At 66.0% G+C, this 112,814-nt stretch carries 107 protein-coding genes and 1 tRNA gene (2 of these 108 only partly in view); 51 read left to right on the forward strand and 57 right to left on the reverse strand.

What is annotated here, in order from left to right; translation table 11 throughout:
• A protein-coding gene (locus J2X57_RS11645) for an APC family permease (RefSeq protein ID WP_036110943.1) crosses the window boundary here: on the reverse strand, positions 1 to 1,541 show its 5' portion. 130 nt of this gene lie to the left of the window's left edge; only the first 1,541 of its 1,671 coding nucleotides appear in the window; the start codon lies at positions 1,539 to 1,541; its stop codon lies beyond the left edge, outside the window.
• Positions 1,542 to 1,728: 187 nt separating this feature from the next.
• Between J2X57_RS11645 and J2X57_RS11650 the strand changes: the two genes are divergently transcribed.
• Positions 1,729 to 2,082, forward strand: coding sequence for a hypothetical protein (locus J2X57_RS11650; protein ID WP_156108687.1), 354 nt, complete (start codon positions 1,729 to 1,731; stop codon positions 2,080 to 2,082).
• Positions 2,083 to 2,146: 64 nt separating this feature from the next.
• Here J2X57_RS11650 and J2X57_RS11655 read toward each other — a convergent pair whose 3' ends face one another.
• Positions 2,147 to 3,529 (reverse strand): L-serine ammonia-lyase, encoded by a 1,383-nt coding sequence (locus tag J2X57_RS11655; protein WP_043695454.1) that lies wholly within the window; start codon positions 3,527 to 3,529, stop codon positions 2,147 to 2,149.
• A gap of 73 nt (positions 3,530 to 3,602) precedes the next feature.
• Between J2X57_RS11655 and J2X57_RS11660 the strand changes: the two genes are divergently transcribed.
• On the forward strand, positions 3,603 to 3,827 hold the full coding sequence (locus J2X57_RS11660; protein WP_036110948.1) for a glutaredoxin family protein: 225 nt from the start codon (positions 3,603 to 3,605) through the stop codon (positions 3,825 to 3,827).
• A gap of 20 nt (positions 3,828 to 3,847) precedes the next feature.
• Here the strand turns inward: J2X57_RS11660 and J2X57_RS11665 are convergent, their stop codons facing one another.
• The 5 genes from J2X57_RS11665 to J2X57_RS11685 form a co-directional block, all read right to left on the reverse strand.
• The gene (locus J2X57_RS11665; RefSeq protein ID WP_239739934.1) at positions 3,848 to 5,137 is read right to left on the reverse strand and encodes a GTP-binding protein; all 1,290 of its coding nucleotides are present in this window, start codon (positions 5,135 to 5,137) and stop codon (positions 3,848 to 3,850) included.
• A gap of 61 nt (positions 5,138 to 5,198) precedes the next feature.
• Positions 5,199 to 5,750 carry a YceI family protein gene (locus J2X57_RS11670; RefSeq protein WP_043698215.1) on the reverse strand — a complete coding sequence of 184 codons (552 nt, stop codon included), beginning with the start codon at positions 5,748 to 5,750 and terminating at the stop codon, positions 5,199 to 5,201.
• A 5-nt stretch (positions 5,751 to 5,755) separates the two neighbouring features.
• The gene (locus J2X57_RS11675) at positions 5,756 to 6,340 is read right to left on the reverse strand and encodes a cytochrome b (protein WP_309867198.1); all 585 of its coding nucleotides are present in this window, start codon (positions 6,338 to 6,340) and stop codon (positions 5,756 to 5,758) included.
• On the reverse strand, positions 6,324 to 6,950 hold the full coding sequence (locus tag J2X57_RS11680; RefSeq protein ID WP_309867201.1) for a YceI family protein: 627 nt from the start codon (positions 6,948 to 6,950) through the stop codon (positions 6,324 to 6,326). The genes J2X57_RS11675 and J2X57_RS11680 overlap by 17 nt, the downstream gene beginning before the upstream one ends.
• A 104-nt stretch (positions 6,951 to 7,054) precedes the next feature.
• Positions 7,055 to 8,509, reverse strand: a complete 1,455-nt coding sequence (locus tag J2X57_RS11685) for a GTPase (RefSeq protein ID WP_309867204.1) — start codon at positions 8,507 to 8,509, stop codon at positions 7,055 to 7,057.
• Positions 8,510 to 8,624: 115 nt separating this feature from the next.
• Between J2X57_RS11685 and J2X57_RS11690 the strand changes: the two genes are divergently transcribed.
• The gene (locus J2X57_RS11690; protein ID WP_309867207.1) at positions 8,625 to 12,128 is read left to right on the forward strand and encodes an ATP-binding protein; all 3,504 of its coding nucleotides are present in this window, start codon (positions 8,625 to 8,627) and stop codon (positions 12,126 to 12,128) included.
• Positions 12,129 to 12,139: 11 nt separating this feature from the next.
• Here J2X57_RS11690 and lptG read toward each other — a convergent pair whose 3' ends face one another.
• Both lptG and lptF read right to left on the reverse strand, forming a co-directional pair.
• The gene (gene lptG / locus J2X57_RS11695; protein ID WP_036110964.1) at positions 12,140 to 13,237 is read right to left on the reverse strand and encodes an LPS export ABC transporter permease LptG; all 1,098 of its coding nucleotides are present in this window, start codon (positions 13,235 to 13,237) and stop codon (positions 12,140 to 12,142) included.
• A complete protein-coding gene (gene lptF / locus J2X57_RS11700) occupies positions 13,237 to 14,340 on the reverse strand; it encodes an LPS export ABC transporter permease LptF (RefSeq protein ID WP_043695441.1) in 1,104 nt (367 codons plus the stop codon). The genes lptG and lptF overlap by 1 nt, the downstream gene beginning before the upstream one ends.
• A 97-nt stretch (positions 14,341 to 14,437) precedes the next feature.
• On the opposite strand from lptF, the gene J2X57_RS11705 reads away from it, so the two are divergent.
• Complete coding sequence (locus J2X57_RS11705; RefSeq protein ID WP_036110969.1) at positions 14,438 to 15,931, forward strand: leucyl aminopeptidase; 1,494 nt, start codon at positions 14,438 to 14,440, stop codon at positions 15,929 to 15,931.
• A 10-nt stretch (positions 15,932 to 15,941) separates the two neighbouring features.
• On the forward strand, positions 15,942 to 16,364 hold the full coding sequence (locus tag J2X57_RS11710) for a DNA polymerase III subunit chi (RefSeq protein WP_309867213.1): 423 nt from the start codon (positions 15,942 to 15,944) through the stop codon (positions 16,362 to 16,364).
• 171 nt (positions 16,365 to 16,535) lie between these two features.
• Here the strand turns inward: J2X57_RS11710 and J2X57_RS11715 are convergent, their stop codons facing one another.
• Positions 16,536 to 19,295, reverse strand: a complete 2,760-nt coding sequence (locus J2X57_RS11715; RefSeq protein ID WP_309867216.1) for a valine--tRNA ligase — start codon at positions 19,293 to 19,295, stop codon at positions 16,536 to 16,538.
• A 79-nt stretch (positions 19,296 to 19,374) separates the two neighbouring features.
• Between J2X57_RS11715 and J2X57_RS11720 the strand changes: the two genes are divergently transcribed.
• The 3 genes from J2X57_RS11720 (at position 19,375) to tsaB (ending at position 23,800) form a co-directional block, all read left to right on the forward strand.
• Positions 19,375 to 21,300 carry an ATP-dependent DNA helicase gene (locus J2X57_RS11720; RefSeq protein ID WP_309867219.1) on the forward strand — a complete coding sequence of 642 codons (1,926 nt, stop codon included), beginning with the start codon at positions 19,375 to 19,377 and terminating at the stop codon, positions 21,298 to 21,300.
• Positions 21,301 to 21,776: 476 nt separating this feature from the next.
• Positions 21,777 to 23,114, forward strand: coding sequence for a cell envelope integrity protein CreD (gene creD, locus J2X57_RS11725; protein WP_308847353.1), 1,338 nt, complete (start codon positions 21,777 to 21,779; stop codon positions 23,112 to 23,114).
• The gene (tsaB, locus tag J2X57_RS11730) at positions 23,111 to 23,800 is read left to right on the forward strand and encodes a tRNA (adenosine(37)-N6)-threonylcarbamoyltransferase complex dimerization subunit type 1 TsaB (protein WP_036110982.1); all 690 of its coding nucleotides are present in this window, start codon (positions 23,111 to 23,113) and stop codon (positions 23,798 to 23,800) included. Before creD ends, tsaB begins: the two co-directional genes overlap by 4 nt.
• A 14-nt stretch (positions 23,801 to 23,814) precedes the next feature.
• Here tsaB and J2X57_RS11735 read toward each other — a convergent pair whose 3' ends face one another.
• From J2X57_RS11735 to J2X57_RS11760, 6 genes are read right to left on the reverse strand one after another with little or no spacing between them, the layout of a single operon-like run.
• Positions 23,815 to 25,026, reverse strand: coding sequence for a DegT/DnrJ/EryC1/StrS family aminotransferase (locus J2X57_RS11735; RefSeq protein WP_309867223.1), 1,212 nt, complete (start codon positions 25,024 to 25,026; stop codon positions 23,815 to 23,817).
• Positions 25,010 to 25,408 carry an EamA family transporter gene (locus J2X57_RS11740; RefSeq protein ID WP_036110988.1) on the reverse strand — a complete coding sequence of 133 codons (399 nt, stop codon included), beginning with the start codon at positions 25,406 to 25,408 and terminating at the stop codon, positions 25,010 to 25,012. The genes J2X57_RS11735 and J2X57_RS11740 overlap by 17 nt, the downstream gene beginning before the upstream one ends.
• The gene (locus J2X57_RS11745) at positions 25,405 to 25,764 is read right to left on the reverse strand and encodes an EamA family transporter (RefSeq protein WP_043695425.1); all 360 of its coding nucleotides are present in this window, start codon (positions 25,762 to 25,764) and stop codon (positions 25,405 to 25,407) included. The genes J2X57_RS11740 and J2X57_RS11745 overlap by 4 nt, the downstream gene beginning before the upstream one ends.
• Before the next feature lie 3 nt (positions 25,765 to 25,767).
• A complete protein-coding gene (locus J2X57_RS11750) occupies positions 25,768 to 26,604 on the reverse strand; it encodes an alpha/beta fold hydrolase (protein WP_254857347.1) in 837 nt (278 codons plus the stop codon).
• A 52-nt stretch (positions 26,605 to 26,656) separates the two neighbouring features.
• Positions 26,657 to 28,075: a sensor histidine kinase N-terminal domain-containing protein gene (locus tag J2X57_RS11755; protein ID WP_309867231.1), complete on the reverse strand. Its 1,419-nt coding sequence runs from the start codon at positions 28,073 to 28,075 to the stop codon at positions 26,657 to 26,659.
• A complete protein-coding gene (locus tag J2X57_RS11760) occupies positions 28,068 to 28,742 on the reverse strand; it encodes a response regulator (protein WP_036110998.1) in 675 nt (224 codons plus the stop codon). The genes J2X57_RS11755 and J2X57_RS11760 overlap by 8 nt, the downstream gene beginning before the upstream one ends.
• A 145-nt stretch (positions 28,743 to 28,887) precedes the next feature.
• On the opposite strand from J2X57_RS11760, the gene J2X57_RS11765 reads away from it, so the two are divergent.
• The 5 genes from J2X57_RS11765 to J2X57_RS11785 are packed head-to-tail and all read left to right on the forward strand — an operon-like array spanning position 28,888 to position 33,398.
• The gene (locus J2X57_RS11765; protein WP_343106380.1) at positions 28,888 to 29,511 is read left to right on the forward strand and encodes a PepSY-associated TM helix domain-containing protein; all 624 of its coding nucleotides are present in this window, start codon (positions 28,888 to 28,890) and stop codon (positions 29,509 to 29,511) included.
• A gap of 11 nt (positions 29,512 to 29,522) precedes the next feature.
• Complete coding sequence (locus J2X57_RS11770; protein WP_043695422.1) at positions 29,523 to 30,035, forward strand: DUF2271 domain-containing protein; 513 nt, start codon at positions 29,523 to 29,525, stop codon at positions 30,033 to 30,035.
• 15 nt (positions 30,036 to 30,050) lie between these two features.
• Positions 30,051 to 30,866 (forward strand): DUF4198 domain-containing protein, encoded by an 816-nt coding sequence (locus tag J2X57_RS11775; RefSeq protein ID WP_309867526.1) that lies wholly within the window; start codon positions 30,051 to 30,053, stop codon positions 30,864 to 30,866.
• Positions 30,863 to 31,930, forward strand: coding sequence for an FAD:protein FMN transferase (locus J2X57_RS11780; protein WP_309867238.1), 1,068 nt, complete (start codon positions 30,863 to 30,865; stop codon positions 31,928 to 31,930). The genes J2X57_RS11775 and J2X57_RS11780 overlap by 4 nt, the downstream gene beginning before the upstream one ends.
• 31 nt (positions 31,931 to 31,961) lie before the next feature.
• The gene (locus tag J2X57_RS11785; RefSeq protein WP_309867241.1) at positions 31,962 to 33,398 is read left to right on the forward strand and encodes a sulfite reductase subunit alpha; all 1,437 of its coding nucleotides are present in this window, start codon (positions 31,962 to 31,964) and stop codon (positions 33,396 to 33,398) included.
• Positions 33,399 to 33,401: 3 nt separating this feature from the next.
• Here J2X57_RS11785 and J2X57_RS11790 read toward each other — a convergent pair whose 3' ends face one another.
• From J2X57_RS11790 to J2X57_RS11830, 9 genes are all read right to left on the reverse strand, one after another.
• Positions 33,402 to 34,067: an HAD-IA family hydrolase gene (locus J2X57_RS11790; RefSeq protein ID WP_309867244.1), complete on the reverse strand. Its 666-nt coding sequence runs from the start codon at positions 34,065 to 34,067 to the stop codon at positions 33,402 to 33,404.
• A 52-nt stretch (positions 34,068 to 34,119) separates the two neighbouring features.
• Entirely contained in the window at positions 34,120 to 35,895 is a 1,776-nt protein-coding gene (locus J2X57_RS11795) for a M56 family metallopeptidase (RefSeq protein ID WP_309867247.1), read from the reverse strand.
• Between the two features lies 1 nt (position 35,896).
• Complete coding sequence (locus tag J2X57_RS11800) at positions 35,897 to 36,283, reverse strand: BlaI/MecI/CopY family transcriptional regulator (RefSeq protein WP_036111013.1); 387 nt, start codon at positions 36,281 to 36,283, stop codon at positions 35,897 to 35,899.
• A 157-nt stretch (positions 36,284 to 36,440) separates the two neighbouring features.
• A complete protein-coding gene (locus tag J2X57_RS11805; RefSeq protein ID WP_036111016.1) occupies positions 36,441 to 36,845 on the reverse strand; it encodes an HU family DNA-binding protein in 405 nt (134 codons plus the stop codon).
• A gap of 168 nt (positions 36,846 to 37,013) precedes the next feature.
• On the reverse strand, positions 37,014 to 39,221 hold the full coding sequence (locus J2X57_RS11810) for a xanthine dehydrogenase family protein molybdopterin-binding subunit (RefSeq protein ID WP_309867527.1): 2,208 nt from the start codon (positions 39,219 to 39,221) through the stop codon (positions 37,014 to 37,016).
• Between the two features lie 8 nt (positions 39,222 to 39,229).
• Positions 39,230 to 40,222, reverse strand: coding sequence for a xanthine dehydrogenase family protein subunit M (locus tag J2X57_RS11815; RefSeq protein ID WP_036111019.1), 993 nt, complete (start codon positions 40,220 to 40,222; stop codon positions 39,230 to 39,232).
• Positions 40,219 to 40,830, reverse strand: a complete 612-nt coding sequence (locus J2X57_RS11820) for a 2Fe-2S iron-sulfur cluster-binding protein (RefSeq protein ID WP_090352553.1) — start codon at positions 40,828 to 40,830, stop codon at positions 40,219 to 40,221. Before J2X57_RS11820 ends, J2X57_RS11815 begins: the two co-directional genes overlap by 4 nt.
• Before the next feature lie 134 nt (positions 40,831 to 40,964).
• A complete protein-coding gene (locus J2X57_RS11825; protein WP_309867258.1) occupies positions 40,965 to 41,549 on the reverse strand; it encodes a nucleotidyltransferase family protein in 585 nt (194 codons plus the stop codon).
• Positions 41,546 to 42,523 (reverse strand): XdhC family protein, encoded by a 978-nt coding sequence (locus J2X57_RS11830; RefSeq protein ID WP_309867261.1) that lies wholly within the window; start codon positions 42,521 to 42,523, stop codon positions 41,546 to 41,548. The genes J2X57_RS11825 and J2X57_RS11830 overlap by 4 nt, the downstream gene beginning before the upstream one ends.
• Before the next feature lie 86 nt (positions 42,524 to 42,609).
• Between J2X57_RS11830 and moaA the strand changes: the two genes are divergently transcribed.
• From moaA to J2X57_RS11855, 5 genes are read left to right on the forward strand one after another with little or no spacing between them, the layout of a single operon-like run.
• Positions 42,610 to 43,584, forward strand: coding sequence for a GTP 3',8-cyclase MoaA (gene moaA, locus J2X57_RS11835; protein ID WP_043695409.1), 975 nt, complete (start codon positions 42,610 to 42,612; stop codon positions 43,582 to 43,584).
• Between the two features lie 24 nt (positions 43,585 to 43,608).
• Complete coding sequence (locus tag J2X57_RS11840) at positions 43,609 to 43,860, forward strand: MoaD/ThiS family protein (protein WP_036111031.1); 252 nt, start codon at positions 43,609 to 43,611, stop codon at positions 43,858 to 43,860.
• Between the two features lie 3 nt (positions 43,861 to 43,863).
• Positions 43,864 to 44,349, forward strand: coding sequence for a molybdenum cofactor biosynthesis protein MoaE (locus J2X57_RS11845; protein WP_309867266.1), 486 nt, complete (start codon positions 43,864 to 43,866; stop codon positions 44,347 to 44,349).
• Positions 44,346 to 45,284 carry a bifunctional molybdenum cofactor biosynthesis protein MoaC/MoaB gene (moaCB, locus tag J2X57_RS11850; protein WP_036111034.1) on the forward strand — a complete coding sequence of 313 codons (939 nt, stop codon included), beginning with the start codon at positions 44,346 to 44,348 and terminating at the stop codon, positions 45,282 to 45,284. The genes J2X57_RS11845 and moaCB overlap by 4 nt, the downstream gene beginning before the upstream one ends.
• Positions 45,284 to 46,474 (forward strand): molybdopterin molybdotransferase MoeA, encoded by a 1,191-nt coding sequence (locus J2X57_RS11855; protein WP_309867270.1) that lies wholly within the window; start codon positions 45,284 to 45,286, stop codon positions 46,472 to 46,474. The genes moaCB and J2X57_RS11855 overlap by 1 nt, the downstream gene beginning before the upstream one ends.
• 41 nt (positions 46,475 to 46,515) lie before the next feature.
• On the opposite strand, the gene J2X57_RS11860 is transcribed toward J2X57_RS11855, so the two are convergent.
• The 15 genes from J2X57_RS11860 to rpsB all read right to left on the reverse strand — a co-directional run bounded on the left by J2X57_RS11860 (position 46,516) and on the right by rpsB (position 61,821).
• Entirely contained in the window at positions 46,516 to 46,881 is a 366-nt protein-coding gene (locus J2X57_RS11860) for a hypothetical protein (protein WP_036111039.1), read from the reverse strand.
• Between the two features lie 435 nt (positions 46,882 to 47,316).
• A complete protein-coding gene (gene rnhB / locus J2X57_RS11865; RefSeq protein ID WP_051943363.1) occupies positions 47,317 to 47,964 on the reverse strand; it encodes a ribonuclease HII in 648 nt (215 codons plus the stop codon).
• 10 nt (positions 47,965 to 47,974) lie between these two features.
• Positions 47,975 to 49,201, reverse strand: coding sequence for a lipid-A-disaccharide synthase (gene lpxB / locus J2X57_RS11870; RefSeq protein ID WP_309867276.1), 1,227 nt, complete (start codon positions 49,199 to 49,201; stop codon positions 47,975 to 47,977).
• A gap of 70 nt (positions 49,202 to 49,271) precedes the next feature.
• On the reverse strand, positions 49,272 to 50,045 hold the full coding sequence (gene lpxA / locus J2X57_RS11875; protein WP_036111044.1) for an acyl-ACP--UDP-N-acetylglucosamine O-acyltransferase: 774 nt from the start codon (positions 50,043 to 50,045) through the stop codon (positions 49,272 to 49,274).
• On the reverse strand, positions 50,042 to 50,515 hold the full coding sequence (gene fabZ, locus J2X57_RS11880) for a 3-hydroxyacyl-ACP dehydratase FabZ (RefSeq protein WP_036111046.1): 474 nt from the start codon (positions 50,513 to 50,515) through the stop codon (positions 50,042 to 50,044). Before fabZ ends, lpxA begins: the two co-directional genes overlap by 4 nt.
• The gene (gene lpxD, locus J2X57_RS11885; RefSeq protein WP_036111050.1) at positions 50,512 to 51,540 is read right to left on the reverse strand and encodes a UDP-3-O-(3-hydroxymyristoyl)glucosamine N-acyltransferase; all 1,029 of its coding nucleotides are present in this window, start codon (positions 51,538 to 51,540) and stop codon (positions 50,512 to 50,514) included. Before lpxD ends, fabZ begins: the two co-directional genes overlap by 4 nt.
• Before the next feature lie 121 nt (positions 51,541 to 51,661).
• Entirely contained in the window at positions 51,662 to 54,106 is a 2,445-nt protein-coding gene (gene bamA / locus J2X57_RS11890) for an outer membrane protein assembly factor BamA (RefSeq protein ID WP_309867287.1), read from the reverse strand.
• 135 nt (positions 54,107 to 54,241) lie between these two features.
• On the reverse strand, positions 54,242 to 55,585 hold the full coding sequence (gene rseP / locus J2X57_RS11895) for an RIP metalloprotease RseP (protein WP_036111055.1): 1,344 nt from the start codon (positions 55,583 to 55,585) through the stop codon (positions 54,242 to 54,244).
• 47 nt (positions 55,586 to 55,632) lie between these two features.
• Positions 55,633 to 56,811, reverse strand: a complete 1,179-nt coding sequence (locus tag J2X57_RS11900; RefSeq protein WP_309867529.1) for a 1-deoxy-D-xylulose-5-phosphate reductoisomerase — start codon at positions 56,809 to 56,811, stop codon at positions 55,633 to 55,635.
• Positions 56,812 to 56,820: 9 nt separating this feature from the next.
• A complete protein-coding gene (locus tag J2X57_RS11905) occupies positions 56,821 to 57,639 on the reverse strand; it encodes a CDP-archaeol synthase (RefSeq protein WP_036111061.1) in 819 nt (272 codons plus the stop codon).
• A gap of 12 nt (positions 57,640 to 57,651) precedes the next feature.
• Positions 57,652 to 58,392: a polyprenyl diphosphate synthase gene (gene uppS / locus J2X57_RS11910; RefSeq protein WP_309867290.1), complete on the reverse strand. Its 741-nt coding sequence runs from the start codon at positions 58,390 to 58,392 to the stop codon at positions 57,652 to 57,654.
• A gap of 20 nt (positions 58,393 to 58,412) precedes the next feature.
• The gene (frr, locus tag J2X57_RS11915; RefSeq protein ID WP_036111065.1) at positions 58,413 to 58,970 is read right to left on the reverse strand and encodes a ribosome recycling factor; all 558 of its coding nucleotides are present in this window, start codon (positions 58,968 to 58,970) and stop codon (positions 58,413 to 58,415) included.
• A gap of 117 nt (positions 58,971 to 59,087) precedes the next feature.
• Entirely contained in the window at positions 59,088 to 59,810 is a 723-nt protein-coding gene (gene pyrH, locus J2X57_RS11920; protein WP_036111068.1) for a UMP kinase, read from the reverse strand.
• Between the two features lie 198 nt (positions 59,811 to 60,008).
• The gene (gene tsf / locus J2X57_RS11925) at positions 60,009 to 60,887 is read right to left on the reverse strand and encodes a translation elongation factor Ts (protein WP_036111071.1); all 879 of its coding nucleotides are present in this window, start codon (positions 60,885 to 60,887) and stop codon (positions 60,009 to 60,011) included.
• Positions 60,888 to 60,972: 85 nt separating this feature from the next.
• A complete protein-coding gene (gene rpsB / locus J2X57_RS11930) occupies positions 60,973 to 61,821 on the reverse strand; it encodes a 30S ribosomal protein S2 (RefSeq protein ID WP_036111073.1) in 849 nt (282 codons plus the stop codon).
• A gap of 351 nt (positions 61,822 to 62,172) precedes the next feature.
• Between rpsB and map the strand changes: the two genes are divergently transcribed.
• The 6 genes from map (at position 62,173) to J2X57_RS11960 (ending at position 69,564) form a co-directional block, all read left to right on the forward strand.
• The gene (gene map, locus J2X57_RS11935) at positions 62,173 to 62,940 is read left to right on the forward strand and encodes a type I methionyl aminopeptidase (protein ID WP_036111076.1); all 768 of its coding nucleotides are present in this window, start codon (positions 62,173 to 62,175) and stop codon (positions 62,938 to 62,940) included.
• Between the two features lie 124 nt (positions 62,941 to 63,064).
• Positions 63,065 to 65,635 carry a [protein-PII] uridylyltransferase gene (gene glnD, locus J2X57_RS11940; protein WP_309867531.1) on the forward strand — a complete coding sequence of 857 codons (2,571 nt, stop codon included), beginning with the start codon at positions 63,065 to 63,067 and terminating at the stop codon, positions 65,633 to 65,635.
• On the forward strand, positions 65,622 to 66,449 hold the full coding sequence (gene dapD, locus J2X57_RS11945) for a 2,3,4,5-tetrahydropyridine-2,6-dicarboxylate N-succinyltransferase (RefSeq protein WP_079522578.1): 828 nt from the start codon (positions 65,622 to 65,624) through the stop codon (positions 66,447 to 66,449). The genes glnD and dapD overlap by 14 nt, the downstream gene beginning before the upstream one ends.
• 3 nt (positions 66,450 to 66,452) lie before the next feature.
• The gene (locus J2X57_RS11950; RefSeq protein WP_043695386.1) at positions 66,453 to 66,806 is read left to right on the forward strand and encodes a Spx/MgsR family RNA polymerase-binding regulatory protein; all 354 of its coding nucleotides are present in this window, start codon (positions 66,453 to 66,455) and stop codon (positions 66,804 to 66,806) included.
• Positions 66,807 to 67,937, forward strand: a complete 1,131-nt coding sequence (gene dapE, locus J2X57_RS11955; RefSeq protein ID WP_309867302.1) for a succinyl-diaminopimelate desuccinylase — start codon at positions 66,807 to 66,809, stop codon at positions 67,935 to 67,937.
• 100 nt (positions 67,938 to 68,037) lie between these two features.
• Complete coding sequence (locus J2X57_RS11960; protein WP_309867305.1) at positions 68,038 to 69,564, forward strand: hypothetical protein; 1,527 nt, start codon at positions 68,038 to 68,040, stop codon at positions 69,562 to 69,564.
• Positions 69,565 to 69,566: 2 nt separating this feature from the next.
• Here J2X57_RS11960 and J2X57_RS11965 read toward each other — a convergent pair whose 3' ends face one another.
• Positions 69,567 to 70,379 (reverse strand): phosphodiester glycosidase family protein, encoded by an 813-nt coding sequence (locus J2X57_RS11965; protein ID WP_309867309.1) that lies wholly within the window; start codon positions 70,377 to 70,379, stop codon positions 69,567 to 69,569.
• A gap of 104 nt (positions 70,380 to 70,483) precedes the next feature.
• Here J2X57_RS11965 and J2X57_RS11970 point away from each other — a divergent pair, with 104 nt between their 5' ends.
• Complete coding sequence (locus tag J2X57_RS11970) at positions 70,484 to 70,972, forward strand: 8-oxo-dGTP diphosphatase (protein ID WP_079522510.1); 489 nt, start codon at positions 70,484 to 70,486, stop codon at positions 70,970 to 70,972.
• An 82-nt stretch (positions 70,973 to 71,054) separates the two neighbouring features.
• On the opposite strand, the gene parC is transcribed toward J2X57_RS11970, so the two are convergent.
• Both parC and J2X57_RS11980 read right to left on the reverse strand, forming a co-directional pair.
• Positions 71,055 to 73,295 carry a DNA topoisomerase IV subunit A gene (parC, locus tag J2X57_RS11975; protein WP_036111094.1) on the reverse strand — a complete coding sequence of 747 codons (2,241 nt, stop codon included), beginning with the start codon at positions 73,293 to 73,295 and terminating at the stop codon, positions 71,055 to 71,057.
• Positions 73,296 to 73,394: 99 nt separating this feature from the next.
• Entirely contained in the window at positions 73,395 to 74,435 is a 1,041-nt protein-coding gene (locus J2X57_RS11980; RefSeq protein WP_309867315.1) for a proline iminopeptidase-family hydrolase, read from the reverse strand.
• Positions 74,436 to 74,601: 166 nt separating this feature from the next.
• Here J2X57_RS11980 and J2X57_RS11985 point away from each other — a divergent pair, with 166 nt between their 5' ends.
• Positions 74,602 to 75,855, forward strand: a complete 1,254-nt coding sequence (locus J2X57_RS11985) for an acyltransferase (RefSeq protein ID WP_309867318.1) — start codon at positions 74,602 to 74,604, stop codon at positions 75,853 to 75,855.
• Here J2X57_RS11985 and J2X57_RS11990 read toward each other — a convergent pair.
• The 3 genes from J2X57_RS11990 to J2X57_RS12000 are packed head-to-tail and all read right to left on the reverse strand — an operon-like array spanning position 75,841 to position 78,068.
• Positions 75,841 to 76,734, reverse strand: coding sequence for an NAD(P)/FAD-dependent oxidoreductase (locus tag J2X57_RS11990; protein WP_309867321.1), 894 nt, complete (start codon positions 76,732 to 76,734; stop codon positions 75,841 to 75,843). The genes J2X57_RS11985 and J2X57_RS11990 overlap by 15 nt on opposite strands.
• Positions 76,724 to 77,185, reverse strand: a complete 462-nt coding sequence (locus J2X57_RS11995) for an Rrf2 family transcriptional regulator (protein WP_309867324.1) — start codon at positions 77,183 to 77,185, stop codon at positions 76,724 to 76,726. The genes J2X57_RS11990 and J2X57_RS11995 overlap by 11 nt, the downstream gene beginning before the upstream one ends.
• Positions 77,186 to 77,234: 49 nt before the next feature.
• Complete coding sequence (locus tag J2X57_RS12000; RefSeq protein ID WP_043695364.1) at positions 77,235 to 78,068, reverse strand: endonuclease/exonuclease/phosphatase family protein; 834 nt, start codon at positions 78,066 to 78,068, stop codon at positions 77,235 to 77,237.
• 168 nt (positions 78,069 to 78,236) lie between these two features.
• Between J2X57_RS12000 and J2X57_RS12005 the strand changes: the two genes are divergently transcribed.
• Both J2X57_RS12005 and J2X57_RS12010 read left to right on the forward strand, forming a co-directional pair.
• Complete coding sequence (locus J2X57_RS12005; protein WP_309867328.1) at positions 78,237 to 78,719, forward strand: hypothetical protein; 483 nt, start codon at positions 78,237 to 78,239, stop codon at positions 78,717 to 78,719.
• A gap of 357 nt (positions 78,720 to 79,076) precedes the next feature.
• Positions 79,077 to 82,139: a TonB-dependent receptor gene (locus tag J2X57_RS12010; RefSeq protein ID WP_308847426.1), complete on the forward strand. Its 3,063-nt coding sequence runs from the start codon at positions 79,077 to 79,079 to the stop codon at positions 82,137 to 82,139.
• 167 nt (positions 82,140 to 82,306) lie between these two features.
• Here J2X57_RS12010 and J2X57_RS12015 read toward each other — a convergent pair whose 3' ends face one another.
• Positions 82,307 to 83,227: an SDR family oxidoreductase gene (locus tag J2X57_RS12015; protein WP_309867334.1), complete on the reverse strand. Its 921-nt coding sequence runs from the start codon at positions 83,225 to 83,227 to the stop codon at positions 82,307 to 82,309.
• 58 nt (positions 83,228 to 83,285) lie between these two features.
• Here J2X57_RS12015 and J2X57_RS12020 point away from each other — a divergent pair, with 58 nt between their 5' ends.
• Entirely contained in the window at positions 83,286 to 83,942 is a 657-nt protein-coding gene (locus J2X57_RS12020; protein WP_309867336.1) for a TetR/AcrR family transcriptional regulator, read from the forward strand.
• Between the two features lie 174 nt (positions 83,943 to 84,116).
• Here the strand turns inward: J2X57_RS12020 and J2X57_RS12025 are convergent.
• The 5 genes from J2X57_RS12025 to ftsY all read right to left on the reverse strand — a co-directional run bounded on the left by J2X57_RS12025 (position 84,117) and on the right by ftsY (position 87,822).
• Positions 84,117 to 84,192, reverse strand: a tRNA-Phe gene (locus tag J2X57_RS12025).
• A gap of 66 nt (positions 84,193 to 84,258) precedes the next feature.
• On the reverse strand, positions 84,259 to 84,537 hold the full coding sequence (locus tag J2X57_RS12030; protein ID WP_309867339.1) for an oxidative damage protection protein: 279 nt from the start codon (positions 84,535 to 84,537) through the stop codon (positions 84,259 to 84,261).
• Positions 84,534 to 85,580, reverse strand: a complete 1,047-nt coding sequence (gene mutY, locus J2X57_RS12035; RefSeq protein WP_309867341.1) for an A/G-specific adenine glycosylase — start codon at positions 85,578 to 85,580, stop codon at positions 84,534 to 84,536. The genes J2X57_RS12030 and mutY overlap by 4 nt, the downstream gene beginning before the upstream one ends.
• Positions 85,577 to 86,641 (reverse strand): membrane assembly protein AsmA, encoded by a 1,065-nt coding sequence (locus J2X57_RS12040; protein ID WP_309867346.1) that lies wholly within the window; start codon positions 86,639 to 86,641, stop codon positions 85,577 to 85,579. The genes mutY and J2X57_RS12040 overlap by 4 nt, the downstream gene beginning before the upstream one ends.
• Positions 86,642 to 86,670: 29 nt before the next feature.
• Positions 86,671 to 87,822, reverse strand: a complete 1,152-nt coding sequence (gene ftsY, locus J2X57_RS12045) for a signal recognition particle-docking protein FtsY (protein WP_309867351.1) — start codon at positions 87,820 to 87,822, stop codon at positions 86,671 to 86,673.
• Between the two features lie 64 nt (positions 87,823 to 87,886).
• Between ftsY and rsmD the strand changes: the two genes are divergently transcribed.
• The 7 genes from rsmD to J2X57_RS12080 all read left to right on the forward strand — a co-directional run bounded on the left by rsmD (position 87,887) and on the right by J2X57_RS12080 (position 93,112).
• Complete coding sequence (rsmD, locus tag J2X57_RS12050; protein ID WP_043695353.1) at positions 87,887 to 88,456, forward strand: 16S rRNA (guanine(966)-N(2))-methyltransferase RsmD; 570 nt, start codon at positions 87,887 to 87,889, stop codon at positions 88,454 to 88,456.
• A gap of 27 nt (positions 88,457 to 88,483) precedes the next feature.
• A complete protein-coding gene (gene coaD, locus J2X57_RS12055) occupies positions 88,484 to 88,987 on the forward strand; it encodes a pantetheine-phosphate adenylyltransferase (protein ID WP_036111135.1) in 504 nt (167 codons plus the stop codon).
• Positions 88,988 to 89,004: 17 nt separating this feature from the next.
• Positions 89,005 to 89,508, forward strand: coding sequence for a hypothetical protein (locus tag J2X57_RS12060; protein ID WP_036111138.1), 504 nt, complete (start codon positions 89,005 to 89,007; stop codon positions 89,506 to 89,508).
• Positions 89,509 to 89,582: 74 nt separating this feature from the next.
• Positions 89,583 to 89,840 carry a YfhL family 4Fe-4S dicluster ferredoxin gene (locus J2X57_RS12065; RefSeq protein WP_036111140.1) on the forward strand — a complete coding sequence of 86 codons (258 nt, stop codon included), beginning with the start codon at positions 89,583 to 89,585 and terminating at the stop codon, positions 89,838 to 89,840.
• A 63-nt stretch (positions 89,841 to 89,903) separates the two neighbouring features.
• A complete protein-coding gene (gene ggt, locus J2X57_RS12070; RefSeq protein ID WP_309867362.1) occupies positions 89,904 to 91,604 on the forward strand; it encodes a gamma-glutamyltransferase in 1,701 nt (566 codons plus the stop codon).
• A 52-nt stretch (positions 91,605 to 91,656) separates the two neighbouring features.
• Positions 91,657 to 92,685: a TMEM43 family protein gene (locus J2X57_RS12075; RefSeq protein WP_309867365.1), complete on the forward strand. Its 1,029-nt coding sequence runs from the start codon at positions 91,657 to 91,659 to the stop codon at positions 92,683 to 92,685.
• A 16-nt stretch (positions 92,686 to 92,701) separates the two neighbouring features.
• The gene (locus J2X57_RS12080) at positions 92,702 to 93,112 is read left to right on the forward strand and encodes an MAPEG family protein (RefSeq protein ID WP_036111149.1); all 411 of its coding nucleotides are present in this window, start codon (positions 92,702 to 92,704) and stop codon (positions 93,110 to 93,112) included.
• Between the two features lie 26 nt (positions 93,113 to 93,138).
• Here J2X57_RS12080 and J2X57_RS12085 read toward each other — a convergent pair whose 3' ends face one another.
• From J2X57_RS12085 to J2X57_RS12105, 5 genes are all read right to left on the reverse strand, one after another.
• Positions 93,139 to 94,407, reverse strand: a complete 1,269-nt coding sequence (locus J2X57_RS12085; protein ID WP_043695344.1) for an HDOD domain-containing protein — start codon at positions 94,405 to 94,407, stop codon at positions 93,139 to 93,141.
• 53 nt (positions 94,408 to 94,460) lie between these two features.
• Positions 94,461 to 94,904, reverse strand: coding sequence for a flagellar protein FlgN (locus J2X57_RS12090; RefSeq protein WP_036111154.1), 444 nt, complete (start codon positions 94,902 to 94,904; stop codon positions 94,461 to 94,463).
• Positions 94,901 to 95,215: a flagellar biosynthesis anti-sigma factor FlgM gene (flgM, locus tag J2X57_RS12095; RefSeq protein WP_309867371.1), complete on the reverse strand. Its 315-nt coding sequence runs from the start codon at positions 95,213 to 95,215 to the stop codon at positions 94,901 to 94,903. The genes J2X57_RS12090 and flgM overlap by 4 nt, the downstream gene beginning before the upstream one ends.
• A 102-nt stretch (positions 95,216 to 95,317) precedes the next feature.
• Entirely contained in the window at positions 95,318 to 96,019 is a 702-nt protein-coding gene (gene flgA, locus J2X57_RS12100) for a flagellar basal body P-ring formation chaperone FlgA (RefSeq protein WP_254857317.1), read from the reverse strand.
• A complete protein-coding gene (locus tag J2X57_RS12105) occupies positions 96,016 to 97,326 on the reverse strand; it encodes a methyl-accepting chemotaxis protein (protein ID WP_090350641.1) in 1,311 nt (436 codons plus the stop codon). Before J2X57_RS12105 ends, flgA begins: the two co-directional genes overlap by 4 nt.
• A gap of 156 nt (positions 97,327 to 97,482) precedes the next feature.
• Here J2X57_RS12105 and J2X57_RS12110 point away from each other — a divergent pair, with 156 nt between their 5' ends.
• The 15 genes from J2X57_RS12110 to fliD form a co-directional block, all read left to right on the forward strand.
• The gene (locus tag J2X57_RS12110) at positions 97,483 to 98,400 is read left to right on the forward strand and encodes a chemotaxis protein (protein ID WP_036117211.1); all 918 of its coding nucleotides are present in this window, start codon (positions 97,483 to 97,485) and stop codon (positions 98,398 to 98,400) included.
• Positions 98,401 to 98,573: 173 nt separating this feature from the next.
• Entirely contained in the window at positions 98,574 to 98,993 is a 420-nt protein-coding gene (gene flgB / locus J2X57_RS12115) for a flagellar basal body rod protein FlgB (protein WP_036111161.1), read from the forward strand.
• Complete coding sequence (gene flgC / locus J2X57_RS12120) at positions 98,990 to 99,403, forward strand: flagellar basal body rod protein FlgC (protein ID WP_036111164.1); 414 nt, start codon at positions 98,990 to 98,992, stop codon at positions 99,401 to 99,403. The genes flgB and flgC overlap by 4 nt, the downstream gene beginning before the upstream one ends.
• 9 nt (positions 99,404 to 99,412) lie before the next feature.
• Positions 99,413 to 100,060 (forward strand): flagellar hook capping FlgD N-terminal domain-containing protein, encoded by a 648-nt coding sequence (locus J2X57_RS12125; protein ID WP_036111168.1) that lies wholly within the window; start codon positions 99,413 to 99,415, stop codon positions 100,058 to 100,060.
• A 21-nt stretch (positions 100,061 to 100,081) separates the two neighbouring features.
• Positions 100,082 to 101,305, forward strand: coding sequence for a flagellar hook protein FlgE (gene flgE, locus J2X57_RS12130; RefSeq protein ID WP_036111170.1), 1,224 nt, complete (start codon positions 100,082 to 100,084; stop codon positions 101,303 to 101,305).
• Positions 101,306 to 101,362: 57 nt separating this feature from the next.
• Entirely contained in the window at positions 101,363 to 102,103 is a 741-nt protein-coding gene (flgF, locus tag J2X57_RS12135) for a flagellar basal-body rod protein FlgF (RefSeq protein ID WP_043695337.1), read from the forward strand.
• Between the two features lie 62 nt (positions 102,104 to 102,165).
• The gene (flgG, locus tag J2X57_RS12140; RefSeq protein ID WP_036111173.1) at positions 102,166 to 102,951 is read left to right on the forward strand and encodes a flagellar basal-body rod protein FlgG; all 786 of its coding nucleotides are present in this window, start codon (positions 102,166 to 102,168) and stop codon (positions 102,949 to 102,951) included.
• Positions 102,952 to 102,959: 8 nt separating this feature from the next.
• Entirely contained in the window at positions 102,960 to 103,640 is a 681-nt protein-coding gene (gene flgH, locus J2X57_RS12145) for a flagellar basal body L-ring protein FlgH (protein ID WP_036111175.1), read from the forward strand.
• A complete protein-coding gene (locus J2X57_RS12150) occupies positions 103,640 to 104,764 on the forward strand; it encodes a flagellar basal body P-ring protein FlgI (protein ID WP_036111177.1) in 1,125 nt (374 codons plus the stop codon). The genes flgH and J2X57_RS12150 overlap by 1 nt, the downstream gene beginning before the upstream one ends.
• A gap of 1 nt (position 104,765) precedes the next feature.
• Complete coding sequence (gene flgJ / locus J2X57_RS12155; protein ID WP_090350645.1) at positions 104,766 to 105,773, forward strand: flagellar assembly peptidoglycan hydrolase FlgJ; 1,008 nt, start codon at positions 104,766 to 104,768, stop codon at positions 105,771 to 105,773.
• 36 nt (positions 105,774 to 105,809) lie between these two features.
• A complete protein-coding gene (gene flgK / locus J2X57_RS12160) occupies positions 105,810 to 107,681 on the forward strand; it encodes a flagellar hook-associated protein FlgK (RefSeq protein ID WP_036111180.1) in 1,872 nt (623 codons plus the stop codon).
• Positions 107,682 to 107,684: 3 nt separating this feature from the next.
• Positions 107,685 to 108,881: a flagellar hook-associated protein FlgL gene (gene flgL / locus J2X57_RS12165; protein ID WP_308847716.1), complete on the forward strand. Its 1,197-nt coding sequence runs from the start codon at positions 107,685 to 107,687 to the stop codon at positions 108,879 to 108,881.
• Between the two features lie 228 nt (positions 108,882 to 109,109).
• Entirely contained in the window at positions 109,110 to 110,447 is a 1,338-nt protein-coding gene (locus J2X57_RS12170) for a flagellin (RefSeq protein ID WP_309867401.1), read from the forward strand.
• A gap of 323 nt (positions 110,448 to 110,770) precedes the next feature.
• A complete protein-coding gene (locus J2X57_RS12175; protein WP_309867404.1) occupies positions 110,771 to 112,225 on the forward strand; it encodes a flagellin in 1,455 nt (484 codons plus the stop codon).
• Between the two features lie 136 nt (positions 112,226 to 112,361).
• Positions 112,362 to 112,814, forward strand: partial view of a flagellar filament capping protein FliD gene (gene fliD, locus J2X57_RS12180; protein ID WP_309867407.1) — the start only. 912 nt of this gene lie beyond the right edge of the window; 453 of the gene's 1,365 nt are visible here — the first part of the coding sequence; it begins with the start codon at positions 112,362 to 112,364; its stop codon lies off the right edge, out of view.

A 112,814-nucleotide genomic window follows, 5' to 3' on the forward strand; every position in this document is an offset into this window, starting at 1 on the left:
CAGAAGTAGAAGATCACACCGATGACGGCGACCACGGCCAGGTCGTAGCCGTAGGGGATGAAGTCGCGGCCGCCGAAGGTCTTGCTGCCCGCCCAGGACACCAGCGCCAGGACCGGCAGGTAGACGATGAGCCACCAGGCACCCCTGAGGTGGCGGCTGAAATCTTCCCAGCCCGATTTGGCGGTGTAGTAGAAGTAGATCGGCAGGGCCACGACCATCAGCAGGATGATCTCGCCGGTGAGCGGCCACTTGGCCCAGTACAGCAGCTCGGTCGCGAAGATGAAGGCCAGCGCGGCGAGGATGGGCAGGCCGGCGATGCGCAGCGGACGCTTCAGTTCCGGCGCGGTGCGGCGCAGGGTCATGACGCTGACCGGACCGGTGAGGTACGAAATGATCGTCGACACCGAGATCACCGCGGCCAGGGTGCCCCAGCCGCGGAAGAAGAACAGGAAGATGAAGCTCACGACGAGGTTGAGCCACATCGCCGGGCGCGGGATACCGAAGCGCGGGTTGATATGGCCGAAGATCTTCGGCAGCTGACCGTTGCGCTCCATCGCGTAGATCATGCGTGCGGTGGTGGCGGTGTACGTGGCGCCGGTGCCGCTGGGGCTGACGAACGCATCGGCGTACAGCAGGATCGCCATCCAGTTGATCATCAGCGCCGTGGCGAGCTGGGCGAACGGCGAAGCGTATTCCAGACCCGCCCAGCCCTTGCCGAGCTGATCGGGCGGTACCGCGCCGATGAAGGCGACCTGCAACAGCACGTAGACCACGGTGGCCAGGAGGATCGAGCCGATCACCGCGAACGGCACACTGCGGCCGGGATTGCGCGCTTCACCCGCCAGATTCACGGGGCTCTGGAAACCGTTGAAGCTGAAGACGATGCCGGAGATGGCCACGGCGGTCAGGATCGAGGAGATGTCGATCGCGTGAGTGCCGCCATGCGCGCCGATGTCGAAGTTGCCGGGGTTGTAGCTCGTGGCGATCAGCGCGATACCGGTCGCGGCCGGAACGACGAGCTTGAATACCGTGATCGCCGTGTTGCTCTTGGCGAACAGCTTCACGCTCCAGAAGTTGAGGAAGAAGTAGACCATCACCAGCACCGCGGCGATCGCCAGGCCAGGCGGTGTCAGCTCACCGTGACCGGCGGTGACCACGTACAGGCCCTTGGTCCACTGCGCCCATTCCCAGGGCCATGACGCCATGTACTGGACCGAGGCTTCGGCTTCGACAGGAATGACCGAGACGATGGCGATCCAGTTGGCCCAGCCGGCGATGAAGCCGACCAGCGAGCCGTGCGAGTAGTGGCCGTAGCGAACCATACCGCCGGATTCGGGGAACATCGCACCCAGTTCCGCGTAGGTCAGGGCGATGAAGAGAATGATGACGGCGCCGATGATCCAGGCGTAGACGGCGCCAGGGCCGGCGAGCTGGGCGGCGTGCCAGGCGCCGAAGAGCCAGCCCGAGCCGATGATCGAGCCCAGGCCGGTAAGCATCAGGGCGAAGGCGCCGACATCGCGGCGGATATGGTGATGTGACATACAGACTCCGGTCGGACGGGGCGGCGAGAATCCACCCCGGGGCGGCACAAGGGCCGGATAATGACAGCCCGGGCCGCAACTGTCAGCCATCGTTCCCCTACGTACACGGGGCGCCGCATCGATATACACTGGCCGATGCGGTAGGGCTAAAGGGGTTCGGATGCGTTCGAAGGTGGTCGCCAGCGGCATGTTGTTCTTTGCCTTGACGGTATGTGGCATTGCCGCAGCCGATGAGGCGTGGACCGACAAAGGCCGGCTGATCGATTCCGAGTCCTACGACCGCACCGCCAAGGGTTTTTACTTCACGCTGTACCCCGGTGAAGACCCGGTGGAGTCCGTGCGGCGCTGCGCCATGACCATGCGCGAACTGGGTCATCTGGCGTCGGTGTCGTGCTTTGCGTACACGAGCAAACAGCGCTTCGATACGCGCCGCGGAAAATTGAGAATTTGCTACACCGCCGTCGCCAACTGGTGGGGCGAGGACGAGCCGGTGAGAGTCGAAACGGTCGACCGGCTGCCGCGGGATTGTCCGGTTCGCTAGGGGCCTTTCCGCATTATCGCTTCGTTGGCTTTTCGCGCGCGGGGCGCGCTCCTACGGGGGCCGATCAGCATTCGATGACGTTGACGGCCAGACCGCCGCGCGATGTTTCCTTGTATTTGTCCTTCATGTCGCGTCCCGTGTCGCGCATGGTCGCGATCACCTTGTCCAGCGAAACGTGATGCTTGCCGTCGCTCTTGAGCGCCATACGGCTGGCGTTGATCGCCTTCACCGCGCCCATGGCGTTGCGCTCGATGCAGGGAATCTGGACGAGGCCACCGATCGGGTCGCAGGTCAGGCCCAGGTTGTGCTCCATGCCGATCTCCGCGGCATTCTCGACCTGGGTCACGCTACCGCCCAGCGCGGCCGTCAGACCGCCGGCCGCCATGGAACAGGCCACGCCCACTTCGCCCTGGCAGCCCACTTCGGCGCCGGAAATCGACGCGTTTTCCTTATAGAGGATGCCGATGGCGCCTGCGGTGAGCAGGAACTGGATGACGCCGTCTTCCGATGCGTTGGGGCAGAAGTGGCGGTAGTAATGCAGCACCGCCGGGACGATGCCCGCGGCGCCATTCGTCGGCGCCGTCACCACGCTGCCGCCGGCCGCGTTTTCTTCGTTCACCGCGAGTGCGTACAGGTTGACCCAGTCGAGGATGGTGAGCGGATCGCGCAGCGCGGCTTCCGGCTGCGCGCGGAGCTCGGCGGCCATGGCGGGGGCGCGGCGATTGACCTTCAGACCGCCCGGAAGCACGCCGGGCGAACGCAGGCCGCGGGAGACGCAGTCCTGCATGGCCTTCCAGATGGTCAGCAGACCCGCGCGGGTCTCCGCCTCGGGACGCCAGATGCCCTCGTTGCGCATGACCAGCTGGGCGATCGTGAGGTTGTGTTCCTTGCACAGCGAGAGCAGCTGGTCGCCGGTGGAGTAGGCGAAGGGTTGCTCACTGGTGTCGGCGACGATGCGGTCTTCCGCGGCTTCGTCCGGATTGACCACGAAACCGCCACCGACCGAGTAGTAGTCGCGTGTGGCCAGTTCGTTGCCGTCCGCATCGTAGGCCGAGAAGCGCATGCCGTTGGTGTGGAACGGCAGTTTCTGGCGCTTGTTGAAGACCAGATCGACCTTTTCGTCGAAGGGGATCTCGTGGCGGCCGAGGATCCGGATGCGCCGGGTTCCGCGGATGCGCTCGAGGGTCGCCGGGATGGTGTCCGGATCGACGCGATCGGGCCACTCGCCCTCGAACCCGAGCAACACCGCCTTATCGGTGCCGTGGCCGCGTCCGGTCATGGCCAGCGAGCCGAACAGCTCGCAACGCACGCGCGCTACGCGCTCCAGTACACCCTTCTCCTCCAGCCAGTGTTCGGCGAAACGCGCACCGGCGCGCATGGGGCCCACCGTGTGCGAGGAGGACGGGCCGATGCCGATCTTGAAAAGGTCGAAAACGCTGACTGCCATGGCTGGGGAAGGTTGGCTACGGGGATAGCCGGTTATTCTACGCCGCGACGCCCCTGGCCCCATACACCTGCGCATGTCCGACTTCACCTTGTTCCAGCGAGATGACTGCCACCTCTGCGATCAGGCGCTGGAGGTGTTGGCGCAGGCGCGGTTACCGGATTTTTCGTCGGTGTGGATCGATGAGGATGAGGCGCTGGAGAGCAGGTATGGGACGCGTGTGCCCGTATTGCGCCGGGGCGACGGGATGGAGCTGGACTGGCCGTTCGATGTGGCGCGAGTCAGGGCTTTCGCGGGTTGAATCGCCAGCGGGGCTGGCTCCTACCGGTGCAGGCGCCTGAGAATTTCCTCGCGCGCCTCGCGCAGGATGGAATCGCGGTCGAGTCCGGCCACGATATCCGCGACGGCGCGCTTCGCCCCGTGCTCACCCCATGATTTCCCCGTGATGAGGTAATGCTCAGCCGCCCGGCCGATCAGTACCGTCGCGTACCAGCCGAGCGCGCCCTGCGCCGCGGCGGTGACCACGACGGACACGCCGCCGCTGAGGCCCTTGAGTGCCGAGGCGACCAGCTGCATGCCCCAGACGGCCCCCATCAGTGCGGCCAGCTGCACCGAAATGGTCGCGACGAGTTTTCCGGATTCGCTCCGGGTCAGCGGCAGGCCGTAGACCCGGCCGAGCTGCACGACCATGGCGGCGTCCAGGCCGCCCGCCAGCAGCAGGTCGGCCACCGGTACCGGATTCAGGGCCACGGCCACCGCCTTGGCGACGCAATACTGGCGGATGACTCCGGACGCGACCTCACGACGCGTCGCGGCGACGCGCTCGCTGATCTGGTCGGTGAGCCGCCCGGCGAACAGCCCGGCGTTGATCGCCGAGAGCGTCTTGCCTTCCCGTTCGGCGATGGCCAACAAGCGTGATTTCAACGCCGTGACATCGGGCGGGCGCGGCTCGGACGACAGTCGCTCGTGGCCGCTGGCGTCGAGTTCGACGACCGACCGGGAGGACGGCTGGGCCGCCACGGCGATCACGTCCTCGCGCCGGACCAGTGTCGCGGTGTGCTGGCGCAGTCTCTCCAGCAGGCCGTCGCGCTCGTCGTCGCTGTAGCGATCGACCTTGTTCAGTGCGACCAGCAGCGGACGACGGGTGGTCGCGAGCGTGCGCAAGGCATCCCGTTCGTCCCGGGTGAGGTCGCCGTCGGCAACGAAGACGATGAGGTCGCTGACCTCGGCGACTTCAAAGGCGAGTTTCTCGCGCGCCTCGCCGCCCAGCTCGTTGATGCCGGGCGTGTCGATGAGAACGAGTCCCGCATTGGCGGCTTCGTCGAGGCGGGCCGCGTCGGCTTCCGTCGTCGTACCGTGCAGCACGCCGACGGTGAACGCCTCGCGGCCAAGCAGTGCGTTGCCCAGCGCCGACTTTCCCGCGGAAACGCGGCCGAACACGGCGACATGCAGTTCGTCGCGTTCCAGACGATCCAGCATGCTTTCGATGCGGCGGAAGTCCGCCGCCATCGCATCGCGCACGCCTGATGGGATCGACGGATCGTCGAGCAGTCCGCGCAGACTGGCCGCGACGGCGCCGCCGCGCTCGTCCGTCGCGGCAGCGCGAGGCACGCCGCGACGGAAGCGGTCGGAGAGACCGCGCAAGCGGTCGCGGAAGCCGCCCACCGTCGCCTTACTTCGGCAGCAGGTTGAGCGAACCGTTGACCAGTACCTCGTCGGCGATGGTCGAGGTGTCCTTGTAATCGCCGCTGCCCACGCCGAAGTCCAGGCGCTTCAGGGTACCGGTGACCGAAAGACGTGCGCCGCCGGCGTTGGGCGAGAACACGACCTTCAGTGCGACCGGCTTCGTCACGCCGTGCAGCGTCAGGTTGCCGTTGGCGATGACGTTGCCCTTGGCGTCCTTGCTGAAGCCGGTCGTGACGTAGTGCGCCGTGGCGAACTTCTTGACGTCCAGGAAATCGGACCCCGGCAGCGCGTTGTCGCGGTCGCTGTCGCCTGTCTTCGCCGTGGCGGTATCGACGGTCACGTCGAATTTCGACGCGGCGAGATTCGCGGCGTCGTAGCTGATCGCCGCATCGAACTTGCCGAACGTGCCGTCGAACTGCTGGCCCTGGAACTTGCCGCTGAAACCGAGCGTGCTGCCGGGGCCGACCTTGTAATCCGCGGCGGACGCGGCGAACGGCAGGGCCAGCGCGACGGTGAGGGCGGACAGGCGGCGGATCATCGGGTTCATGGGGTTTCTCCGGGAGGGGTAGAGGTGTTCCGCTTTGCACGGCCGAACGGCAGCATGCGGCGGAGTGTGTCGTCGCGGTCGATGAGATGGTGCTTGAGCGCTCCGCCGACATGGGCGACGAGCACGGCCAGCAGGAACCAGAACAACCAGACGTGGACGGTGCCGAGCGTGTCGGACAGTCCGGGATTCTTTTCCACCAGCGCCGGCAGGTTGAACTGCTTGAAATACTGCAACGGAAAACCGTGCGCCGAATTGAACGCCCAGCCCGACAGCGGGATGGCGACGATGAGCAGGTAGAGCAAGCCATGTACCGCATGCGCGGCGATCTTCTGCCAGTGCGGTGCCGGCTCATCGGGTGGGCGACGGTCCACCGCGCGCCACATCAGGCGGAGCAGGAACAACGCCAGCACGGTGAGTCCGATCGACTTGTGCAGGGCGAACATATTGATCTTCTGCAGCGACGGCTTCAGGCCGTCCATCCAGAAAGCGAACGCGCCGTTGCCGAGGATCAGCAGCGCCATGACCCAGTGAAAGGTCTTGGCGACGGTGCTCCAACGGGAGGTGTCACTGCGCAGGGGCATCGGGGGTTTCCTTGTCGGAGCGGGTCTGGGCGTCGCCGCCACGGATGGCTTCGATCTCGAGCCATACACTGACGTCGTTGCCGATGGAATTCTTGTTCGAAGTCATTCCGTACGCCGCGCGATCGAGCGTCACGGTGGACGAGAAGCCGGCCACGGTGTGCAAGCCGTAAATGGTCTTGCCGATACGGTTCACCCGGAACGGAAGGTCGAGGGGCAGCGTCTTGCCACGCAAGGTGAGCTTGCCGTGGACGATGCCATCGTCGTCGGTTTTCTTTTCGACCGAGTCACTGACGTAACGCGCGGTTTTCGCGCGGTCGCTGTCGAGCAGTGACGCACCACGTACCGCCTTGTTCCACTCGGCGTCGCCCATGTCGACGGAGGCGAGATCGATGGTCGCGTCGACCGAGGACTTCGACCAGTCGTCCGGATCGAAGCGCACGGTGCCCTCGGTGACTTTCAGTCGGCCAAAGGATCGCGAGAAGCCGTTGTGCTCGACGTTGAACACGACCTGGCTGTGCACCGGATCGATCCGGTAAGCCGTGGTCGCGCCATGCGCATACAGGGGCGCGATCGCGAAGAGGACAGCTGGCAGGAAGCGGGCGTTTCGCATGAGGGGAGCCGGTTCCGGACGAGGGCCGCGCCGCGGCCGATACGAGGCAGTGTGGCCGAGCGGGCGTCGCTTGTCAGCCCGCCCTTCGCGAACGCATCGTTCACTTAACGATCCCGCAAGGCGTCGCCGGTGAGTTCGGCCAGCCGGCGGAGCCGCGAGCCGCTGGCGTCGCCGAGCAACTCACGCATGCGCTCGCCCGCATCGGCCTGGTCGAGGGTATGGCGTTCGGCAAGCGTGGCGGCCAGCGCACGGCCGAGGCTGTCGAAGATCAGGGCATAGGCGAAGGCGTGCAGCACGCCACCGCTCAGCGTTCCCAGCCCCGGAAACGCCTTGAGCGCGTTTCCGGCCACCGCAAGCACGATCGATGTGCCGGTTCGCAAGGTCATGCGGGCCTGTCGCAGGAGATTGTCGACGTCGACGTCGGTGACGTTGACGCCGTACAGGTCCGCCAGGGCCCGCACGAGGCCTGCCGCCAGAGCGCCCTGAATCACGAGGTCGGTGCCGGGTGCGACGGCGGCCATCGCGCCCACGATGGCGCGTCGCGCGTAGCGCGCGACGATACGATCGGCTTCCGCGGCTCGGTGGGCTTTTTCGTACTCACCGGTACGTTCGTGGACACGTGCGAGCACCGCGTTTTCGCGAAGCGCCTCGAGGCCCTGCGCACCCGGCGCGACAAGCCGCGCGATGGCGTCCACGAGGGCATCGACGTCAGGCTTGCGTCGGCGTGTGACGTCCTCGGTCGTGCCATCGGCGAGACGGCGGGTGAAGCGCTCCTCGCCCCCCGCACTGATCGCGACGACGGCGTCGGGAATTCCGGTCGTCTGGCTGCGCACCTGCCGCACGATGCGCTCACGGTCTTCCGGCGACCACTGGTCCGCCTTGTTGATCGCAAGCACCAGCGGCTTGCCGAAGTCACCCAGCCAGCGCAGTTCGTCGCCCTGCGTGCGCGTGAGGTCGCCGGCGCAGACGTACACGACGGCGTGCGCACGCAACGCCTCGTCGCGTGCCATGCGTTCGCGTGCGTCGCCGTCCGCTTCGGCCGAACCGGGGACGTCCGCGAGCGTCCATTCCCCACCGCGAGGCATGGCCCCCTCGAAGTGCGTCACCTCACGTGTCGTGCCGCCGCGCGCGTCGCTGTCCGGGCGCGCGTCCGGTATCAGCGCGGCGATGAGCGACGACTTGCCCGTGGATATCTCGCCGAAGACCGCGACGTAGAGTTTCTCGCTGGCGCGACGCCGGTCGAGTTCGCCGAGTTCGCTGCGAATTTCCTCAACCTCGGAGCCGGATTCACGAAGCGTCTGCAGGCGCGCTTCCAGCGATGCACGGTCCGGTGCGACCACCGGTCCACGAGGTCTGCGGGGACGCAGCCACCAGAAGCCGACCGCGATGCCGCCCCCCGCGAGCAGCGCGATGGCGATGCCCAGCAGCCAGCGCATGCCCTCCGGCAAACCCATGAAACGCTGGGCCAGCGCCAGTCCGCGGTCGATCGCCGCCAGCAGCAACCAGGCGAGGGCGGCGAAACCGATGGCGGCGATGAGGAGGCGCAGGCGGCGTGACATGCGGCCATTCTACGGGCAAGCGCAGCGGTTCATGCCTACAGTCCGTCGGGACGTCAAGTCGTGCGGAGAGCTTCAGCCGCATGCCATGATCGGGTTCGAACCAGGAACCCGGCGTATGCACCACACGCTCTTCGCGAGATGGATTCTCGTGGCCACGATCCTCATGGGCGTGGCCATCCCCACATCGGCAGCCCTCACGACGGCGCCGATCCCCACCCCCCAGTTCCGCAGTTACGGCTTGCACGAGGGCTTGCCCAGCAGCAAGGTGCAGGCCGTGGTGCAGGATGCGCGCGGATTCATCTGGGTGGCCACCGCCGCCGGGTTGTCGCGGTTCGACGGCGTGGAATTCACCGTCCCGCGCATCGGGCCTCGCCGGGAACACGCGATGCCGACGGGCGGCTTGTCGGTGCTCTTCGTCGACCATGACGACAGGATCTGGATGGGCGGAGCCGAGACGGGTCTGGGCCGCTACGATCCCGACACCGGCGTCTTCGTGCAGTGGCGCGACGGGTTGACCAGCGACGACGTCCGCGCCATCGCGCAGACGCCCGATGGCGCTATCTGGGTCGGTTCGGCGAAAGGTCTCGATCGCATGCGCGCCGACGGGAGCGCCCCGGAGCGAGTGGGCGACCTCCGGGGCGGCGCGGTCAACGCATTGCATGTCGCCGACGACGGGCGCCTGTGGATTGGCGCAGATACCGGCCTGTTCGTGGCGGACAGCGACGGCAGGGTGTCGCCACGCGCGTTCACGGACGGCAGCCCGGTGCGCGTGCAGGGTATCGGGGGCGGCTCGGCGGAACTGCGGATCGCCACCGATCGCGGCCTGTTTCGTCTGACCGCCGACGCGCGTCCCGTGCGCGAACGCCGTGTCGCCGCAGGCAGAGTGTTCGGCACGCTGGCCGACAGTCACGGCATTCTCTGGATCGCATCGGCGCAGGGTCTCTCGATGCTCGACCGATTCGACCGGATGCATGACGTGGCTGGTTCCTGGACCGCCGCAGGCGGTCTCCCTGGCCGCACCGTGCGCGGCATGCTGGAGGATCGGGAGCACGGCCTCTGGTTCGCGCTGAGCGATGGCGGACTGGCGTATCTGGGTCCCTCGTGGGACGACTTCACCCGTTTTTCCCATGTCGCCACCGACCCGCACACCTTCCCCGGCCGCACGGTGACCGCGGTCGCGGCGCGCGAAGGGGGAGGCCTGTGGGTGGGCGGCTTGCGTGGGTGGATCCGCGGGTTCGATCCGGCGACCGGGCACACATCGCCCGGATTTGAACTCGGTGCGCCGCGCATCCAGTCGCTGCTCGCGCTGCCGGGGCAGCGGCTGCTGATCGGTACCGTGGACGGTCTCACCGTCGGCCGCGGACGAACCGCCCAGCCCTTTCTGCGCAGCGTGATCGACCGCCCGGTCACGACCATGGCTTCCGGGCCGGGCGGTGACGTGTTCGTCGCCGCACTGGATGCCGGCCTGTTCCGGGTCGATGCCGACCTCGGCCATGCAGCGCGCGTTCGCTTCGCCGAGACGCCGAGGGGCTGGGCCGATACGCGCCAGATCGAAATGGTCGACGGCGACCTCTGGCAGGCGAGCCTGGCCGGCCTGGCCAGGCAGGACCGCGCGACGGGAGAGATGCGTTTCATCGAAGGCGTCGCGCGCGGGAGGATCAACGCGTTCGAACCTGACGGCGACGGCTTCTGGGTGGTCCGGCCCGACGCGCTCGAGCGGTTCCACTGGCAGGGCGCGAGCGCCGTACGCGACAGACACATCGGTGGCGCCGAAGGCTTCCCCTCCACCGAGATCCTCAACCTGCGTCGTGACCGTGGCGGACGGCTCTGGTTGTACGGTCAGACAGGCGTGTGGCGTTTCGACCCCGAGCATGGCCGCTTCCGCTCGTTCGGCATGGCCGACGGCCTTGCCAGCGGGGAGTTCACTCACGCCACCACGGTGCTGCTCGACGACGGCAGCATGTATGGCGGGACGCTCGCCGGCCTCGTCGGGTTTCGTCCCGACGCGCAGCGCGATCACGTCCGCCGCCCGACCATTGCCGTGCTGGGCGCGACGGTGTCGCGTCATGGTCGACGTGAAGTCCTGCCCATCGAAAACGGCACCCTGAACCTGGCGTGGGACGATCGCGAGCCGCGTCTCTCCGCGCGCGTCCTCTCGTTCGTCCACCCGGATCGCAACCACGTCAGGTTCGAGATTCGCCGTGACGATGACGCCTCGCCCGTTCGGGTGGCCAGCGACGGGGAGCGCGTTTTCGAGGGTTTGCCGGCAGGCAGGTATGCCATGTCGATCACGGGCGCCGGCCGCGACGAGCTCAGCCCGGCGCTTCCCGCCGCCTTTGTCGTGGTGATGGAAGCGCCGCCATGGCAGCGCTGGTGGGCATGGGTCGGATACGCGCTGCTCGCGACGGCCGCGGTCGTCGCGGTGCTGCGCGGGACCCGGAGGCGTGTGCGTCAGGCGATGCGCATGCGGCTTGCCGAACATCAGCGACGCATGGCCGAGGAGGCGAGCGCGGCGAAGACGGAATTCATGGCGACCCTGGGTCATGAAATACGCACTCCCATGACCGGCGTGCTCGGCATGGCCGAGCTGCTGGCGCGTACGCCGCTCGATGACGCGCAGCGCGGCTATGTCGATGCGGTGCGGCGCTCGGGCGACACGTTGTTGCGTCTGGTCAACGATGCGCTCGACATCGCCCGCATCGAATCGCGGCGACTGGTGCTCGAGTCGGACTGCGTGTCCATGCGATCGGTCGCGGACGAGGTGGTGGCCCTCGCCGCGACGAGAGCGCGTGAGAAAGGACTCGCACTGACCGTCAGTGTGGACGCCGCCGTGCCCGCGACGCTGCGCGGCGACGCGGTCCGCCTGCGTCAGGTACTGCAGAATCTGGTGAACAACGCGGTGAAGTTCACGGAAGCGGGTGGGGTATCCGTCGCGCTGTCCGCATGCGCCGGCTCGCTCATCATGACGGTGTCCGACACCGGGCCGGGCATGTCGGCTGAACTTCGCGCCCGGCTCTATTCCCGGTTCGAGCAGGGCGCCTCCCCGCGGCGCGCGGAAGGATCGGGACTCGGCCTCGCCATCTGCCAGGAGCTGGTCGCGCTCATGGATGGATCGATCGAGGTGGAGAGCGAACCGGGCTGCGGCACCCGTTTCACGGTGAGCCTGCCGATGCAGCCGTGCGCCTGTGCCGGTCACGCCTGCATGCCCGCGCCCTCGTCGATCGGTACGCCGGGCGGGTGGCGCGTGCTGCTCGTCGAGGACGACCCCGTGGTTTCGGAAGTGATCGCGAACCTGCTCCGGGCGCGCGGCCATCTAGTTGCCGCGGTGAGCGATGGCCTCGCCGCGATGAGCGAATTGTCGGCCGGCCGCTACGACGTCCTTCTGCTCGATCTCGACCTCCCGCTGGTCGATGGCTTTCAGATCGCCCGGATGGTCCGCCGCATCGAGGCGATGGCGAGCCTGCCGATCGTCGCCGTGACGGCACGCTCGGCGGGGGACGAGGTCAGCGCGATACGCGAGGCGGGCATGGATGCGCTGCTACGCAAACCCATGAGTGGCGATGAGATGGACGCCGTGCTCGAGCGCGTGTGCAGGACGCCGCTTGCCGCGGCGTCCTGAGCCGTGGTGCGCTAGCCGAATCGTCTGAAGTAGGCGAGGGCGCCTGCGACCAGCAGCGTCGTCGGTAACAGGTTGGCCAGCAGTGGCGGCATCCCGTAGACGGTGCCGAAGTTGACCATCGCACCCTGCAGGAAGTACCAGCCGATCGCGAGGATGATGCCGATGAAGAGGCGCTTGCCCAGGCCGCCGGAACGCAGCGAGCCGAAGGCGAACGGCATGGCGCACAACACCAGCACCAGCGTGTTGAGGGCGAACAGCGCGCGACCCCAGAACGCGACGGCGTACACGCCCGAGTTCTGGCCGTTGTTGTCGAGGTAGCGGATGTTGCGCCGCAGATCGGCCATGGACAGGTATTCGGGGTGGATCACCGACTGCTCCAGCACATGCGGATTCAGGCGCGAGGCCCAGGTCTGCGTGTCCTGGTTGGTCGAGTGCGTACCCTGGTCGTCGAGCGTCGTCGTGCGGACCTTGCTCATGATCCACTTGTTGCCGTCATGCGTGGCGCTGTCGCCATGCGAGAAGACCGACAGCTGCCCGTCCGGCGTGAAGCTGTAGACGCGTACGTCGACGAGTTTCACCGTGGTGCGGTCACCGTCCTGCACGGCGATGGCCGACTTGGCGTTGATGATCCTGCCGCCGTCACGCGCCCACAGGCCGCTGCTGGTCGAGCCGAGATTGCTCGAGCGCATGCGTACCTGGATGGCCTGCGCATGCTGGTCGCCGTAGGGGGCGGCGGTTTCGCCCATCACCACGACGGCGAGAGTCAGCACGGCGATGACGCCCGCCGCCGATCCGGCGATACGCAGCTTGGACATGCCGGCCGCGCGCAGGGCGGTCAGCTCACCGGTGGCGGCCAGTCCGCCCAGGCCGAGCAGGCCGCCGATCAGTGCGGCGTTGCTGAACATCTGATAGAGCCGGCGCGGCAGCGTCAGCATGATGTAGGCGATGGCGTCGTACAGCGAGAAGCCGTTCTTGCCGATGTTGCCCAGCTGGCGCACGAACTGCAGCAGCGAATCGAAACCGGCCAGCACCAGCCAGACCAGCAGCAGCGTGCCGAGTACGCTCATGGCGATCAGGCGGTCGGCGCGCTTGACGGTGAGGGTGGCCATTACGCGGCTCCCTTCACGCGACGCGGCGTGTTCTGCTTCCAGAAGTACCAGGCGGCCACACCGAATACGACCAGGTGCAGGATCCACACGGGCACGGAGGTGTGCAGGTGGCCCTTGATGATCTGGGCGCGGGCGATCAGCTGCCAGATGACATAGAGGAAGTAAGTGAGCACGGCGATCAGCAGGCGGCCGTATCGGGCGTCGCGCGGGGCCTGCTTCGACATCGGCAGCACCATCATCATCAGGACGAGGGTGCTGACCGGCGCGGCGAAGCGGGAGACGATCTCGCCGAGGGCGTCCGGCGTGCCCGCCTTGATCAGCTGCGACATGGTGGATTCGTGAGCGGGATCGGTGTCCTCGTCGTCGTCGACGATGGACGACAGCGAGGCGTCGTTACGCTCGTATTTCATGCGGCGCCAGTTGTCGGCCGCCAGCGGCACCTCGAACTGCCAGCCGTCGTACAGCGCGAGGAAACGGTTCTGGCCGTCGCTCTCCTGGTACATGCGGCCGCTCTTGGCGCTGACCACACGGACCTGCGGGTTGCCGTCGCTGTCGGTGCGGTCGGTGGCCAGGAAGGTCTTGCCCAGTACCGTGCCGTCACGGCTCAGGGTGTCGACGAAGATGATGCCGCCCTTGCCGGGCAGTTCGGTGAAGCGACCGGCGTCGAGGCCGGCGGCGATCACGGACTTGTTCGCCGCCGCGATGACCTGGTCGGCGGTGCGTGCCGACAGCGGCCCCAGCCAGAGCGAGACCAGGCCGACCACGATGGTGGCGACGACCGCCAGCAGGGTGACCGGGCGCAGCATGCCGCGCGGACCCATGCCGGACGAGGCCAGGACGTGCATCTCGCTCTCGCGGTACATGCGACCCAGGGCTATCAGGGTGCCTAGGAAGGCGGACATCGGCAGCAGCGTGGAGAGCAGGTCCACCATCTGCAGGCCGAGCACCTCGAACATGACGGAGGGCTGGATGCTGCCGTTGGCGACCTTCTGCAGGACGTTGGCAAAGGCGCCGCCGGAGAAGATGACGAGCAGGACCACGGCCGTCGCAATGACACCGTAGGCAAGTTCGCGCAGGAAATAGCGGTCGAGGATGCTGAGCATTTGGTAGAATTGGCGGTTCGTGCCGCGTCAGTCCTGGCCGGCAAACCACAAGTCTAGCCTGTCCGGGCCCCGGCGGGCTTTTGCAGGACCATCAGATATGTCAGTTCAGTTCAGCCTCGGTTCCAGCGCTCCCGAATCGACCGCCACCCCGGTCGCGGTCGTCGGTGTCTACGAGAACGGTGTCCTGACCAGCGCCGCGGCGCGGATCGACACCGCCGGTCAGGGCGCCATCAAACGCCTGGTCGAGGCTGGCGACATCACCGGCAAGGTCGGCAACCTCGTCACGCTGCTGCACCCGGCCGGTGTCGCCGCCGCCCGCGTGCTGGTGGTGGGCCTGGGCGCCCAGAAGACGTTCGACGCCGCCCGCTACCAGCGCGTCACCCTGGAAGCCGCCCGCGCCGTCGGTCGCCTGCCGGTCACCGAGGCCACCAGCTGGCTGCCCGAAATCGACGTGCCGGGTCGCGACGCCGCCTGGCGCGTCCGTGTCGCCGCCCTGGCCACCGACCATGCCGCCTACCGCTATACCGCCACCGTCAAGCCGCGCGACAAGGCGCTGCCGGAGCTCGGCACGGTGAACCTGGTCGGCCCGGCCGATGGTGAGACCGGCCTGGCCGAAGCCCGCGCGATCGCCGAAGGCGTTCGCTACGCCAAGGAACTGGCCAACCTGCCGCCCAACATCTGCAACCCGGTCTACATCGCGGATCAGGCCAGGGCGTTTGCCGAGGCTCATGAAGGCGTCACCTTCGAGGCCCTCGACCGCGCCGACATGGAACGCGAAGGCTTCGGCTCGCTGCTGGCCGTTGCCCGCGGCTCGGCCAATCAGCCGCGCCTGATCATCCTGCAGTGGAACGGCGGCAAGGACGGCGACAAGCCGTACGCCTTCGTCGGCAAGGGCATCACCTTCGACACCGGTGGCATAAGCCTCAAGCCGGGTCCGGGCATGGAAGAAATGAAGTTCGACATGGGCGGCGCCGCCGGCGTGCTCGGCGCCTTCGTCGCCGCGGTGAAGCTCAAGCTCGCGGTCAACCTCGTCTGCGTCGTCCCGGCCGTCGAAAACATGCCGGACGGTGACAGCTATCGCCCGGGCGACGTGCTGACCAGCCTCGCCGGCATCACCATCGAAGTGCTCAACACGGATGCCGAGGGTCGCCTGATCCTCTGCGACGCGTTGACCTACACCGGCAAGCGCTTCGACCCGCATACCATGATCGATGCCGCCACCCTCACCGGCGCCTGCGTCGTCGCGCTGGGCAAGCATGCCAGCGGCCTGATGACCAAGGACGAGTCGCTCTCGGCCGAGCTGCTCGCCGCGGGTGAGTCCACCCTCGACCGCGCCTGGCGCCTGCCGCTCTGGGACGATTACCAGAGCCAGCTCGAGTCGGGCTTCGCCGATGTGGCGAACATCGGCGGCAAGTACGCCGGTGCGATCACGGCGGGCTGCTTCCTGGCGCGCTTCACCGAAGGCCGTCGCTGGGCGCACCTCGACATCGCCGGCACCGCGTGGGACGAAGGCCGCAAGGGCATGGCCACCGGCCGTCCCGTGCCGCTGCTGACCCAGTGGCTGCTCGACCGCGTCGCGTCGGCCGGCTGATCCCGCGACGATGCCGCGCGCCGACTTCTACCTGATCGACAAGCCGCGCTTCCGCGAGGATCCCCTGCTGCTGGTCTGCGAACTCGCCAGGCGCGCGTTCGGCGCCCAGCAGCCGACCCTGATCCTCACGCGGGACTTCGAACAGGCTGAGGCGATCGACGAATACCTCTGGGCTTTCGACGAGGATGCCTTCATCCCCCATCAGCTGGCGGGGGACGACGACGATGCCAACACGGCGGTGCTGATCGTGCCGCCGGGCGTCGAGGCCGCGGACCGGCCGATGGTGATCAACCTGCGCGATGTCTGCGCCCCGGGGCACTTCGACCGCGTGCTGGAAGTGGTGGCGGCGGATCCCGCCGAGCGCGAGGGGTCACGGGCGCGGTGGACGGAATACAAGAAAGCCGGGTTTGAAGTGAACAAACACGACATGTAAAAGAAGAAACCCGCCGGATGGCGGGTTTTTTTATCGGTGACGTCTCATGTAGGAGCGCGCCCCGCGCGCGAAAAGCCTACAAGGCGGTAATGGGGCGCCCCCTCATCGGGGTGCCGCTTCATCGCTTCGTTGGCTTTTCGCGCGCAGGGCGCGCTCCTACAAAGCTGGGCGCTACGCGCCCAGCTTTTTCGCCTGCTCCCGCATCGCATCCGCCTGGCGCGTCCAGTCAGCAATGCGCTGGCGCTCCAGCTCGACCACTTCAGCGGGTGCGTTGGCGACGAAGTTGGCGTTGCTCAGCTTGCCTTCGCATTTGCGCACTTCACCCTCGATGCGGGCGATTTCCTTCGCGAGGCGTGCCTTCTCGGCGCCGACGTCGATCAGCCCCTCCAGCGGAATCAACGCTCGCATGCCACCGATCACGGCGGCAGCGGCGGCGGGCTCTTCGCCCTCGACCCACACCGGCGTTTCGACGCGGCCGAGGAACGCGATCTGCGCGGCGAACTTGGCCGCACGTGCACGATCGGACGCGTCGCCGTCGGCGAACAGCAGCGGAATGACTTTGCCCGGCGCGATGTTCATCTCGGCGCGGATACGACGCACGCCGGTCAGCACGTCCTTGACCCATTCGATCTCGGCGGTCGCGGCGTCGTCGCCTTCGACGTCCGCGGCTTCCGGGTAGGGGCGCAGCATGATCGTTTCGCCGTCGATGCCAAGCAGCGGGCGCACGTTCTGCCAGATCTCTTCGGTGACGAAGGGAATCAGCGGATGCAGCGCACGCAGCAGCGTCTCCAGAACGTGCACCAGGGTGTAGCGGGTGGATGCGATGGCGGCTTCGTCGTTGCCGTTCAATGCGGGCTTGGACAACTCGAGGAACCAGTCGCAGAACTCGTTCCAGGTGAACTCGTACAGCGCCTGCGACGCGAGGTCGAAGCGATAGGCCGCGAGCTGTTCCTTGACCGTGCCCAGCGTGTCGCGCAGGCGGGTGAGGATCCAGCGTTCGGCTTCGGTCGTGGGCTTGACCGGTGCGATGCGCGCTTCTTCACCGAGGTTCATCAGCACGAAGCGCGACGCGTTCCAGAGCTTGTTGACGAAGGCCTTGTAGCCGCCGGCACGCTCCAGGTCGAACTTGATGTCACGACCGTGCGTCGCGAGCGAGGCGAAGGTGAAGCGCAGCGCGTCCGCACCGAACGCGGGAATGCCGTCGCCGAATTCCTTGCGCGTCGACTTCTCGATCTTCTCCGCCATCTTCGGCTGCATCAGGCCGCGCGTGCGCTTGGCCAGCAGGTCGTCGAGGCTGATGCCGTCGATGATGTCGAGCGGGTCGAGTACGTTACCCTTGGACTTGGACATCTTCTGGCCGTCCTTGTCGCGGATCAGGCCCGTGACGTAGACGTCCTTGAACGGGACTTCGCCCGTGAAGTGGTCGGTCAGCATGATCATGCGGGCGACCCAGAAGAAGATGATGTCGAAGCCGGTGACCAGCACGCTCGACGGCAGGTAACGGTCGAAACCGAGCTCGGCCTGGCGCTCCGGGTTCGGCCAGCCCAGCGTGGAGTGGCTCCAGAGGCCGGACGAGAACCAGGTTTCCAGCACGTCGTCGTCGCGGCGCAGTGCACCCTCGTAGCCCTGCGCAAGCGCCTTGGCGGCGGCCTCGGCCTCGTCGCGTGCGACGATCACGCTGCCGTTGTCGGTGTACCACGCCGGGATGCGATGGCCCCAGGTCAGCTGGCGGCTGATGCACCAGTCCTGGATGTTGCCGAGCCAGTGGCGGTACGTGCTGATCCAGTTTTCGGGCACGAACTTCACGTGGCCGTGCTCGACCAGTTCGAGGCCGCGCGCCGCCAGCGTGTCCATCTTCACGAACCACTGCCACGTGAGATATGGCTCGATGACCTGGCCGCTGCGATCGCCGCGCGGCACCTGCAGCTTGTGCTTCTTCGTCTCGACCAGCAGCTCGGCCGCTTCGAGATCGGCGAGCACCGCCTTGCGCGCGACATAGCGGTCCAGTCCGCGGTACTTCTCCGGCGCGGCGTCGTTGATCTTCGCCTCGTCGGTGAGGATGTTGATCATCGGCAGGTTGTGGCGCAGGCCGATGGCATAGTCGTTGAAGTCGTGCGCCGGGGTGATCTTCACGCAACCGGTGCCGAAGTCCTTCTCGACGTAGTCGTCGGCGATGATCGGAATCTGCCGGTCGGACAGCGGCAGGTCGAGCATCTTGCCGATGAGATGCGCGTAGCGCTCGTCTTCCGGATGCACGGCCACGGCCACGTCGCCCAGCATCGTCTCCGGACGTGTGGTGGCGACGATCAGTTCACCCGAGCCGTCGGACAGCGGGTAGCGGATCGACCACATCGAACCGTCTTCTTCCTCGCTGACCACTTCGAGGTCGGAAATCGCGGTCTTCAGCACCGGATCCCAGTTGACCAGCTTCTGGCCACGGTAGATCAGGCCTTCCTCCGACAGGCGGACGAAGGTCTCGATCACGGCCTCGGACATGCCCTCGTCCATGGTGAAACGCTCGCGCGACCAGTCGCCTGACACGCCCAGACGGCGCATCTGGCGGCCGATGATGTCGCCGGATTCCGCCTTCCACTCCCAGATGCGGGCGATGAACGACTCACGGTCGAAATCGGCGCGCTGCTTGCCTTCGGCGTTGAGCTGGCGGGTGACCACCATCTCGGTGGCGATGCCCGCATGGTCGGTACCCAGCTGCCACAGCGTGTCGAAGCCACGCATGCGGTGGTAGCGCACCAGCGTGTCCATGATGGTGTGCTGGAAGGCATGGCCCATGTGCAGGGTGCCCGTGACGTTGGGCGGCGGCAGCATGATCGTGTACGGCGTGCCCTTGCCCGACGGCTTGAAATAGCCGTTGGCCTCCCACTGGGCGTACCACTTCGACTCGATCTGGCTGGGCTCGAAACTCTTGTCCATGCGTGGGCTCTCGGATCGCGCCGTGAAGGGGCGCTCTTTGGAAGACGAAAAGACGGCCATTGTAGGCGATACTTGCCGGATGACTGAACCTGAAGTGGCCGCGATCCTCGGCGCCGAAGGGCCTTTCGCCCGTGAAGTACCGGGATTCGCCCCGCGCGAGGCCCAGCAGCGCATGGCGGAGGCCGTGGCCGAAGCCATCGCCGAGCGCGACATCCTGATCGCCGAGGCCGGCACCGGCACCGGCAAAACGTTCGCCTACCTCGTTCCCGCCTTGATGTCGGGGCGCAAGGTGATCGTTTCCACCGGCACCAAGGCGCTGCAGGATCAGCTGTTCTTCCGCGATCTGCCGCGCGTGCACGCCGTGCTGGGCAGCCGGGCCAGAACCAGCCTGCTGAAGGGCCGGGCCAACTATCTGTGCCTGTACCGGCTCGACCAGTCCGTCCGCGAGGGCAACCCGGACCGGCAGCTGGCCTCCCAGCTCTCGGCGATCCGTGCCTGGTCGGCCCGCACCCGCCGTGGCGATCGTATGGAGATGGTCGATATCCCGGAAGATTCGCCGGTCTGGCCGCGGGTTACCTCCACGCCGGAAAACTGCCTTGGCGCGGAGTGTGCGTTCTTCGACGACTGCCATGTGGTGAAAGCCCGCCGCGATGCGATGGAAGCCGATATCGTGGTGGTCAACCATCACCTGCTGATGGCCGATCTGGCGCTGAAGCAGGAAGGCTTCGGTGAAATCCTGCCCGGTGCCGACGCCTTCATTCTCGACGAGGCGCACCAGATCCCCGAACTGGCCGGCCAGTTCTTCTCGCAAAGCGTCAGCGCACGGCAGATGACCGACCTGGCCCACGACGCGCTGGCCGAAGCGCAGGGGGTCACCGGTGCGACCAGTCAGCTGCTGGAACCGGTCGAGGTCGTGCAGGACCTGGTCAGGAGGCTGCGCCTTGCCATGGACTCGCTGCCGCCGAAGGGGCCTTTCGGCGCCCTGGATCGCGACAGCACCGTCCACGATCTGCTGACCGAATTGCGCGATGTCATGGCCGCGCTGTCCGATCTGCTCGGTTCGCTGGGGGAGCGCTCGCGCGGCCTGGCCAATGCCTTCGAACGCGCGCAGATGCTCAGCCTGCGGCTCGACCGCATCGCGGAGGAACACTCGGCCAGCGACGTGCGCTGGTACGAAACCTTCCCGCGTGGCTTCGCGTTGCACGCGACGCCGCTGGACCTCGCTTCGCCGCTGCGCGCCATGCGCATGGCCACGGATGCCGCGTGGATCCACACCTCGGCCACGCTGTCGATCGCGGGCGACTTCGGTCATTTCGCCCGCCAGCTGGGTATCGAGGATCCGCAGACCCTGCACGTCGAGAGTCCCTTCGATTACAAGCGCCAGGCGCTGGCCTATCTGCCGAAGGATCTGCCGGATCCCTCCGCGCGTGACTTCACCGACAAGGTGATCGTGGCGATCCGTCCCGTACTGGACGCGTCGGACGGCCGCGCGTTCCTGTTGTTCACCTCGCACCGCGCCCTGCGGCGTGCCGCCGAGTTGCTGGAAGGGCGCGTGCCCTGGCCGCTGTTCGTGCAGGGCAGCGCGCCGCGCCATCGCCTGCTGGAAGAATTCCGCGCCAGCGGTCGTGGCGTATTGCTCGGCGCGGCAAGCTTCTGGGAAGGTGTGGACGTGGCCGGCGAAGCATTGAGTGTCGTCGTCATCGACAAGCTGCCGTTCGCGATGCCGGACGATCCCGTCCTGCAGGCGCGACTCGAGGCGCTCGAGGAAGCGGGCATCAATCCGTTCATGGGCTGGCAGGTGCCGACGGCGGTGATCGCGCTGAAGCAGGGCGCGGGGCGGTTGATCCGCGACGTGAACGATCGTGGCGTCCTGGTGCTTTGCGATCCGCGCCTCAGCACGAAGGGCTACGGCAAGCTCTTCCTCGCCAGCTTGCCGCCGATGCCGCGTACGCGTGAGCTGTCGGATGTGACGGCGTTTTTGGCTCAGGGCGAATTGGCTGGTTGAGCCTGGCCGGCCCCGCCTGCGCGGCCTTGTCCAGTCGAAGCCCTCGCCTGCGGCTACCGGCCTCGAGGGTCACCCCCGCCGTCTCTTTGGTGTACCGAGGTGGGTTGGTGGTCGAGCGGGGTGTGGCTTCTTCGCTTCGTTGGCTTTTCGCGCGCAGGGCGCGCTCCTACAGGCCGCCATGTATCCCCCCATTGCGGTCGCCGTGCGGTAGGAGCGAACCCTGTTCGCGAACCCTCAGCCTCACTAAGGCGAACGAGGCCATACCCCCCAGGCAAGCGAGCGGTCCCAGCCAACGACGCGACACCACACGCCGCGACAAAACAAAGGCGAGGGCGCAAGCCGAGCCCGCGACGGCCAGCCCCAACACCCCGCGCAGTATTTCGCCAGAACTCGCCCCGTCGAAGCCACACGCCAGACGGTGGGTCACCTCACGCGGAGCCCACCATCGCCCTCACTATCGACGAGGGAGACCCCCGATGTTCCGCTGGACGCAGACGATTACCGCCAAGGTGCTTGGCATCGGGCTACTGGCCCTGCTCATGTTGATCCCACTGACCCAGGCCGACGGCCTCGTGCGCGAGCGGCAGTCGATGCGCGACACCGCGTCGGCACGCGTCGCCGATGGATGGGGCGGTGAGCAGACTATCGGCGGCCTCGTGCTCGCCGTTCCCACGCGCAGCGAAACCCACGACGCGGACGGCAAGCTGGTCGCCAGCCATGACGGCACCGAAATCGTACTGGCGGACGACCAGAGCACTGTCGCCGACCTCAGCGTCGAAAAGCGCCGGTTCGGCATGTACGAGGTACCGGTGTACACCGGCGACGTCACGTTGCGCGGTCGTATCCTGCCCGAAGACATCCGTCGTTTCGCCGCGGACAGCGGTTCGACCTGGTTTCCCGGCAAAGCGGAACTGCGTCTGCTGATCGCCGATACGCGCGGCCTGCAACACATCACCTCGGTCACGGTCGACGGCAAGCCCGTGCGCCTGGCGTCGTCGACGGCACGCATGGGGCCATACACGGTGTTGTCCACACCCATCGCCGTCGACCCGGCCCGCGACACGCCGCTGGACTATGTGATGACCCTGCGCATCGCGGGCACCGAATCGTTTTCCGCGTTGCCGCTGGCCCGCAACAACAGCGTGCGGGTCCGTTCGCCGTGGCCCGATCCGAGCTTTACCGGTGCCCTGCTACCGGGAACGCGCAGCGTGACCGCGAAGGGCTTCGACGCGTCGTGGCAGGTGCTGGATCTCAATCGGGCCTACGGGCAGCACTGGCGTGCCGACGACAAGGATGTCGAGGGGCGGCTCGAGTCGTCGGCGTTCGGCGTGAAGCTTTACCAGCCTGGCGGGGTATACCAGCAGAACGACCGTGCCGGTAAATACGGTCTGCTGTTCATCGCGCTGACCTTCGTCGCCTTCTTCCTGTTCGAAGTACTCAAGGGCCTGCGCCTGCATCCCGTGCAGTACCTGCTGGTGGGCGCCGCCATGACGAGCTTCTACGTCCTGCTGCTTGCTCTTTCCGAGCAGATCGGCTTCGGGCCGGCCTACGCGGTGGCGGCGGGGGCGGTGGTGTCGATCGTGGGCGGTTACGCCGTGGCGGCGCTGCGCGCCCGACGGGCCGGGTTCACCCTCGGCGGCGTCCTCGCGCTGGTTTACGCCATACTGTACGGCCTGATCGGCGCCGAGCAGTACGCGCTGCTGATCGGCGCGGTCGTGCTCGTGGCGGTGGTCGGGCTGCTGATGTACCTGACCCGCCGGATCGACTGGTACGCCCAGGGAACACCGTTCAACTCCACGCCGGATACGCCATGAACTTCCTCGCCATCGAAACCTCCACGGAAGCCTGCTCGGTCGCCCTCGTCCACGGCGACGAGGTGATCGAGCGCAGCGAGATCGCGCCGCGCAGGCATGCGGAACTCGTTCTGCCGATGGCCGACGAGCTGCTCGCCGAAGCGGGCCTGAAGCGCGAGGCGCTCGATGGCATCGCCGTCGGCCGTGGCCCCGGTGCGTTCACCGGGGTGCGCCTGGGCGTATCGCTGGCACAGGGCATGGCGATGGCGCTGGATGTTCCAGTCGTCACCGTGTCGTCGTTGCAGGCGCTGGCACTGGAAGCGCCGGAAGACGATGCGGCCATTCTGTCTGTCATCGACGCGCGCATGGGCGAAATTTATGTCGCGGCGTGGCGTCGCGAGAACGATGGCAGCGTGAGCCTGATGGATCGTGAGCGTGTGGACACGGCGGCCGCGCTGGTGTTGCCTGACGCATCCGCATGGCACGTCGTCGGTACGGGCTGGGCGACATACGAAGCCGTGCTGCGCGAGCGGATCAAGGCACCGATCCGCTCGGCGGACGGTGCGCTGTTCCCGCAGGCGCGGCATGTCGCGGAAGTCGCGGCGCGCATGTTCCGTGACGGTCAGGCCGTCGCACCGGAGCTGGCCTTGCCGGTCTATTTGCGGGACAAGGTGGCGCTGACCCTGGTGGAGCAGGGGCGGGCCTGAGGCTCGCCGGATCGTCAGCGCGAAACGATCACCGCCTCGATCACCGCACACACGTGCTCGAAGCACGCGTCGTCCAGCCACAGACTGTTGGTGATCGTCAGCGTGCGCGCGGCGAAATCGCGGGCGTTCGGTACATCGTCGCCGCCCGGCATGGCCTCGAGGTATTCGTAGTCGGGCAGGGCGTGGACGAACATGCGCGCCACGCCATGCCGCGATGACCACAGGCGTTTCAGCACCGCGTCGCGCATGGCTTCGTCGGGCAAACGAAGCATCAGATAGGGCCACGTTCCGCCCTCGTCGGTGAAGACGTGGACGCCGGGAATCGATGCCAGCGCGGGCACACGTGCGGCGGCCTGCGCGCGCGTGGCCTCGATAAACCCGGACAAACGTCCGAACGCGCGCGCCCCCACTGCGCGCCTCCATCGCCCCACGCGGTGCAACGGAAAGTCAGCGCTGAAATCCTCGCCCGCCGCACCGATCAGGTCGCCGCGCCGCAGCGCGCGCCGCAGCGAATTGCCGTAGGCGAAGCCAAGCCCCGACGGTCGGTACAACGCCGCGTAGCCCGCGAGTTCGAGCGAGCGACGGATTTCCCACCCCGGATGCCAGCGCACCACGCGGTGCGAGGCGCGGCGGAAGCGCTCGCGCCAGACGTCGTCCTGGGCCACCAGCAGACCGCCCTCGAAGATCGACAGGCCCTTGCCTGCCGCGAGACTGTAGAAACCGATGTCGCCAAGGGTTCCTGCAAAGCGACCGTCGATGCGCGCACCGAGTGCCTGCGCCGCGTCTTCGATGGTCAGCGCGCCAGCGGAATGCGCGATGGCATTCGCGCTGGCGACATCGGCGGTTCGCCCGCCCAGATGAGTCGGTACGACCGCCAGTGTCTGCGGACCGCAGGCGTCTTCGAGTCGTTGCGGATCCATGTCGAAGCTGCCAGGCAGCAGATCCACCAGTCGCGGCACGAGTCCGGCGCGGCGGATGGCCAGCGGCACCAGCGGGCAGGTAAAGGCGGGGATGGCGACTTCGCGCCGCGAGCGGGCGTACTCGGAGAGCGCCGTCAGCGCGACGGTCAGCGCGGCGGTGCCGGAACACTCCAGCTGCGTTTCTTCCAGACCGAGCCACGACGCGGCGAGCGCGGTGAGCGGCGCGCGGACATCGCCACCCAGGTCGGCGATGCCCAGCGGCAGGCCGGCGGTGGGCGGCGATTCGGGCTCAGGCCGGAACCACATCGCTCACCGTCTCATCGCCGCGTTCGGCGAAGGCGAGGCAGACGATGCCGGCGACGATCGCGGCGGCACCGAGTATCTGGGTGAGCGTCACCGGCTCGGCGAAGACCCACCAGGAAAGCAGCATCACGCTCACCACTTCGAGATGGGAGGCGGCGAAGGCGGGACCGATGGGTGCATGCTTGAGCAGGCTCATCCAGGTGAGGAAGGCGCCGATGTAACCGACGATGGCGCCGTAGATCCATGGATGCGAAAACACGCGCGCTAGCCACGCCGTGCTCATTTCCACCGGCAGCGCATGCGTGCCGGCGATCTTGAAGCAGACGAGGTTGAGCGTGTCGAACGCGAGCAGCAGACCGAAGCCGATGAGATAGAAACGCTTCACGAGCCGGCTCCCACGATGGCGACGCCCGCGGCGACGAGCAGGATGCCGGTGACGCGCAGCGGGCTGAGGCGTTCCCTGAACAGGAAACGCCCGGCGATCATGATCGCCACGATATTGATCGAACCGAGCAGCACGCCTTCGGACAGCGGCACCAGCGACAGGAAGGCGATCCAGACCAGAAACTCGGCGACATAACAGCCGATGCCGGTCCAGATCCAGGGCCGCGCCAGCATGTACTTCCAGCGGGCGAGGCCATCGCCTGCACGCTCATCACCGGCGGCGGCTTTGAACGCAAGCTGGCCGCCCGTGTCGAGCACGACATTGGCGATCCACAGCGCGAGCACCAGCCCGTGCATCGATCAGGCCGCCATGCGTGTGGGGCGTGCGTCGCGGGCGATGCGGCCGAAGAAGTCGGCCGTCCGCTCGATCAGCATGCGGCGTTCGCGGTCGATCGTGATCATGTGGTAGCTGTCGCCCAGCAGCAGCATTTCGATCGGGCCGCGTACGCGACGCGCGACCATGTCCGCATTGGCGACGCTGGCCACATCGTCGTCGGTGGCGTGCGCGACGAAGCACGGCGCGACGACATCGGGCAGGCGACGGCGCACGTCGCGCGCCAGCTTCACCATTTCGGCCAGCGCGTGCCACGGGTTGCCAGGCAGGCCGGCCGCGGCGCTGTCCCCGGAGAACATCGCCTGGCTGATCTGCGCGCGCAGCCGCTCGTCGCGGATGCCGAAAGGCGGCTGCTCGATAAAGCTGCGATGACGGCCGATGCCGAGACGCTTGAACAGCGGCAGCAGGAACGACAGCTTGCCGGTCCAGCCGATGGACCAGCCGTCATAACGGAAGGTGGCACCGAACACGCCGACGCCGTCGACCCAGCCGGGCTGCACGGCCGCGAGACGCAGCGCGAGTACGGCACCCATGGACAGCCCGGCGACGAACAGGCGGTCGACCCGGCCGCGAAGCTCTTCGGCGGCGGCTTCGACGCTGGCGTACCAGTCCTCCCACGAGGTGGCGACCAGGTCTTCTTCCGTGCCGCAGTGACCGGCGAGGCGAACACCGACGACCGTGAAGCCGGCGCGGTTGAGTCCCTTGCCGACCATGCGCATCTCGGCCGGCGTACCGGTGAGGCCGTGGATCAGCAGGACGCCGTCGCGACCGCCTTCGAACTGGAATTCCGTCGGGTGGCTCACGCCGGACCTCACTGACTGGTTTCTGATGGAGGCATGGTGCCGCCGCGTGGTTTCAGCCGGCTTTCTGGTCTGGCTGAAGGGGGAAACGCAGCTCCACACGAAGGCCGCCGGCCGTTGCATGCAGGAAGGTGACCCGTGCCGCATGCCGTTCGGCGATGCTTTCGACGATGGCCAGGCCGAGACCGGTGCCGTCCTCGTCCACCCCGGGCACGCGAAAGAACCGCTCGCCCAGCTGGGTGAGGAAGACGTCCTCCACGCCGGGACCATCGTCCTCCACGGCCAGTACGGCATCGCCGCCATCGCAGGCGACCGAGACGGTGACGCTGTGACCGCGCCCGGCGTAGTGGAAAGCGTTGTCGATCAGGTTGTCGATGACTTCCTGGACCTGCAGCGCGTCGCCTCGCACAAGGCAGGGCGTCTCCAGTCCTTCGTAGCCAAGGTCCATGCCCAGTCCCAGCGCCTGGTGTACGCGCATGGCGACCGCCTCGGGCACGACGGTCGACAGATCGATCACCGCCATCCCGTCGTGATCCGGAAGATCGGGCGACTGCGTACGGGTCAGCGCCAGCAGCTGCGCCGAGGTACGGGCGGCGCGGGCGGCGAGGCGGTGTACGTGGCGCAGGGCTTCCTCGCGCTGGCTGGGATCGTCGATGGCCTCGTAGCGCTCGACGTGGAGCTGGATGCCGGCCAGTGGCGTCCGCAACTGGTGCGCGGCATCCGCGATGAAGCGCTCCTGCAGACCCAGCATGTTGCGCATGCGTGCGAAGAGGTCGTCGATGGTGCGGGTCAGCGGCAGGATCTCCACCGGCACGTCTTCCTCGCCGATGGGTCCCAGATCGTGGCCGCGGCGACTCAGTCTCGCCGTCAGCGGCTCGAGCACGCCCAGACCGTGGCTCACGCCGAACCAGACCAGCGAGAGCACGGCAACGATCAGCAGCGCTTCGATCGGCAGGGTGAGCAGCAGGATCTCGCGGGCCCGGGCATGCCGGTCGCGCAGGTTCTCGGCCACCGTGATGGTCAGCACGTCGCCGTCTTCGTGGTGATTGGGCACGCGCATGATCGCGCCGCGCAGCGGGCGATGGCCCAGCGAGGTGTCGTAAAGCAGGGGTGGCGAGTCCGTGGCGACGGGCTCGCCCGGCCCGGCGAGCTCGGCGTTGCCGATCATGCGCCCGTGCCGGTCGCTGACCACCGTGTAGTAATTGCGACCGTCTGGGTCGTATTCGAGCAGGAAGCGGGCCTGTGCCGTGAGTTCCCCGCGCAGCGCATCGTTGCCGATCATCTCAGACAGCGTCAGCGCCGAGTCGGAGAGATCGGAATCGTGTACGCGGTTGGAATAGGCCAACGCGGCAAAGTAGACGACCACGGCGTCCAGCAGCAGCACGCCGAGCACCGGGACGAGCAGGAAGGTCAGCAGGCGCCGACGCAGGCTCGGTCGGGCGGAGCGCTGCGCCGCGTGGCGCCGTTCAGGCATCCGCGGCTTCTTCGAGCAGGTAGCCCAGTCCGCGGATGGTGCGGACGTTGGTGCCCGAACCCTGCAACTTGCGGCGCAGGCGGTGCAGGGCGATGTCCAGGCCGTTGTCGGTCAGGTCCTCGTCCCAGTTGCACAGGGCTTCCACCAGCTGCGCGCGGCTGGTCACCTTGTCCGCACGTGAGGCTAGGGCTTCGATCAGTCCGAACTCGCGCGCCGTGAGGTCAAGCGGCGTGTCGTCGATCCAGGCGCGATGGCCGGGGATGTCCAGACGCAGACGACCGATGCGGAATTCCGGCGCACCCTGACTGGTCCGGCGACGGAGCAGGGCGCGGACGCGGGCGTCGAACTCGGCCAGTGCGAACGGTTTCACGAGGTAATCGTCGGCGCCCAGGTCGAGCACGCGCACGCGCTCTTTCAGGCCCTCGCGTGCGGTCACCACGAGCACGGGAAGGCTGGCGCCACGCTTGCGGGCACGCGCCAGCACGTCGCTGCCGTCGAGCAGCGGCAGGCCGAGGTCGAGTACCAGCAGGTCGTAGTCGTGGTCGCGCAACGCATGGTCGGCGCTGGCACCGTCGGTTACGTGGTCTACAGCGTGGCCACCCTGTTCGAGGGAGGCTCGCACGGCCGCGGCGATGGCGGCGTCGTCTTCGGCTAGGAGGATGCGCATGGTGGACAAGGATACGCTCCGGAGTGGTTCGGGCGCATGTTGTCGCGGCAGGCTTTCGGATCGCTTTCCTGTCCCAATTGCGAACGATTCGCATTGTGGTTTACCATCCCGGGCCGCTATCGGCGTTTCAGGGGCGATCCACCACATGCGCGATACCGTCGACCGGCAAAGCCGCGCGTTCTGGCTCAAGCACCTGCATCGCTGGCACTGGATCAGCTCCGCGATCTCGCTGGTCGTGCTCCTGCTCTTTTCGGTCACCGGGTTCACGCTCAACCATGCCGGCGCGATCGAAGCATCGCCCCGGGTGGTGAGACATACGGCGACCTTGCCGCCCGGACTGATGGCGAAACTGGTCGACCCCGGTCGCAGGTCGGCACCGGTAGCGCCCGCGGTGGCCGCCTTTGTCGAATCGAAGACGGGCATGCGCATCGATGGTCGCGACGGCGACTGGAGCGAGGACGAAGTCGAGGTCGCGCTGCCGCGTCCCGGGGGCGACGGCTGGGTGAGCATCGACCGGGAAACCGGCGAGGTGCAGTCCGAAACCACCGATCGCGGCTGGCTGGCGTATGCCAACGACCTGCACAAGGGCCGCAACACCGGGCCGGTCTGGAGCTGGTTCATCGATGTTTTCGCGCTGGCCTGCGTCGTCTTCGCGCTGACCGGCCTGCTCCTGCTCAAGTTGCATGCGGGTCAGCGCCGCATGACCTGGCCGATGGTCGCCCTTGGCTTCGTCCTTCCCGTGGTCATCGCCCTCCTTTTCATTCACTGACGGAATTTCGTATGCGTCGCTTATTGCCGTTCGCCTTCTGCCTCACCGTCGCCGCGCCGGCTTTCGCCGCCGACATGAACCTGACGGTGGAGATCCCGGAGCTCAAGGTCGCCGAATACCACCGGCCTTATGTCGCCGTGTGGATCGAGCGCGAGGACCACACGGTCGCCGCCAATCTCGCCGTCTGGTACGACGTCAGGAAGAAGGACGGCGAAGGCACCAAGTGGCTGAAGGACATGCGCCAGTGGTGGCGCCGTACCGGCCGCGATCAGACCATGCCGATCGACGGCGTATCCGGTGCGACGCGCCCGGCGGGCCAGCACCAGCTGCGCTTCACCGACGGCAAGCCGCCGCTGGGCACGCTCGCCCCGGGACACTACGAAATCGTCGTGGAAGCCGCGCGCGAAGTCGGCGGTCACGAAACCCAGCGCATCGCATTCGACTGGCCCGCGAAGGCCAGCACGCATCTGTCCGCGAAGGGCAGCGCCGAACTCGGTCAGATCAACCTCGACCTCAATCCGTAACGGAGTTACCCGATGATGAAGCACGCATTCGTTCGCGCCGCACTCGGTGCCGCCCTGGCTCTCGCTCTTCCTATGGCCGCCCAGGCGCACAAGATGTGGATGGTGCCGTCCGCCACGGTGGTTTCCGGTGACGACGCCTGGGTCACCGTCGATGCCGCCGTCTCCAACGAGTTGTATTACCCCGATCATTTCCCGGCACAGCTCGACCAGCTGGTGATTACCGCACCGGATGGCAGCACCGTGCAGGCGGAGAACGAAAACAAGGGCAAGTACCGCAGCACGTTCGATCTGGCCGTGCCGCAGAAGGGCACGTATCGCATCGCGCTGGTCAACCAGGGCGTATTCGCCACGTACGAACTGGACGGCCAGAAGAAGCGCTGGCGCGGTGCCGCCGCGGACCTCAAGACGGGCCTGCCCGCGAACGCGAAGAACGTCGAAGTCAACGAAATGGCCTCGCGTGTCGAGACCTTCGTGACCCAGGGCTCGCCGAGCACGGGCGCGCTGAAGCCGACGGGCAAGGGCATGGAACTGGTCCCGGTGACCGCGCCGAACGATCTCGTGTCCGGAGAAAAAGCGACCTTCCAGTTGCTGGTGGACGGTAAGCCGGCCGCGGATGTAAAGGTCGTCGCCATCGATGGTGGGACACGCTATCGCAATGCGCAGGATGAGATGGACACGACGACGGACAAGGACGGGAAATTCTCGTTTACCTGGCCCGCCGCCGGGATGTACTGGGTGAATGCTTCGGCCGAGGACAAGAAGACCTCGACGAAGGAAGCGAAACAGCGTCGCCTGGGCTATACGGCGACGCTCGAGGTGTTGCCGCAGTGATCCGGGCGGTCGCCCGCAGGGCGGGTGCCCGACGGGCGTTTGTCGTCCCGGCCGTTTTAGTGCTGCTGGCGCTGATGGTCTCGCCCGGGGCGGGCGCGAAGGATGTGCGCCGCTTCGAAGGCGACACGATGGGGACGACCTGGTCGGTGAATGCCGTGTTGCCCGATGGCGCGGACGATCGCGCCATCGAGGCGGGCATCCAGACCGAGGTGGATCGCGTCGTCGCGCAGATGAGTACGTACGAGCACGACTCCGACCTCAGCCGGTTCAACCGTGCACCGGCGGGCACGTGGCAGACGTTGCCGCCGGAGTTCTACGGCGTGCTGCGCTATGCGCTCGGGCTGGCGAAGGATTCCGGTGGCGCGTACGACCCGACGGTGGGACCGCTGGTGAACCTGTGGGGATTCGGCCCGGACAAACGCCCCCGCGAGGCGCCGACCGCCGCGGAGATCGCGGCAGCGCGGGGACGCGTCGGATGGGACCGCATCCGTCTCGATGATGCGGGCCATCGCGCGTGGCAGCCGGGTGGCGTCTACGTGGATCTGTCGTCGGTGGCCAAGGGCTTCGGTGTCGAACAGGTGGCGCGTTTTCTCGATGCATCCGGCGTCGCGGCCTATCTGGTCGAGGTCGGCGGGGAGTTGCGCGCGCACGGCCGCAAACCCGACGGTACGCCCTGGCACGTCGGTATCGAGCGTCCGGGCGCGGCTTCCGGCGCGCTCGATTCGCCGGACGAGGTCGAGCGGATCGTTTCGCTGACCGATCGTGCGATCGCCACCTCGGGCGATTACCGCCACTATTTCGAAACGGGCGGCAAGTTCTACTCGCACCATATCGATCCGCGTACGGGCTTTCCCGTGGCTCATCGCATCGCCTCGGTCAGCATCATCGCGGACGACTGCATGCATGCCGATTCGCTGGGCACCACGATGACCGTGCTGGGGCCGGACGAAGGCATGGCGTACGCCAGGCGCCACGACATCGCCGTGCTCTTCATCCTGTACGGCGAGGATGGAAAATTCATCGAGCGGATGTCGCCGGGTTTTTCGAAGGCGCTGCATCCGTGACGAAGCGGGACCGATTCTTGCGGAGCGATGCGTGAGGGTGCCGATCGGACAGATCGCGATCGGTATCGCGCTGGCCGCCGTGGCCACGTGGTTCGCGACCCTGCACGATTTTACCGGCACGCAGGCGTCGGACTGGCCGCGCACGGGGCTGGCTTCCGCGATGGTCGTCGGGTGGGCTGTCCTCACCGTGACGCTGCACCGGCGACGAGCTCCCGTCGCTGTCGACACCGGTTCGGACACCATCCACGTCGTGTACGCCACGCAGACCGGCTATGCGGCCGAACTCGCGAACCTCACGGTGGCCACCTTGCGTCACGGCGGCGATGCCGTCGCCTTGCAGTCGATCGACACACTGACCCCGGCGACGTTGCAGGGGGCGAAACGCATGCTTTTCATCGCCAGCACGACGGGCGAAGGCGACGCGCCCGATCCCGCTACGGGTTTCCGCCGGGACGTCATGGCCGGTGCGCTGGCTCTGCAAGGCCTGTCGTACGGCTTGCTGGCGCTGGGCGACCACGATTACGAGGACTTCTGCGCCTTCGGGCACGACCTCGATCGCTGGTTGCGCAGCAGTGGCGCCGCACCGGCTTTCGATCTTGTCGAAGTGGATAACGGCGATCCGGGCGCGCTGCGTCACTGGCAACACCACGTCGCCGAGTGGGCCGGTTCACCCGAGGCGCCCGACTGGGTGCGTCCGGCTTATCAGTCGTGGCGGCTGGTCGAACGCCGGTTGCTCAATCCCGGCAGTGCCGGCGGCCCATGCTTCCACATCGCCCTGGCACCGGTGGACGCGGCGCATCTGCGTTGGGATGCGGGGGACGTTGTCGAAATCGGACCGCGTCGTGGGCGCGATGATGAACAGATACATCCTCACCGCGAGTATTCCATCGCCTCGCTGCCCTCCGATAAAACCCTGCATCTGGTGGTCCGTCAGCAGCGGGACGCCACGGGGTCGCTGGGACTCGGCTCGGGCTGGCTGACCGCACTTGCCGATATCGGTGACGCGGTCGATCTGCGCGTCCGCCGTAACGAAGGCTTCCATGCGCCGGGCGACGACCGTCCTATGCTGCTGATCGGCAATGGCACGGGGATCGCGGGTTTGCGTGCCTTGCTGAAAGAACGTGTGGCACGCGGACACGTGCGCAACTGGCTGATCTTCGGTGAGCGGCACGCCGGCGTCGATCGTCTCCACGTGGATGAGCTGGAGCGATGGCGAGCGGACGGCCGGGTCGAACGGCTGGACCTGGTCTGGTCGCGCGAGACGCAGGGCCCGCGTTACGTGCAGGACCGTCTGCGTGCCGCGGCTGATGACGTGCGCAGCTACGTCGACGACGGCGCCGCGATCTATGTCTGCGGCAGCCTCGCGGGGATGGCTCCCGGTGTGGATGCGGCCTTGCGCGGCATCCTCGGCAAGCGGGCCGTCGACGACATGCTCGCCGACGGCCGCTATCGCCGCGATGTCTACTGACGCTCAGACCACGCGCAGCGTCACGACGCCTTCTTTGTAGCTTTCGAAACGCAGCGCGGTCAGGTCGGCGATCCACTCGACGTCGTCCGCGATTTCTTCCGGATGATCGCCCGCGATAGCGATCACGCGCGAGCCCGCCGCCCGTCCCGCATCGATGCCCGCTTTCGCGTCTTCGAAGACCAGGCAGTCCTCAGGCGCCGCACCCATGCGTTTTGCGCCGAGCAGGTAGCCCTCGGGATGCGGCTTGCCGTCGGTGACGATTTCACCGGTGACCATGAGCGGCGGCGGCACGATCCCGGCCGCGGCCAGACGCCCGGTGGCCAGGGTGGTGTCGGCCGAGGTCACGATGGTCCACGTTTCCTGAGGCAGCGCGGCGAGCAGTTCGAGCGCGCCCGGAATCGGCACGATCCCTTCGACGTCGTTCACTTCCTCGTTGTACAGGCGCTCGTACGCGGCATTCACGTCCACACCCGGCGGGGCGAAACGGCGCACCGAATCCAGCATGCGCACGCCGTGCAGACGGGGGAGGACGTAATGCCAGTCCAGACCGTTCTCGTCACACCAGCGTTTCCAGATCTTCTCGACGAGGACGCGTGAGTCGATCAGCGTGCCGTCCATGTCGAAGAGCAACGCGCGGGTCTGGATGACCGTGTCCGATTCAAGTCGCATGGTGCCTCCGGTAGGGGAAATTCCTTCACCATACCGGAGGTGTGCGGATACGTCAGCGTGCGGCCTGGGCGGCGTGGTTGCGGATCGCCTCGGCCAGGATCGTGCTCACTTCCTCGGAGGCCTTGCGCGATGCGTCGGCCTGCCTGCGGCCCCATTCGGCCATCGTCTTGCCTTGCAGCGCGCGCTGCTGTCCGATCTGCGCCATCTGCCGCGCGATGGCGGCCTGCTCGCGGCCGATGGCGTCGTTACCGGCCACATAGGCGGCTTCATCGCGCGGACCGGTCGACGTCATCTGTTTCGAGATCAGCTCACTCTGTTTCGCGGTCAGCTTCGCCATCTGCTCGCTGAGCACTTCCTGCTTCCGGTCCAGTCCGGCCTGCTGGTCCGCCATGATCGCGGCCATGTCGGCGGGCTTTGACGGCGCCGCGTAGGCCTGGTGAATGCGTTTCACGTACGCGGGGTCGCGGATCACCCAGGCCTGCCTGCCTTGACGGAACCATACAAAGTCCTTGCCGACATCCCGGTAAGCGGCCTCCGCGCGCTGAAAATCGCTGCTGCTGCCACTGGCGACGTGAATGTCGTTGGAGAAGTAGAAGAAGCCGTCGGTGGGCTCACCATGAACGTCTTCCGACCATACCGCGGGCGCCGGCGGGGCTGGCGGTGCCGGCGGTACCGAGGCCTGAACGGACGCGACGGGTGCCACGGACGCGACAGGTGCCACGGGTGCGACCAGCGACGTGGCGGACATCGGTGCGGGCGCAGCCGCTGGCGCGGGTGTGGCGGCGGGTGCCGGCGCCGGTGGCGTGTGCGGTGGCGGCATGTAGAAGCGCGACGCCGTCGTCTTGCTCTGGTCCGCCGCCACCACGCGCCACGGGAACACACCCACGGCGGCGATCGCGGCGACGAGGCACCAGGTCAGCACACGGGGATGACTATCGTTGGCCTGAGCGAGCATGAGCAGTCTCCTCTTCAGCGAGTGGAAGGTGGGCGAGGCACCGGGCAGCGCGTGATGCGGAGGCGGAGTCACGCCAAGCCGCAGCAGCAGGCGACCGTACGTTTTCGTGATCGTGCCGCCCCGCGATACGACCAGCGCGTCGCACGCGGCTTCACGGCAAAGGGCGTACTCGCGTACGGCGAAGTGAACCACGGGGTGGAAGAAGAACAGGGCGCGGGCGATCGCGGGGATCCAGCCGAGCATCAGATCGCCACGGCGCACGTGCGCGAGTTCGTGCATCAGCGCGAGGTCGAGATCTTCGTCGCTGAGGCGTACCTCGAGCGGCAGGAGGATGGTCGGGTGCCACAGGCCGACGACCTGAGGCGAATCCACTTCGGGCGATACCGCGAGTCGGGGTGACCGGTGAAGGCCCGTCTCGCGGGCGCGACGGGCGCAAAGCGTTTCGATGCGGACGTCGTCGTGAGGCATCGCGCGATGCACCACCCCCGCCAGCCTGCGCCAGCGCAGGCAGGCGACAGCGGCTTGAACCGCGACGGCTAGCAGCCAGATGAACAGCAACGTGGCCGTCCACGAGACGGTGCCATCGCCGGCGGGCATCGTATCCATGGCGCCGGGCAGGGTGAGCGGCGCGATGGTCGTCACGGGCTCGACGGGGGCGATCGTCGCCGCGGGCAACAGCGGGAGGCCGAGCAGCGTCGGCGACACGATGCCTGCGATCAGCTGGGCGCCGAGCAACCACCACAAGGTCGCCTTCGCCGAGGCCGACATCGTGGGAACGAGGCGGCACACGGCGTACACCACGCCGGCCAGCAGCACGGCCTGCACCGAGGCATGGACGAGGCGCGAGAGCAGCGTATCGAAGAGAGCCTCCATGTCAGCGCCCCTTCCGTCGCGACTGCAGGGTATCGACGAGCGCTTCGAGTTCCGCCAGTTCGCTGTCGCTGACCTGGCCGCGTTCGGACATCCAGGCGACGAAGGGCGACACCGAACCCTGCAGCGTCTTCTCGACGAAGCGGGCCACGGCGCCGGTCATCACTTCTCCGCTGCCGTTGGTCACGCTGTAACGGTACATGCCGTCGACGTGCCGGCGCGTGAGATATCCCTTCGCACGCAGGCGTTCCATCATCGTCAGCACCGTGGAGCGAGCCAGGCCACGGCTCTCCCCGAAGGCGGCACACACCTCCGCCACCGACGATTTCGGTGTTTCCTCGATGTGCTGGAGAAGGGCGAGTTCCTGATCGCCCACGGTCTTGTTGCGCATGCCGTCGCTCCTGACTACAGATGTAATCAGCCTGCGCCTGACGACACGTGTAGTCAAGCATGACCTTCGGCACGGACCCATGAAAAAAGCCTCCGCCGGTAGGGCGGAGGCTTTCGGGTACCTCGTCGGTCGCGAAGGCGAGGGCCTCCGCGAGAGATCAGGCGGCCGCGTCCTTGAGCTTCTTGAGCGGACGGACCTTGACCTTGACCGAGGCGGGCTTGGCGGCGAACCAGCGCTCTTCACCCGTGAACGGGTCCTTACCCTTGCGCTTCGGCTTGGCCGCAACGGCGACGGAGGTGATCTTCAGCAGGCCGGGCAGCGTGAACGTGCCAGCGCCCTTCTTGTGAACCGAGGCGTTGATCGCGCCTTCGAGCGAGGCCAGAACAGCCTTGACGCTCTTGCTGTCGACGCCGCTCTGCTCGACGATGTGCGAGACGAGCGTGGACTTCGAAAGCGGATCCTTGATCGGCTTGAGAGCAGCCGGGGCCTTAGCAGCCTTCACGGCGGCCTTGGCGGGAGCCTTGGCAGCCTTCTTCGCCGCCGTTTTTTTGGTCGTGGCCATGGTTATCCTTGTCACTTGAATCGAATGAGGCGGCCTTTCCGGCCGGTGCCCAGCGGGCGACTCACTCTAGCGTTGCTTTCGTCCGCTGAAAATAGGGTCCGCGAAGTTTTTTTGCATTTCGAGCCCTTTTTTTCAGGTTCCGTGTGACGCAGTGCGGAAAATCCCCCGTCAGGAGGATGTCTCCGCCATGCCTGCAAGAACCTTGTCCAGCGTCAGCGGATAGTCGCGGATGCGCACGCCGCACGCGTTGTAAACCGCATTGGCGATGCAAGCGCCCGCTCCCGAGATACCCACTTCGCCGAGCCCCTTGATCTTCAGGGGATTCGCCTTGTCATCCAGTTCAGGCAGGAAGATCGCCTCCATCGGGCCGATGTCCGCGTTGACCGGCACGTGGTATTCCGCGAGATCGTGATTGACGAAAGCGCCGTGACGCGGATCGAGCACGATCTCCTCGGACAGTGCGGAGCCGACGCCGAAGATCATGCCCCCCAATGCCTGTGACCGCGCGGTTTTCGCATTCAGTATGCGGCCGGCGGCAAACACGCCGAGCATGCGGCGCAGGCGGATCTCGCCCGTATCCATGTCGACGCCCACTTCGGCGAAGAAGGCGCCGTACGAGTTCTGGTTGTACTTCTTGTTGTTGCTGCCGGGCTCGATGCCGCCATCGGCGGACAGGCCGTCGACGCCCGCAATGGCCGAGTAGCTCACGCGCTTGTCGCCATGGGAGACGTGTCCGTCTTCGAAGCGTGCATGCGCGGGATCGATGCCTGCCGACTGGCAAAGCCGGGTGCGGAGCTGCATGCACGCGTCATACAGACCTGACCCGGCGCTGGCGGCGCCGAATGAACCGCCTGACCCGGGCGTCTCGGGAAAATCCGAGTCGCCGAGCAAAATGGTGACGCGCTCCATCGGCAAGCCGAGCAGGTCCGCGGCGATCTGCGTGAATACCGTATATGAGCCCGTGCCGATATCCGTCATGGCCATCCGGGCGGTGAGCTGACCGGTGCCATCCAGATGGACGTGCGCTTTCGACGCCTGAAGCATGTTTCCGCGTACGGCGGACGACATGCCCATGCCGATCAGCCAGCGTCCGTCACGGACCTGCCCGGGTTTGGCGATGCGTTTATCCCAGCCGAAGCGACGTGCGCCTTCACGCATGCATTCGACGACCTGGCGGGACGAAAACGGAACGCCGAGTTCGGGATCCACGGCGGGCTCATTGCGAACGCGCAGTTCGATCGGGTCGATGTCCAGCGAGACAGCCAGCTCATCCATGGCGCCTTCGAGCGCGAGGAGGCCGACCGCCTCGCCCGGCGCGCGCATCGAAATGGCGGGCGGCAGGTCGAGATCGACATGGCGATGCGTATTCCTCCGGTGCTCGCCCGCATAGCGGGAACGCGTGCCGAGCACCGTCGGTTCGAATTCATCGTTGCCGGGCTCGTTACCCGACCACGCTTCATGCGCCTCGGCGAGGATATGGCCCTGTGCATCCGTGCCCAGGCGAACGCGCTGCACGGTGTTGGTACGGTGCCCCACGATGTGAAAGAGCTGCTGGCGGGTGAGGGCAAGCTTAACCTTGCGGCCCGTGGCCCTGGCGGCCAGCGCGGCCAGCACGGCGTCGGGCTGTACATCGAGCTTGCTACCGAAGCCGCCACCGATATACGCCGAGAGAAGCCTGACCTTTTCGGGCTCGATACCGAGCGTGGCCGCGAGCGCCTTGCGCCCCGGCGTAGGCATCTGGTTCGACGTCTGGACCACCAGCCGGTCGCCGTCCCAGCTGGCGATCGTGGCGTGCGGCTCCATCGCGGCATGGAACTGAAACGGCGTGGTGTACGTCACGTCCAGCTGGTGAGGCGACTTGGCGTAGGCGGCGTCGAAGTCGCCCTTGCTGGTATCGGCTTTCGCGAAGGACAGATCCTCCGGCTTGCGCGCACCGTCGATACCGGCCGCTAGATCGAAGCGTCCAGGCTTTCCGTCGTATTCCGGCCGGATCAGTCCGGCGGCATGGCGTGCCTGTTCATAAGACTTTGCAACGACCAGCGCGACGGGCTGGCCGTAATGCCTGATCTCATCGCCGACGAGCTGAGGAATGGCATCGTCCGACGACGTGTCCTGCGGCGGTACGTTCTTCGCGGTGACCACGTGGATGACGCCCGGCGCACGCTCGGCCGCCGACGTATCCATCCGGATAACGCGTCCGAGCGCGATCGTCGCGAGCACGGGGAACGCGTACGCCACATCGCCGACGCCACCGTGTTCCGCGGCGTACGCAGCCTTGCCCTGAACCTTCAGCGGACCATCCACGCGGTCGACCGGCTTGCCGGTGAAGCCGCCCGGGTTATCGTCCAGCGGCGTGTGCCCCACCACCGTGTCCATGCGAATCGTCATGCGTCGGTCCTCCCGCTGGCTTCGACCAGCACCGCACCCAGGGTGCGGCGGGCAAGCACTGGTTTGAAATCGTTGTGTCCCTGACCACGCGCATCGGCCAGCGCGTTCTCCGCGAGGGTGCGCAGCGACACTTCGTCGCTGCCGACACCCGCGGCGGCGCGCTCGAGCTCATCGTCGCGCCATGGCATGGGGCCGACGCCGCCAAAGGCGATGCGAGCGTCGGCAATCCGGCCATCCTCGAAATTCACGATGGCCGCTACCGAGATCAGTGCGAACGCGTACGACGCGCGATCGCGCACCTTGCGATACACCTGCCGTCCCGGCGGCGGAGGGGGCAGGGTGACGTGCGTGATCAGCTCACCGTCCGCTAGCACGTTTTCCACCTGAGGCGTGTCGCCGGGCAGGCGATAGAACTCGCCGATCGGAATTTCACGCACATTGCCATCGGCGGCTACCGTGTGAATCACGGCGTCCAGCACGCGCATCGCCACCGCCATATCGGACGGATGGGTCGCGATGCATGAGTCACTCGCGCCGACGATGGCGTGGATGCGGTTGTACCCGCCGATAGCTGCGCAGCCGCTGCCGGGATGGCGCTTGTTGCACGGCATGGCGGTGTCATAGAAGTAGTAGCAGCGGGTACGTTGCAGCAGATTGCCGCCCGTCGTGGCCTTGTTGCGCAGCTGCCCCGACGCACCGGCGAGCAAGGCACGCGACAGGACGGGATAGCGTTCGCGCACGCGGGGATCGGCGGCCAGGTCGCTGTTGCGCACCAGCGTGCCGATGCGCAGGCCGCCGTCCGCGGTTTCTTCGATAGCGTCGAGACCGAGACGGTTGATGTCGATCAGATGTTCGGGCGTCTCCACTTCCAGCTTCATCAGATCGAGCAGGTTCGTGCCGCCGGCGATGAAGCGCGTGCGGCGATGGGCCGCCGCGGACGAGGCGGCATCGGTCGGCGTGGTCGCGCGTGCGTAGGTGAACTGTTTCATGCGTCGGTCTCCGCGGCGTCGGCAATTGCGGCGACGATGTTGGGATACGCACTGCAGCGACAGAGGTTGCCGCTCATGCGTTCACGAATCTCCTCGTCGGTCAGCGTCGGCGAGCCGGCGACGTCCGTGGTGACCACGCTGGGCCATCCGGCGCGCACTTCCTCGAGCATGCCGGTGGCGGAGCAGAGCTGTCCCGGCGTGCAATAGCCGCACTGGAACCCATCGTGCCGGACGAAGGCAGCCTGCAGCGGACTAAGCACATCGCCCGTGGCCAGGCCTTCGACGGTGGTGATCGAGTCGCCGTCGTGCATCACCGCCAGGGTCAGGCAGGCATTGATCCGACGGCCTTCGACCAGCACCGTGCACGCGCCGCACTGGCCGTGATCGCAGCCCTTCTTCGAGCCGGTGAGTCCGAGATGTTCGCGCAGCGCATCGAGGAGGGTCACCCTGGGGTCGAGGTCGAGCACGTGAGTCGTGCCATTGATCCGCAGGTGGGCCTGGACCGTGTCGATACCGTCGACGCGTTCGGAAGTGTGGTTCATGACGCCGCTGGCTTCTGCGCCGTGGCGCGCCGCGTCGATGGACGAGGTGTTGGTCTTCGGCTGCATGCCGCTGTCTCCGTGGGTGGGCGACGAATATGCGTCGCTGCCTGGGTGAAGCCACGGTTTTATCGCTCGTGCCGTGAACGGCGCGCGGCGGAACGCGCCGTTGGGGTTCCCATGCTCTTTACATGTCGACGCGGTCAGTCGCGATCGAGAAGCCCGGCAGCGATGGCGCGTGCGACATCGTCTTCGGTATCTACGTCGAGAGCGAGTGCGTCGGCGCGGATCGCGAGCGGCGCCTCATCCGACCAAAGGGCGCGAAAACCGGTGTCGCCGCGGAGGTGCGTGGCGCGCGCCAGCGTGGCCGCACGCAGCACGGCGGGTACGCCCAGGGTCTCGCCGTACGCGGTTACCGTATCGCGCGCGCCGTCGTGTGCGGCGAGCAGCCTGACGAGATGTGCTTCGTCGAGCGCCAGCTGATCCACGACCACGACGAGCACCGGGTCGTGGCGTCCGGCGAGCGCATCGGCCGCCAGTCGGAGTGACGATGCCATGCCCGTGGCCCAGTCCGGATTGAACACCGCCATGGCGCCGTTCAGCTGGCCGCACAGGCGTTCGGCATAAGCGCCGAGCACGGCGATCGTCTTGCCCGGGCCGGTGGCATCGACCAGACGCGATACGCGGGCGATGAGGCTTTCGCCGTCGAGGGTCAGAAGCTGTTTCGGTCGCCCCAGCCGCTGGCTGCCGCCCGCTGCCAGGATGACGGCATCGTGGCCGCCGATCACGATGCCCGCGCGCGATCGCGCTGGCAGACCTGAGCGAGGATGGACAGGGCGATGCCGTGCGGGGTTTGTGCGCCGATGGGCAGGCCCGCGGGAAGATGCAGCCGGGTCAGATCGTCGTCGTCCACACCATCGTCCTTCAGTCGTTCGACGCGGGTGCCGATCTTGTTGCGGCTGCCAAGGACACCGACGGCGAACGCCGGGGAGCGCAGCGCATGCGTGGCGACCGCGTGGTCGATCTCGGCGTCGTGGCTGAGCGAGTACACCGCGGTGCGTTCGTCGAGGACGAGCTCGCCCAGCGACACCGCCAGGCTGCGCGAGTCGTAGCCGGTCAACGCGATGCCGGGCGGCGGTTCGGCCGGCCCATGCGGCCGCAACAGGACGACTTCCACGCCCATCGTCGGCGCAAGCTGCGCGACGGCGAGCGTCACCGGGTCGCCGCCGACGGCGACGAGGCGCAGGGGCGGCATATGGACGCAGGCGTAATGACGATCGTCGGGCGCAATGTGGCCTTCCACGATTTTCCACGCGCCGCTGTCGCGGTCCGTCATCACCGTCACGGTACGCCGCTCGCGGCGGGCGATGCCCAGCGTGTTGGCGTAAGCCGACGGTTCGCGCAGCTCCCGGACGAAGATGCCGATGCGCCCGCCGCAGGTAAGCTGGATGTCCAGGACCGGACTGCCGACACCGTAATCCAGCAGGCGCGGGCGCCCGTCGGCCAACACCATCGCGGCCTCGCTGGCGACGGCGGCCTCGACGCATCCACCGGAAACATAGCCCGCGACGCGCCCGTCCGCAGCGATCAGCATTTCGCTATATAGCGGCCGCGGGGATGGGCCGTCGGTGAAGACCAGCGTCGCGAGGGCGACACGGCCGGCATGGGCGAAGTCGCGCAGGGAAGGCAGCAGGTCGGCGATCAGGGCGTAGTCGGGCCAGGCTGGCCAGACCGGCGCGGCGGATGGGTTCAAGGCGTTCATCGCGGAAGTCTGGCACGATTGCGTGTGAAGGGCCCGGCGCGGCCGCATACGTCCCGCTTACGCCCATTGTGCTTTCCTGAGCCGATATGTCCCCACTCATCGATCGTCACGGCCGTACCAAACGCAAGCTGCGGATCTCGCTGACCGACCGCTGCAATTTCCGCTGCACTTACTGTATGCCCGAGCACCCCGACTGGTTGCCCCGAAGCAGCCTGCTCGACCGGGGCGAGGTGGTGCGCCTTGCGGGATTGTTCGTCGACAGCGGCATCGATCAGATCCGTCTGACCGGCGGTGAACCGCTGTTGCGCCGCGACCTGCTCGAGTGTGTCCGGGAGATCGGCGCCCTGCGCGAACGCGGCCTGCGCCGCCTGTCGATGACCACGAACGCCTCGCGCATCGCACCGAAGGCGCGTGAACTCGTGGCCGCCGGCATCGACGATTTCAACGTGAGCCTGGATGCCATCGACCCGGACACGTTCCGTCGGCTTACCCTGCGAGAGATCGCACCGGTGCTGGACGGTATCGACGCACTGACCGACGCCGGCGCCAACATCAAGCTCAACGCGGTCGTCATCCGCGGAGACAACGAAAAGGACATCGTGCCGCTGCTGGAGTGGGCGATGGCTCGCGGCATTCCCTTGCGGTACATCGAATACATGCCGCTGGATGCACCGGGACACTGGAAACGCGATGCCGTGGTGTCCGAGGCGGACATGCTGGCCGCGATCGGCGTCAGCCATCGTGTCGACCACCAGCCCCGGAGCAGCGATCCGGCGACACCGTACCTTGTCGACGGGCATTACCCGTTAGGCATCATCTCCACCGTTTCCAACCCCTTCTGCTCCACCTGCGATCGCCTGCGCCTCACGGCGACGGGCGAGCTGTTCACCTGCCTGTTCTCGCCGCTCGGTACACCGCTGGGTGCGCGCATGCGCGAAGGCGTCACTGACGAAGTTCTGGGTGAGCAGGTGCGCCGCGCCGTCTGGCTCAAGGATGCGGGCTACGCCGCACGGCCGGGGCCCGTGGACCGGCCGGTGACCATGCATGCGATGGGTGGATAAGTAAGTCATTTTTTCGGATCTGTCATGAAACAAGTCGTTTTCGAACTCTTCGCCAACCTCGAGCGTCTGGCCGGCCAGCATGAGTGCGTCATCGAGGTCACCGACGATGTCGGCACGGTGGGCGACGCGGTGGCGCGCCTGGCATCGGCGCGTCCCGAGCTTGCGGGACCGCTGGATCGCTGCGCCTGCGTGTCTGGCGACACCATCGTCCGCCGTGCGGACGCCTTGCCGGCCGATGGCCGGATCGCCCTGTTGCCGCCGGTCGCGGGAGGCTGAGTCATGAACCGTGACGTTCTCTCGCATCTTCCCGTGGCGGTCGAACCCTTGCTCGAACTCGAGGCGCACCCCGAATGCGGTGGCCTCGCGCTGTTCGTCGGGACGGTCCGCGATCACCACGAAGGCCGTTCCGTCAGGCACCTGGCGTATACCGCGCACGAGCCGCTCGCCGCGAAGATCATCCGTGAGGTGGAGCAGGCGACCCGCGAGCGCTACGGCGTGCCGTATGTGCGGATCGTCCACCGGCTCGGCGATCTGTCCATAGGCGATATCGCCATCGTCTGCGTCGTGCGGGCCCCTCATCGCGCTGAAGCCTTCGACGCGTGCCGCTATGCGGTCGATGCGGTAAAGCATGGCGCGCCCATCTGGAAAGAAGAGTTCTACACGGACGGAAGCAGTGCTTTCGTGGAAGGTTGTTGCATCCGCGACGACCTCGACGAAGAGGCGCGCCGTTCGCATCACCACCATTCGCATACGAGCCACGGATGAAAGACGTCAGCCAGAAACCCGACTCCCTGCGTATCGCGCGCGCCACCGCCACGCTTCACGCGCCGGCGGCATGTATCGACCTGTTGCGCACGGGCGAAACCGAGAAAGGCGACCCGCTGAAAACCGCGCGGGTCGCCGGTATCCTGGCCGCGAAGCGCACGGATGAACTGATTCCGCTGTGCCACCCGCTGCCGATCCATCGCGCGGACGTGCACTACGAACTGTCGGACACCAGTGTCCGCATCGTGGCCGAGGTGCAGACCATCGGCCCGACCGGTGTCGAGATGGAAGCGCTGACCGCGGCCAGCCTGGCCGCCCTGACCATCTACGACATGCTCAAGCCTTACGCGGAGCCCGAAGAGCTGCACATCGAGGATTGCCGGCTCGAGCGCAAGGTCGGCGGCAAGTCGCATTACCGCCGCGCGCTGCTGACGTCCCGCAGCGCCGCCGTTGTCGTGCTTTCCGACACGGTGGCCAGCGGCGCGAAGGCGGACACGGCTGGCGCCTACGTGCGCGACGCCCTGATCCGCGCGAACTTCGATCCGGTGGAATACGCGGTCATCGCCGACGACGCGGCCGTGCTGGGCGATCTGCTGCGTTCGCTGGTCGCCGCCGGCACGGCGCTGGTGGTCACCGTCGGTGGCACCGGCCTGAGTCCGCGCGATATCACGGTGGACACCGTCAAGCCGATGCTCGATATCGAGATCCCCGGCATCATGGAAACGGCGCGAGCCTTTGGCCAGCAACGCATGCCGTTCGCCATGCTGTCGCGCGGCGTCGCGGGTTACGTCGGTGAATCGCTGGTGCTGACCTTCCCGGGCAGTCGGGGTGGTGCCAGCGAGTCGCTGGCGGCGACCTTACCCGGCATCGTGCACCTCCTCGAAACCGGCCGTACCGGCGGAAAGCACGCAGGCGGTTACGGGGAGCCGCACTGATGGCGCTCCTTCCTCTTGGGGAAACCTTCGAGCACTACCGTCGGCACGTGGAGCGACTCCCGACGCATCATGTCGCACTCGAACTCGCGCTGGGCGCGGTGCTTGCGGAGTCCGCCATCGCGCGCATCGCCCTGCCTCGCTTCACGCAGAGTGCGGTGGACGGCTACGCGTTGCGCACCGTCGACGGGCAGGCTGAGCGTTCACTGGTCGGCACCTCGGCCGCGGGCGATCCCGCCGATGTCGTCGTCGGGTCGGGTCAGGCCGTCCGCATCCTTACCGGAGGCGTGCTCCCGCAAGGCGCCGACGCCGTGGCGCGGCAGGAGATCGTCCAGCGTACCGGCTCCGGCATCGCACTCACGGAGGCGGTGCGCGTGGGTGAGGCCATTCGCCACGAGGGTGAGGAACTCGCGGCGGGTGCGACCATCGCCGAGGCGGGGCAGCGTGTCACCGCTGGCCTCATCGCGGCACTGGCCATGGCCGGCGTGGAGACGGTGGAGGTCTATCGTCGCCCTCGCGTCGCCGTCCTGGTGACGGGCGATGAAGTGGTGCGCGCCGGCGAGCCGCTCGGCCCTGGCCTGGTGTATGACGCGAACGGTCCGTTGCTTCGTGCGTGGTTCGTCGAGCACGGGTACGGTGAGCCGGTGGTCGCTTACGTGCGCGACGACGAGGCGGCGCTGGAAGAAGCCATGAGTGCCGCACTGGACAGCGCCGATCTCGTGGTGACCAGCGGTGGTGTCTCCGTCGGCGACCGCGACTTCGTACCAGCGGTGGCCGACCGTCTGGGGGTGCGCAAGGTGTTCTGGAAGGTCGCGCAGAAGCCCGGTAAGCCGCTGTGGTTCGGCACGCGTGAGGGAAGAGCGCTGTTGGGTATGCCGGGCAATCCAGCGGCCGTGCTGGTGTGCCTGTCGGTGCATGCACGCGCCGTGCTGGCGCAACTCGAGGGCGAGGCCGTCGATCAGCCGGCGTGGCGGCAGGGTCGGCTCGGGGCGCCTGTCGAGGCCGATGCGGAGCGCGATCGACTCGTCCGGATGCGTCTGGACATGAGCGACGGTGTGGCGTCGCTCGACGTGTTGCCGCGTCAGGAATCGCACATGCTCAGCAATCTGGCGTCCGCGCACGCGCTGGTCTGGTTGCCGTCACGCTCCGAGGCGTTCGCCGCGGGCGAGCGCGTGGCGTGGATCCCGTTGTGACCTGATGCGACAAGGGCCCGGTATGACCGGGCCCTTCGTTCTTACCAGGCCTTCACGTCCGACACGACGACCGTGTAGTCGGTCATGTCCGGCGAGTAGCGGAAGAGGCGGCCGAGGTCGAAATCGACGCTCTTGCCCGGTTCGATATTGGACGTGCCTGCCGGCCAGCCCTGCTTGCTGGCGACGACCTTGCCCGAGGCATCCTTCGCGTCGATGCGGATCTGCGCGGCGGCGGCTTCGGCGCACTTGTTGACCAGGTTGCCCTTCATGCTGAAGCGCGGCTGGCCCGAACCCTGCTGGAGCTTGACGCCGAAACCTTCGACGGCGAAGTCCTTGGCGGCACAGGCGGCGTGGGCGGACAACGGGGCTGCGACGAACAGCGCGACGGCGATGGCGATCTTCTTCATGGGTGACATTACCTGTCGATAGGGGAAAGGCTGCGCCGCTCGTGAGAGAGGGCGTTAGCTGACGTATCGGCAGGTCGCAGGGGGACTTTAGGCGAAATATGACAGGGTTTTTTTTTGGCTCGGCTTGCGCCATCGCGTTTGGCTTTGTCGCGGTGTGTCGTGTCGTGTTGGAGAGACGGCGGGGGTGACCCTCGCGGCCACGCCTGCGGCGACCCCTCAAGGAAGGGCCGTTTTCGGGGAGGCAGGGACAGCCGACTCGAAAACCCCCAGTCGGAGCCCGACCCGGCCGAAGGCCATTGATACACGGCCGCGGTAGCGGCCTTTCCTTATGGGGTCGCCGCAGGCGTGGACGCGAGGGTGGCACCCGCCGGCTCTTCAACGCGACATCACACGCCGCGGCAAGCCAAAGGCGATGGCGAAGCCGAGCCCGGCAACCTACCCGGCAACAGCGAACAAATCAGCGATCGGCTGGACCTCAGGCTCGAACCACCGCTTCACCGGCGCAAAACTGCGGCGATGGGCATCGCACGGCCCCAGACGGGAAAGCGCATCGAGATGCTCGGGTACGCCGTAACCCTTGTGCTTCGCAAAGCCATAGCCAGGATGCATCGCATCCAGCGCATGCATGTGCCGGTCGCGGCTGACCTTGGCCAGGATCGAGGCGGCGCTGATCGCCGGCTCGGTGGCGTCGCCGCCGATGACCGCGCGGCCTTCGCAGGGCAGGGTGCGCGGCAGGCGGTTGCCGTCGATCAGCGCGATGTGGGGAGTGTGCGACAAGCCCATCAGGGAACGCGTCATGCCGACCATCGTCGCCTGGAAAATGTTGATCCGGTCGATCTCCTCGCGCTCGACGAAGATTACGGACCAGGCGATCGCGCGTTCGATGATGCGGCCGTAGAGCTTCTCGCGGACATCCTCGTTCAGCTGCTTGGAGTCGTTGAGGCCACGGATCGGGCGGGCCGGATCCAGGATGACGGCGGATACGACGACCGGCCCGGCCAGCGGGCCGCGGCCGGCCTCGTCCACGCCCGCAACGACGAGGTCGCGGGCGAGCTGGGAGCTGACATTGCGCTTACGGGGCATGATGCGAAGCCTAGTGTCCGGCGCTGGCCGTCGGCAAGTCCGGTACCGCGATCAGGTCGGCGATGGCGTCCGCCGCGTGATCGGCGGCGCGGCCTTCCAGGCCGCCGCGCAGTTCCTGGTGCAGGAACTCGAAGGCGGCAACGATGGCGCCGCGGCGTTCGCTGTCGCCGAGGAGTTCCAGCGTCGCGCGGGAGAGGTTGTCGGGGGTGCACTCATCCTGCATGAACTCGGGGACCAGCAGGCGTTTGCCGAGGCCACAGGCTCGCGCGAGGATGTTGGGCAGGCTGTAGACGTCCGTTTTCAGCATGCGCAGTGCGACGGCGATCCGGTAGCTGGTGGGCGAGACGCGGTAGCCGACCACCATCGGGCGTTTTGCCAGCATCGCTTCGAGCGTGGCCGTGCCGGAGGCCAGCAGGACCGCGTCCGCGGCCAGCATGACGTCGTGTGCCTGGCCATTGGTGAGTATCGGTGAGGTACCCGGGAAGTTCGCGAGCAGGGCTTGCAGCTGCGCGTGGACGCGCTCGTTGGCCGACGGCACGACGATCCGCACGGCTGGCATGGCTTCGGCGACACGGCGCGCGGCGGCGATGAAGATCGCGCCGACACGTTCGATTTCGCTGGGTCGACTTCCCGGAAGTACGGCAAGCACCGGGGCGTCGTGTGGCAGACCCAGCGTCTCGCGGGCAGCGGCACGGTCGGAGACCATCGGGAAGCGATCGGCCAGCGGATGGCCCACGAAACGCGCGTCGATGCCATGCTTCGCGTAGATCGGCGGCTCCATGGGGAACAGGCAGAGCACGCGGTCGGCGGAGCGACCGATTTTCTCGGCACGCTTTTCGCGCCAGGCCCAGACCGAAGGGCTGACGTAATGCACGGTGCGCAGACCGGCCGCCTTGAGCTTGCGCTCCACCCCAAGATTGAAGTCCGGCGCGTCGATGCCGACGACGACAGCGGGACGCAGGGAAAGGAGTTTACCGAGCAGCGCCTTGCGGAGGCCGAGCAGGCGGGGCAGGTGTTTCACTACCTCGGCAAAGCCCATGACGGAGAGTTCGCGGATGTCGTACCAGGACTCGAAACCCTGGGCGAGCATGCGCCGGCCGCCGATGCCGACGAAGCGGGCACCGGGATAGCGCGTACGAAGCGCCTCGATGAGCTCGGCACCGAGCTGGTCGCCGGAGTCTTCGCCCGCGATGAGCGCGATGACCGGGGCGTCGGTGGAGGAGGGGGTGTGCTGCATGGTGTACGGGTCTCCCTCGACCGGCGTGCCGGCCTGGCGAAGTGTCGGCGCCCCCTGGCGCCGACGGGCATTACCGGGCGAGCGAGCGCTCGCTGCGATCCAGGAACTCGAGCATCTGGCGGACGTCTTCGCTGTTCTCGGCTTGCGAGAGCAACTGCTCACGCGCTTCGGCCAGAGGCAGGCCGGCCATGTACAGCGTGCGGTAGGCGCGCTTGATGGCGGCGATGCGGGCCGTGTCGAAGCCACGACGCTTGAGGCCTTCGCTGTTGATGCCGCGCGGACGGCCACGGGTCTCGTTGGCCATCATGACGAACGGCGGAACGTCCGAGCCTACGAGGCAGCCCATCCCGATGAACGCGTGCGCGCCCACCTTGCAGAACTGGTGCACGCCCGAATAGCCCGACATGATGGTCCAGTCGCCGATTTCCGCGTGTCCGGCCAGCGCCGAATAGTTGGAAAACACCACGTGATTGCCTACCTGGCAATCGTGCGCGATGTGCACGTAGGCGAGCAGCCAGTTGTCGTTACCGATGCGCGTGATGCCGCCACCGTCGCCGGTACCGCGGTTGATCGTGACGAACTCGCGGATGAGGTTGCGGTCGCCGATGATGACCTCGGTGCGCTCACCCTGCCACTTCTTGTCCTGCGGTGCGCCACCGATGGAGGCGAACTGCGAGATGCGGTTGTCGCGACCGATGACGGTCGGGCCTTCGATCACCACGTGAGGACCGATGGTGGTTCCCTCGCCGACGACGACGTCCGCACCGATCACGCTGAACGCGCCGATGCTGACGTTATCCGCGATGCGCGCGGACGGATCGATCTGCGCGGAGGGATGAATCATTTGTCGTTCCTCGCTGCGCACATCAGTTCGCAGCAGGCGACGACCTTGCCATCGACCAGGGCCCTGGCTTCGAACAGGCCCATGCCGCGGATGAGGCGCTTCAGCGAGACTTCCATACGCAGCTGGTCGCCCGGGGCGACCACGGCGGAGAAGCGCGCGTTGTCCACCTTGACCAGATAGAACAGCGGGCTGCCGCTCTGGCCATCCATCTGGCTGGTGATCTGCGTGAGCAGGCCGGCGGTCTGGGCCAGGGCTTCGACGATCAGGACGCCGGGCATGACCGGATGACCCGGGAAATGACCCTGAAAGAACGGCTCGTTGATCGAGACGTTCTTGATCGCCACGATCGACTTGCCCGGCTCGATCTCGATGACGCGATCGACCAGCAGAAACGGATAGCGATGCGGCAGGAGTCGCTGGATCTGCTCCACGTCGACGGGGAGCGTCACGGCGGCTTTCGATTCGGTCATTGCCCTTTTTCCTTTTCCAGCGCCGCGATGCGGCGCACGTATTCGTCGAGATGTTTCATGCGCGCCGCGTTCCGCCGCCATTGGCGGTTTTCCTGCAGCGGGGTGCCGGAGGAGTACTCGCCGGCTTCCCTGATCGATGACGTGACCAGGCTCTTCGCCGTGATGGTAACCCGGTCGGCCAGTTCGAGGTGGCCCAGCACCCCCGCGTTACCGCCGATCAGGCAGTAACGGCCGATCTTCGCGCTGCCGGCGACCGCCGAGCACCCGGCCATGGCCGTGTGGGCACCGATATGCACGTTATGGGCGATCTGGATCTGGTTGTCGAGGCGGACATCCTCTTCCAGCACCGTATCTTCCAGCGCGCCGCGATCGATCGTGGTGTTGCTGCCGATCTCGCAGTCGTCCCCGATACGGACCCCGCCGAGCTGGGGAAGCTTGATCCAGTGGTCGCGGTCGAAGGCCAGGCCGAAGCCGTCGGAGCCGATCACCGCGCCCGGGTGGATCAGGACGCGCCTGCCCAGGGTCACGCGGATCACCAGGGTGACCCGGGCGACGAGGCGCGAACCCGCGCCGACGACACAGCCCGGCCCGATCGTGCAATGCGGGCCCAGGATCGCGTTCTCCTCGATGACGGCGTTGTCCTCGACCACGCAGCACGGACCCACCGACGCGGTGGGGTGAACGCGGGCGGACGGTGCCACCACCGCGCTGGGGTGGATGCCGCGCGGTGACGCCGGGTGTTTTTCGAAGAGGGCGGCGATCTTCGCATAGGCCACGTAGGGGTCTTTCGCGACGAGCGCGGCACCGTTGCGCAGTGGCAGCTGATCCGCACCGAGCACGACGATGCCGGCCTGCGATTCGGCCAGCTGCGAGGTGTATTTCGGGTTGGACAGGAAGGTGAACTGGCTGGCCGTAGCCGCGGCCAGCGTGCCGACGCCGTCGACCGTCGTGGTCGGATCGCCGTGGGCCTCGAGGCCGAAGCGCTCGGCCAGTTCGGCCAGGGTGTATTGCGGATTTCCGCTCACGGGGGGCTCCCAAAGAAAAGGGGTGGCCGGGTTTGCACCGGCCACCCCTCTTATTATCGTACGAAACGGCGATGCCGCTTCGTTGGCTTTTCGCGCGCGGGGCGCGCTCCGACGGTGTCGCTTAGAACGTGTTTCCGAAGGTGAACTGGATGCGTTCGACGAAGCGGTTGTCGGCGTCCTTTTTACGGAACGGCACGGCGAAGTTGATGATCAGCGGACCGATCGGCGCCTGCCACTGAAGGGACAGACCGGTCGAGGCGCGCAGCTCGCTGGCGTCGAACGAGCCGTAGTCCTTGTAGACGTTACCGACGTCGACGAACCAGGAGACGCGGGCGGTGTTCACGTCCTTGAGGAACGGCAGCGGCAGGAACATCTGCGCCGTGCCGAGCACCTTGAACGCGCCACCGACCGGCTGGCCGTAGCTGTAGTAGCCGCCCGTGCACTTGCCCTTGCTGTCCGGCGTGGCGGAGGTGCTCCCGCCGTCGCACAGGCGGGGACCCAGGGTATTGTCCTGGAAGCCGCGGACGTCACGCACACCACCGGCGTAGTAGTTTTCCCAGAACGGGAAATCGACTTTGTCGCCCTTCTTGTACTGAACAATGGGCTGCAGATTGGCGTCGAGGATCTCTTTGCCATTGGCGTCGGTGTAGTTGATCGTCCTGTCGTACGTCGTGCCGTAAACCTTGCCGTAGCCGACCTGACCGTCGAGGTAGAGCACGAAGCCCTTGCCAATCGGCCAGTAATGGTTAGCTTCGCCGAAGAACTTCGCGTACTGCACTGTGGAGCCCGGCAGCGCGCCCGAGACGGAGGCCGTCAGCTGACCGCCGCGGGTCGGTGCCCAGTAGCTATTACGCGTGTCATGGGTATAGCCAAGACTGGACGTCCAGGAGTGAATGGTCTTGTTGTTCAGCGCGTTCTGATAGGCGACCAGCGACTGCGGCGTGTAGTACGACGTATTGATCAGGTTTGAACTGACGCCAAGGCTGGTCGAGATCGAGTCGAAGTCGGTGATCGGGAACGACAGCGTGGCTTCGAACGACTTGGTGCTGTACGTGTAGTTCGCCAGATCGGTATCGCCGTAATCCAGCTTGCTGTAACCGAGGTTGTAGCCGAGCTGGATGCCGGAATCCGTGAGGTACGGATTGGTGTAGCTGGCGTTGACGCGCTTGTAGTACGTGCTGGTTTCCGCGCCGATCGAGAAGCGGTCGCCGGTGCCCAGGAAGTTGTTCTGCGACACGGAGGCCGAGAGGATGATGCCCGAGTACTGCGAGTAACCGACGCCGAACATCAGCGAGCCGGCGGACTGCTCCTCGACCTTGGCGGTCAGATCGACCTGATCGACGGTGCCCGGCACGAGTGCCTTGTCGATGTCGACGGTCTTGAAGTAGCCGAGGCGCTGCAGACGGGTCTTCGAACGATCGATGGCGCCCTGCGAATACCACGCGCCTTCGAGCTGACGCATTTCACGACGCAGCACCTCGTCTTCCGTGCGGGTATTGCCCTGGAAGACCACACGACGGACGTACACGCGCTTGCCCGGCTCGATGAAGAGCGTGAGGTCGGCGGTGCGCTTGTCCTTGTCGAGCTTGGGAATCGGGGTGACCTTGGCGAACGCGTAACCGATGTTCGCGAGGATGCCCTTGATGGCGTCATCGCTGGCTTCGATCGCGCCGCGGTTGAAGGTGTCGCCCTTCTTGATGAAGACCAGCTTGCGCAGGGTTTCTTCCGGAAGGATCAGTTCGCCGAGGAGCTTCACGTCGGAGACGGTATAGACCTCGCCTTCCTTCACCGAAGCATCGACGTACATCGCGCGCTTGTCGGGGCTGATCGCGACCTGGGTCGAATCGATACCGAAGTCGGCGTAACCGCGATTCATGTAGTAGTTGCTGAGCTTCTCCAGATCGCCGGAGAGCTTTTCGCGCGAGTACTGGTCGTCCTTGGAATACCAGGACAGCCAGTTGCTGGTGTTGGACTCGAAACCTTCGCGGATGGCCTTATCGGTGAAGGCCTTGTTGCCGACGACGTTGATCTCCTTGATCTTCGCCGCCTTGCCCTCGCGGATTTCGATGTCGATCGCCACGCGGTTGCGGTCGAGCTGGGTCACGTGCGGATCGACCGACACGTTGTACTTGCCGCGGTTGTAGTACTGACGGATGAGTTCCTGCTGGACACGGTCGAGCGACAGGCGGTCGAAGGTCTCGCCTTCGGCCAGGCCGATCTCCTTCAGACCCTTGCGCAGGTCGTCTTCCTTGATGTCCTTGTTACCGCGCAGCGTGAGCTTGGCGATAGCCGGGCGTTCGACGACCTTGATCACCAGGATGTCGCCCTGGCGGTCGAGTTCGACGTCGCTGAAGAATTTGGTCTGGTACAGGGCGCGGATGGCGGCCTGGGCCTTGTCGTCGCTAAGGGTTTCACCCTTTTCGATCGGCAGGTAGCTCAGCACCGTGCCTTGCGCGATACGCGTAAGGCCATCGATACGAATGTCGGAAACGACGAACGGCTCGAAAGCGGCAAGCGCATTGGCGGACAGGGAGGCGAGCAAGATCAGGGCGGCGATACGCTTCATCGTCGATTCCGTTGGGTTAATTCCAGTCGCCGGCGGACGAGGCCGGTGACCGAAGAGGAGCACGCGCCGGACTCGTGCCCGGCGTCGTTCGGCTACGGGCGCGGGAGCGTCCGGGGCCTGGGTGATACGGATGTGTCAAGAAACAAGCAGTCGCTGTATGTCGTTGAAGAACGCCAGCCCCATCATGGTGAACAACAGGGCGATGCCTACGTACTGGCCAGCGATCATGGTGCGCTCGCTGACCGGGCTGCCTTTGACCAACTCGATAAGGTAATACAGCAGGTGTCCACCGTCCAAGACCGGGATGGGCAGGAGGTTCAAGATCGCAAGACTCAGCGAGACCAGGGCCAGGAAGCTGAGGAACCAGCCCAGGCCGCGGTTGGCGGAATCGTTGGCGACCTGCGCGATGCCGATGACGCCGGACAGGTTCTTGGTGGACGCCTGACCCGACAACATCTTGCCGATCAGGTTGAAGGTGGAGGTGGTGCCCGCCCAGGTCGCGCGCAGCGACTCGCTGAAAGCCCGTACGGGGCCGTAGCGGAGCGTGGCGGCTTCCATGGCCTGGCTGCTGACGCCGATCAGCCAGCGGCTGGGCTGGCCCTGTTCGGAGCGCATGCGTGCGGTGACGTCGAAGGTCTTCGCCTGGCCGTCGCGCACGATACCGATGGCCAGCTTCGGCGAGATGGCGGCCTGCTCGGGGACCAGCGTGGTGAAATCGGAGAAGTCGGCGACAGGCTTGCCGTTGACACTGACGATGCGGTCGCCGCTATGAATGCCGGCGGCGGAGGCGGGATCGCCCGGAACCACCTGCCCGACCACGGGCGGCGCCTGCAGGCCGAGGCCGAGCTGGGTCAGGCGCTTGCCGATGTCGTCGCTGTCGGCGAGTTTCTGGATCGGCAGGACGACGTCGCGCTGCGAGCCGTCGGTGCCCTTCACGTGGACAGGCAGTGGTTCGTTGCCGAGCAGGCCGTTGACCACGCCGTTCAGCGCGTCGCTCCAGGTGCCGACGGCCTCGCCGTTGACGGCGAGAAGGCGATCGCCGGGGCGAATGCCGGCCTGTTCGGCGATGCTGCCCTTGTCGGCCGCCACGATGGGGGCGAAGTCGGGCTTGCCGATCATGTACATCGCCCAGAAGGCGGCGATGGTGAAAATCAGATTGAATGCCGGACCGGCGGCGACGATGGCGATGCGTTTCCACACGGACTTGCCGGTGAACTCCTGGTCGCGCCAGGCCGGATCGACGTCACCCTCGCGGGCATCGAGCATCTTGACGTAGCCGCCGAGCGGAATCGCCGCCACCTGGTATTCGGTGCCGTCCTTCGCGACGCGACGCCACAGCGGCCGGCCGAAGCCCACGGAAAAGCGGAGCACGCGAACGCCACAGCGGCGTGCGACCCAGTAGTGGCCGAATTCGTGGAAGGTCACCAGCACGCCAAGCGTGACCAGCAGCCAGAACACGGAACCGAGGAAGGGGCTCATCAGGAAAAGAGGGTCTCGAAGATAAAAAACGTTGGAGTGGAGCGAGTTTAGCAGTAAGCGCGGTGGAGCACGCCCCGTGCCGCCCGGCGAGCTTCCCCATCACGCTCCACAAGCGTCTGGACATCGACCACGGGTTTGGCCGGCAGTTCCTCAAGAACGCGTTCGACCACCTCGGAAATACCGAGGAAGGGCAGCGTTCCGGCCAGGAACGCGTCTACCGCGACCTCGTTGGCGGCATTGAGGATGGCGGTGGCGTCGCCTCCGGCTCTGAGGGCGTCGAAGGCCAGGGCCAGGCAGCGGAAGGTGTCCGTGTCGGGTTTTTCGAAGTCGAGACGGGCATGGGCGGCGAGATCGAGCGGTGCGACGCCGGCCTCGATCCGCTCCGGATAGGCGAGCGCGCAGGCGATGGCCGTGCGCATGTCGGGGTTGCCCAACTGGGCGAGCATCGACCCGTCGACGTAGTCGACCATCGAGTGAACCAGGCTCTGCGGATGCACCACCACGTCGATGGCGTCCGCGGGTGCGCCGAACAGATGATGCGCTTCGATTACCTCCAGGCCCTTGTTCATCAGGGTGGCGGAGTCGACCGAGATCTTCCGGCCCATCGACCACTTGGGGTGCGCACAGGCTTCATCGGGCGTGATGCCGCCCAGTTCCGCCCGGGTACGGCCGCGGAACGGGCCGCCCGAGGCGGTGAGCACCAGCCGGCGCACGCCGGCGCGTGCCAGTTCAGGCCGGCCGCCGGGCAGGCACTGGAAAATGGCGTTGTGCTCGGAGTCGACCGGAATCAGATCGCCGCCACCGGCGCGCAGCGCCTCGAGCAGCAGGGCGCCCCCCATGACGATCGATTCCTTGTTGGCCAGGAGCAGGCGTTTGCCCGCACGTGCGGCGGCCAGCGTCGAGTCGAGTCCCGCGGCACCGACGATGGCGGCCACGACCGTGTCGCAGAGCGGACCCGCGGCCGCCGCACTGACCGCGTCGGCGCCGGATGCGACGTCGCAGCGGACGCCAAGCGCCGCGAGGCGACGGGCGAGGTCCGCTTCCATCGAAGGGTCCGCGACGATGGCGAGGTCGGGACGGAAGCGCGCGCAGAGGGCGGCCAGCGCTTCGGTGCCCCGGTTGGCGACGAGGACGGTGGCGCGGAAGCGATCCGGGTGCCGTGCGACGACGTCGAGCGTGCTGCCCCCGATCGAGCCCGTGGCACCGAGGACGGCGACGTTGCGGATAGCCATGGCCTACAGGCCCAGCAGCATCTTGCCCGCCACGAAGATCGGCAGGGCGGCGAAGACGCTGTCTAGGCGGTCCAGCAGTCCGCCGTGGCCCGGGAAGAGGTTGCCCGAATCCTTGACCTCGGCGTGGCGCTTCATGAGGCTCTCGAAAAGATCCCCGACGACGGCGATCGCGACGGTCAGCACGCCCAGCACGCCCAGCCCGATCAGGTGGGCGGCGTCACTCACGCCAAGCATCCAGCCGCCGAGCACGGCGACCAGGGCGCCGCCGAGCACGGCGCCATAGACGCCCGCCCAGGTCTTCCCCGGGCTGATACGTGGAGCGAGCTTGCGGCGGCCGAACTGGCGGCCGCTGAAATAGGCGCCGGTGTCGGCGGCCCAGACGATCATGAGGGAAAGCAGGGTCCACCAGTGGCCACGGTCGCTGCCGTGCAGGGCCATGGCGGCGGCGAAGGTCGGCACGATGACCAGGACGCCCGTGCCGATCTTCAGCAGGCGGTTCTCGGCGTTGGGCGCCGCGGCGAAGGTGAAGTGTCGCAACCAGAAGCAGCAGCCGATCCACCAGGCCACGCCCACGAGAGTCAGTACGGTGAGCAGGCCCGGCGTGGCGATGAGCAGAACGGCGAGCAGCAGCGCGGCGGCACCCGCCACGACGATGCCGCGGCCGACGGCGGTGCGGCAGCCCGCCAGAAGGCTCCACTCCCACGCGGCACCGACGAACACCAGCGCGATCACCGCGGCGAAGTACACGGTGGGCGGCAGGAGGATCAGCGCGAGAACCAGTGGAAGCAGGATCAGGGCGGTGGTGATGCGTTGTTTCAGCATGGCGGTCCGGCGTCAGCCTTGGGCGACCTGTTCGCCGGTGCGGCCATAGCGGCGCTCCCGGCGGGCATAGTCGTCGAGAGCCTCGGCGAGGCAGGCCTGGTCGACGTCGGGCCACAGGGTGTCTGTGAAATAGAGCTCGGCGTAAGCGATCTGCCAGAGCAGGAAATTGCTGACGCGACGTTCGCCGCCGGTGCGGATGAACAGATCCAGCGGCGGCTGATCGGCGAGACAGGTATACGTGGCGAGGCGGGTCTCGTCGATGTCGCCGGGGGCGAACTCGCCACGGCTTGCCGCTTCGGCGGCCAGTCGTGCGGCGTTGGCGATATCCCAGCGGCCGCCGTAGTTGACGGCGATGTTCAGGTTGAGCGCCTGGTTGCCGCCGGTCCGCTCCATGGCGACGAGCATCCGCTGGCGGAGTTCCGGCGCGAAACCGTCCAGGTCGCCGACGAAGCGAATGCGGACCCCGTGGCCATGCAGCTCGTCCACTTCCTTGTCGATCGCCTTCAGGAAGAGCTCCATCAGCGCCGACACCTCGGTGGCGGGGCGATTCCAGTTTTCGCTGGAGAAGGCGAACAGGGTGAGCGAGGCGATGCCGCGCTGGAGGCAGAACTCGACGGCCTTGCGCACGGCTTTCTGCCCGGCGTGGTGGCCGAACGTGCGCGGGCGAAGGCGCTGTTTGGCCCAGCGCCCGTTGCCATCCATCACGATGGCGAGATGGCGGGGAACCCTGCCTTCGTCGGGCCTCGCGGTCATGGATGCGGTCCGATGGCGCGTCAGAGCGCCATCAGCTCCTTTTCCTTTTCCTTGACGACGTCGTCGACTTCCTTGACGAACTTGTCCGTCAGCTTCTGGATGTCGTCGTCCGCACGCTTCTGGTCGTCTTCCGTGATTTCCTTGTCCTTGAGCAGCTTGCCGACATGCTGCACGGCGTCGCGGCGCACGTTGCGGATGGCGATCTTGGCGGCTTCGCCTTCCTTCGCGACGCTCTTGGCGAGCTCCTTGCGGCGCTCCTCGGTCGGCGGCGGGAAGTTGAGGCGGATGTCCATGCCCATCGTGGTCGGGGTGATGCCGAGGTCGGAGGCCATGATGGCCTTCTCGATCGGGCCGATCATGCTCTTGTCGAACGGCTTGACCGACAGCGAGCGCGCGTCGGGCGTGCTCACGTTGGCGACCTGCGACAGCGGGGTGGGCGAGCCATAATAGGGGACGACGATGTTGTCGAGGATCGACGCGTTGGCGCGGCCGGTCCGGATCGTCTTGAGGTCGTGCTTGAGGGAGTCGATGCTCTTGCCCATGCGGGTCTCAGCATCTTTCTTGATGTCGTTGATCATGGGCTGGTTTCCGGTCGAACTGGTCAGCAGACGAGTATAGCAGTGAGGGCGCGTGCGGCCGTGCCGCAGCGCGCCAAGGATCGTCGGCGCCCCTCAGGGCGCCGGATAGCGGCGGATTCAGCCGGCGTTGACGAGCGTGCCTACGGGCTCGCCCTGCATGATGCGCATGAGGCTGCCCGGCTGGGTCATGTCGTAGATGCGGAGGGGCAGCTTGTTCTCGCGGCACAGCGCGATGGCGGCGGTGTCCATGACCTCGAGACGGCGCTCGATCACCTGGTTGTACGTGAGGTGGTCATAGCGCTCGGCGGTCGGGTCGCGCTTCGGATCGGCCGAGTAGATGCCGTCGACCTTGGTCGCCTTGAGCAGCAGGTCCGCGCCGACTTCGACAGCGCGCAGGGCGGCTGCGGAGTCCGTCGTGAAGAACGGGTTGCCGATACCCGCGGCGAACAGGGCGACGCGGCCCTTCTCGAGGTGGCGAATGGCGCGACGACGGATGAAGTCTTCGCAGACTTCGTTGATCTTGATAGCGCTCATCGTGCGGGCTTCGCCACCCAGCTTCTCGATGGCGTCCTGCATGGCGAGCGCATTCATCACGGTGGCCAGCATGCCCATGTGATCGCCGGTGACGCGGTCCATGCCCGAGGCAGCCAGGCCAGCGCCGCGGAAGATGTTGCCGCCGCCGATGACGACGCCGATCTGTACGCCGGCATCGCGCACTTCGAGGATCTCCTTGGCGAGGCGGCCGATCACCTTGGGATCGATACCGTAGTCCTCGGTTCCCATCAGGGCTTCACCGGAGAGTTTGAGCAGGATGCGGCGGTGTTTCAGCGGATTGCTCATTCGGGGATCTCCAGTTTGTGTGGGGCAAAACGGCCGTAGTTTAACGCGTGGGCGGTTGTTACAGCTATGTGAATTCCTGCGCCGAGGTCACGTTTTCCGGGTCTCGCGTTTTCGCTCCTGCGTTCGTTCAGGGTCGTGGAAACAAAAAAAGAGCCGCGATCGCTCGCGGCTCTTTCAGGTCCCGCCAGGAGGTGAGGCTTACGCCAGACCGGCCTGCTTCATGACTTCGGCGGCGAAATCGTCGACGACCTTCTCGATGCCTTCGCCAACGGCCAGACGCTGGACCGAGATGATCTCGGCACCGGCCTTCTTGAGGGCTTCAGCGACCGTGACGTCACCGTCCAGCACGTACGGCTGGCCGACGAGGGTCACTTCGGCGAGGATCTTGTTGACCTTGCCGGAGACGATCTTGTCGAGGATGTCGGCCGGCTTGGCCTTGTCCTTGTCAGTCATCTTGGACAGCTCGATTTCCTTTTCCTTCTCGAGGAAATCGGCCGGGACGTCTTCGACCTTGACGAACTTCGGGTTCATCGCGGCAACGTGCATGGCGATACCCTTGGCCAGCTCTTCCGAGCCGCCCTTCAGGTTGACCAGCACGCCGATGCGGCCGCTGTGCGAGTAGGCGCCGATGGTGTCGGTGCTCTCGATCTTAGCCATGCGACGGACGTCGAACTTCTCACCGATGGTGAGCGTCAGTGCCTTGGCGCCTTCCTCGACCGTGGTGTCGCCGAGCTTCGCGGCCTTGAGGGCCGTGATGTCGTTGACGCCCGACTCGAGGGCGGCGTTGGCGACGTCCTTGGTGAACTGGATGAACTGCTCGTTGCGCGAGGAGAAGTCGGTTTCGCTGTTGACTTCGATCAGGGCGGCGACGCCGGGCTTCTGCGCGATGGCGACGAGGCCTTCGGCAGCGACGCGGTCAGCCTTCTTGTCAGCCTTGGCCATGCCGTTCTTGCGCAGCCACTCCATCGCCACTTCGATGTCGCCATTGTTTTCGACGAGCGCCTTCTTGCACTCCATCATGCCGACGCCGGAACGCTGACGCAGTTCATTGACGAGCTTGGCGGAAATCTCAGCCATGGTAGTTCCTCAAAGTTTTGATGGGCGCCGCGGCGGACATGCCGCGGCGCCGGATGAAACGGAAGAGCTGGACGGGGTGGGGCGCTTACGCGCGGCCACGACCACCGTCACGGCCGCCTTCGCGACGCGGAGCACCCTTCTTCGCCGGGGCGCCGCGACGATCGCCGCGAGCGGCCTCGTCCTTGGCGACCGGGTTGCCTTCCTCGTCCATCTCGACGAACTCGTTCGCGTCGCCACGGGCGGCGTTCGGAGCGGCGGCCTTGCCTTCCAGGATGGAGTCGGCAGCGGCGCGGGCGTAGAGCTGGATGGCGCGGATGGCGTCGTCGTTACCCGGGATGGCGTAGTCGACGAGGGCCGGGTCGTAGTTGGTATCGACGACGGCGACGACCGGGATGCCGAGCTTGCGGGCTTCCTGGACGGCGATGTCTTCGTGACCGATGTCGACGATGAACAGGGCGTCCGGCAGACGGTTCATGTCCTTGATGCCGCCCAGCGAGTTCTGCAGCTTCTCGCGCTCACGGCGACGGGCGAGCACTTCGTGCTTGACCAGCTTCTCGAACGAACCGTCGGTTTCGGCGGCTTCGAGTTCCTTCAGGCGGGCGACCGACTGCTTGACCGTGCGGAAGTTGGTCAGCATGCCGCCGAGCCAGCGGGCGGTGACGAACGGCTGGCCGGCGCGCGAAGCTTCTTCGGCGAGCGACTCACGAGCCGAACGCTTGGTGCCGACGAACAGGATGGTGCCGCCCTTCTGGGCCAGGCCCGAGAGGAAGTTCATCGCGTCGGTGAAGAGCGGAAGGGTCTTCTCGAGGTTGATGATGTGGATCTTGCCGCGGGCGCCGAAGATGTACGGAGCCATCTTGGGGTTCCAGTAACGGGTCTGGTGGCCGAAATGGACGCCGGCTTCCAGCATCTCGCGCATGGTGACTTGTGCCATGGAATTACTCCTGGGCGAACCGCATCGAGCGGTTCTATGGGGGTTGGGACCTCCACGCATCCCCGGCTTCGACCCGGTCCTGTCGGACCAGGCACCCCGAAGGCGGTGCCGATGCGTGTGTGGCGTTAAATGCGACGGTTTGGCCGGGCCAAGGATGGCTCCATGCGGTTACAATCGCGCTTCGTATCGCCGCCGTGGCCACGGATAAGTGGCTTCGCCGGACAGCAAAACTCGCTAATTGTAGCCTTCAGAACCGCCCAGCCGCAAGATCGGGGTGGAATTCCATCGGGGACGCCGCCATTTTCCTGGCAGGCCCTACACCCCGAGGGCAAAGGAACAGAGAGAACCGTCATGGCAGTCGTACCGAAGACCCCTGAAGAGATCCAGAGCATGCGCGAGGCGGGCCGTCTGGCCGCCGAGGTTCTGGCCATGCTGGTGCCGCACGTGAAACCGGGTGTCACCACCGAGCACCTCGATCGCCTGGCCCACGACCACATCGTGAACGTCCAGAAGGCGATCCCCGCCAACGTCGGCTACCGGGGCTTCCCGAAAACGGTCTGTACCTCGGTCAACCACGTGATCTGCCACGGTATTCCGACCGAAACCAAGGTCCTGAAGGACGGCGACATCGTCAATATCGACGTCACGGTCATCAAGGATGGCTGGCACGGCGATACCAGCCGCATGTATTTCGTCGGCACGCCCAGCGTGCTGGCCAGACGGCTGGTCGATACCACCTTCGAGGCCATGATGAAGGGCATCGAGGCGGTCAGGCCGGGCGCCACGCTGGGCGACGTCGGTGCGGCCATCCAGAAGCACGCCGAGGCCGCCGGTTTCTCGGTGGTCCGCGAGTACTGCGGCCACGGCATCGGCAAGGTCTATCACGACGAGCCGCAGGTGCTGCATTACGGCCGCAACGGCACCGGGCTGGAACTGAAGCCGGGCATGACCTTCACCATCGAACCGATGATCAACGCCGGCAAACCGCAGACCAAGTCGCTGCCGGACGGCTGGACCGTGGTCACGAAGGATCATTCGCTGTCCGCGCAGTGGGAGCACACGATCGCCGTGACCGACGACGGTTTCGAGATCCTGACGCCCTGGCCGGACGCCGCCTGACACACGTTTTTCGTTTTACTCCACCGAGGGCTTCGACGTGACGCTTCCACCGCTTCCACGCCTGCCCGCCGTGGTCCCCCGCTCGGGCGTGTCGCCCGACGCGCGGCGCGCCCTCCGTCAGTTGATGGGCGACGTCGATCGTGCGCTCACCGTCGCCTTCAACGACGGTGAGGATGCTTCCGCGCTGGCCCGTCGCCGGGCCGAGATCGTGGAGCGCGTGGTCGTCCACGCATGGGGCGCCTGCCTGGGCGATATCGCCGCCGCCGCGCTGTTCGCGGTGGGCGGGTTCGGTCGGGGCATGCTGTTTCCCGCCTCGGACGTCGATCTTCTGGCCCTGGTCGGCGAGAGCTCCCCGGCCCTCTACCGCGCGCTGGAAAACTTCTTCAGCTGCCTGTGGGATATCGGCCTGAAGCCGGGCCACGCCGTGCGGACGGTCGCGCAATGCCGCGAACTGGCCGCGCAGGACGCCAGCGTCTTCACCAGCCTGCTCGACGCAAAGCGTCTGGCCGGCTGGCCGATCCTGGGCCAGGAGCTCCGCGGCATCCTCGACGATCCCGCCCTGTGGCCACCGCGCGCCTACCTGGCCGCGCGCCTGGCGGAGCGCGACGCGCGTCATGCTCGCTACGACGATACCGCCCAGAATCTCGAGCCCAACCTCAAGGATGGGCCGGGTGGTCTGCGCACGCTCGACTCGTTACGCTGGCTTGGCCGTCGGCTGGCCGATGCCCCGGACTTCGATGCCATGGTCGCCGAGGGTCTGCTGGAACCCGTGGAGGCTGCCCGGCTGACCCGTGCCGAGGAAACCCTGCGTCGTTATCGCTATGCGCTGCATCTGGAAGCAGGGCGTGCCGAAGAGCGCCTCCTGTTCGATTACCAGCGGGCGCTCGCTACCCGGCTTGGCTTCGAGGACGAGCACGCGAAGAACCTCGGCGTCGAGCAGTTCATGCAGGGCTATTACCGCGCCGCCACGCAGATCGAGCGCTCGGGCACGCAGCTGGTCGAACGTTTCGAAGAAATGCTGGATCCGCAGAGCGAGCCCGAGAGCGTGGGGACCGACTACCTGCGCTACGGTTCACGCATCACCGTGCGCGATCCCGAGCTGTTCGTGCGCCGCCCGGCGGCTCTGGTGGAGATTTTCATCGCGCGGCTCGACGAGCCAGGTATCACGGGATTCACCGCCGAAACGATGCGGCGTATCCAGCACGCGGTATCGTCGCATGGAGAACTGCTTGCCGATGATCCGAGGGTGCTTGAAGCGTTCCTCACGCTGCTGAAGCGCGGGGCGCCGGCCGTCGAGGCGCTATGGCGGATGAATCGCCATGGCCTGCTCGCGGCGATTCTTCCCGCGTTCGGCAAGGTGGTCGGGCGCATGCAATACGACCTGTTCCACGTGTACACGGTCGACGAACACACGCTGCGCGTCCTGCGCAACGTCGCGCGCTTCGCGGATCCGGCGGCGCGCCGCGACTTCCCGATCGCGTGCGAGATCTGGCCGCACATCGACAAGCCCGAACTCATGTTGCTGGCGGCGTTGTTCCATGACATCGCCAAGGGGCGCGGCGGCGATCACTCCGTTCTCGGTGAGGAAGATGCCCGCGCCTTCTGCGCACGCCTCGGTCTTCCGGGCGACGACATCGATCTCGTCGCCTGGCTGGTGCGCCATCACCTGCTGATGAGCACGACGGCGCAGCGTCAGGACATTACCGATCCCGATGTCGTGCATCGATTCGCGGCAACGGTCGGCGACTGGGAGCATCTCGATCATCTTTACCTGCTGACCATCGCCGACATCATCGGCACCAGCCCGAAACTGTGGAATGCCTGGAAGGATCGCCTGCTGGCCGACCTGTACACGGCGACCCGTTTTGCCTTGCGCAGCGATCTCACACCGCCGTCGCACTCGGGCATGCGCGTGCGTGAGTGCCGCGAGCGTGCGCTGGGCATTCTGGTGGGCGAACATGTCGCCGCCGACGAGGTCGCGCGGATCTGGTCCGAATTCCCGGATAGCAGTTTCCTTCGACACCGCCCGGAGCAGATCGCCTGGCAGACCTCGGCCATCCTGCGATCGCGCGGAGCCACGCCGCTGGTGGAGGTGCATCCGTTCTCCGTCCGCGGCAGCACCGAGCTGTTCATCTACACCAGCGACAGGGACGGCCTGTTCGCCACCGTCACCGCGGTCCTCGATCGTCTCCGCTTCTCGGTCGTCGAGGCGCGCGTGCTCGTGTCGAACACGGGCATGGCGCTGGATACCTTCCTGTTGCTGGAGTCGGACTCGCAGGCGCCGGCATCGCTGCAGCGCGCGGAAGAGTTGCGCGCGCGCCTGCGTCACGCGCTTGAGCAACCTGCCGGTCAGGGACCGCCCAAGCGGAGCATCTCCCGCCACCTTCGCCATTTCCAGATGACGCCACGCATCGAGTTCGTCGATGCGGGCGAGCGCACCCAGCTCGCGCTGGTATGCACCGATCGCCCCGGCCTGCTCGCCGCCGTGGCGCAGGCGCTGGCCGAAGCCGAGGTGCGCGTGCATGATGCGCGGATCGCGACCTTCGGTGAGCGCGTCGAAGATTTCTTCCAACTTACCGATCGCGGCAATGCGCCGTTGTCTTCCGAGCACCGGGAGATCCTGCGCGCCTGCCTGCTTCGCCATATCGGTTTCGAAACCCCCAGGACTGTCGTAAATGCAGATGCAGACGCTTGAATCCGTAATCGATGACGCCTTCGAGCGTCGCGCCGACCTCACCCAGAACGAAATCGAGGGTGGCCTCCGCGACACCGTGAACCAGGTGCTCGATCTGCTCGAATCGGGTGAGCACCGCGTCGCCGAGCCCGACGGCAACGGCGGCTGGAAGGTCAACCAGTGGCTGAAAAAAGCCGTGCTGCTGTATTTCCGGATGAACGGCAACGTCGTCGTCGACGGCGGTCCGTCCAGCGCGTTCGACAAGGTGCCGTTGCGTTTCACCGATGGCGATGCCACTGAATACGGACGGCTCGGTGCGCGCGTGGTGCCCGGTGCGCTGGTCCGTCGCGGCGCGCACATCGCGAAAGACGTCGTGCTCATGCCCAGCTACACCAACATCGGCGCCTTCGTCGGTGCCGGCACCATGGTCGATACGTGGGCGACGGTCGGGTCGTGCGCGCAGATCGGTGCGGGTGTACATCTGTCCGGCGGCGTCGGCATCGGTGGCGTGCTCGAGCCACTGCAGGCCAATCCGACCATCATCGAAGACAACTGCTTCATCGGTGCCCGCTCCGAAGTCGTCGAGGGTGTCGTGGTCGAGAAGGGCTCGGTCATCGGCATGGGCGTGTTTCTCGGCCAGTCGACGCGTATCTACAACCGCGCCACCGGTGAGATTTCCTACGGCCGCGTGCCGGCGGGCAGCGTCGTCGTCTCCGGCAGTCTGCCGTCGAAGGACGGGAGCCATAGCCTGTATGCGGCGATCATCGTCAAGCAGGTCGATGAAAAGACCCGTTCGAAGACCGGCATCAACGAACTCCTGCGCAGCGGCGACTGAGTCATGGCGATCATCGTTTACGGCTTGCCCAACTGCGATACGTGCAAGAAAGCGCGCAACTGGCTCAGCCGGTTCGAGGTGGAGCACGAGTTCGTCGACTACCGGGCGAACCCGGTGCCTGCGTCGACGCTGAAAGCGTGGTCGGAGAAGCTCGGTGGCTGGGACAAGCTGATCAACAAGGCGTCGACCACGTGGCGCACGTTGTTGCCGCAGCGCAAGGATCCGCGCAGCGACCCGGAGTGGACGCTGCTGCTCAAGGAATATCCGGCGTTGATCAAGCGTCCCGTGGTGGTCGACGGCGACGAGGTCAGCGTCGGCTTCACGGACAATGCCTTCAAGAAACGCTTCGGAAAATAAATGTCCGCCGTCCTCGACCTGACCTGTGACCTCATCCGCCGCCGTTCGGTCACGCCGGACGATGCCGGCTGTCTGCCGCTGATCGCCGGGCGTCTTGCGGCTGTGGGTTTTCGTATCGAGCATCTGCGTTTTGGCGATGTCGACAATCTCTGGGCGACGCATGGCGACGGCGGCCCGGTGCTGGCCTTTCTCGGCCACACCGACGTCGTGCCGACCGGTCCGGAAGGCGCATGGGCATCGCCGCCGTTCGAGCCGACGGAACGCGACGGCGTTCTCTACGGTCGTGGCGCCGCGGACATGAAGGGCTCGGTCGCGGCGATGGTGGTCGCGCTCGAGCGCTTCGTGTTGGCGCATCCCGCGCACGCCGGCACGGTCGGCTTGCTGCTGACCAGCGACGAGGAAGGCGCAGCCTTGCACGGCGTCCGTGAGGTGGTCCAGCACTTCGGAAGAACCGGACAGCGGATCGACGCGTGCGTCGTGGGCGAGCCTTCGGCGAAAGAGCGCCTGGGCGATCTCATCCGCGTCGGTCGCCGGGGTTCGTTGTCGGGGACGCTTACGGTGCGTGGCGTGCAAGGTCACGTGGCCTATCCCGAGAAGGCGAACAATCCGATCCACGTTTTCGCACCCGCACTCGCCGCGCTGGCGGCGGAACGCTGGGATGAAGGCAACGCCGACTTTCCGCCGACCTCGTTCCAGGTCTCCAACATCAACGCGGGTACGGGGGCGAACAACGTCATCCCCGGCGAGCTGGTGGCCCTCGTCAACTTTCGTTTTTCCACGGCGAGTACCGCTGACGGCCTGCGCGAGCGGGCGGAAACGATCCTGCGCGCCCATGGCGTCGACTTCTCCATCGACTGGCAGCTCTCGGGGCATCCGTTTCTGGCCACGCCGGGCGGGCGCTTGCGCGAGGTCGTCGTCGGCGTCTGTCGCGATGTGTGCGGCATCGATCCCGAGCAGAGCACGGGCGGCGGTACCAGCGACGGCCGATTCGTCGCGCCGATGGGTGCGGAGGTGATCGAGCTCGGCCCGGTGAACGCGACGATCCACAAGGTCGACGAGTGCGTGTCGGTGACGGACCTGGCGCGTTTGCCGGACCTCTACGAGGCCATTTGCGCACGTATGCTTTCGTAAGCTGAGGCCTCTCGCCGACACCCGGATGTGTCGGTCGCGGGCAGCGTGTGCGCCTTTCGGGTGCGAGCATTCGCCACCCAATCGTTCAAGGAAGAACAGCATGAGGCACTGCTTCGTGGCATCCGCGCTGCTATGCGCCCTGGCGCCACTCCCCGGATTCGCCCTCTCGGTCGATGAGGTCAGCGTTCCATCCGTGACGATCCTGACCGTCGAGGCGACCGATACGCCGGACGTCGTGCGAGGTCACCTGGACAGGCTCGTCGGCGAGGGCGGTCGGATCGCGCTGGCCGGGTCTCCGGACGTCCTCGCGCTCATGCGGCCATCGTTCGTCCGCGTATGGCCGGAAACGAACACGATCCTCCTCGACGCCGCCACGGGGCTGGGCATCTTCGGTCTGAACAGTGAGGACGATGCGGCGCGCAAGGCCGCACTCTCGCGCTGGCCGTGGGACGATCCCCTGCCTGCCGCCCGTCGAATCCCGCGCGCTGCCGCCCCGCTCGCTGCCGCCCCGCGCGAAGGACGACACGTCGACTTCCGCGTCCTCGCCACATCGCCTTCATCGGTGTGCCGCAGCTTCAGTCGCGAAATGCTGCGCGTCCTTTTCGACGGGCGCTTGCCCAGCTCGGAGGAGCGTCACGATTTCCGCCGCGAGGTCCGTCGCTGGTGCCAGTACGGGACGTTGTCGCTGCACCGTGCGGAGGCACCGCAGTTCACCATCGAACCGTTCGCCTCGTCCGATGTGCCCCGTCTGACGCTGGCGACCGAATGGGCCCTGATCCGTCGTGAGGATCAGACGCAGGGCGGCACGGCAAGCTACCTGCTATGGGCCAAGACGCTGGGCGACGGCGCCGGAACCGGGTTCACCCGGCGCGACGGTTTCCACGCCTTCCTCGACCCGTCGCGGAACGAACTCCGTTATCTGATGGACGTGGCGATCCATTCGGGCTGGGGCAGCATCGAACACCGCGATGTCGTCACCGCATGGCCGCTGAACTCGACGTTTCCGGCGACCGGCGATACCCATGTCTTTCGGTGTGACGCGCCACGCGCCTTCCGGCCGGACGACTGCCCGGTGTCTCCGGTACTCCGCAAGCTTTATCCGCAGGACTCGTCGGGCGGTAACGTCAACGTGTCCTTCGGCGAAAGCTGGGCATTCGGCGGCGAGGTCAAATTCTCGCGCTCGATGGATTCGGAGGGCAAGCAGGGCATCTCCATGACCTTCGGTTTCAACCTGATGCGGACCGAAGCCACGTCGGCGGGCATCGACCTGCCTCTCGTACGCGTGCGGAGCAGCGCCGTCAACGAGTCCTATCGCAGCACGTGGTGGACGCCCGACGTACCGGCGCTGTTCCAGTGGATACTGGCGCGCCGATACCATGGAAGCCTGGCCGACGTCACCGCTCTGGCCTCGACGCTCAATCCCCGGCACGAAATCGTCTGGGACATTCCGCTGACCGGCAACGAAGGGCGCCAGCTCCCGTACCACGTGGTGTACGAGGCCGGACTGAACACCTGCGCCAATGGGCCGGCCTGCACCTCGTATCAGCTGTCGTACGACCCGACCTACCGTGCGAAGGCGCGTGTCGGGTGGTCGGACGGCATGACCGTCAGTCTGCCTTATCGCTAGGGTTATCGGCCCTTGGGGAACACCGCGACCATGCCCGCGTAGGGCTTGGTCATGAAGGCGGGCGCGCCGGCGTAGCCGTCATCCGGGGTGAACGCCTGCGAGATGGTTCCATCGAGAAACAGCGCGTCCCGGCAGCCCAGTTCGTCGCGGAACAGCCGGGCGAAACTGTGGAAGTTCACGGGCGCCCGGCTGACGACGAAGACGGCCTCATGCGATGACTTCGCGCAGACGCCGCTACGCCACTTCATGCTGTCCGATCCGTTGTCGAACTGCGTGTTGACCTCGCCGTCGATCACCAGCATCGGTCCCGACTGCGTCGCCCAGCGCGGTTTGCGCGCGGCGGCCTTGAAGGCTTCCGTCGTGCGCACCTCGACACTGCCGTCGTCATAGACGGCGAAGACACCGTTGGGCAGCAGCGAAAAGTTGCCGGAGCGCGGATTGCCATGCGCGAGGTTGAGCGGGATTAGCGCCTTGCCGTCTTCGACGTAGAGGCCCAGCGGCTTGTAGTCGCGATCGTAGATGCCCGCGTTGGTCGCGAACGACAGCGGCCGGCCCTTGCTCGTGGTCCAGGTCTTCAGTGCCTCGATGCTGCCGAAGGGCTGGGCGGTGTCGGGGTTGCGCCAGTGCAGTTCGATATCTTCCTGCCGGGTGTCGACGGTGACGGCGAAGTACGACTGGCTGTCGAACACCACCTCGCGGCTGTCGACGGCATCGGCGGCCGGCGCACAGCCCATGGCTGACGCGGTGACGGCGGCGGCGACCATGGCGCGGAGGAGGAAAGCGGGGGTCACGCGGGGAAGAGACGGGTGGGGCATGCGCCGATGGTCGCCGGGTCGGACGGGCGGCGCAAGGGGCCAGACGGCGTCTTCGCGTCCGGAGGGCGTAAACTCCCGGGTTTTTCCCCGGTAGCGTCATCGCCATGCCCTATACGCCCATCGTCGCCACGCTCGGCTACGTGCTCTCGCCAGACGGCCAGCGTGTGCTCATGATCCATCGCAATGCCCGCAAGGACGATCACCACCTGGGCAAGTACAACGGCCTCGGCGGAAAGATGGAACCCGGCGAAGATATCGCCGCCTGCATGCGCCGCGAAATCCTCGAGGAGGCGGGCATCGAGTGCCTGGAAATGCGTCTGCGCGGCACGCTGAACTGGCCGGGCTTCGGCAAGCATGGTGAGGACTGGCTGGGTTTCATCTTCATCATCGACCGTTACAGCGGCACGCCGATGGAGTCCAACCCCGAGGGTGCGCTCGAGTGGGTGCCGGTGGATGGGCTGGACGCCCTGCCGATGTGGGAAGGCGACCGTCACTTCCTGCCACTGGTCTTCGATGACGACCCGCGGCCGTTTCACGGGGTGATGCCGTACAAGGACGGGCGGATGGTGTCCTGGAGCGTCACCCGGCTGTAGAGCCGTATCGCCGGCCCTGACGCCGATGGCCCCGGCAGGGCCGCATTCGACCGCGGCCCGCCGGGTTCACGAAACCAACCGATCAACCGGTGGTTTCGATCCGCTCCACGCGACGCAACCCGCGCGGCAGCACGCCGCCGCGAGTGGCACGGCTGCCGCCGTACTCGACCAGATCGGCCCACTTCAGCGTCAGCTTGCGTTGTCCCGCATACAGCGTGACCTCGCCCTTGCCTTCGGTGACGACGGCCACGCCAACGACGCGTTCCTCGCCCGAGGCCAGCTTTGCCTTCGGAATCTCGATCAGCTTGTTGCCCTTGCCCTTGTCCAGTTCCGGCAGCTCGGCCACCGAGAACATGAGCAGGTGGCCTTCGCCGGTGACGACCACGATACGGTCGCGCGACGGGTCCGCGGTGATCGCCGGGGCGAGCACGCGCGCGCCATCGCTCAGGCTGATGATCTGCTTGCCCGCCTTCTGGCGACCCGTGAGCGCCTCGAAACGCGTCACGAAGCCGTAGCCGAAGTCCGTGGCAAGGACGATGCGGGTGTCGTTGTCGGCGGTGACCACCGCGTCGAAGCGGGCGCCGGCAGGTGGACTGAAACGGCCGGTCAGCGGCTCGCCGTTTCCGCGTGCGGAAGGCAGCGTATGTGCCGCCGTGGCGTAAGCGCGACCGGTCGAGTCGATGAAGGCGACCTGCTGCGTGGTGCGCGCACGCGAGATCGCCAGCAGACTGTCGCCGTCGCGGTAGGACAACGCTTCGCCATCGATCTCGTGGCCCTTGCCGGCACGTACCCAGCCCTTCTGCGACAGGACGACGGTGACCGGCTCGGAGGCGACCAGCGCGCTCTCGTCCAGGGCCTGGGCCACGCTGCGCTCGATCAGGGGCGAGCGGCGCTCATCGCCGAACTTCTCGGCGTCGCCGCGCAGTTCTTCCTTGATCAGGCTCTTCAGCTTGGCCGGCGACTTCAGCAGCACGTTGATGCGCGCGCGCTCTTCTTCGAGCTTGTCGCGCTCCTCGTTGAGTTTGAATTCTTCCAGGCGGGCCAGCTGGCGCAGCTTGGTTTCGAGGATGTAGTCGGCCTGTTCGTCATCGAGACGGAAGCGCTCCATGAGCACCGGCTTCGGCTCGTCCTCCGTACGGACGATGCGGATGACTTCGTCGATGTTGAGATAAGCGATGCGCAGCGCTTCGAGCAGGTGAAGGCGACGCTCGACGCGGCCCAGACGATGAGTGAGCCGGCGCGTGACCGTATCGGTACGGAAACGCAGCCACTCGCTCAGGATCATTTTCAGATCCTTCACCTGCGGCCGGCCGTCGAGGCCGATCATGTTCATGTTGACGCGGAAGCTCTTCTCCAGATCCGTCGTGGCGAAGAGGTGCTGCATCATTTCTTCGACGTCGACACGGCTGGAGCGCGGCACGAGGACGAGGCGGATCGGGTTCTCGTGATCGGACTCGTCGCGCAGGTCTTCGATCATCGGCAGTTTCTTCGCGCGCATCTGCGCGGCGATCTGCTCGAGGATCTTGGAAGGCGACACCTGGTGCGGCAGCGCCGTGATGACGATGTTGCCCTCGTCACGCACGTAGACGGCACGCGCGCGCACCGAGCCGGTACCGTTCTGGTACATGGCGGCGAGTTCACGGCGTGGCGTAATGATCTCGGCGTCGGTCGGGTAGTCCGGCCCCTGTACGTGCTCGCAGAGGTCGGCAATCGTCGCGTCGGGGTCGTCGAGCAGGCGGATACAGGCGCTGGCTACCTCGCGCAGGTTGTGCGGAGGGATGTCGGTGGCCATGCCGACCGCGATGCCCATGGAGCCGTTGAGCAGCACGTGCGGGACGCGAGCCGGGAGCCACGAGGGCTCGTTCATGGTGCCGTCGAAGTTCGGTACCCAGTCGACTGTGCCGTGGCCCAGCTCGGAGAGCAGGACCTCGGCGATAGGCGTCAGGCGCGACTCCGTGTACCGCATGGCGGCGAAGCTCTTCGGATCGTCCGGCGAGCCGAAGTTGCCGTGGCCGTCGACCAGCGGGTAGCGATACGAGAACGGCTGGGCCATGAGGACCATCGCCTCGTAGCACGCCGAGTCGCCATGGGGATGGAACTTGCCGATGACGTCGCCGATGGTCCGGGCCGACTTCTTCGGCTTGGCGGTGGCGCCCAGCGCCAGTTCGCTCATGGCGTAGATGATGCGGCGCTGGACCGGCTTCAGGCCGTCGCCCACGAAGGGCAGGGCGCGATCCAGCACCACATACATGGAATAGTCGAGATAGGCCCGCTCGGCGTAGTCCTTGAGCGGGATCTGTTCGTAATTGGCTTGCAGATTCATGGGTTTGGCTGTCCGGCTGGCGCGCATCAGCGCGTCGTTAACCGGGTGATGTTGCCAGAAAGCCGTCTCAGGAGCGAAGACTGCGGAAGGACGAGGTCCTCAGCGAAGGGGTTTACCCGCGTCCACGTCCTTCAGGAATCCGATCAGCCCCGTGAAGTACGTGGTCTGGTCGTCGTACATCGCCATATGCGCACCCCTGGGGCAGAGGAGGAAGCGCGCGTCCGGCATCTTCTTCGCCATGGCTTCCATGTACCTGGGGTCCATCGTGTCGTAACGGGCGCCGATGACCAGCGTGGGCACCCTGATGTTCTTCAGGTCCTTGCTGCGGTCCCAGTGCAGCAGCTTGCCACTGGCACCGAGTTCGCTGGGGCCCTGCATCGACACGTAGATCTGCTCGTTGATGTGGCCGAACGCGCGCTCCACGGGCTCGGGCCACTGGTCGGCCGGCATGCGCAGCACGTGCTGCTCATAGTGCATCGGCATCAGCAGTGCCATGTAGGCGGGGTCGGCGGTCTTCTTCTCCGCCTCCATGCGCTTGACCTGGGCGAGCTTCTTCTGGTCCATGGCGGGCATGAGCACCTTGTTCGCGTACTCGTTGTACGCGGGGATGCTGTCGACCATGTTGGAGATGATCAGGCCCTTGAGGTGCTGCGGGTACTTCAGCGCGTACTCGATCGCAAGCACGCCGCCCCAGGAATGGCCGAGGAGGTAGAAGTTGTCCTTGTCCAGGTGAAGCGCCCGGCGGACCTGCTCCACTTCGTCGACGAAACGGGGAATTTCCCACAGTGATTCATCGGTGGGTTTGTCGCTGAAGGCCGAACCCAGCTGGTCGTAGTAGTAATACTCGATGCCGGCGCCGGGGAAGTAGCTGTCGAACGCCTCGAAATACTCGTGCGTGGCGCCCGGCCCGCCGTGCAGGAGCAGAACCTTGATCGTCGGGTTGTTGCCGACGCGCTTGGTCCAGACCTTGAATTTGCCTTTGGGCGTGTCGATAACGATCGACTTCTGACCGCCCGAGAGCACGTCGTCGCGTCCGGTGTTGTCGAAATACGAAGCTGGCGGGGTCTGTGAGGCCGACGAGTCGGCAAAGGCACAGAGCGCGGCAAACGTGAAAGTCACGGCGGCTATCAGGCGGCGCATGGTGTATCCCCCGGCATCGATGGCCGATTCTTGCCGGGCGTCGGCCTGCTCCGCAAGTCCTCACGCGACCGTCATCTTCCCAAAGCCAGCCCGAACGGAAGAACCTGCGTTCACCGTACGGCCAACCGGGGCTTGTTTCCATGACCTTTTTGCAGCGGGAAGGTCGATGCGTAAAGACATTTCAGCCGACGGCCTGCGCGGTCTCGCCGCGGTGAACGTGCTCTTGTGCCATCTCTTCCTGGCTTTCCTGCCGGGCGGCTTCGCCTGGATCTACCCGGATACCACCACGCCGGACGCCATGCGTGGCGTGGTCGATCATGTGATCGCCTTCCAGCCGCTTTCGGTGCTTTGGAACGGCCAGTTCGCGGTATGCATCTTCTTCGTGCTCAGCGGGTATGTGCTGACCAAGTCGTTCATCGAGACCGGCGATACGGGCTCGTTCCGGTTGCGCGCGTCGCGTCGCTACCTGCGCCTCGGCGTACCGATCTTCGGGTCGGTGATGTTCGCCTGGTTCGTCATGGCGATGGGGTGGAGTCACGCGGTTGAGGCGGGTCACCTGTCCGGTTCGACCTGGCTGGCCGATTTCTGGAAGAAGCCGCCGGACTTCATCGAGGCGCTGCGCGATGGTACGTACGGCACGATTCTCGGTGGATGGTCGCGTTTCAATCCAACCCTCTGGACGATGAAGATCGAGCTGCTCGGCTCGATGTTCGTCTTCGCCTATCGCTCATTGACGCTGCCGGGGCGTGCGGCGCCGCTCAACTTCGCGTTCGCGGTGGCGTTGCTCGCGTGGTTCTTTCCCCATGACTGGCCGTACTACACGGCGTTCCTTGCCGGCAGCCATGTTGGCGAGGCACGCCTCACGTCGTCGAAACCGCTGCTGGCCCTGGCCGTCGTCGGAGCGATTATCTGCGGTGGCTTCGACGTCTCGCCCTGGTACGACTGGACGCACGTGCTGCCGCTTGCGGACAACGAGCGCAAAGCATTCTTCAACGTCGTCGGCGGGATTCTGTTGCTATACGTCGTCCGGTGCGGCAGCTTCGACCGTGTCTTGCAGAGTCGGCCCGCGCAGTTCATGGGGCGCATCTCTTATGCGTTCTACCTTGTCCACCTGCCGATTCTGCTGAGCTTCTCGGCCTGGTTTTTCACCGTCATGGCAGGGCGGCTGGCCCTCGATCCGGTCACCGCGGCGATGCTCACCGTCCCGGCGACCTTCGCGGTCGTCATCGCCGCGGCGATGGTGTTCGATCGCACGTTCGACCGCTGGGGCATCCAGCTGGCAGGCCGCGTCTTTCGGGCACCGCGCTCGTCCGCGAAGACGGTGGCGCTTCGAAGTGTCGACGGTTTCCGCCGACGCGTTCGCTACCACCGTCGTCGCGTGATTGAAAAAGACGTGTCGCGTCGCTCAGGCCATCAGTGACTGGTGCGCGCCGACGCCCGCGGTGACACCGGAGGCGACCGCAAAGCTGGCGTTGTGCATGGCGGTCGATACGTCGCCAGCGGAATAGACGCCCGGGACCGACGTCTGCTTCCACTCGTCGACGCGCACGTAAGGTCCGAGCGGGCCTTCCTCCGTCGCGCAGCCCAGTTGCTCGAACATCGGGCTCGACGGCCGCACGCGCGGTGCGACGAACAACGCCCCGATCGGCAGCCGTCTTCCGTCTGCCAGATCCACCGCGGTCAGGCCCGGCGCGTCCCCGTGCAGGGCGACGACGGGGCTGCGCTCGATCGTGACACCTCGCGCCTGCAGGCGAGTGAGCTGATCTTCGTCGGGCTCGAACTCGCCCTGGGTGAAGTACGTGGTGGGGCCCCAGTCGGGCAGCATGGCGGCTTGATGAGCGGACAGCGGCGACGTTGCCAATGAGCCGAGCAGGCGGTCGCTTACCTCATAGCCGTGGCAATAAGGGCAATGAATCACCGTGCTACCCCAGCGTTCCCACAAGCCCCTCAGCGGAGGCAGTTCATCGATGACGCCGGTGGCGAGGATCAGCCGCTTAGCCGTTTCGCAGGTCCCATCGGCAAGCGCGATCTCGAAGATGTCACCGATGCGCCTGGCACTCACGGCTTCGCCGTCGACGAAACCGGCCGTAGGGTAGGTCAGGAGCTGGCGCGTCGCCTCCTGAACGATGGCGCGCGGTGGCTTGCCATCGTGGCCGACGATACCGTGCGCGGCCTTTGCAAAACGGTTTCTTGGCTTTGCCGCGTCAATGACAAGTACCCGACGGCGTGCGCGTGCGAGCTGGATGGCAGCGGCTTGCCCCGCAAAGCTGCCACCTATAACGATCGCGTCATACGACATGGTGGTTGGCTCCGAATGAGTGGCCGGTGGCTTTGGCGATTCGCCGGACATCTTTTGCCAGGTCGGCCAGGGTGATCTTCGCCAGACGGGCTTCAACGACGCGCTCTGCTTCGAGCAACGCATCGTCGACCGCGTCGACTACCGCGCGTTCGACCAGGCAGCCGGGCGATTCCTCGCGGGGGGCGACGGCTACGATGTGGCCGCCGAGTGCCTGCTGTACGTCCATGAGCGAGACCTCGCGCGGTGCTCGCGCCAGCCGCCAGCCGCCACCGTGGCCTTTGTCCGACTGGACGATACCGGCTTCACGCAGGCCGGCGAAGCTTCGCCGGATGACGACGGGGTTGGTATCCACACACGCCGCCATTTCGGCGGACGTCATGGGCTCGCCGTCGCGCTCGACCATGTGCAGCAGGACGTGCAGGGCGACGGAAAGGCGCTCGTTTCGTTTCATGTAACAAAAACTATTACATGAAACGAAACGACGTCAAGTCGTGCCTAAGTCAGAGGGTGAAGTCGGCCTGCACAGGGAAGTGATCCGAGGGATAACGGCCGTCCTTCGACACCGTAATCGTCCGTACCGAGTTCGCCTCGACACCGCGATAAAGGATCCAGTCGATCCGCTTGGTCGCCTTGCCGGTGAAGTCGTGGAAGGTCTCGGCCGGACCCTCGTGCTTCGGCGCCGCGATCCATGCGTCCTTGAACGTGGCGGTCAACGCCTTATGCGTTTCGCTGTCCGGGCCCGTGTTGAAGTCGCCGGTGAGAATGATGGGAACATTCGCCGGGAGCTTCGCGATCCACGCGGCGATCTCATGCGCGCTGCGCGAACGCGCATCTTCATCCTGATCGCGGTAAGGGAAGTGCGTGTCGAGCAGATAGAACCGCTTGTGATCGGAGGTCCGCTCGAAAAGCGCCCAGTTGACCATGCGCGGGAAGATATTGCCCCACGTGATGCTGGCCACTTTGTCCGGAGTGTCGGAAAGCCAGAAGTCGCCCGATTCGACGATCTTCAGGCGATCCTTGCGATAGAAGATGCCCATGTGCTCGTCGCGATGATCGCCATAGCGATCGCGGCCGAACCACGTGTACTCCGGCAGGCGTTCGATCGTGTCGTCGCCTTGCGCCTTATACAGCTCCTGGGTGCCGATCACGTCGGGATGCAGCTGACGGATGGTGTCGGCGAAGAGGTCGCGGCGATGCGTCCATCCATTGAGGCCATCGTTGCCGGTCATGGTGCGCACGTTGAAGGACATGACCTTGAGGTCTTCCGCCATGGCGGGTGTGGCAAGGATGGCAGCGAGGCCGGCAATCAGCGCGAGTTGACGGAAACGAGGCATGGCGGGCGGGGTCCTTCGGTTCGGAATGAGCACCCGACTATAGCCACGTAAACACGTCATTGCCGTGACCGGGTCACAGGGTCGAGGCGCGACATTGCGTCGTGACGCAGCGGTGCCGGCAATGGGGCAAACTACGGCGTTGCCATCGACAGCCATCCGGAAACCGACATGACCGAGCTCGATCCCCAGACGGAGCCTTCGAAGGCGAACGGGCGCCGCACGGCACTCATCGTCATTCTGGTGGCGTTTGTGGCGTCGGCGACGACAGCGATCCTGGCGATCAGTGAATCGCACCGGGCCCGCAAATCCGATGCGGCCGCCCTCAGCGCCGATGTCAGCGATCTTCGCGGCATGGCCGCGGACTGGACCGCGCGCGTCGACGACCTCGCACACGCCCCCGTCGACGCACAGCCCGCTCGCCTCGAGGCGCTGAAGCCGCGTATCGACCAGCTTGCGTCGTGGAAGGCGCGTACTCCGTGCGGCCACGACGCCCGTGATGCACTCCGGGCGTCGGTCGACACGCGCGTACTGTACCTGCGGCGCGTGCTGGCGAAGGAGACCGTACCGGAGGCGCGGATCGACGAGAGGCGCGCGCTCGAAGACAGCCTGAAGCGCTGTGCCAGCGAGCAGGGCGCTGACGTCAACATCTGAGACAGGTGGGGACCAGAGGCGGGGAGGCAGGTTTCGCTTGCCAAGTCCTTGACCGGGTCCCGCTTTCGGAGAAATACCTGTCTAGGAATATTTCTTACGAAAAATCTCAAATTTTTGTTTGACAGGGCTGCTGCCAGTCCCTAAGTTCATACGTGCCTCATGTATGAAACACCGTCATCTCATCGGCGGCGAGGTGAACGCGTCGCACGGACTCGCGATGGGAAAGCTTGAAGTCGCGTCGGCTCGGGGGAGCATGCGCGACTGGCGGGACGTACCAGGTTTCTTTATTTGCGGGTTCGCGCGAAGCGCAACTTTTTAATGGCCCTTGCTAAGGGTCGTTTTTTCGGGGAGACACCAATGCAGCACCAGATCATCCGCCGTCGCGGAGGCCTTCGGCCGTCCGCGCTGGCGCTAGCGCTCGCCCTTGGCGTGGGTGCGACCGCACCGGCGTTTGCACAGTCCACGACCGGTGACATCTTCGGTCAGGTACCCGCGGCCGCAGGCGAAACCGTATCGGTCACCGGCAGCACGGGTTTTACACGCGAAGTGCCGGTCGACGCACAGGGCCGGTATCGCATCGGCAACCTTCCCCTCGGGTCGTACACCGTCAGCCTCAAGCGCGATGGCGCCGTCGTCGATTCGCGCAAAGATGTTGCGCTGAAGGTCGGTGGCGCCACCGATGTGTCGTTCCAGGCCCCGGCCACCGCAGCCAGCGCTCAGGCACTGGACTCGGTGACGGTGACGGCCAACAGCCTGCCGCCCATCGACACCACCGCGGTCGATTCGCGCACCGTCGTCACCGCGCAGACGCTGGCGCGTCTTCCGCTGGGACGCAATGCCGAGGCGATCGCCCTGCTGGCGCCGGGTGCCGTCCCGGGCTCGAGCAACCTGGGTAACGGTCGCTACCGCACCGTGTCGTTCGGCGGCTCCGGTGCCTCCGAGAACGCCTACTACATCAACGGCTACAACTCGTCCGACCCGTACCGCAACCTTGGCGGCGTCGGTCTGCCGTACGGCGCGATCGATCAGCAGGAAGTCTATACGGGCGGTTACAGCGCCAAGTACGGTCGCTCGGATGGCGGCGTCATCAGCCAGGTCGGCAAGCGCGGTACCAACGACTGGCACTTCGGCGCACAGGTGCTGTGGGAGCCGAAGTTCGCCTCGTCGACGCCGGGCAGCATCTATTACTCGAACAAGGCCCTCCCGGCCGGATACGGCTACGCCGACGACACCCTTCCGGGCTCGATCTACCGCAATCGTCAGGACAACACCAAGTGGACGACCACGTACAGCGCGTACGTCGGTGGTCCGCTGATCAAGGACAAGCTGTTCTTCTTCGTCGCCGCGGAAGCCGAGAAGTCCGAAGGCACCAGCACGGCGTCGGTCGAAGCCAACCCGGTGGCCAACAACCACTACACGTACAACCTGCCGAAGTACTACGCCAAGCTCGACTGGAACATCAACGACTCGAACATCCTCGAGTTGACGGGTATCCATTCCACCGACGAGCAGCGCGGCAAGTATTACGGCTACGACTACGACACGCGCACCGTGGGTGGCCCGCTCGGTTCGGATGCCGACACCAGCAAGATCACCACGAAGTACGCCATCGCCAAGTACACCAGCTACATCACCGACGACATCACCCTGACCGCGACCTACGGCAAGGGCTGGACCGACGACTATCTGCAGAACCCGACACCGGGCCTTGCACAGCAGCCGTATATCGACAGCCCGTACCTGCAGAACCCGGCTCTGAACGGCGGCACGCCGATCACCAACCTCAACTCGTCGTCGACCGCGCAGGATCCGAACGCCGGCAGCAAGACGCATGGCCTTCGCCTCGACCTCGAGTGGCAGGTCGGCGATCACCACCTCGCCGGCGGTATCGACAACATGAGCTACGACGCGAGCAACGAAGGCTCGTCTACCAGCGGTCCGGGTTACTACCTGCGCTATCGCAAGGTGGCGGCGGGCAACGAGAACATCCCGATCAGCACGTCGCTCGGCGTCGGCGCTCCGGGTGGTGACGGTTACTACGTCACCCAGCGCGTGTTCAGCACCGTCACCAGCATGTCCGTGGACCAGAGGGCCCAGTATCTGGAAGACCGCTGGCAGGTGACCGACCGCTGGCTGCTGAGCCTCGGCGTACGCAACGACCGCTTCAAGAACTTCAACGACAAGAACCGTCCGTACGTCAACAATGCGGCGCAGTGGGCACCGCGTCTGGGCGCCAGCTGGGACGTCTACGGCGACTCGTCGCTGAAGCTGTACGCCAACTTCGGCCGCTACTACCTCGCGCTGCCGAACAACGTGGCCGTGCGCGGTGCCTCGCCCTCGACCTATACCGACATCTACTACACCTACACCGGCATCGATCAGCTCGGTCGTCCCACGGGTCTGACCGAGATCTCGCCGGGCGCCGTGTCGTCGGACGGCGAGTACGGGCAGGCGGTCGACCCGATCGCGGTCAGCGCGCGTGACCTGAAATCACAGTATCAGGACGAAGGCATCATCGGCTTCGACAAGACCCTGGGTGACGGCTGGGTCACCGGTGCCAAGGTGACGTTGCGCAGGCTGCGTACCGCCATCGACGACGTCTGCGACACCGGCCTGCTGGCAGACAAGATCACCGCGCAGGGTGGCGATCCCAACTCCGTGGTCATTCCTGGCTGCGTGATCTTCAACCCGGGCTCATCCAACACCTTCAGCCTCGCCAACGTCGACGGTTCAGGTCGCACCGAAGTCAAGATGAGCAAGGACGACTGGGGCTTCTCCACCGGCGCCAAGCGTGCCTACTACGCGCTCGACATGTACCTCGAGCACCCGTTCGACGGTAAGTGGCAGGGGCGCCTGGACTACACGTTCTCGCGCAGCTATGGCAACACCGAAGGCCAGACCAAGTCCGACATCGGCCAGACCGATATCTCGAAGACGGAAGACTGGGATTCGGCTGAGCTGATGCGTTACGCCAATGGTCTGCTGTCGAATGACCGTACCCATCAGATCAAGGCTTACGGCGCGTATCAGCTGACGCCGGAATGGCTGGTCTCGGGCAACCTTCGTCTCGCTTCCGGTGCGCCGAAGTCGTGCCTTGGTTATGAAGACGGTGAGGAAGATCCGGATCCGATCGGCTACGGCTCGGCTTATCACAACTGCAACGGTCAGCCGTCGCATCCCGGCGAGAAGCGCAACCCGTGGTACCGCCAGGTCGATCTGGCCGTTACCTATCGTCCGGGCTACTTCGACGGCAAGATGGCTTTCGGCCTGAGCGTGTTCAACGTGACCAACGAACGCAAGCCGCTGAACAGCTTCTCGACGTACGAGTCGGCACCGACCACGGTCAACAACAACTACGACCTGGGCCAGTACTACCAGACGCCGCGCTATGCCCGCCTCACGGCGACATACGACTTCTGATCAGCGCCACTTCAGTGATCGCGTAACCAGACAAACGGTCCAGGGAAGGACCCGCTGCAAATCCTCGGATCGCCGCCCGCTCCCACGGGCGGCTTTTTTTGTTTGCGTCGGCCAGCCGGTGAAAAGGGTGGCTGGCCGGCGATCATGCGGAGCCGAGCTCCTGAGCCTCATCCAAGGGGAAAGGTTGCGCCGGTCAGGTTCTCCGACGCGATCCACAGTCTCGTCGCATCGTTAGTATTCTCTGCCGCAGGTGGAATCTTTGCCACCGACGGATAGCCACGCGTTTCGCTGAGGCGGTGTGGGCCGTAGTAGGCGCGGCCTTGAGCGTCAGGCGCCGTGGCGGCAAAGAGCGTGGGCAGCGCCCCTTGCGATGCTGGCTGGAACAGGAACCAGAGATAGCGTCGGGCGATGCCGGGAGCGCTCCATGTGCCAGTACCATTGGGCAGCAGGTCAGTCCGCGAAATGCCGGGATGCGCCGCAATACTCCGGACGCCCCAGCCCCCAGCGTCGCTGCGTCGTTGCAGTTCCAGGGCGAACATCAGGCAGGCCAGTTTCGACTGGCCGTATGCTGCCATCGGCTTGTAAGTTCGCTCAGACTGCAGATCGTCGAAATTGATCGCGCCGCTTCTTGCGGCCACGCTTGAGAGCGTGACAACTCGAGGCTGATCGCCCCTGCGCAGCAGCGGCAACAGGTGGGCCGTCAAGGCAAAGTGGCCGAGGTAGTTCGTGCCGAGCTGCAACTCAAGACCGTCGGAGGTCGTCAGGCGCTCCGGTGGTGCCATGACTGCCGCGTTGTTGATCAGAATGTCCAGGCGATCGCGCGAATCTTGCAGCCGGATGCCGAACGCCTCGATCGACTGGAGGTTAGCGAGGTCCAGCATCTCGAACGTAACGCTGGCGCCTGGAATGCTTCGGCGAATCTGTTGGACGGCCGCATCGCCTTTCGACGGATTCCGTCCAGCGATAATGATGTCCGCGCCGGCGCGAGCAAGGGCGAGGGCGTCTTCGAAACCGAGCCCGCCCGTACCGGTGATGACCGCTGTACGGCCGCGTTGGGAGGGTATGTCGGAGGCTGTCCAGCGAGTCATGATCCTTGCCCCAGGCAGAAAAGAAAAGATAAACTGAGTGCATATATAAAAGCACTTGATGCAAAATATATTGCACTCAGTGCAGTTATGCAAGGGTTCGCAGATGGTAAAAAATTCACGCGAGGTGCCGTCGGCGTCTGCGGAAGGTGTCCGGGAGCGCAAGCGTAGGGAAACGCGGCAACGACTTGCCGAAGTGGGGCAGCGCTTGTTTCTCGCCAACGGGTATGAGAACACCACGCTTGACGTCATCGCGACGGAAGCGGGCATCTCACGCCGAACGATTTTTTCGTACTTCAAGTCGAAGGACGACATCATCCTGTTCTGGCAGGAGGAGGGCTCGGCAAGCTTGTACGCCGACCTGCTGAAAACATCGCCCGACGTGCCGCCGCTGGATGCCGTTCGCAACGTCATGGTCGAACACATTTCGCGCTATACGACGGAGCAGATGACCGCCGTCGACAACCTCATGCGATCAAGTGAATCACTGCTCGCACGTAAGCAGAGCTATTACGCGGAGCAGGAGCAGACGCTGTTCGATGCCTTGTGCGAGGTATGGCGGCAGCCCGAACGTCGTACGTCACTTCGGATGGTGGCAATGGTGTCCACCGGCGCAATGAGGTTGGCGCTGCAAGCGTGGCGAGATCAGCCAGACCAGCGAAAGCCGGTAGCTGACTTTCTCAGGGACGCGTTCGACAGTCTGCGAGCGGAGCTTTAAGTCGATTCGCTGCTGTGTCCCGATGATCCGGATCGGGCTCCGCGGCGGTGCACGACGTGTGCGGCAACCACCATGTGGGAGTAGCGCGAGGAGGAGCGCTCCGGCAGCGCGGCGACAAGCTGGCAACACAAACAAAAAAGCCCACCAACGAGGAGGGCTAAGTCACTGAATAAATGGTGGCTCGGGACGGAATCGAACCGCCGACACGGGGATTTTCAATCCCCTGCTCTACCAACTGAGCTACCGAGCCACAGGTGCCTGCAACGATCGTTGCGGCGAGTGGAGCCGCGTATTAAATCGGGTGCGGGCTCCGGCGTCAAGCCTCTTGTTCAGGCGGGACGTAACCGGCGGGCTGAACCACATCGCCGCCGAAGAAATACTTATCCATTTCGCCGCTGAGGAACGTGCGCGTCTTCGGGTCGAGGGGCGACAGGCGCATCTCGTTGATCAGCATGGTCTGGTGGGACAGCCACTGGGCCCACGCTTCTTTCGAGACGCTGTCGTAGACGCGTTTGCCCAGGTCGCCGGGCCAGGGGGCGAAGTCGAGGCCTTCGGCGTCGCGGCCGAGCTTTACGCAGTGGACCATGCGCGTCATGGGGATATCTCCGGAAGGTTGTCGAGCAGCGTGCGGACGGGCGCCGGCAGGCCGAGCGTGGTGAGCTCGTCGCGTGCGCACCAGCGCTGATCGTCGCGATCTGCGACGGCCGTCAGCGGGGCCGCATGGTCGAACAGGATGGGCGAAACGTCCAGCCGGTAGTGGCTGAAGACGTGGGTAAAGGCGGGCAGGGGATCGGCGGAGCCGACGCGTGCCAGACTGAGCGCGACCGTGGGTGCGGCGTCGGCATCGGGTGCCTCGGGCAGACTCCACAGGCCGGACCACACGCCCTGCGGGCCACGCTTCTCCAGCAGCACCCGGCCCTGCGCGTCGCGCAACAACAGCATCGCGAGCGCGCGCGTGGGTACCTTTTTGCCGGGCTTGGCGGTGGGCAGTACGGCGGTCAGTCCGTCACGATGCGCGACGCAGGTGGCCGCCTGCGGGCAGAGCATGCAGGCCGGCTTGCTGCGCACACAGACGGTGGCGCCGAGATCCATGATCGCCTGCGTGTAGTCGGCGGTACGGGTCGCCGGTGTGTGCTCATCCGCATGAATCCACAGGCGCTTCTCGACCGCGCTTTCGCCCGGGTGCCCGGCGATGCCGTGATAGCGGGTCAGCACGCGCTTGACGTTGCCATCGAGGATGGGGAAGCGCAGCCCATAGGCCTGCGCCAGGATCGCGCCAGCGGTGGAGCGGCCGATGCCGGGCAGGGCGATCAGCGCATCGAGATCGCGCGGCAGCTCGCCACCGTGACGTTCGACGCACAGCTGCGCGGCGCGGTGCAGAAACCGTGCTCGCCGGTAGTAGCCGAGCCCCGACCAGAGTGCGAGCACGGTGTCCTCGTCGGCTTCGGCAAGTGACGTCAGCGTAGGCAGCCGCTCGACGAACCGCTGGAAGTAACCGATGACGGTGATCACCTGGGTCTGCTGCAGCATGATCTCGGACAGCCACACGCGGTAAGCATCGCGCGGATGCTGCCAGGGCAGGTCCTTGCGCCCGTGGTGGTCGTACCAGCGCAGCAGTTCACGGGCGAACGGATTCACGGCGTGAGCCCGGTGGCCGGGCGCGCAGCGGTGCTCGCTGACGCTGGCGCGATTACCGGCGTGACGTCCGGCGTCGCGCGGATATGCAAGCCCTTGATGTGCACGCTGTCGGTGTCGATGGCCGCCGCGTCGACGCTGCCAAGCAGTGGCGGAAGCGTCGGTGCGCCGCCCGCGTTGATGCCGCTCCACCATTCGGCCACGGCCAGTGGCGGAACACGCAGGTCGGCATGGTCGGTCGGACCGTCGAGCTTCAGCGCGACGAACAGGGGATCCTGCTGATTCGCGGGTGTGACGTTGAGGACCACGTCGAAAGGCGACGCATCGTGCCGTGTCATGCGCCCGGCCAGTGAGGCACCGACGTCCGCACCGCCGCGCCAGGTGGCTTCGCCGCGCAGGCTCGCGGCGAAGCGATCCTGGCTGGCGAGATCGAGCGTGAGATCGTTGAGCGTGAGCACGCCACGCGAAAGGACCGGGCGCGTGCGAAGCGTCATCGAGTACGGCTTTTCGCTGGACGATGCCGCGAGTCTGAGGTCGAACACACGGCCATCGGCCAGGCGGCCCGCATCGATGTCCACGTTGGACAGGAGAAGACGGTTGCCCCGGGTCAGCGTGCCACGGGTGACGCGGAACCCCGCGTCGATACCCGGCAGGATCGCGCCCGCGGTCGACGGTCGCGAGGGGAGCGTGTCGATATACGCGGACACGGCGTCCATGTCGATGCGCGCGCCTTCCACTTCGAGTCGCGACACCGAGGTGTCCTGACCGAGCAACGTGCGCCACGGCAGCACCAGCTTGCCGCGCGAAGCGACGATCAGAGGTGTGCCCGAACCACGGGCGCGCAAGGTCAGTCCCTCGAGCTCGAGCGCCGGCTTGGGCCAGAGCGTCGGACTGGCCGGGCTGGCCAGCCCGAGGTCGAGACCCGCCTCCTCGGCACGCGATTGCAGCATCGCCGTGAATCGTTCCGGCTGCAGAACCACATATGTGGCGACCAGTGCCGCGACGAGGATGCCCATGAGCAGCCCGCCGACGGCGAGCAATCCGATGCGTAGTCGCCGGTTCACGGCAGCGACCTGTCAGGCATGCGCGTCACTCAGCCGCCAAGGTTGGCAGGGAGCAGGCCGTCCACGAAAGCGGCGGCGTCGAACACGCGCAGATCGGTCGCGGTTTCGCCTAGTCCGACGTAGCGGATCGGCAGGCTGAACTCGCGGGCGAGCGCGAACATCACGCCGCCCTTGGCCGTGCCGTCGAGCTTGGTCACCACGAGTCCCGTGACACCCGCCGTATCGCGGAACTGGCGGAGCTGGCTGATGGCGTTCTGACCGGTGGTGCCGTCGATCACCATGAGGACTTCATGTGGCGCAGCGGCGTCGAGCTTCTTCATAACGCGGACGATCTTGCCCAGTTCATCCATCAGCCCGCCCTGCGTGTGCAGACGACCGGCGGTGTCGGCGATAAGCACCTGCGTGCCGCGCGAGCGCGCCGCCTGCAGGGCATCGAAGATGACGCTGGCGGAGTCGGCGTCCTGGCCCTGCGAGACGACCGGGACCTTGTTGCGCTCGCCCCAGGTTTTCAGCTGTTCGACGGCGGCGGCGCGGAAGGTGTCGCCCGCCGCGAGCATTACGCCGCGGCCTTCGTCGACGTAGCGGCGCGCGAGCTTGCCGATGGTCGTGGTCTTGCCCACACCGTTGATGCCGACGGTGAGGATGACGAACGGGCTGTGCGTCGAGACGTCGAGCGGCTTTTCCACCGGCTTGAGCAGCGCGACCAGTTCGTCGCGCAGCACCTTGAGCATCGCGCCGGCGTCGGCGAACTCGCGCTTGTGCATGCGTTTGCGCAGGCCCTCGACCAGCTGGGTGCTGGCTTCGACGCCGACATCGGCGGTGATCAGGGCGGTTTCCAGCTCGTCGAGCAGATCGTCGTCGAGCTTGGGGTGGCGGACAAACAGCGCGCCCAGACTCCTGGCGAAGCCACTGCCGGACAGCCGGTCGCGCCAGCTGCGCTTTGCGGACGCCTCGGGCGCGGGTGTGGCCTCATGCGCGGCCTCGGCCACGAGGGTGTCTTCCGCCTCGGGCTCGACCTCGGGAGCCTCGGGCTCGGGGGCTACCGTTTCCGCCAGTGCCTCGGCGACCAGGCTGCCCAGGTCGGTGGCGGCGGGGTCGGCGGCGCGATCGATGCGCTCGTCCGTTGCCGGGGCCTCGGTCGTCGCCGGTTCGGCGGGCTTCTTCTTCCAGAACTTGAGCATTGCGGGAGGGATTCAAAGACAATAGGCGAATGCTAGCACTCCCGCCCACACTGGCCGCTGAGCGATGACCGCCTCCGGCCGCATCCGCGTCATCGGCGGAAACCTGCGCAACTCCCGGCTCGACGTGCCCGATCTGCCGGGGCTGCGGCCCACGGCCGAGCGCGTGCGGGAAACCCTGTTCAACTGGCTGCAGCCGGTGGTGGCGGGCTCCCGCTGCCTCGACGCCTTCGCCGGCACCGGTGCCCTCGGCATCGAGGCCCTGTCGCGCGGCGCGGGCAGCGTCACCTTCGTCGAGCGGGAGCCCCGGCTGGCGGCGGCGCTCAAGGCGAACCTGTCGCGGCTGAAGACCGACGGAGAGGTGGTCGGCGATGACGCGGCTCGCTGGCTGAATGGGTCCGGCAAGCCGTTCGATCTGGTTTTTCTCGATCCGCCTTTCGCGCTGGATGCCTGGGCCGGGATCGCCGCACAGCTCGAAAGCGGGGGCTGGCTGACGCCGACGGCCTGGATCTACGTGGAGTCGCCGCGTGGCGCGGTCTTCACCTTGCCCCCGACCTGGCTCGCGCACCGGCAGGGACAGGCGGGAGAGGTGACGTACACCCTCTATCGCCGCGCCCCGGCCGATCCGCTAAGCTAGCCCGCGTTTTCCCTGACCCCAGTGTCCATGACTCATCCGCCGGCCAATCCCCGACTTGCCGTTTATCCGGGCACGTTCGATCCCATCACGAACGGTCACGCCGACCTCGTGTCGCGTGCCGCGCCGCTGTTCGACCGGATCGTGGTCGCGGTGGCGGAGAGTCGTAACAAGGGCCCCGGTTTCAGCCTGGGCGAGCGCATCGCGCTGGCCCGTCTGGCGCTGGCCGACCTGCCGAACGTGGAAGTGCGCGGTTTCGACTGCCTGCTCGCCCACTTCGTGACGGAAATCGGCGCGGGTGTGATCCTTCGCGGCCTGCGCGCCGTGTCGGACTTCGAATACGAATTCCAGCTCGCCAGCATGAACCGTCACCTGATTCCTCAGGCCGAGACGCTGTTCCTGACCCCGGCGGAGCAATACAGCTTTATCTCTTCCTCGCTCGTGCGTGAAATCGGTCGCCTGGGTGGCGATATCTCCGGCTTCGTGCATCCGGCGGTGCAGCAGGCCATGCGCCAACGCTGGCGCAACTCTTGAAATCAAAGGTGATCATCATGCGTAAGTTCGTCCTCGCCGCGTCCGTGGCCCTGACCGCCGCCCTGGCCCTCTCGGCCTGCAACAAGTCCGAAGATGCCGATCAGGCCGCCACGACTCAGGAAGCTGCCGTCGCCAAGCCGTCCAACCCGACCGACACCAAGGCCTGGAGCCAGTATTTCGGCCAGATCGTGCGGAAGAACATGCAGGGCATGACGGCTGACCGTCCGTTCCCGTACTTCGTTCCGGCCGGTGACGACCAGAACGGCCAGGACGGTCGCGCGCGTCAGCTCGAGAACGTGCAGGGCACCGTCGCCCGCGGCGTCACGCCGGGCAACATGCTCGTCTTCGGTGGCCCGGAGTCGGCCAAGACCGCCGACCTCATCGTCGAAGCGTTCAAGAGCGCCAACGCGGGTTCGTTCAAGGGCGTGATCATCCTGTTCATCGGCGACCAGGCCGATCAGCAGCGCGTCACCGACGCCCTGACGCCGACCGGCGCCACGGTCCGCTTCGTCGCGATGTAATCGTTTCGGACGCCAATCGCGTAAACGAAGGGCGCCTCGGGGCGCCCTTCTCGTAAACGCGCTAAAATGCGCGCATGTCCCTGATCATCCTCGACACCTGCGTCAACTGCGACGTCTGCGAACCGGTGTGCCCGAACAAGGCCATTTCGCTCGGCGAGCAGTACTACGTGATCGATCCCGCCCTCTGCACCGAGTGTGTCGGCCATTTCGACAACCCGCAGTGCGTGGAGGTCTGCCCGGTGGAGTGCATCCCGCACGATCCCGACCGCGTGGAAACGCACGATCAGCTGATGCTGAAGTACGAGCATCTGATGGCCCGCGCGGCCTCGTAAGCGCCTCGCGCGCGTCCATGGGTTAATCTCGCGGGTAGCGATATTCCCACCCGGAGAAATTTCATGGTCCATGCCCCGTCGTGGCGCGTGCTCGCCGCGAGCCTTGTCGTTGTCTTCAGTGCCGGCGCGCTCAACGCGCAGAACGCCCCGGCCGCTCCCGGTGGCCCCGGACACGCCGCCATCGCCAGTGCCAATTTCATGGCGACCAACGCGGGCTTCGAGGTCCTGGGCAAGGGCGGTAACGCCTTCGACGCCGCGGTGGCCGTGTCGTCCACGCTCGCCGTGGTCGAGCAGCAGAGTTCAGGCATCGGCGGTGGCTTCATGGCCCTGCTGCATCGTGCATCGGACAACCGCGATGTCTTCATCGACGCGCGCGAAACCGCGCCGAAGGCCGTCGACATGAAGGTCTACGTCGGCAAGGACGGCAAGCCCAACCGCGACACGTCCACCAACGGACCGCTCTCGTCCGGCATTCCCGGCGAGCCCGCCGGTATCGTCTGGATGGCGGAGCATTACGGCAAACTGCCTTTGTCGGTATCGCTGGCGCCTGCCATCCGCATCGCGAAAGAGGGCTTTCAGCCCGATTCGCGGTTTCTCGGCACCATCGAGGATCGCAAGGACGTGCTGGCGCGCTATCCCGCCTCGTCGGCCATCTTCCTGCCCGGCGGCAAGGTCCCGTCTCCCGGCTGGACGCTGCGCCAGCCCGACCTGGCGAAGACGCTGGAACGCATCGCCGCCAGGGGCCACGACGGCTTTTACAAAGGCGAGACCGCGAAGCTGATGGTTTCGGCATCGCGTGCCGCCGGCGGTAACTGGACCGCGGCCGATCTGGATGGCTACAAGGTCAAGGAGCGCGAGCCGCTCAGCGTCGACTACAAGGGCTATCGCATCGTTACCGCGCCACCGCCATCGTCGGGAGGTGTCGCGATCGCCGAGGTGCTGAACATCCTCTCCGGCTTCGACCTGAGCAAGGCGGACCTGGCTCATTCGACGCATCTCACCATCGAGGCCATGCGTCGGGCGTTCCGCGATCACAACGAATACCTGGGTGACCCGGACTTCGTGAAGATGCCGCTCGACATGCTTCTGTCGAAGTACTACGCGGACGGCCTGCGCGCGACGATCTCACCCGACAAGGCCACCCCGTCGGATCTGCTGCCCACCTCGATGGCGCCCGAGCCGGGCATGCACACCACGCATTTCTCGGTGATCGACGCGGACGGCAACATGGTGGCGTCGACCCTGACGGTGAACCTCGAGTTCGGTTCGGCCTTCGTGGCGAAGGGTACCGGCGTCGTGCTCAACGACGAGATGGATGACTTCGCCCTGGTGCCGGGACAGCCGAATGCGTTTGGCCTGCGTGGGGCGCTGGCCAATGCGCCGGAGCCGGGCAAGCGCATGCTTTCATCGATGTCGCCGAGCTTCGTGTTCGGTGCGGATCGCACGGCGGTGCTCGGTTCGCCGGGTGGTTCGACCATCATCACGCAGGTGCTCGAGGGCATCCTCGCCTTTATCGATGGCAAGAGCGCCTCGGAAATCACCGCGCAGAAGCGTTACCACCACCAGTACCTGCCGGACCGCGTCGACGTGGAAGCCGGCGTCTTCGACGATGCCACGGCCAGGGCGCTGACCGACATGGGCCACGTGTTGAAGAATCGCTCGCCGTGGGGTTTCATGAACGTCGTCACCTGGGATCACCGTACCGGTAAGCTTGACGCCGCCAGCGATCCGCGTCGTCCGTCCGGTCTCGGCAAGGTGCAGTAAGTTGCGTTACGGGGGCAGGATGAGGTCGAAGCAAAAAGTGAAACACACCGGGATGGCTTGGGGAACGCGTCTGTCCGGTGCGGTCCTGCTTCTGGTCGGGCTCGGCCTGATCGCCTGGAACGAGCGCCGTGTGATGGATTACGGCGCCGCCCTTGCGCGTCACGGTGGCTCACCTGTGCTCGATCTCGGCGCCGAAGGCCGGCCCGCGGCGGGCCAGTTCGGTGCGCTCACCCGCGTCAGCGGCATGCCGAAGATCATGGATGCGCCGCGCGACCGCGAATTCAACGTCCGCGCCGACTCGCCCGTCCTCATTCGCCATGTCGAGATGTACCAGTGGCGCGAGATCACCGTGGGCGGCAACACGCACTACGAGGTGGACTGGGTCGACCGGCCGATCGATGCGACGAATTTCGCCAGGCCCGCGGGCCACGTAAACCCGGGTGCGTTCCCGATCCAGGGACGGCAGTTCGAGGCCGGCGAGGTCAAGCTAGGTAACTTCAAGCTGTCCGCACCCATCCTGCGCGCGTTCCCGGGGCAGGTCGACGTCACGCCGGACGAAAAAGCGTTGCCGTCCAATTTCGCGGCGACCTTCCAGCGTGTCGGCGACGCGCTGGTGACCAGTGCGAAGCCGTCCAATCCGCGCCTGGGCGACCTCCGCATCACATGGCAGGCCGTGCCGTTGCAGGCGATGACCGTACTTGCCCGGATCGAGGGCGATACGCTGGTGCCGGGCACCCCCGTGCGCGAGGGCGACGCCGGTTTCGATGTGCAGGTAGGCGACCGTAGCTTGCTGGACGTCATGCCCGCGCTCCCCGAGCCTCCGGGCGCGGTGTTGCCGGTGCGCATCGCGGCGTTTCTCGCCGCCTCGCTGGGTGCGCTTTTGCTCGCCTGGACCAGTCGCCTGCGACGCGACGTTCTCTTCGCCGCCGGCACCGGCGCGGTCATCATCGCGGCGGTCGCCGGGGTGATGTGGATGGCTGGCGACGCGATGGCGGCAAGCGTATGGTTGCTCGTCGCTGTGCTGGGGGCAGGCCTGGCCATCTGGCGCGTGCAGCAACGAACTTCATCGGCATCGAACTGAAGCGGGAAATCGCGCCATGCGTATTACTGGACTATATGCGGCCCTCGTCGCGCTGCTGATGATCTTCCTCGGCGCGCGCGTGATGCTCTTACGTCGTCGTACGAGCATCGGACTGGGCGACGGCGGCAACCGTGCCGTGGCCTGCGCCGCGCGGGCACACGGTAACGCGACGGAGTACGTGCCGATCGCGTTGATCCTGCTGCTGATACTGGAACTCAATCAGACGTTGCCGATGCTGCTACACGTGTTCGGCATCGTGCTGGTGATCGCGCGCGTGCTGCATGCGATCGGGCTGTCGAAGACACCCGGGACATCGCCCGGGCGTCTTTTCGGCGCCGGGCTGACCTTGCTGGTGATCGCCGCGATGGCGGCGATGCTCATCTGGCAATACGTGGTGATTCACGTGATCGCGCCCTCGCTGGTCTGAGGGCGGGCTGGCTCAGGCCGCGGCGCTCAGGCCGCGGCGGACCCATCGGCGAAGGCGTAGACGTGATCGGCCCAGCTCGTGGCTTCCACGTACATCGTGGCCATGGTCGCCATGTGCTGGTCGTGCAGCGCGTTATCGCTTTCCACTTCGCCCTGTTCCCAGTGGCGCACCTGATCCAGGATGCCGGCGAACGGACCGGTTCCGTCGAGCAGCGCTTCGCGGATTTCGATAGCCAGGGGCAGATGCTCGAGCACGTACGCCATCGACACGTTCATCAGCGTGTCCAGTAGCGAGAACAGGCCGGCGGTGAACGCCATCTCCTGCAACTCCGGCTTGATGCTGCGCGCAAGCTTCTCGCACATGTGCGCACGGACCAGCGCAAGACGCAGCAGCTCCGGCGGACGCTCATCCATGCCCGATACGGCCATGGTGAAGATCCAGTTGCGCATGCGGTTGACGCCGAAGAACACCGCGGCCTGTTCGACCGACTTCAGCTGGCGGGGCAGGGCGAAATAAGCGGAATTCACGCAACCCAGCAGCTTGTAGCTGAGGATGGCGTCGTCGCGGACGATCTTGCCGAGCTCGACGGGGCCGTTTTCCGGATCCTGCAGCGCGCCCATCAGGCGCAGCACGCCGAGTTTGCTGGGGGTGAGTCGCGGCATGTCGACGCGCTCGGGGCGGAGCAGGTATTTACCCTGGAAGCCGTCGACGTCCTGATCGGCGTAATCCACGAAGGTTTCGTGGGTATCGATGCCGGTGACGATGACTTTGACCCCGAACGCCTGGACGTAGTCCATGTGCGCGCGGGCGGCGACCGGATGGCGATGATCGACGGCGACCTTGGCGAACTGGACGATGCGCAGCAAGGCGTCGACGCCGGCGCGGTGTTCCGGATCGGCGGGGAGGTTGAAGTCTTCGAGCATGAACAGGCAGCCGTGGCTCTTGAGCTCACGCAGCTTGATCAGCAGTTGTTCGTCGCTGCCCACGTCGGCGCTGATGCTCGCGCCCAGGCGTGCGTTGTGACGCAGGATGTCGGCATGTTCGAGCAGCAGCTCGCGCGACATGTGCAGGAAGGCACGGTTGTCGCGCACGAGGCGCTTGAGGCTGCCATCCGCGATCGCGCTGAGCGTGGCCTGCGTATGCGCCACGGCGGCCGCTTCGATATCGGTACCGACCGGCCGCGGAAAAATCAGTTCGTAAGCGAACAGCGACTGTTTCTTGTCGAGGATGGGGACGCGGACGATGGGGAGGATGCCGTCGTCGTTCACCGCTGTCGGCTGGGGGGATGCTGCCATTGCTTTCTCTTACGCCGTCTGGGTGAGCCTGCAGTATCGCGTGTTCCGTTGCGTCAGACCTGTGCAAGCGTCCCGGAACGGAGTCTTACTTTTGAAACGCCGTTCGGTCCGTAAGTGGAGCCGCCCGGCGCATCGCCCGAAAGAAGCGAGAGCGCGTGACGCACATGATTCATGCGCTGCGCCACGATGCGCCCGTTGACGTCGTTGAGCCGACGGCATTCGAGCAGGCGCTCGATGGTCGGCGACCAGCGTTCGTCCTGCAGGCTGTCGACGCCCGCGGCATCGCTGAGCTGGCGGCGCTCGACATCGAGTTTCTCGATGCGGTCGAGCAGCCTGCTCTTGGTCCGGCCTGCGACTTCCAGTGCGGGCATGTTCGCCTGATCGAGCGCCATGCGCTCGTCGATCAGGCTGGCGTGCAGCGCATCGACGTCACGGGCGAGGTCGCCCATGACGGCGCCGAGCGCCGCGTCGAAGTCGGAGGCGGATGCCGCGGTCATGCGCTGCCTGCGCCTCCGATCTGGCTTTCCATCGAAAGAAATTTGCTGGCGATCGCCTGCGAGTCCGGCTTGTAGGTACCGGACTCGATGTCCGTACGCAGCTTCTCGAGCTTCGCGGCGCGGCCGGGATCGTCGGCGCGGCTGGCGGCGTCGAGCGCCTTGGCCGAGTCGGTGATATTGACGCTGTCGTCGCTGGCGCGGACCGGGCTGGCGGTCTGCGTCGAGGCGGTCGAACCGGCGGCCGTGTTCTGGGTGCGAAGCTGCACCGGCGGCTGCTGGTTCGGAATACCGGGCTTGATGGTCGTGGTCATGATCTTTCCTCGGATCTGATGTCCTTCAGAATCCTTATCGGCGGTCCATCGGGGAACTTTAACTGGCGCGGCGCCAGAAATGTGACGCGGTTGGTATTTCGTTCACGGAAGCACCGCGACGACCCCCGGCCCGCGTACCACGGCGTCCAGCACCTTCCCGGACGACGCATTGCGGACCTTGAGGCGTGATCCCATGTCACCGGCGCCCATGGCCACCCCGTCCGCACGGATGACCACGCCGTCGACGCTGGCTTCCATGCTCACGGCATCGCCGATACGCACGGCCTGTCGCCCGGCGAGCATGCCCGGGGTGAGTACGGTACCTGCGTTGAGCGGCCGGGCCAGCGCACGGCCTCCGACCTGGTCCAGGGCGGCGATGTAGCCGTAGGCGAGGGTGGCGACGTCACGTTCTTCCGTGTGGACATCCGCGGGGCCGAGGCCGTCGCCGCGAGTCAGCGGCCGGCTGGTGACCAGCACGGGCGCGAAGAGCTGGACCTTGACCGGTACCCGCACCGTCCAGCCCCCCGGCACGGGGCAATGGACCGTCACGCTGACGCGTGCGCCCAGAGCCCGGTTACCCGGCAGCGACGCGTCGAGTGGCGCGGCACAGTCGGCCAGCTTCAGACGGCTGTCGAGTGGCACGGCCTCGAGCACCATGCGGGAGCCCGGCGGGGCGCGGTTCGCCCGCAACCAGTTCACCGCGGCATCGCGCACCCCGTCGACGGACTGCGTGGCTGCCGCCGGAAGCGGGCAGCCGAGCAGGGCCGCGAGGGCGAGTCCGCCAGCGACGAACCGGTGAATCACGCAGCGCGCTCCGCGAGGGACGCCGAAAGGCCCTGCGTGACGGCGTCGAGTTCCTTGTTGAGCCCCGGGACCATGTGGCTGGCGTCGGCGTGACGGCCTTCCCCAAGGGTGATGGCGTACGTCGAAGCCAGCGCGGTGAAACGCTCGCCCGCCGCGCGGATGCCGTCGGCGGCCGCATCCGGGCGGCGTTCGCGGAACTGGTCGATGCAGCGCATGAGTGGCGTCGTGTCGAGCCAGCGGCGATCGAGGCTGGCCGGATCGCGCGACGCCAGTTCGACGGCGTAGCGCAGGCCCTGACAAGCTTCGCGGATCATCTGGCTGAGGCTGGCCGCGTCGAGCGCGCCCTCGGTCTCCAGGCGCGCCAGGCTGAGGCGGTGAGCGAGCACGGCGGCGCGCGCGGCGGCATCGGCCTGGCGGCGCGATTCATTGCCGATGCGGCCGAGCGAGGTCTGCGTGGTCTGGATCGCGGTGATCCGACCGGCCAGCGCGGTCATGCCTTCGCGTGCCGCGTCGAGGCTGCCGCGGGCGCCGCGCACGGCCTCATCCACGCGACCCAGCGATGCCTGCATACCGGCGATGCCGGACTGGGTCTGGTCGAGGCGACGCAGGCTGTTCTGCACGGCGTCGTCGAGCTGGCCCGAGAATTCACCGACCGTCTGCGTAACCTGGTCGATTTCCGCAGTGGCCTGGGTGGTCTTCTCGGCCAGCTGCTTCACTTCGTCGGCGACGACGGCGAAACCGCGACCGGCTTCGCCGGCGCGCGCGGCTTCGATCGCGGCGTTGAGCGCGACGAGATTGGTCTGATGGGCGATGTCCTGCACGGCAGCGGTGAGCTTGCGGATCGCCGTGAAATATTCGGAGAACTGAGCGTGGTTGCGGCTCATGCCCGAGAGGGCGCTGCGCAGGAGGCGCAGCTGGCCGTCGAGGTCACCCGCGGTCGCCTGGCCCTGACTGCCCGATTCCGCCATGCCGGTGACGCTGCCGTGGGCATGGTCGATCGCCGTCGAGATCCTGGCGCTGGCTTCCGTCAATCGACCGGCGGTATCGCGCGCGCCTTCGAGGTTGCCGACCAGCTCCTGCAGGCTGACGCCGAGCGCCTGCGCATTGGTCAGGACCATGCCTTGCTGCTCGATGGCCTGGATCGTCGTCGCCGGTGCGGTGCGCGGCGCCTCCGCAGGCTTGAGCAGTGCGCCCAGGGCGCTGGCGGCCGCCGGATACTGCGCGGAGAGGGCGCGGACTCGTGCGGCGTCACCGGTGGCGGCGGCGCTGGCGAGAAGGCGGACGTGCTGGCTCCAGAGGAGGGTCATGATTTCGCTTTCGCTTGTTCGGATGGTCGCCCCTAGTAATCGTCCAGGAGCCGTCGTTCTTGAGCCAAGCAATCCGTGTGCCAGTCGGGTACCTCAAGGTATGGGTGACCGCGCCGATACGTTCCGCGACACCTTATGCAGATGCCCAGGCACGACATGGCCCGCCCGTTGCTCGACACCGTGGAAACCTTCACCCGCCTGGCGGGACACAACCGCGTGGCCATGCTGCTGTTCCGTCTCGGCGACCGCCAGGCGTTCGGCATCAATGTCTTCAAGGTACGTGAGGTGCTCCGCCGGCCGCGTCTGGAGCGTATGCCCAGCATGCACGCGCTGGTGTCGGGCAGCTTCGACTACCGGGGCAGCACCATCCCCGTGATCGACCTGGCCGCCGCCATGGGCTACCCGCCGCTGGCCACCGTGGACAGCGCGCACCTCATCGTGACCGAGTTCAACCGCTCCGTGCAGGGTTTCCTGGTATCCGACGTGGATCGGATCGTCCACGTCGACGGCACGAATATGGCCGCGCCGCCGCCGGCGCTCGGCTATGGGGCGCGGGTCAACGCCGTGACGCGTCTCGACGGCGACCTGCTCGCCGTGGTCGACGTCGAGCAGGTGCTGGCCCATGTGGATCCCCGGGCGGTGGAGCTGTCCGACCGCGTGCAGCAGGCCGCCCATGTCCAGCACGCCGGCAGTCGCCGTGTCCTCGTGGTGGACGACTCGCTGGTCGCCCGCACGCAGATCGTCGACCTGTTCCGCAAGATGGACCTGGAATGTGTCGTGGCCAAAGACGGCAAGGAAGGCCTGGAAAAACTGCGCGAACTCGCGGCGGGTCCGGTCGCCGACCGGGTCGCCCTGGTCGTGTCCGATATCGAGATGCCGCTGATGGACGGTTACGCGTTGACGCGTGCCATCCGTGAAGAGGCCGGCCTGCGTCATCACAAGGTCCTGCTGCACAGCTCGCTGAGCGGTGTGTTCAACGAGGCGATGGTCGAGCGCGTAGGCGCCGACCGGTTCATCGCCAAGTTCCAGCCCGACGTGCTTGCTACGGCGGTGCTCGAGCTGCTCCCGGCCTGACGTCGCCCTGACGCGGTCCCCCCGTAAGCGCGTCGGAATTCCGGCGCTGGCGGCTTCGGGGCCATCGCAAGACCTTGCAAACGGCGCTGCGACGCCGTTTCGTCGTTAGTCCCCAGCCGTGGCACGGCTCTTGCTCAACCCCTCGGGCCAAGGTCACGAGAGGGGACGAGCCCATGATCGATTCATCCGACAAGCTGTTCGGCGTACACGCCCAGGCCCTTGGCCTGTGGCAGCGCCGTGCCGAGGTCATTTCATCCAACCTCGCCAACGCCGACACCCCGGGCTTCCTCGCCCGCGACCTCGATTTCAAGAAAGCGATGACCGCCGCGACCGGGGCCACCGATGGCCACACCTTGCAGATGGCGTCGACCGAAGACGGTCACATCGGCGGCAACCCCGCCGTGGCGCTCGACCAGGCCAACAAGCTGGCCTACCGCGCCGAGACCCAGCCGACCATGGACGGCAACACCGTCGACACCCAGGTCGAGCAGTCGCAGTTCGCCGCCAACGCGATCCATTACCAGGCATCGCTCAGCTTCATCAACGCGCAGATCCACACCATGCGCCTCGCCATCACCGGGACCGCCTCATGAGTCTCCTGAAGATTTTCGACGTCGCCGGTTCCGGCATGGCCGCGCAGTCCGCGCGACTGAACACCACCGCCAGCAACATGGCCAACGCGGACAGCCTGTCCAGCAGCGAGGCCACCGCCTACCGCGCCAGGCAGCCGACCTTCGCGGCCGTGCAGCAGCAGGTGGACGGCCAGATGGAAAACGGCGGTGTCCGCGCGCTCGGCGTGACCGAGAGCCAGGCACCGATCCAGTCGCGTTACGAGCCGGCCAATCCGCTGGCCGACACGAACGGCTACGTCTATTCGAGCAACGTCAATCCGGTCGACGAGCTGGTCAACATGATCTCCGCGTCGCGCTCCTATCAGAACAACGTCGAAGTCATGAACAGCGCCAAGCAGCTCATGCAGAAGACGCTGGACCTCGGCAAATAAGGCACTCCCATGGTCGCTTCCGTCAGCACTACCAGTTCCACGTCCTCGACGTCTTCCAGCAGCCAGCTGAAGGAACAGACCCTCAGCCAGTCGGATTTCCTGAAACTCATGGTCACCCAGATGACCAACCAGGACCCGACCAAGCCGATGGATTCCACCCAGATGGTGGCGCAGATGGCGCAGTTTTCTCAGGTGGCCGCGACGCAGGAGCTGCAGAGCTCGTTCGACACGCTGGCGACCAACCTCACCGGCGATCAGTTCGTCCGTGCCGCCAGTCTGGTCGGCCAGGAGGTGCTCGTGCCGTCCACCGCGGGACAGCTGACCAACAGCGAGATGGATGGCGCCGTCAACGTCGGTACTTCCGGCACCTACGTCAACGTGCAGATCAAGGACGCCTCCGGCAACGTTGTCCGCACGATTTCCCTGGGCCAGCCCGATGCGGGCCTCACCAAGTTTTCCTGGGACGGTAAATCCGACGACGGCACGCAGCTGACCGACGGTGTCTACCAGATGACCGCTACTTCCGGCGGCAACGCGATCGATACGTTCGTTCGCGGAAAGGTGGAAGGCGTCGGTGCCTCGGGCACGGACGGAACCTATGTGCAGGTGGCCGGCTACGGCGGCGCCCTGCTGAGCCAGATCGCGCAAATCATGTAATTCCAGCGAGGAAACACACCCATGCCTTTCGATATCGCCCTCAGCGGCATCAACGCGGCGTCTTCCGACCTGGAAGTCACCGCCAACAACATCGCCAACGTCAACACGGTCGGCTTCAAGGGCTCGCGCGCCGAGTTCTCGCAGGTGTATTCCGTGGCCGGTGAAAACCTGTCCGCCACGGCGGCGGGCAGCGGCGTCCGCCTGACCAACATCGCGCAGCAGTTCGGCGACGGCAACGTCACCCAGACCGGTAACTCCTACGACTTCGCCCTCAGCGGCGCGGGCTTCTTCACCTTGCGTGATTCTTCGGGTTATTCGTACTCGCGCGCCGGCAACTTTCACCCCGACGACAACGGCAACATCGTCAACGCGACCGGTCAGAACCTGCAGGTGTACCCGCCGACCGCGACCGGCGGCTTCGACATCAGCGCCCTGAAGGACCTGAAGATCAGCACGGGTACCAGCGCGGCCAAGGCCAGCGGCACGATCGGCCTGACCGCCAACCTGTCCTCGTCGGACACGGCCAAGACGGTCGCCTTCGATCCGACCAACGACCAGAGCTACAACTACGTGTCGACCTTCCAGTCGTACGACTCGCTGGGTGCCACGCACACCACCAACGTCTACTACGCAAAGGATGCGACCAATCCCAATACGTGGAACGCGTACATGACGGTGGACGGCACCCAGGTGGGTACCGCTCAGCAGATGGTGTTCAGCTCGGGCGGCTCGCTCACCACGCCGGCCAACGGCAAGCTCAACTTCGGTGCCGCGTCGCCCAACCCCGGCGCCGCGCCGATCAACCTCACGGTCGACATGACCAAGGTGACCCAGTTCGGCGACTCGTACACCACCTCGGCCGTGACCAATGACGGCTTTGCAGCCGGTAAGTTCTCCAAGATCGACGTCTCGACGGACGGCACGGTGTCGGCGGTCTACACCAACGGTGTGTCGACGCCGCTGGGGCAGCTGGCCATCGCGACGTTCGCCAACAACCAGGGTCTGCGCCAGCAGAACGACACCAACTGGGTGGCCTCGACGGATTCGGGTCAGCCGATCCGTGGCGTGGCGGGCTCGGGTGAGGTCGGCACGGTGCAGGCCGGCTCGCTGGAGGCGTCCAACACGGCCGACCTCACCGCCCAGCTGGTCAACATGATCAAGGCGCAGCGTAACTACCAGGCCAACGCGCAGGTCATCTCGACCGACAACACGTTGACCCAGACGATCATCAACATCCGCAACTAAGCGTGACGCGGGCGCGGCACAGGCCGCGCCCGCCACCGGCCGCTAAGGACCGAAGCCATGGACCGTTCCGTATATGTCGCCATGACCGGCGCCTCGCAGATCATGCGGGCGCAGGCCGAAGTGGCACACAACCTCGCCAACGCCAACACGGCGGGCTTCAAGGCCGAGCTGTCGGCGTTTCAGAGCATGCCGGTTCAGGGCGACGGCCTGCAGACGCGTATCAACGGCGTCGCGCAGGGGACAGGCTGGGACACGACGTCCGGGCAGCAGATGCATACCGGTAACGATCTCGATATCTCCGTGCAGGGTGACGGCTGGATCGCGGTGCAGACTCCCGACGGCACCGAGGGCTACACGCGTGCCGGTAACCTGCGCGTCGACGCCGACGGTTTGTTGACGGACATGCGTGGCAATGCCGTGCTGGGCGGCGGCGGTCCGATCACGATCCCGCAGTCGACCAGTGTGAAGATCGGCGAGGACGGCACGATTTCCACCGTTCCGCTGGGTGAAAGTCCGGCCACCGTGGCCACCACCGACCGGATCAAGCTGGTCAACCCCGGCAACGACCAGCTGACGTATGCCAGCGACGGTCTGATGCACATGAAAGACGGATCCCAGGCGCCGGCCGACGCGGACGTGAAAGTGGTCAACGGCACCCTGGAATCCAGCAACGTCAACCCTTCCGACGTGCTCGTGAAGATGATTTCGCTGTCCCGCGAATTCGAAATGCAGGTCCGTTCGATCAAAGCCGCGGACGAAAACGCCCAGTCGGCATCGAAATTGCTACAGGTGGGATAACCACCGCCGCGCGACGCAAAACCGTCGCGGGCTCGTAAAGCGCCAACGCGCAGGAGTCAACGATGTTCACGTCCCTCTGGATCGCCAAGACCGGCCTCGATGCGCAGCAGACGCGCATGGACGTCGTCTCGAACAACCTGGCCAACACGAACACCACGGGCTTCAAACGCGCCCGCGCCGAGTTCGAGGACCTGTCCTACCAGAACCGTGGGCAGGCGGGCGCCCAGACCACCGAGCAGACGCAGTCGCCCACCGGCTTCATGATGGGTACCGGCGTCCGCGTGGTCGGCACGCAGAAGATGTTCGAGCAGGGCGGCGTGCAGCAGACCGACAATCCGCTCGATGTGCGTATCGACGGTCGCGGCTTCCTCCAGGTGACCATGCCGGACGGCACCGTCGGCTACACGCGTGACGGCTCGCTCAAGCGTGACCAGGATGGCCAGATGGTCACCAACGACGGCTACCCGCTGGAACCGTCGATCACCATTCCCGCCAACGCGTCGACGGTCACCATCGGTACCGATGGCACCGTCAGCGTCACCGTGCAGGGTTCGGCCGCCGCGCAGAACGTCGGCACGATCCAGCTGGCCGACTTCGTCAATCCCGCCGGCCTCCAGCCGAAGGGCGACAACCTTTACCTGGAGACCGCCTCGAGCGGCGCTCCGCAGACGGGCACCGCCGGCCTCAACGGTCTCGGCACCCTCAACCAGAACAGCCTCGAAACGTCGAACGTCAACGTGGTCGAGGAAATGGTCAACATGATCGAAACGCAGCGCGCCTACGAGATGAATTCGAAGGCGATCACGGCGTCCGATCAGATGCTCCAGACCATCACCAACAAGACCTGAGACACGTCATGAATCGCATTTACGTCCGTGCTGTTCTCGCTGTGCTGCCGTTCGCGCTCCTCAACGGTTGCGCGATGGTGCCGCCTACGCCCAGGCCGATGTATACCGCCACGCTGCCGGAAGAACCGACGCAGCAGGCGCGCGCCACCGGGTCGCTCTATGCCGATCAGCAGTCGCTGGAGCTCTTCGCGGACCCGCGCGCGCATCGCGTCGGCGACATTTTGACGATCACCCTGGTCGAGTCGACCCAGGCCAGCAAGAAAGCGGCGACCAGCACCAGCAAGAAGAACGGCAACACCATCACCTCGCCCACGGTGCTCGGTCAGGGCCTGCGCATCGGCGGAAAGACCGCCGACAGCTCGCTGGCCAGCAACAACGCTTTCGACGGCGACGGTTCGAGCCAGCAGAGCAATCAGCTTTCCGGCGAGATCACCGTCACCGTCGCGCAGCGCCTGTCCAACGGTGCGCTGGTGGTGCGTGGCGAAAAATGGCTGACGATCAACCAGGGCGACGAGCTGGTCCGCATCTCGGGCATCGTCCGTCCGCAGGATATCGGCAACGACAACATCGTCGCCTCGAGCCGCGTCGCCGACGCGCGTATCGAGTACGTGGGCAAGGGCACGCTCGCGGATTCGAACACGCGTGGCTGGCTCTCGCGCTTCTTCGATTCCAAGTGGATGCCGTTCTGATGAACGTCTCGCTTCGTTTTCGCGCTCTTTTTCACGCCGCCGTGGCCGTCTTCGCGGTCGCCGCCGTCCTTCCGGCGCACGCGGATCGCATTCGCGACCTCGCGCAGGTCGGCGGTGTCCGCAGCAACCAGCTGATCGGTTACGGCCTCGTCGTCGGTCTCGACGGCAGCGGTGACCAGACCAGCCAGGCACCGTTCACCACGCAGAGCCTGGAGAACATGCTTCAGCAGTTCGGCGTCAACGTGCCGGCCAACGTGCGTCCGCAGCTGAAGAACGCGGCCGCGGTCACGATCACCGCCGAGATTCCGCCGTTCGCGAAGCCGGGTCAGCGCATCGACGTGACGGTCGCCTCGATCGCCAATGCCAAGAGCATTCGTGGTGGCGAGTTGCTGATGTCGCCGCTCAAGGGTGCGGACGGGCAGGTCTACGCCATCGCCCAGGGCAGCGTCATCGTCGGTGGTGTCAGCGCGCAGGGTAAGAGCGGTTCGAGCGTGCAGGTGAATATTTCCTCGAGCGGCCGCATCCCTGGCGGCGCGAGCATCGAGCGCAGCGTCGCGACGTCGTTCGACAAGGGCGGCGATCTGATGCTCAACCTCAACACCGCCGATTTCACGACGGCCAACCGTATCGCGCAGGCCGTCAACCAGAACTTCGGCGCCGGCACGGCCAACGCCCTGGATTCCGGCTCGGTGGCGGTCCGCGCGCCGCTCGACCCGTCCCAGCGTGTGGCCTGGCTGTCGACCATCCAGGCACTGGATGTCACGCCGGGCGATGCGCCGGCACGCATCATCGTCAACTCGCGCACCGGCACCGTGGTGATCGGTTCCGACGTCAAGGTCGGCGCCGCCGCGGTGGCACACGGCGCGATCCAGGTCACGATCAGCGAGCAGCCGCAGGTGAGTCAGCCGGGCGCGTTCAGCCGCGGCCAGACGGCCGTCGTGCCGAGCAGCCAGGTCGCCGTGAGCGAAGAGGGCGGCCACATGTTCAAGTTCGGTCCGGGCACCAGCCTCGACGCCATCGTGCGCGCCGTAAACCAGGTGGGCGCCTCTCCGAGCGACCTGATCTCCATTCTGCAGGCGCTGAAGCAGTCGGGCGCCCTGCGCGCCGAACTGGTGGTGATCTGACATGGTGACCGCGGTCGACAACCAGAAGCTTGGCACCTACACGGACATGTCCGGGTTTGCCGGCCTGCGTTCGGCCGCGCAAAAGGATCAGGCGTCCGCCCTTCCCGCCGTCGCCAAGCAGTTCGAATCGATCTTCACGCAGATGATGCTGAAGTCCATGCGTGACGCCAGCGCCGCCATGGGTGACGACATCATGGGTTCGCAGGCGTCGAACGCCTATCGCGACATGTTCGACAAGCAGCTCTCCGTGACGTTGTCGCAGGGCAAGGGTATCGGCATCGCCGATATGCTCATCCGCCAGCTTGGCGGCGCATCGTCCGCGCAGGGCGCCTCGTCCGGCAACGGCCTCTTCGCCGGCGTCACGGGCGATGCGAGTACGGTGGATGCGGTCTCGTCCAAGTCTGACCAGGACAGCGGGTTGATGGATTCGCTCGAGCGCATGCTCGGTCGCGCCGGGCAGGCCGTCGGCGACGGCGCCAATGCCGTGGCGAGCGCGGTCGGCAAGCTGTCGATCTCCTCCCCGGAGGAGTTCGTCCAGAAGCTGGCGCCGCACGCGATCGAAGCGGCGAAGAAGCTTGGCGTCTCGGTGCGCGCATTGCTCGCTCAGGCGGCACTGGAGACCGGCTGGGGCAAGCACATGCCGGCGCAGGGCAGCACCACCAGTTTCAACATGTTCGGCATCAAGGCCGGCAGCAGCTGGGACGGCAAGCGCGTCAACGTACCGACTCTCGAATACGAAAACGGGGTCGCCGTGCGCAAGAAGGACAGCTTCCGCGCTTACGACTCACCGTCCGACTCGTTCAAGGACTACGCCGACATGGTCGCGAGTAGCCCACGCTACGCGGATGCGGTGGGTCGCGGTGATGACGTGAAGGGTTTCGCCAAGGCGCTGGTCAACGGTGGTTACGCCACCGATCCCAGCTACGCACAGAAGCTGGCCGACATCGCCAATGGTCCGGTGATGAAACAGGCCCTGGCCGCGCTCGAACGCGTCGCGGCCGACCTGTAATCCACGGGCTGACGAAAGGACAGAAGGAACGTAACGATGGCCGATCTGCTCTCCACAGGTGTCTCGGGTCTGCTTGCCTCGCAAGTGGGTCTGTCCACCGTCGGACACAACATCAGCAACGTCAACACCGCGGGGTATACGCGGCAGACGACGACGTTCAATGCGCGCACGCCTGAATACAACGGCGGTTACTACGTCGGTCAGGGCGCCGATGCGGTCAGCGTGCAGCGGGCGTACAGTCAGTTCCTCACGCAGTCGATGTGGTCGGCCAACTCGGGACAATCGCGCGCGTCGCAGTACGCCACGCTGACGGCGTCGGTGAATAACATCGTGAGCGGGTCGGCCAATCTGCAGACGGCGCTCGACGGTTTCTTCGGGGCGGTCAGCGACGTGGCCAACGCTCCCGTGGATACCGCCAGTCGTCAGGCCCTGCTGGGCAAGGCCAGTACGCTGGTGTCGACCTTCAAGTCGCTGTCATCGCAGTTTCAGCAGCTGGACCAGTCCACCAACACGCAGATCAGCACCGCGGTCGATTCGATCAATGCGCTGACCAAGACGATCTCCGACCTCAACGGACAGATCCAGCAGGGTTACGCGGGCGGGGCAGTGCCGAACGACCTGCTCGACTCGCGCGATCAGGCGATCTCGCAGCTCTCGCAGCTGGTCGGCGTCAACGTCACCCAGAACGACAATCACATGGTCACCGTCACGGTGGGCAATGGCCTTTCGCTGGTCAATGGCACCGATTCGGCGAAGCTTTCGACGGCCCCCAATCAGTACGATTCGTCCCGGCTCGAAGTGACCGGCCCCGGTGGCTCGGTCATCAGCAGCCAGCTGGGATCGGGTTCGCTCGGTGCGACGTTCGATTTCCGCACCAACGTGCTCGATCCGGCACGCAACCAGCTGGGTCGCGCCGCGATCGCGATGACGGACGCGTTCAATCAGCAGCACGCACAGGGTATCGACCTCAACGGCGACGCGGGCGGCAACTTCTTCACTATCGCCAACCCCGCCGTGTTCAACAGCACGGCCAACAAAGGCACGGGTTCGATCGCGGCCACGGTGTCCGACGTCTCCAGACTCGATGCATCCGACTACGTCATGCGCTTCGATGGCACGAACTGGAGCGCGACGACCACGGCCGGTGTCACCGTACCGATGACCGGTACGGGCACCGCCACGGACCCGTTCAAGGTCGGCGGTCTGTCCATGGTGGTGAGCGCGGGCGCGGTGGCGGGCGACTCGTTCCAGATCCAGGCGACGCGCAACGCGGCATCGTCCATGAGCGTTGCGATCAGCGATACCAACAAGATCGCCGCGTCGGGTCCGCTGGCGGCCACGAAAGGCTCGGCGAACACGGGTAAGGCCACGCTGGGCGGCCTTACCGTCACCAACGTGGCCGATCCCGCTTTCAATACGCCGGCCAGCATCGTCTTCACGTCCCCAACGACCTACACGATCAATGGGGTGGGTCCGAATACCTACGCCGATGGCGACACGATCACCGGCAATGGCTGGACATTAAAGCTTTCCGGCGTGCCAGCCGCTAACGACACATTCACCGTCAAACCCGCCGGCACCGCCAGCGGTGACAACGGAAATGCGCTGGCGCTGGCCAACGTGGCCAGCAAGGGCGTGCTCGACAACGGTGTGACCACGGTGGGCAAGTCTTACAGCCAGCTGATCGCGCAAGTGGGTACGGCGGGCGCGCAGGCCAACACGGCACTCGATGCGCAGCAGAGCATCCTCGACCAGGCCACGGCGGCGCAGCAAAGCCTGTCCGGTGTGAACATGGATGAAGAAGCGGCCAATCTGTTGCGTTTTCAGCAGGCCTACTCGGCATCCGCCCAGGTCATCACCACGGCGAACACCATCTTTCAGTCCCTCCTGAGCGCGGTACACGGATAACTCATGCGTATTTCGACTTCATGGGGTGCACAGCAAGCGGTCAACCAGATGCTGGATCGCCAGTATCAGCTGTCGCAGACCCAGCTTGCCCTGGGCAACGGCAAGGCCATCCAGACGCCGTCCGACAATCCGGCGGCCGCCGCGCGCGCCGTCGACGTCAGCTCGGCCAGCGCCCAGAACGATCAGTACACGCGCAACATCAACTCGGCGACGACGCGACTGTCGACGGAAGAAACCGCACTCACCTCGGCCGGCAATATCCTCGACCGGATCCGGTCCATCACGCTGGAAGGCGTGAACGGGACGCAGACCGACGAATCCCGCCAGTCCATCGCCACCGAGCTGCGACAGACGCTGAATCAGCTTGTCGCGCTCGGCAACAGCAAGGACGGCCAGGGCGAATACATCTTCGCCGGTAGCCGCACCACCACGCAGCCGTTCACGATCGACGGCCTGTCGGTGAGCTACGGTGGCGACCAGACCCAGCGGATGGTCGCAGCGGCCGCCGGCCTCCAGGTTGCGACGGGCGACAGTGGCGATGACGTCTTCATGTCGATCCGTGGCGGCAATGGCACGTTCGTGACGACCGCGGGTGCAACGAACACCGGAAGCGCCGTTGTCGGCGGAACCTCGGTCACGGATGCCACGCAGTGGGACGGCGGCAATTACACCGTCAACTTCACCTCGGCGACCACCTACGAGATTCACGACGCGGCCGACCCGACGGGCACGCCTCTGTCGACCGGCACGTATACCGGTACCAGCGGCACGATCAGCTTCAAGGGCGCGCAGCTCAATGTCACCGGTACCCCTGCGGCGGGCGATTCGTTCAGCGTGGGTCCGTCATCGTCGCAGGACGTGTTCTCGACCATCGCCGGCATCATCAATGCGTTCGAAGCGCCTGGCGGCGGCGCGGCCATGAACAACCAGGTCAACGCCCAGCTGCAGAATCTCGACCAGGCGGCCACCAGCCTGCTGAATACGCGTACCAAGATCGGCGCACGCATGAACACGCTCGATCAGCAGTCGGACATCGGTTCCGACGTCAAGCTTTCTTATGACAGCACTTTGTCGGATCTGACCGAGCTGGACTACGCGAGCGCAGCCAGTAAATACACCCAGCAGCAGACGGCGCTCGATGCCGCACAGCAGGCCTACGTGAAGATGCAGAATCTGTCGCTCTTCAATTACCTGAAATAGAACGCGCCTCGACGTTCGCATTCGCGACATTTCAAGGCGGCCGCAAGGTCGCCTTTTTTGTGCGTGAAATCCGGCCCCATCTTCCTCCGGGCCCCACGTGGAACTCATCCACCGCCGTCACTAGTCCGCCAGCGAACCGCCGATCACCTCTTACGGCGAATTCCCTTTTAGCGGGCACGCGACGCCGTCGCGTAAGCGGCGTGCCCGCCACGAGAGAAGGACATTCTCATGGCTCTCACTATCAGTACCAACATGGCATCGCTCAACGCGCAGCGACACCTCGGCATGACCCAGAGCAGGCTGGCCGAGGCCATGCAGCGCATCACCTCGGGCAAACGCATCAACAGCGCAAAGGACGACGCCGCCGGTCTCGCTATCGCGACACGCTTCACCACGCAGATCAACGGTCTCGCACAAGCCCGTCGTAACGCCAGCGACGGCATCTCGCTGTCGCAGACCAGTGAGGCGGCGCTCGACGAGGTAACGGCCAACCTACAGCGCATCCGCGAACTGGCGTTGCAGTCGGCCAACGGCTCGAACTCCGGTGTGGACCGGCGCGCGCTCAACAACGAGGTGGTCGAGCGCCTCGAAGAAATCACCCGCATCGCCACGCAAACCAATTTCAATGGCATGAAAGTGCTGGACGGAAGCGGCTCGCGCTTCACCTTCCAGGTCGGCGCCAACGTGGGCGAAGTGATTCAGGTGGGCCTTGGGCAGGGTATGCGCGCGGATCAGGTCGGTCAGGTGGCGAGTGGCTCGGTGGATATAGCATCGGCGTTCGTCTCCAAGCCTTACGCGTTCACGCAGGATCCTGCGAAGGACTGGAGCAACGCCAACGGGCAGAGCCTGGGTACGGTGGACTACGATGGCGTCAGGGTCGACTGGTCGCTCTATAAAGGCGACACGGTCGACACTGCGCGTGGCTTTCTCGAAGGCAAGCTCGGTCGTGACTTCAGGGTTGCCGCCAACGGCGACAAACTGGACATCGTGAGGGTAGGGGGCGACCGCCTCAGCCTGGCTAAAGGCGATCTTTCATTTACCAATGGCAGCGGCGAGAGCGTCGACATCATCGGATCGTTCCGGGACACGCAAAGCGTCGCCGATGCCATCAATGCCAACGGACGAAGCGGTCTCTCCGCCTTTGTCGGTGAAAACGGGTCGTTACGCTTCGATTCGCGGTCGGCCGTCAGCGTGTCGGGAGCTCTGGCAGGCAAGCTCGGATTTTCCAGCGATTACGCCATGGACACCGCGACATCCCTGGCCGATGGCTCGGTGCTTACGCGAGATGCGGCATACGCCCTGGTGGCACGCGTCGACGCGTCACTGGAATCGGTCAGCTCGACCCGGTCCACGCTGGGTGCCGTGCAGAATCGCCTGGAGTCCACCATTCGCAACCTCGACAGCATCCGGCAGAACATGACGGAGTCACGCAGCACCATCATGGACTCGGACATCGCGGAGGAGACCGCAAAGAAGACGATGGCCATGATCCTTCAGCAATCGGGTGTCTCGGTGCTCGCACAGGCCAATTCGTCTCAACAGCTCATCCTCAAATTGCTGGAGTAATTCCACGGCCAGGCGGCACAGGCTCAGGCGCCCCCGCGAGTCCGCCGGGGCGCGTACTTCCGCTGCCGAATCAACGTATCTGGCGTTATGAAATTGACCCTAAACCCGGAGCCGACCCTGCCGATAAATTGACTGACGGAGCCTGGGCGTCACCGCCTACACGGTTTCGATCAAGAAAGTTGTTGACAGGTAGAAAAAGTTCTCAAGTTTCCTCCCGGCGTGCCGTAAACCTCTCTGAGGCGGAAGGCTTCCTTCACGGAACCCCGCCGGACTACGCCGCACAACCTCCGGCATTTCGGTTCCGCTTAAAAAGGATCAATCCCATGGCACTGACCATCAACACCAACATCATGTCGCTGAATGCTCAGCGTAACCTGAGCACCTCGCAGACGAAGCTCTCGTCCGCGATCGAGCGCCTGTCGTCGGGTAACCGCATCAACAGCGCGAAGGACGACGCCGCCGGCCTCGCGATCTCGACCCGCATGACCACCCAGATCAACGGCCTGAACCGCGCGGTTCAGAACGCCAACGACGGCATCTCGCTGTCGCAGACGACCGAGTCGGCCCTCGACGAAGTCACGAACAACCTTCAGCGCATCCGCGAACTGGCCGTTCAGTCGACCAACGCCTCCAACTCTTCTTCGGACCGCGCCGCGCTCGACGCCGAAGTTCAGCAGCGTCTGTCGGAAGTCACCCGTATCGCCACGCAGACCAACTTCAACGGCATGAAGGTCCTGGACGGTTCCGCCCAGAACCTCAGCTTCCAGGTCGGCGCAAACGTCGGTGAAGTCATCAACGTCAGCCTGAACCAGGGCATGAAGTCCAACCAGGTCGGTCAGCTCGCCACCGGTTCCGCCACCCCGTCCCTCGTCGCTACGGCCGCCGTTGCCGGCTCCAAGGGCACGACGGTCGCCGGTCAGGCTACGACCAACTTCGACTTCTCGACCACCGCGTCGTCGTTCACGGTCAACGGCCAGACGGTCACGCTGAACCAGGACTACACCAACGCCGCTGGCCTCGCCACCGCGATCAACAACCAGCTGTCGGCCAACGGCGCCGGCGCCTCGGTGACGCAGAACGCTGGCACGTTCACCTTCACCAACTCGGCCAACGGTGCAACCTCGCCGACCGTCGGCGGTGCAGGCGCGGCCGCGCTGTTCGGTACCACGACGTCGACGGCCGGTACGGCCGACGTCGCCGTCGGTGACGCCACGCCGATCACGCTGGCTGCGGGCGACCTGACCCTGCAGGTCGGCAGCAATGCCGCCTTCAGCGTCACCGGTACCTTCAAGACCACGCAGGACATGGCCGACGCCATCAATGCTAAGTCGGGCGAAGGCATCAACGCCTATGTCGCCACCGACGGCTCGCTGAAGTTCTCGTCGTCTTCGGCCATCACGGTCGGCGGCACCAAGGCGGCGGCGTCGGGCTTCACCGCTGGTGCGATCGCTGTATCCACCACTTCCACCCTGGCAGATTCCAGCGTGAAGACGGTCGATGGCGCCAACGACACGATCAACCGCATCGATGCCGCCCTGCAGTCGGTTTCCGATCTGCGCTCCACCCTCGGCGCGGTGCAGAACCGCTTCGAGTCGACCATCTCCAACCTGCAGAACATCTCGCAGAACCTGACCTCGTCGAAGTCGGCCATCACCGACGCCGACTTCGCTCAGGAAACGGCGAACATGTCCTCGGCTCAGATCCTGCAGCAGGCCGGCGTCTCGGTCCTCGCCCAGGCCAACCAGAGCCAGCAGATCGTTACCAAGCTCCTCCAGTAATCCGGTGACACCGCCAACCCGGGGCTTCCCCGGGTTGGCAGGGTAATTGCTTAGTTGTCCACGGCTGGCTCCCACTGGGGGTCAGCCGTCGACAAATTGGCGCCCCGGGCAGTGAGGCGTCTTCACGGAGAGTCTCATGGCCACCAGTAGCAGCACCGTTACGCTCGGATCCAGCTCCATCGACGTCGCATCCATCGTTACGAACCTTGTGAACAACAAGCGTGCGGCGAAGGACAGTCAGATCTCGACGGCTCAGACCAGCACCAGCACGCAGATTTCGGCGATCGGCAATTTCACCTCGTCCCTGACGAGCTTGCAGGCCGCCATCAAGTCCCTGACCGACGGCACCGCGTTCTCCACGCTGAAGACCTCGATCGGCGACTCCACCGTCCTCTCGGCGACGACGGATTCCACGGCCAAGGCCAACGTCTACAACATCGCCGTTACCCAGCTCGCTACCTCGCAGAAGACCACCTCGGGTGCGTTCGCCAGCGCGAAGACGACCGAGGTCGGCACGGGCACCCTGAGCATCGCGGTGGGTGACAAGTCCATGAGCGTCGATATCGCCTCGCCGGCGAACACGCTGCAG

Source organism: Luteibacter sp. 1214, assembly GCF_031455395.1.
Lineage (GTDB): Bacteria > Pseudomonadota > Gammaproteobacteria > Xanthomonadales > Rhodanobacteraceae > Luteibacter > Luteibacter mycovicinus.

Coding starts and splice junctions, on each gene's coding strand:
- fabZ (WP_036111046.1), bottom strand. CDS start 50,515: ATGACCGAATCGAAAGCCGCCGTGACGCTCCCCGTCGACGTGGAGCAG.
- J2X57_RS11660 (WP_036110948.1), top strand. CDS start 3,603: ATGTCCGACTTCACCTTGTTCCAGCGAGATGACTGCCACCTCTGCGAT.
- J2X57_RS12075 (WP_309867365.1), top strand. CDS start 91,657: ATGGCTTGGGGAACGCGTCTGTCCGGTGCGGTCCTGCTTCTGGTCGGG.
- J2X57_RS12060 (WP_036111138.1), top strand. CDS start 89,005: ATGCGTAAGTTCGTCCTCGCCGCGTCCGTGGCCCTGACCGCCGCCCTG.
- J2X57_RS11755 (WP_309867231.1), bottom strand. CDS start 28,075: ATGCCTGAACGGCGCCACGCGGCGCAGCGCTCCGCCCGACCGAGCCTG.
- moaCB (WP_036111034.1), top strand. CDS start 44,346: ATGAAAGACGTCAGCCAGAAACCCGACTCCCTGCGTATCGCGCGCGCC.
- rnhB (WP_051943363.1), bottom strand. CDS start 47,964: ATGCCCCGTAAGCGCAATGTCAGCTCCCAGCTCGCCCGCGACCTCGTC.
- J2X57_RS12015 (WP_309867334.1), bottom strand. CDS start 83,227: ATGACTCGCTGGACAGCCTCCGACATACCCTCCCAACGCGGCCGTACA.
- J2X57_RS11710 (WP_309867213.1), top strand. CDS start 15,942: ATGCCGCGCGCCGACTTCTACCTGATCGACAAGCCGCGCTTCCGCGAG.
- J2X57_RS11860 (WP_036111039.1), bottom strand. CDS start 46,881: ATGAAGAAGATCGCCATCGCCGTCGCGCTGTTCGTCGCAGCCCCGTTG.
- J2X57_RS11830 (WP_309867261.1), bottom strand. CDS start 42,523: ATGAACGCCTTGAACCCATCCGCCGCGCCGGTCTGGCCAGCCTGGCCC.
- flgL (WP_308847716.1), top strand. CDS start 107,685: ATGCGTATTTCGACTTCATGGGGTGCACAGCAAGCGGTCAACCAGATG.
- J2X57_RS11745 (WP_043695425.1), bottom strand. CDS start 25,764: ATGCACGGGCTGGTGCTCGCGCTGTGGATCGCCAATGTCGTGCTCGAC.
- flgK (WP_036111180.1), top strand. CDS start 105,810: ATGGCCGATCTGCTCTCCACAGGTGTCTCGGGTCTGCTTGCCTCGCAA.
- J2X57_RS11905 (WP_036111061.1), bottom strand. CDS start 57,639: ATGCTGAAACAACGCATCACCACCGCCCTGATCCTGCTTCCACTGGTT.
- J2X57_RS11705 (WP_036110969.1), top strand. CDS start 14,438: ATGTCAGTTCAGTTCAGCCTCGGTTCCAGCGCTCCCGAATCGACCGCC.
- J2X57_RS11800 (WP_036111013.1), bottom strand. CDS start 36,283: ATGCGCAACAAGACCGTGGGCGATCAGGAACTCGCCCTTCTCCAGCAC.
- J2X57_RS11685 (WP_309867204.1), bottom strand. CDS start 8,509: ATGTCACGCCGCCTGCGCCTCCTCATCGCCGCCATCGGTTTCGCCGCC.
- J2X57_RS11855 (WP_309867270.1), top strand. CDS start 45,284: ATGGCGCTCCTTCCTCTTGGGGAAACCTTCGAGCACTACCGTCGGCAC.
- J2X57_RS11815 (WP_036111019.1), bottom strand. CDS start 40,222: ATGAAACAGTTCACCTACGCACGCGCGACCACGCCGACCGATGCCGCC.
- ggt (WP_309867362.1), top strand. CDS start 89,904: ATGGTCCATGCCCCGTCGTGGCGCGTGCTCGCCGCGAGCCTTGTCGTT.
- lptG (WP_036110964.1), bottom strand. CDS start 13,237: ATGGCCACCCTCACCGTCAAGCGCGCCGACCGCCTGATCGCCATGAGC.
- J2X57_RS11765 (WP_343106380.1), top strand. CDS start 28,888: ATGCGCGATACCGTCGACCGGCAAAGCCGCGCGTTCTGGCTCAAGCAC.
- J2X57_RS12105 (WP_090350641.1), bottom strand. CDS start 97,326: ATGACCCTCCTCTGGAGCCAGCACGTCCGCCTTCTCGCCAGCGCCGCC.
- map (WP_036111076.1), top strand. CDS start 62,173: ATGGCAGTCGTACCGAAGACCCCTGAAGAGATCCAGAGCATGCGCGAG.
- J2X57_RS11715 (WP_309867216.1), bottom strand. CDS start 19,295: ATGGACAAGAGTTTCGAGCCCAGCCAGATCGAGTCGAAGTGGTACGCC.
- J2X57_RS11970 (WP_079522510.1), top strand. CDS start 70,484: ATGCCCTATACGCCCATCGTCGCCACGCTCGGCTACGTGCTCTCGCCA.
- J2X57_RS11960 (WP_309867305.1), top strand. CDS start 68,038: ATGAGGCACTGCTTCGTGGCATCCGCGCTGCTATGCGCCCTGGCGCCA.
- bamA (WP_309867287.1), bottom strand. CDS start 54,106: ATGAAGCGTATCGCCGCCCTGATCTTGCTCGCCTCCCTGTCCGCCAAT.
- J2X57_RS12085 (WP_043695344.1), bottom strand. CDS start 94,407: ATGGCAGCATCCCCCCAGCCGACAGCGGTGAACGACGACGGCATCCTC.
- J2X57_RS11680 (WP_309867201.1), bottom strand. CDS start 6,950: ATGCGAAACGCCCGCTTCCTGCCAGCTGTCCTCTTCGCGATCGCGCCC.
- J2X57_RS11980 (WP_309867315.1), bottom strand. CDS start 74,435: ATGCGCCGCCTGATAGCCGCCGTGACTTTCACGTTTGCCGCGCTCTGT.
- pyrH (WP_036111068.1), bottom strand. CDS start 59,810: ATGAGCAATCCGCTGAAACACCGCCGCATCCTGCTCAAACTCTCCGGT.
- tsaB (WP_036110982.1), top strand. CDS start 23,111: ATGAACTTCCTCGCCATCGAAACCTCCACGGAAGCCTGCTCGGTCGCC.
- flgG (WP_036111173.1), top strand. CDS start 102,166: ATGTTCACGTCCCTCTGGATCGCCAAGACCGGCCTCGATGCGCAGCAG.
- J2X57_RS12090 (WP_036111154.1), bottom strand. CDS start 94,904: ATGACCGCGGCATCCGCCTCCGACTTCGACGCGGCGCTCGGCGCCGTC.
- J2X57_RS12125 (WP_036111168.1), top strand. CDS start 99,413: ATGGTCGCTTCCGTCAGCACTACCAGTTCCACGTCCTCGACGTCTTCC.
- J2X57_RS12080 (WP_036111149.1), top strand. CDS start 92,702: ATGCGTATTACTGGACTATATGCGGCCCTCGTCGCGCTGCTGATGATC.
- dapE (WP_309867302.1), top strand. CDS start 66,807: ATGTCCGCCGTCCTCGACCTGACCTGTGACCTCATCCGCCGCCGTTCG.
- ftsY (WP_309867351.1), bottom strand. CDS start 87,822: ATGCTCAAGTTCTGGAAGAAGAAGCCCGCCGAACCGGCGACGACCGAG.
- J2X57_RS12110 (WP_036117211.1), top strand. CDS start 97,483: ATGGCCCGCCCGTTGCTCGACACCGTGGAAACCTTCACCCGCCTGGCG.
- lpxA (WP_036111044.1), bottom strand. CDS start 50,045: ATGATTCATCCCTCCGCGCAGATCGATCCGTCCGCGCGCATCGCGGAT.
- J2X57_RS11845 (WP_309867266.1), top strand. CDS start 43,864: ATGAACCGTGACGTTCTCTCGCATCTTCCCGTGGCGGTCGAACCCTTG.
- parC (WP_036111094.1), bottom strand. CDS start 73,295: ATGAATCTGCAAGCCAATTACGAACAGATCCCGCTCAAGGACTACGCC.
- flgF (WP_043695337.1), top strand. CDS start 101,363: ATGGACCGTTCCGTATATGTCGCCATGACCGGCGCCTCGCAGATCATG.
- J2X57_RS12005 (WP_309867328.1), top strand. CDS start 78,237: ATGACCGAGCTCGATCCCCAGACGGAGCCTTCGAAGGCGAACGGGCGC.
- J2X57_RS11810 (WP_309867527.1), bottom strand. CDS start 39,221: ATGGACACGGTGGTGGGGCACACGCCGCTGGACGATAACCCGGGCGGC.
- J2X57_RS11735 (WP_309867223.1), bottom strand. CDS start 25,026: ATGTGGTTCCGGCCTGAGCCCGAATCGCCGCCCACCGCCGGCCTGCCG.
- lptF (WP_043695441.1), bottom strand. CDS start 14,340: ATGCTCAGCATCCTCGACCGCTATTTCCTGCGCGAACTTGCCTACGGT.
- J2X57_RS11840 (WP_036111031.1), top strand. CDS start 43,609: ATGAAACAAGTCGTTTTCGAACTCTTCGCCAACCTCGAGCGTCTGGCC.
- flgM (WP_309867371.1), bottom strand. CDS start 95,215: ATGACCACGACCATCAAGCCCGGTATTCCGAACCAGCAGCCGCCGGTG.
- J2X57_RS11655 (WP_043695454.1), bottom strand. CDS start 3,529: ATGGCAGTCAGCGTTTTCGACCTTTTCAAGATCGGCATCGGCCCGTCC.
- J2X57_RS11650 (WP_156108687.1), top strand. CDS start 1,729: ATGTTGTTCTTTGCCTTGACGGTATGTGGCATTGCCGCAGCCGATGAG.
- J2X57_RS11690 (WP_309867207.1), top strand. CDS start 8,625: ATGCACCACACGCTCTTCGCGAGATGGATTCTCGTGGCCACGATCCTC.
- J2X57_RS11820 (WP_090352553.1), bottom strand. CDS start 40,830: ATGCAGCCGAAGACCAACACCTCGTCCATCGACGCGGCGCGCCACGGC.
- J2X57_RS11995 (WP_309867324.1), bottom strand. CDS start 77,185: ATGAAACGAAACGAGCGCCTTTCCGTCGCCCTGCACGTCCTGCTGCAC.
- J2X57_RS11670 (WP_043698215.1), bottom strand. CDS start 5,750: ATGATCCGCCGCCTGTCCGCCCTCACCGTCGCGCTGGCCCTGCCGTTC.
- rseP (WP_036111055.1), bottom strand. CDS start 55,585: ATGAGCCCCTTCCTCGGTTCCGTGTTCTGGCTGCTGGTCACGCTTGGC.
- J2X57_RS12020 (WP_309867336.1), top strand. CDS start 83,286: ATGCAAAATATATTGCACTCAGTGCAGTTATGCAAGGGTTCGCAGATG.
- J2X57_RS11985 (WP_309867318.1), top strand. CDS start 74,602: ATGCGTAAAGACATTTCAGCCGACGGCCTGCGCGGTCTCGCCGCGGTG.
- creD (WP_308847353.1), top strand. CDS start 21,777: ATGTTCCGCTGGACGCAGACGATTACCGCCAAGGTGCTTGGCATCGGG.
- J2X57_RS11790 (WP_309867244.1), bottom strand. CDS start 34,067: ATGCGACTTGAATCGGACACGGTCATCCAGACCCGCGCGTTGCTCTTC.
- flgC (WP_036111164.1), top strand. CDS start 98,990: ATGAGTCTCCTGAAGATTTTCGACGTCGCCGGTTCCGGCATGGCCGCG.
- moaA (WP_043695409.1), top strand. CDS start 42,610: ATGTCCCCACTCATCGATCGTCACGGCCGTACCAAACGCAAGCTGCGG.
- coaD (WP_036111135.1), top strand. CDS start 88,484: ATGACTCATCCGCCGGCCAATCCCCGACTTGCCGTTTATCCGGGCACG.
- J2X57_RS11990 (WP_309867321.1), bottom strand. CDS start 76,734: ATGTCGTATGACGCGATCGTTATAGGTGGCAGCTTTGCGGGGCAAGCC.
- flgB (WP_036111161.1), top strand. CDS start 98,574: ATGATCGATTCATCCGACAAGCTGTTCGGCGTACACGCCCAGGCCCTT.
- J2X57_RS11950 (WP_043695386.1), top strand. CDS start 66,453: ATGGCGATCATCGTTTACGGCTTGCCCAACTGCGATACGTGCAAGAAA.
- frr (WP_036111065.1), bottom strand. CDS start 58,970: ATGATCAACGACATCAAGAAAGATGCTGAGACCCGCATGGGCAAGAGC.
- lpxB (WP_309867276.1), bottom strand. CDS start 49,201: ATGCAGCACACCCCCTCCTCCACCGACGCCCCGGTCATCGCGCTCATC.
- J2X57_RS11805 (WP_036111016.1), bottom strand. CDS start 36,845: ATGGCCACGACCAAAAAAACGGCGGCGAAGAAGGCTGCCAAGGCTCCC.
- flgE (WP_036111170.1), top strand. CDS start 100,082: ATGCCTTTCGATATCGCCCTCAGCGGCATCAACGCGGCGTCTTCCGAC.
- J2X57_RS11720 (WP_309867219.1), top strand. CDS start 19,375: ATGACTGAACCTGAAGTGGCCGCGATCCTCGGCGCCGAAGGGCCTTTC.
- J2X57_RS12065 (WP_036111140.1), top strand. CDS start 89,583: ATGTCCCTGATCATCCTCGACACCTGCGTCAACTGCGACGTCTGCGAA.
- rsmD (WP_043695353.1), top strand. CDS start 87,887: ATGACCGCCTCCGGCCGCATCCGCGTCATCGGCGGAAACCTGCGCAAC.
- uppS (WP_309867290.1), bottom strand. CDS start 58,392: ATGACCGCGAGGCCCGACGAAGGCAGGGTTCCCCGCCATCTCGCCATC.
- J2X57_RS12170 (WP_309867401.1), top strand. CDS start 109,110: ATGGCTCTCACTATCAGTACCAACATGGCATCGCTCAACGCGCAGCGA.
- J2X57_RS12175 (WP_309867404.1), top strand. CDS start 110,771: ATGGCACTGACCATCAACACCAACATCATGTCGCTGAATGCTCAGCGT.
- J2X57_RS11965 (WP_309867309.1), bottom strand. CDS start 70,379: ATGCCCCACCCGTCTCTTCCCCGCGTGACCCCCGCTTTCCTCCTCCGC.
- J2X57_RS11775 (WP_309867526.1), top strand. CDS start 30,051: ATGAAGCACGCATTCGTTCGCGCCGCACTCGGTGCCGCCCTGGCTCTC.
- dapD (WP_079522578.1), top strand. CDS start 65,622: ATGCAGACGCTTGAATCCGTAATCGATGACGCCTTCGAGCGTCGCGCC.
- J2X57_RS11770 (WP_043695422.1), top strand. CDS start 29,523: ATGCGTCGCTTATTGCCGTTCGCCTTCTGCCTCACCGTCGCCGCGCCG.
- J2X57_RS11795 (WP_309867247.1), bottom strand. CDS start 35,895: ATGGAGGCTCTCTTCGATACGCTGCTCTCGCGCCTCGTCCATGCCTCG.
- J2X57_RS12150 (WP_036111177.1), top strand. CDS start 103,640: ATGAACGTCTCGCTTCGTTTTCGCGCTCTTTTTCACGCCGCCGTGGCC.
- J2X57_RS11760 (WP_036110998.1), bottom strand. CDS start 28,742: ATGCGCATCCTCCTAGCCGAAGACGACGCCGCCATCGCCGCGGCCGTG.
- flgJ (WP_090350645.1), top strand. CDS start 104,766: ATGGTGACCGCGGTCGACAACCAGAAGCTTGGCACCTACACGGACATG.
- J2X57_RS12030 (WP_309867339.1), bottom strand. CDS start 84,537: ATGACGCGCATGGTCCACTGCGTAAAGCTCGGCCGCGACGCCGAAGGC.
- J2X57_RS12010 (WP_308847426.1), top strand. CDS start 79,077: ATGCAGCACCAGATCATCCGCCGTCGCGGAGGCCTTCGGCCGTCCGCG.
- rpsB (WP_036111073.1), bottom strand. CDS start 61,821: ATGGCACAAGTCACCATGCGCGAGATGCTGGAAGCCGGCGTCCATTTC.
- J2X57_RS12000 (WP_043695364.1), bottom strand. CDS start 78,068: ATGCCTCGTTTCCGTCAACTCGCGCTGATTGCCGGCCTCGCTGCCATC.
- flgH (WP_036111175.1), top strand. CDS start 102,960: ATGAATCGCATTTACGTCCGTGCTGTTCTCGCTGTGCTGCCGTTCGCG.
- J2X57_RS11675 (WP_309867198.1), bottom strand. CDS start 6,340: ATGCCCCTGCGCAGTGACACCTCCCGTTGGAGCACCGTCGCCAAGACC.
- tsf (WP_036111071.1), bottom strand. CDS start 60,887: ATGGCTGAGATTTCCGCCAAGCTCGTCAATGAACTGCGTCAGCGTTCC.
- glnD (WP_309867531.1), top strand. CDS start 63,065: ATGGGCGACGTCGATCGTGCGCTCACCGTCGCCTTCAACGACGGTGAG.